Consider the following 114,265-nt stretch of genomic DNA (forward strand, 5'->3'; position numbering starts at 1 on the left):
CCGCGCAGCAGCCAGGCGGCACCGCGCCGTATGAGCCGGTAGCGCGGCTAGAATGTGTAACGCGAAGTTTCACTTCGCGACACGGCAGCACAATGCTGGACTACCCCGCACGTCCCAGGGCTGAAGCCCTGGGTTACGTAGCGAGACACTTTTTCCGCTGATTAGCTCAGGGCTTCAACTCTGAGGACTAGAACGACACCTATGCAACAACGCTACATTCAGGCAGGCGGCTCTTACGCCCGATGGCCGCCTCTGGTGGCCGCAATTCGGGAGACTTGCCCCATTCACCGGCGGGCAGACGCCCCGCCTCTGGCGGGAAGTCTGCCGCCAGGGGTTAACTTTCGCCATGCCCACGTACCCACTCCTAACCCGCACCGCACAATTCCTGACGCTGCTGGCTGTGGCCGCCTTTAGCCTGCTCATGCTCACGAAGGTGCTGCCATATTTGAGGTTTGAGAAGGGTATTCTGTTTCTGACTACCAAATCGGCTGCTACTAACGATAACGGGCTGTTTCGGCTGGGATTTTACGTGCACATTACTAGCAGCTGGTGGGTGATGGTGGCCGGACTATTGCAGCTAGTGCCGGCCCTGTACCGCTGGCGGCCGGCGCTGCACCGGCTGCTGGGCAAGGTGTACGTGGCGTCAATTCTGGCCCTGGCTGCGCCGTCGGGGTTGGTGCTGGCCCTGTATGCCAACGGCGGGCTGCCAGTTAAAGTCGGTTTTTCGCTGCAATGCGTGGTGTGGTGGCTGCTCACCTGGCAGGCCTACCGCGCGGCCCGGCAGCGCCGCTGGCTACCCCACGCCGAGTGGATGCTGCGCGCCTACGCCGTGACCCTGGCCGCCATGAGCCTGCGCTTGGAAAGCTACGGGTTGTATTATTTCTTCCATACTAAACCCATCGAAACCTACCTCACCGTCACGTGGCTGTCGTGGACCGGCAACCTGCTGCTGGCCGAGGTGCTGGTGCAAATGGGGCTGGGTCGCTGGTACCTGCGGGCGTTTGGGCAGCAACGAGCTGGGACTCCCACGGCGAAGGCGGTAGCTGGCTAGCAGAGAAATTGCGGTAATTTTTAGCAACTTCCGGCGCTATATCTACTTTTTCATATGAAAAACCTGCTACTTTTAGCTCCCGCCGCCCTGCTCGGCCTCACTAGCTGCCAACAACAACCCGCCACGAAAACTGCTGTTGCGGCTCCTGTTCCAATAGCAGCAGCTACAGTGGCGCAAGCTGCCCCTGCTGCAAAGCCGGTAGAAGCGCCTAAGCCGCAGTTGACGCTAGAAATGCGGGCGTTTCTTAAAGCAAATGATTTATCGCCACTGTGGCGTACGGTGATTGAGGATGAAAATCCAGTACAAAATGGCTTTTTTGGCAAAGACAACTACCGAATCGAATTTGTATTTACTTCGGTAAAGCGCGATGAAAGTAATCCAGCATTATTCCATGTGGAAGGCAAGAATAGATTCAAGAAAATCATAACCCCGTTTTCGGGTACTATATATCTTACTCAATTGCTTGACCAGCAGCCAGAAGACGAGGCCAGTGGTTTATCAACAGTCTTAAATTCTTACGTTGTCTTAGGGGACTTCGCTTTTATAGAGCAAGCTGCTGCTGCTGCTGGCCGCTTTAGAGGCACTGTAATGCTGGATCTTCATATAGATGATAACGGATTGCCACAACGTGAGTATTCTTTGGGAGGAAAACACGGCGCACTGGGAGCCGGCTATATCTTTAAAGGAGAATGGGTGAGTGCATCTACCAAAAAAACAAAGTCTGTAGTATTTGCCGACGACTTTTTAAGAGTTGGTGATACAGTGCTGGAGGATTTTTCGATCGGAGAGCGTGGTGAAGGAGTTAACCCCAAATACGCCAAGCTCGGTTGGGACACCTATTGGGAGAACGAGGAGTGGTGGGCCGAGCCGGGCACCGTCACGGCGCAGGCGGCAGCAACCGACAGCCTGTAAGTCACCACAAAATTTTAGCAAAAATTTCAGCTAATTGAATTAGTATTCGCGTACTTGCGTTTGTACCTTCGCGAGCCGGTAATTCTTTGCCGTTGAAGCCATTTCCCCCGGCTCCCAGCAGTATGATCAACACGAACCTGAAATTCTGGCGGCGCGAACTAGGCCTGACCCAGGCCCAAATAGCCGAAAAACTAGGTATCAAGCGCTCTTTGGTAGGCGCCTACGAGGAAGGTCGCGCCGAGCCCAAGCTCGTTACTCTCGTCAACATGGCCCGCCTGTTTGGAATTTCCCTGGATGCGCTGGTGACGACGGATTTCAGCAAGAAGAAAAACGCCAAAGCCGCGCTGTTGCAGCTGCAAACGCAGAACACCCCGCCCACCGAGCCCACGCCCACCCGCCCCGGCGGCAATCTGCGCGTACTGGCCCTGACCGTGGACAAGGAGCAGAACGAGAACATCGAGTTGGTGCCGCAGAAAGCCGCGGCCGGCTACCTCAACGGCTACGCCGACCCCGAGTACCTCGAAGAGCTGCCCAAGTTCCGTCTGCCCATGCTGGGCAGCACCGGCACCTACCGCGCCTTCGAAATTGCTGGTGATTCTATGTTGCCCATTGCTTCGGGCACCGTCATCGTAGGCCGGTACGTCGACGACTGGATGAGCATTAAGGATGGCACGCCGTGCATCGTGGTCAGCAGCAAGGAGGGTATCGTGTTTAAACGCGTGTTCAACCGCCTCAAGGACGCCGCCATGCTGGCCTTGCATTCCGACAACCCCGTGTACTCGCCCTACGAGATTGACGTGGAGGACGTGGTGGAAATCTGGGAGGCCAAAGCCTACATCAGCAGCACCTTCCCCATTGCTGACCTCTCGCTTAACCGCCTGGCCAGCATCGTACTCGACTTGCAGCAGCAGGTCAGCACCATGAAGAAGGTGTAAACAAATACGTCATTGCGAGCAGAGCGAAGCAATCCGGTCTACTCAAAGTGCGAAGTGTCCGAAATCTGAAAGCCCCTGACGTCAGAGTAGATGTTAGGGGCTTTCAGATTTCGGACGCTTTACTTCTGCTTTTCGGCAGAGACAGTTAGGAAGAAGCTGAAGCTTGGGCCGCATTTCAACTTCTCGTTCCTGCTCTGCGTAAGCCCATCCATCAACCCAACTCCTGACCCCATGCTAAAAATCATTCCGGCCACCGACCGCCACCACGCCGCGCCTGTGCACTGGCTGAGCAGCTACTTCCTGTTTAGCTTCGCCGACTACTACGACCCGAAAAACGTGCAGTTTGGGCCGCTACGCGTCTTCAACGACGACACCATTCAGGGCAACTCGGGCTTTCCGCAGCACCCGCACTCCGAAATGGAAATCGTGACCCTGGTGCTCGACGGGGAACTCACCCACGAGGATACCGTGAGCAACCGGGCTACCATCAAGAAAGGCGAAGTGCAGCGCATGACGGCCGGTACAGGCCTGGCGCACAGCGAGCAAAACAACACCGACAAGCCAGCCCACATCTACCAGCTGTGGTTTGTGCCCAACCAGAAAGGCCTGGCCCCCAGCTACGAGCAGAAGGATTTGGATTTTCTGGATTCCAAGAACGAGCTGGTGCCGTTGGTATCGGGGCAGAAAGTGCTGGAAGATGTGGTGTACATGAACTCTAACAGCACGATTTACTGGTGCAACTTGGGGGAGAATAAGACCGTTGCGTTTAAAACCTTTCCTATTCGCAATACCTTTATCTACGTGAAGGAGGGCGCCCTTTACATTAATGGCGTTGATGTGGGCCCCAACGACCAAGTTCGCTCCACCGACGAGCACGTGCTGGAAATCCGAGCCTCCCGCGACGCGCAGTTCATCCTGATTGATCTGCCGGGCACGGAGGCTAACTTCTAGCGTGCTGTCTTTCTCTTCCCTGGCATGGCCACCGAGTTTCCGCAGAGCCTCATTCCCGAACACGATGCCGCGCGCCTGCGCACACTGCATCACTACCAGATTGTCAACACGACGGCCGAACCCATTTTCGACGACTACGTGGCGTGGGCGGCGCAGCTGTTCAACACGCCCATTGCGCTGATTTCGCTGGTTGACGAAAGCTACGTGCACTTCAAGGCGGTGGCCGGGGCCGAGGGCGTACCCGGCCTGAACCGTCCTGACAGCATGTGCTCGGCCGCCATTCTGCTGGATACGCCGGTGGTGACCGGGGACTACTCGGCGGAAAGCTGCCGCCTGATCAGCACCGATGTGGCTCAGGCTTTCGGCCTCAACTTCTACGCTGGCTCGGCCCTGCGCATGCCCGACGGGGCGCGCATTGGCATGCTGGCCGTCATCGGGCGCGAGGCCCGCAGTATCTCCTCCACCGAGGAAGTTACGCTCAGCCGCCTGGCCGCGCTGGTAAGCCGCACCATCGAGCTGCGCCTACACTACCTGCTGGCTCAGCGGCCCGATGGTTGGGAAGCAGCCCAGCGTGAGCTGGCCGAGAGCCTCGACGAAAATGCCGCCCTGGCCCGCTATATCAAGTCCCGCAACAGCCGCGTCGACTTAGATGACGATGATGTGCTGGCCTTAGTAAACCGGCGCCTGAAAAGCCTGGAGAACATCTTGGAGCGGCGGATGCAGGTAGTGCCACAAGCACAGTAGGCCGCTAGCGGCAAGCTGTTCCCGACTTCGGGTAGCAGTGCTGTTCTGGGGCAACGGGCCTCCAGATTTGTATTTGTCGGGAACTTAGGCCCCCTGAAAACAAATTGCTACCTGAAGCACACACGGCGTATCGTTGTGCTTAATTCACCCCTACTCTAAATAGCAACGCAGGCCTGTCAAGCCGGCGTTGCTATTTAGAGCAGGGGTTGGAAACCAAATTTTCTACGCTGTAAGTACTAACAATTTATGAATGCAAACTAGTAGACATAAGAAGATGATATAACCAAAAGTGGCGACTGTATAGCAAAACAACATTTGTGGAAATAGGTAAACCACACGCTTGAAATAATGCTTTGATGGATAAAAAAAGGCTCTTATCAAACTGTATAAACCGCTGATTGTTATTGCTGTTACACTGTAAGCCAGCAATGATTTAAGATCAGGCAACTCATTTCTGCTGTGGCCAGATAAAACTGTGGCAAAGCCAAAACAGCAAGAAAGAAGTATTAATACGGCCGGCTGCTTTATTAAGTAATTAGTGATACTAACTCTCATAAATGAAATTTACATCGTGTACTTGCGGCCTTTGTTCTGCTGCTTCAGGTAAGCCATCAGCGGCTCGAAGTACTCGACCATGGCGCGGGCGGAGAGGTCTTCGCCGGTTTTTTCCTTGAGCACGGTGCGCCAGTCTTTGCTGGAGCCGGGGCGCATGATGTCGGCCAGGAACTGGCCCACCTCCTTGCTGCCGTAGTAGTTGGTGGCGTGCGGGTCCTGCTTCAGAATCTTCTTGGCAATGTGGTCGTGCAGCTGGAACAGGATGACGTACGACAGGGCGTAGTCATAGTACTGGGCGGGGTCGTCGTTAATGTGGGTTTTGGTGGCCGGGTCGAGGTAGTTTTCGCCGCGCGCGGTGGGCGGCACAATGCCCTGGTATTGCTTGCAGAGCTGCCACCAGCGGGCGTTGAGCTGGTCGGCGGGCAGCTTGTCGGCGTAGAACGAGTTTTCCCACTCACTCATCACGCCCGAGGCAAACGGAATGAATACGGCGTAGTTCAGGGCCTCCTTGAGCAGGGTTTGGGTCTGGTCGGTTTTGGCATTGGCGTCCACCAGGCTCAGGCCGGCCAGGAAGGGTTTCTGGGTAGCGGCCAGGCCCATCAACGAGCCCATGGCTTCGTGGTAGGCGCGGTTGGCGCCCTGGCGTAGGAGCACCGGCACCTGGGGGTTGGTGTAGGTGAGGTAGTAGTAGATGTGACCCAGCTCGTGGTGGGTGGTTTCGTACCACTCGGTGTTGCCCTCCACGCTCATCAGGCTGCGCACGTCCTGGTTCAGGTCCAGGTGCCAGGCCGAGGCGTGGTTGTTTTTCTTGTAGGTGGCGTCTTTGGGCAAGGGGTAGAGGCTAGACTTCTCGTAAAAGGACTGCGGCAAAGCCGGAAAACCCAGGCTCTGGTAGAACCGCTCGGCTTGCTGCACCTGCCACTCGGCGCCCTTCTTAGCCAGTACGGGGTCGATGTTAAGGCCCTGCACGTCCACCATGGCACTCCAGTCCTGGCCCCAACGGTTGGGCAGCCAGGAGGCGGGCAGGTAGTCGGGCACCTGCTTCACCCCGTACTTCTTGGCCAGCTCGTAGCGGGCGTAGGTGTGCAGCTCCCGGTACAGGGGCCGCAGCTCCTCGTTGATTTTGCGCACCAGCTGCATCATTTCCTCCCGGCTCAGTCCGTAGTCGGAGGCCTGGTAGGTGAAGTAGTCGGGGTAGCCGAGGGCCTGCACGGTCTGGTTGCGCAGCTCGCGCAGGTTGAGCAGGCCGTCCTTGAGCGTGGGGCCGATGGCCTTGCTGGCCTCCCAGATTTGCTGGCGCTTCAGCGGGTTCCGCTCCTTACGCAGCAGCTCGTCGAGGTCGTTTGTCGTCACCGACTTGCCGGCGTACTTGTAGTCGAAACCGTAGAGCTTTTCGGTTTGGGCGGTTTCGGCCTTGATGCGGCGCTTCACCACGTCGGCAATGGTCTGGGGCGAGTTGGCGGCGTTGTAGAGGGCCGTTTGCAGCTGCTTGACTTGCAGCTCCGTGAGGTCCTGCTTGTGCTCCAGCAGCTCCCGCAGGCGCTGAATGTTCTGCGTGGAGCCCATGAAGGCCGCCAGCCGCTCATTGGCGCGAGCCGTGGCGCCGGCGTTGCTGGTGTCGCCAGCCACAATACGGGTGTTGGAGCGCCACTCCGCTTCAGCGGATTGCGTGTAGAGGCGCTGGTACTCGGCGGAGTATTGGGTGAGGAACTGCTCGGCCTGGTCGCGCCAGTTGGGCGCAGCCGCGGACTGCGGCGCGGCCGTTGCAGGGGTAGCGGGGACCGTGGCTGTTTGCGTGGCCGTGGGGGAGCAGGCAGCCAGGGTAGCGGCAGTGAGGAGTGGGAGGAAAGCGCGGGGCATTAGAGTTGGTTAGGAAAAGCGTTGTAAACCGACATACAAATCAAATTTGTCGCCGGCGGTCAGCACGGGAATATTCTCAGTCAACGCTTGGGCGATGATCAGTCGGTCAAATGGGTCGCGGTGATTTTCATCGGGATAAGCTAGAGAAGCTACTCGGAGAAAGTGCGCCGGTTGCAACGGAAGGGTGTCAATGCCGCGGCGGGTTGCGGCCGCCATACTTGTTGACAAATCAATAGCTAGCTTGTGAGAACTGATTTTAATAGCCATTTCCCACCACGTGGCCGCACTAACCAACAAGGTGTTGTTGGTATCGAGTAGTAACGCCGAAGCACTTGCGGAAAGTTGTGGATTATTGCTTTGATACCAAAGCAGCATGTGGGTATCGAGTAGTATCCGCATCAATCAATAGTCCTTGAAATCTTCTAAAGACTCATTGAAATCATCGGACATCCATATTTTACCTTGTAATTCGCCCACGCCCTGACGACGCTGCTCCGCCAGTTTGTCTTTTGACACGCCGCTACTGCTCAATGTGCCCGTAGCGCGGCGCTGGGCCAGAAAATCAGCGAAATCCACTACCTCCTGCTGTAGCTCAGCAGGCAAGGACTCCAGCGTTTGCAAAAGGTGTTGTACGTGTACCATACCACAAGGGAAAGCAAGCGAATAGTTTTCCGGTTCCGTTGGCGTTGCTGCTCTACGCCGCCTGCTGTTGCATCTTCAAATGGCAGTCCTTGTACTTCTTGCCGCTGCCGCAGGGGCAGGGCGAGTTGCGGCCGAACTTGCGGCGGGTGCGCAGCTGCTTAAGCCACTCGCGCGGGTCAGTGGCCCAGCGCAGGAAGCGTTTCTTAGGGTTCTGGCGGAAGGCCCGCAGCAGCAGCTCGTACAGCTCGGGGTGGTGCTCCTGGAGCTTCTCCGGCTTCTCGAAGAAGTACTCCGTCACGACGGCAAAAAACTCGGCTTCGTTGGTGCCGGCGTAGTCGTTGATTTCGGAGTGGCCGGCCCGGATGGCGGCTATTTCGCGCTGCATTACTGCTTCCCAGGCCGGACGCAGCTCCGGGGGCAGGGCCGCAGCCGGCACGCCGTCAATTACCCCATCGGCCTGGTCGAGCAGGTGGGCAAACTCGTGAATGCCCACGTTCTGCTTATCAAGAGCGTCGCGGAAGCCTTGCTCCAGCGAGGCCTTGGAGAGGTGCATGTAGTGGGAGTTGGCCGACTGGAAGTTGCGGACGCTGCCCAGCAGAGTGCCTTGCAAGGGCGTTACTTCCTGGCTGGGGTCTTTGGGTTCCTGCCAGGCATCGGGCACCACCAGCACTTCGCTCAGGCTGCTGTATTCCCAACCGGGCAGGTTGAATACAGGAATAATGGCCGAGGCCGCCACGAGCAGGCGCGTGGTATCTTCCACGTCGGTTTGCACGCCGGTGATGCGCGTGCCGGCCAGAAACACCTGCACTTTCTTTTCGAACCGCTGCTTGTCACCAGGGGTCAGCGACAAGTAAAAGGCCACGCGCTCGGAAAGAATCTGGCGCCACCCGGCCGGAAATTCCTCGGCCAAGGCGGCCTCACGGCGGCGCGTATCACGCGTGACGTAGCGGTAAAAGGCAAATCCAACCCCCACTACCAGCAAAGCAAACAGCAAGTAAGACATGGCGGCGTAAACGAGCCGCGGGCGTTGGCAGTTGCGTGCCGTAGGCAGTACCGCTGGCTCTGTAGCCGGCGCACGAGCCGCAGGCGAGTATTCGGAATTTCGCCGGGTGAATCTCGCGCGTGGAAACTCGCCTGCGGCTCGTGTGCCGAGTAAAACTCAGCGGTAGTTGCCGCACTATAGCTCCGGCAGGTGCTCGTGCAGCCGTTCGCGCAGCAGGTCTTGCAGCACGTGGTCGAGGAACTGGAATTTGTCGGGGATGCGCAGGGTGATGAGGGGCTTGCCGGCCAGGGCCTCGGCGAACTTATGGCGCAGCAAGTCGGCGTGCTTGCGCTCCATCACAAACACCACATCGGCCCAGCCTAGGTGGCCGGCCGTGACGCGCACCCGGGCGCCGGGCTCGGTGCCGGCCGAGCGGGCCACGTAGGTGGCGTGCCCATCGAAGAGGTGCTCGGCCGTGAGGCTGCGCCAGCGGTTTTGGCTGCAAATAAACAAGAGCTGGCGGGCGCCGGCAGGGACTACAGACACGGGAGAGAAGCTTCAGAATGGAGCCGCAGCCGGCGAGCTGCGGCTATCAGCGGGCAAACATACGCAGACGCAAGCCTTAACCGTGCCCGCCGCGGTGCATATAGCCAGCAGCGGCGTCCGCCCACGGCGGTTCGCTTTTCCACCCTTTGCATCCGCGACTTATCATGGCCGACAACCAACAACCCTCCACTCCGCAAGACGACCAGCAGGCCCTCAACACCCAGCGCGGCACCGGCCAAACCGGCCAGCAGCCCATCATCGACGCTGGCGAAGGCGTGCAAATGGGCGATGCCCGCTACCACCTGCACAGCGCCGCTAAAGGCGACGAAGACTATATCAACGGCGACACTGGCAAAGACGACAGCGTGCAGAAACCCGAACAGGACAAGCTGTAATTGCAGACCGACGCTTACACCAAAACGCCTGCTCCACTTAGTGGGGCAGGCGTTTTTGATTCCGTTATAGAGGACGGTTGTCATTCCGAGCACAGCGAGGAATCTGGGTTTCAGATAATGTGGATCTGAAAACTTCGTCTATACTGCGTTGGTCTTCTCAGTGGCTGTGTGTGGCGTCACCGAAATCCGCGCAATTCGAGCAGCCCGATTAATCCTTTCAGATTCCTCCCTACGGTCGGAATGACACGGTGGCCGACTAGGCTATTCTACCAGCGACACGCGGACTTTCTTGCCTTTGACCTTGGCGCCGAGCAAACGCTCCACCACTTCAGCGGCCTGCTGGCGGGGTACGGCCACGTAGCTATAATAGTCAAACACCTCGATGCGGCCCACCTGCTCCCGGTCCACGCCGCCCACGTTGACAAAGGCGCCCACCAGGTCGTGGGCGCTGACTTTATCCTTCTTGCCGGCCGATACATGCAGGGTCACGTTTTCGGGGCGGGGGGCTTTGGGGGCGGCGGGCGGCAGCTGAGGTGCGTGCAGGGGCTGCCACTGGATGCCTGCGGCCACGGGCCATTTCTTCACCTGGGCTTGTTCTTTCTCAGTTGCCAGAATATGGGCCGTGCCCGTGGCGCCGGCCCGGGCCGTGCGGCCGGCGCGGTGCTGAAAGGCCTCGGGCTTGTCGGGGGCGTCGTACTGCACCACCGTGTCGAGGGCCGTTACGTCGATGCCGCGGGCGGCTACGTCGGTGGCTACCAGCACCTGGCTGGAGCCGTTGCGAAGCTTGAGCAGGGCTTTGTCGCGCTCCGGCTGGGGCATTTTGCCGTGGAGCACTTCGGCCGCTACGCCGCGTCCCTGCAAGAAGCGCGTCAGCTCCACGCACCGCTCACGGGTGTTGCAGAAGATGAGGGCGCGGCCAGTTTCGGGCTGCTGGAGCAGGTGGTAGAGGGCGGCGGGCTTTTTCTCGACCGGTCCCACGTGCCCGCGCAGCAGCAGGTTTTCGGGCAGCTCGTCGGTGTCCTGGCCGGCGTTGACCACGCGAGGCCGGGTCAGGTTCTTGCGAATCAGCTCCACCACCTTGTCCGACATCGTAGCCGAAAACAGCAGGGTTTGGCGGCGGCGGGGCAGGCGCTTCACAATCTCCACCAGCTCATCCTGAAAGCCCAGCTCCAGCAGCTTGTCGGCCTCGTCCAGAATCAGGGTTTTGAGCTGGTTGGGCACGATGCTGCGCCGCTCCAGGTGGTCGAGCAGGCGGCCGGGCGTGGCTACTACCACGTGCGGGGCCTGGGTGAGCGAGGCAGTTTCTTCCCGAAAGGCGTGGCCACCGTAAAAGGCCGCTACGCGCAGATTTGGCAGGTATTTGCCCAGCTTTTTGAGGGCGTCGCGCACTTGCAGGGCCAGCTCCCGGGCCGGCACCAGCACCACTACCTGCACGGCATCGAGCTTCAGGTCCAGGTGTTGCAGCACCGAGAGGCCATAGGCGCCAGTTTTGCCCGAGCCCGTCGGGGCCTGCCCGGCTACGTCCTGTCCGGCCAGGGCCATGGGCACTACCTGCTCCTGCACGGGCGTGGGAGCGGTGAATTCCAGCTCTTCCAGCGCGCGTAAAAGTTCAGGGGCCAGGCCAAGGTCGGCAAATGATAAGGTTGGTGCAGTCATGCCGCAAAGGTAGGGACTTAGGGGCTTGGGGGCTTAGGGGCTTAGAGGAATAGCAGGCTGGCGGCCGACGCCTCGCCTCCGACAAGAAGTCGGCCGCCAAGGCCGCTAGTCACTCAATCACTCATCTACTCATCCACTCATCCACTCATTCCCCCACATCCACCAGCTTATACCGCACGGCGGAGGGCTTGGGGCGGATGTCGAGGCCGACGTGGTGGGCGTAGGCCTTGGTGAAGCAGGCGCCGAAGTAGAAAATCATCGACGAATAGAACACGAACAGCAGCACCAGCACCATGCTGGACGCGGGGCCGTAGATGGGGCCCAGGTTGCGGGGCACCAGCAGGTAGCCCAGGGCCGTTTCGCCCAGGTCGATGAGCACGGCCGTGAGCAGGGCGCCCCGCAGCACGGCCCGCCCCGGCACGTGGGCGCTGCTCAGGTTGCGGAACGTGACACCAAACCACGCCGCCAGAATCAGCAGCGACGCCAGCTGGTTGACCACCTGAAACAACACGTAGCCAAACGTAGCGTCGAAGCCCAGGGTGCGCAGGTAATCGGCCAGAAAGACCAGGGCCGCATCCGACAGAAACGCAACCAACGACAACAAGCCCGTGGCCAGCAGTACGCCCAGGGAGCGGGTCCGGGCTTTCAGCAGCTTGCCGAGGCGGCCGTGGGAGCTGCGCCGGGGCCGCACCTGCCAGAGCTGGTTCAGGGAGTTTTGAATGACGCCAAACAGGGTGGTGGCAACGAAGAGGAGAAACCCAAAGCCCAGCCACGTTACCAGGCGGTTGCGCTGCACGTCGGCCACGTTGCGCAGAATCTGCTCGACCAGCCCGGCGGCCGGAGCGCCCAGCAGGTGGGCCAGCTTGGTGAGCAGCAGCCCCTGCACCGCCGAAGCCGAATATAGGGAGCCCAGCAGCTGCACGAGAATAATAAGAATGGGCGGCAGGGCAAACGTGGTAAAGAAAGCCGTGGCCGCGCCCAGGCGCAGCGGGTCGTTGGCGGCCAGCTCCCGGCCCGCCCGGCGCAGCAGAATCAGAAAATCGGTCCAGAAGGTGCGCCGGAGGTGGCCGGGCTCACGTACTTTTGTCATCAGGCGTGCCGCTCGGCTATGGGCTGCCAGGCTGGGTGGGCGCGAAGGTAGCGCACAGCTTCCGTATCGGCTTGGCATTCACGGGCTATAGGCTGCCGAGCCGAAGTCAGAAAAGACTTCGGCGCTTCGTAATAAATCCAGTCGACAAGCCCCCGTTTTCGTTCAACGACCGGGCGCGTACCGCGCGCCTCCACCTCTGTGACCCAGCCCCTCGTACCGCCGCCCACCTCGCCGCCGCCCGCCAGCTGGCTCCGTCGCCGGGTGCTCCAGCCCCTGCTCGACCTGCTGAAGCAGGGCCTCACGCCCCACCAGCTGGCCCTCACGGCGGCCCTGGGCTCGGCCTTCGGGCTGGTGCCGATGCTGGGGGTTACCACGCTGATGAGTACGGTAACGGCCGTGCGGCTGCGGCTTAATGTGGCGGCCATGCTGCTCATTGCCCACCTCTGGAGCCCGGTGCAGCTGCTGCTGATTATTCCGATGATGCGCCTCGGCGCCCGGCTCTGGGGCAGCGCCGGACCGGCCCTCACCCTCGCCAAGCTCCAGCACCTGTTCTCCTCCGACTGGCTGGCCGCCCTGCGCCTGCTCTGGCACGCCTTGCTCGGTGCCTTGGCGCTTTGGGCCGTCGGCAGCGTGGTGCTGGGCACCCTGTTCTACTTCGTGCTCCGCCCCATCCTGAGCCGTGTAATGGCGCGGAAATTAGAGGTGAGAAGTGAGAGGTGAGAAGTGAGACAGTAGAACAGCAGCCCCGACTGGGCGACATGCCGGTAGAAACCAGTAAAGAATAAACATTCAAAGCCCCGGCGGGGCGGCACCATTCGTCTTTGGACGGTAGGTGCCGCCCCGCCGGGGCTTTGGGTATTCGGGCAACGGCGGGTTGCCGGAGCTGGTTACGCCCGCTGGTACACCGGCGTGGTTTGCAGCAGGTACTGCACCAGCGGCTCCTGCGAGTTGGGGTCGATAAGCATGAGGTCGACAAACTGGGCCTGGGTGAGGTTGCCCTGGAGAACCGGGCCCAACTCTTGTAGGAAGCTGGGGTCCTGCTGCTCGGTGTGGAAGCCCAGCAGCAGCCGCGGCGCCTCGTTGGGGGCATTCTGCAGGTGCATCTGCGTCAGGTACACGGCCTGGATGTGGGGCTGCTGGGCGCAGTAGGCGCGCAGGGCTTCAATCAGGGCAGTGGGTTCTTCGGCGGGCTGGCTCAGGGCCACCTGCATGTCCTGGGGGGCGGGTGCCTCAAACAGCTGCCCGGCCAGCAGGGCCTGAATCTCGTCAGCGGCCAGCAGCTTGCCCAGGGACGAGAAGGGGTTGAGGGCGCAGTCGGCGTTCTGCACCATCTGAAAGAAGTCGTGGCCGCGCAGGCGCAGGTAGGTTACCGAGTTTTCGGGTACGGCGCCGTTGTCGTAGATGCGCTCCAGGGAGGTAAAGACCGGAATCTTGCTGTCGTGCAATACTTGCAGCTGGATTTCCATGCCTTCCTGGGGCGTCAGCTCGCCGGGCTCCTGGCCTTCTTTGGGCGCCATCACCACGTACACTTCCTCGCCCAGCAGCGCCTGGTAGAAGGGGCTGCGAAACTGCGGGTCCATGGCGGCTTGCAGCAGGAGCTGCTCCAGGATGTTGGTGGGCTGGAAGGCCAGCTGCTCCGGGGCGAGCTGGGCTGGCTGCTCGGGCATGGAAATGGGCGGCGCGGGCGGAATAAACGGCACGGGCGCCGGTGCCGGGGCGTCGGGCATCTGGTAGTTGGCTCCCTTGTAGCGCGGCCCGGCAGGCTTGGCGGACTCGGGGGCGGGGGAGACGGCGCCCTCCGTGGGGGTGGGGGACGGGGTAGGAGCAGGGGCCGGATCGGCCTCGGGTTTCTTCTTCAGGAAATCAAACAGACCCATAGCAAAACAACAGATTAGAGCTGCAAGCTAAGCAGGTTTACCGGAAGATGCAGGCAGAACAGGGCATAAATGCTCGATTTTGGGCCGGCCGGACCTAGCCTGGAGCTTAACGCCAGCGCCGCAGAAAGTCCTGGCGGAAGGCCGCACCCAGGGGCCGCACCTGCCCGGCCACCGTGAGCCGGCTGCTTTCCAGGCGCTCCACCCGGCGCAGGGGCACCACGAAGGATTTGTGCACCCGCACGAAGTAGGCGGCGGGCAGCTCCTGAGGCAGGCGGCGCAGGGTGTCGGGCACCACCACGCGGCCGGCGGCGGGGTGCACCTTCACGTAGTTGCCGTAGGCCTCCAGCCAAAGAATATCGGCCAAATTGACGCGGTGCGTGGTGGTTCCGTTGCGCAGCAGCAGTGACAGCACAAGCCGCAGCCATTCGGCGGCGCGCAGCCGGTGGGGGCGGCCACAGCTCAGAAGCGGAGGCAGCAGAACTGGACATGAAACCAGGGAAGAAACTCCCACCGGCAAGTGCCCCGATGCTGCCGCCAAGGTGCGGGGCTGCCCTGCGCGGGCCAATGCGGCGGGATAGACGGGGCTTGCCCGCCCACGGGTACGGCTGCTATAGCTTTCCGGGGCGTTCATTAGGCCGGCTTCGGAAGGCGGCGGCACGGGAGCAGCTTTGCGGCAGTTCTTCCCGGCTTGGCGGCTGGTCTCCTGGGAAGAACAGGTTGCTCCTGTTTCACTCACTTTTCTGTTTTTTGCCTCTATGAAAAAGCTCCCTCTGCTCCTGGCGCTGCTGCTGCTGTTCATCACCGCCCGCGGCCAGGCTCCGCACTCGCCGGCGGGCCTGTGGCAAGGCGCCCTCAATCTGCCCACCACCCAGCTGCGGGTGCAGTTCAGGCTCACGGCGCGCGAAGGTGGGTCCCTGACCGGTACTATCTCGGTGCCCCAGCAAAACCTCCAGGACATGCCTTTCTCGGGTGTAGTGGTGCGAGCCGACAGCGTACTGGCTACGCTGGAGAAGCTACAGGCGCGGTTTCGGGGCCGGCTTTCGGCCAGCGGGCAGGAGCTGACGGGCGTGTGGCAGCAGAGCGGCGCCCAACTGCCCCTGGCCCTCACGCGCACCAGCGAAGCGGCCGTGGCGGCCGCGGCCCCGCGCCGGCCCCAGCTGCCAGTAGGGCCGTTCCCGTACCGCAGCGAGGACGTGACCTTCGCCAACCCCACCGCTAACCTCAGCCTGGCCGGCACGCTTACCCTGCCCGCCGGCCAAGGGCCTTTTCCGGCCGTGGTGCTGGTCAGCGGCTCGGGCCCCCAGGACCGCGACGAAACCATCTTCGGCCATAAGCCCTTCCTCGTGCTGGCCGACTATCTGACCCGCCGCGGCTTTGCCGTGCTGCGCTACGACGACCGGGGCGTGGGCCAGTCGCAGGGCACCCACGCCGGGGCTACCACCGCCGACTTCACCACCGATGCCCAAGCCGCGCTGGCTTACCTGCGGCGCCACCCCGGCATCAAGCCGCGCCGCGTGGGCATGATTGGGCACAGCGAGGGCGGGCTGATTGTGTGGCAGGCGGCTGCCCAGCCCGCCGGGCCCGACGTTGCCGTGACCCTGGCCGGCACGGGCCTGCCCGGCACCGAGGTGCTGCTGCGCCAGCAAACCGACCTGGGCCGGGCGGCCGGCCTGGACACCGCCGCCCTCGGGCAGATTCGGCGGGTGCATACGGCCCTGTTTGCGGAAATGCGCCGCCTGCCGGCCACGCTGAGCCAGGACGAGCTTCGGCAGCAGCTTGCCACCAAGCTGCGCCAGCTCTACCCCAGCCTGAGCCAGGACCAGGCCCTGGCCCAGACGAAGAGCATTGCCGGGCCCTGGCTGCGCTACTTTCTGCTTACCGACCCCGCCGGCAGCCTGCGGCAGGTGAAGTGCCCCGTTCTGGCCCTCAACGGCACCAAAGACCTGCAAGTAGCCGCCGACGTACACCTGCCCGCCATTGAGCGGGCCCTGAAAGCCGGCGGCAACCGCAACGTAACCGTGCGCGCCCTGCCCGGCCTGAACCACCTGTTCCAGACCGCCGCCACCGGTTCCGAGAAGGAGTATGCCACCATCGAAGAAACCTTCTCCCCCGCGGCCCTGGAAATTATCGGCACTTGGCTGGCCCAGCACGCCAAGTAGCCGCCACGCCACCTTGGTAAGCACCAGCCCCCAGCACGCCACCGATGGTGTGGCCTGTTGGGGGCTGGTGTTTGTGGAGCAGTTTTACAGGAAGTTTATAAACCGTCCTGCTCTATCTGGCGTCCGCTTGTCGAAGCATCTCTACCTCTGGCTAACTGCTGACGCTTGTTCAACGAAGCGGGAGAGATGCTTCGATTGCGCGGACGCCAGATAGAGCAGGACCGGGCAAAGGTGCTCTGGGCGACTTCCTAAACCGCTTCAGCGTCAATTCAGGCTGCTGTGCTAGCCGATTATTGCCCGTCGGAGCCGTTACAGCGGCCCAGCAGGTCGGAGGTTTCGCGGATGGTGTAAGGCGGGTTGTGGTTGCCCCAGTTTGTTTGCACGAAGTTGAGCAGGTTGGTAATCTGCGAGTCGGTCAGGTCCTCGTGGCCGGGCATAATCTGGTTGTACTCAATGCCGTTCACGACCATCGGCCCCCGCGCGCCTTTCCGAATTAGGCAGGGCAGCTCGGCGCGGTGCCGGGCCACGTAGTCGGCCCCCGCTACGGGCGGAATAAGGCGGCGCAAGCCCTGGCCCTGCTCGCCGTGGCAGCTGGCGCAGTGGGTCTGGTAGAGCTGGGCGCCTTCGTTTTTGCGCTCCGTAAAGCAGCCGCTCAGCCCCGCGGCTACCAGCAGCCCGGCCGCCCCAAGGGCGCTCAGGTGCCGCAGCGTGGGCAGGAGCCTGCTCATCGGGCGGCCGTTTGCCGGGTTTCGGCTTCTTCTTTGAGCAGGATGGGCAGGTCGCGGATGAGCTGGTCAACCTGGTCTTTCTCCATGCCATCGTACACGCCCCGGATGCGCCGCCGCGAATCGACCAGGGCGAAGGCGCCGCTGTGCGCGAAGCCGCCGGCCACGGTGGAATCTTTCTGGGCGGCAGTCATATAGGCGCGGGCCAGGGCAAACACCGTGTCGTGGGGGGCGGTGGCGAAGTGCCAGCGCGAGGCGTCCCGGATGCCCAGACGCTGGGCGTAATCCTTCAGCACCGGAATGGAGTCGTGGGCCGGGTCGATGGTGTGGCTCAGGAACAGCACGTTGGGGTTGCCCTTGAACTGCTCGTACACGCGCAGCATTTCGCTTTGCATCTTGGGGCAGATGCTGGGGCAGGAGGCGAAAAAGAAGTCGGTGACGTAGACCTTGCCGGCGAAGGTTTGGTTGGTAATCACCTGGCCGTCCTGGTTGGTGAGGCGAAAGGCCGGCACGGGGTCGGGCAGTGTATCGGCCGGGGAAGTGGGAGCGGAGCGCTTCAGGCCCTGAATGGGCAGGCGCTCCGCCACTTTCGCTTGGTTAGCATCGGTGCAGGCGGTTGGCAGCAGACTGCCAAAAGCCAGTAGGCCCGCCACGGCGGCGCGGCCCCAGGAAAAACGCAAATTGAAAGACATCATACGCAGTTAGCGGGCCGAAGCAGCCCCTGATACTAGCAACCGGGCCGAGTCCTGACTGGTTCGAAATAACACGCCTACCGAGTCGATGCGACGCTGCTGCCCGGCAAAGTAGCTCAGGCGCCGCGCCACGGCCATCGTGTCGGCGGGCTTGCGGTAGCGGTGCATCCAGTCCATCATGGCAGCTTCGGCGGCCAGCAATGCCCGGCGCTGCCGGCCGGCGGCCAGCGTGTCGAGGTTCGGCGCTTTCTGCAACTGCTGGCGTAGGCGGTAGAGCTGGTCCATCTGAGCCATCAGCTCGTCGTGGCGGGCCAGCACGGCTTTCTCGGCCGCTTCGGCCTGCTGTTCCTCACTCTGCAACGACAAACAGCCCGCCAGCATCGGCAGCAGGCAAACCAGGTAGAAAAAGCGGAGGTGTTTCACGCCCGCAAAGGTAGGGAGGAAGTGATGAGGTGAAGAGGTAACAGGTAACAGGTAACAGGTGACAAGTAAGAAAGACCGTCATGCTGAGCCTGTCGAAGCATCTCTACCGCTGGCTAACTTCTTGACGTTTGTTCAACGAAGCGGGAGAGATGTTTCGCGGGGCTCAGCAGAACAAGCGTGTCACTTGTCACCTGTCACCCCATCACCTCATTACCGTCTCACCAATTCACCGTCTTTCCCCACTCCCAAAGCGCCGTGCCTAGCTCCCATAGGCCCCAGGCCAGGAGGCCGAAAACCGTCAGTAGCACAAGTAAAAGAATGAGCAGCAGGCCCTTGCCGCTGCCCTGGTATTTGCCTTCGGCGTAGTGCGCCCGCAGCAGCTCTACGTTGCGGTTGTTGGCTTTATAGGCGAAGTCAAAGAGGTTGCCGACTACGGGAATGGCGCCGATGATGGTGTCGAGCAGCACGTTCAGGGCCATGCGCACCACCAGGTTGCCGCTGGCGCCGTGGCGCAGCATGGTCAGGATCAGCACGCCCGAAATGGCCAGGGAAGGTAGCCCGCCCACCACCGGCAGCAGGCCCATAATGGGGTCGAGGCCGAAGCGCCAGGAGGTGCCGGGCACGCGGAACTGGCTGTCGAGCAGGTGGGAAATGCGCACCACCCAGCGCAGGCGGTCATCGTTGTCGAAGGTAGGCGTCGCCATAGGGTAGAAAACAACAGGCAGGTCAGAGCAATACGCAAGAAGCAGGGAGAAGATAACCGCCTGGGCAACCACCAGCCGGTGCAGGCAGCCACCCATTGTGGTTCATGATGCGGTACCCGGCTCGTCGGGCTCACTAAACACCAGGCTGAAGCACGTGCCCTGACCAGGGCGCTCCACGGCCAGCGTGGCCTTGAGCTGGCGGCTCAACCCCACCACCAGGCGCAAGCCCAACGAGCGAACCTGCCCCAGCTCCAGCGCCGGCAAGCCCCCGCCATTGTCGGCTACAAGCAGCTGGTAGGTACGCGGCGGCCCCGTGGGGTGCAGGGTCACGTGCAGCTGGGGCGGGCGGGGGCTGGTGGCGTAGGCGTACTTGAAGGCGTTGGTGACCAGCTCGTTGACAATCAGCCCCAGCGGCATCACCGTGCCCGTGGACAGCTGGGCTTCGGCCAGGTCTAGGTGCACGGCCACCGTGGCCGCCTCGCTCTGGTAGGCGCGGGCAATGGCCTGCACCAGCTCCGTCAGGTAGGGGCGCACGGGGATGCTGGTCAGGCTGTTGGTCTGGTACAGGTTCTGGTGCACCAGGGCCATGCTCTGCACGCGGGTGCGGCTCTCGCGCAGGGCCTCGATGGCGGCCGGCTCGCGCAGGCTTTTGAGCTGGGAGCTGAGCAGGCTGAGCACGATTTGCAGGTTGTTCTTGACGCGGTGGTGCACCTCTTTCAGCAGCAGCACTTTCTCCTGGTTCTGGGCATTGAGCAGGCGCACCAGGCGCTGGCGGCGGCGGTAGCGGTAGTACACCGCCCCCGTCAGGCCCAGCAGCAGCACGCTGCTGCCCAGCGCCACGTTGCGCAGCGTGCGCTGCTGGCGCGTGGCCAGGCGCTGAATCTGGTTGCGCTGGGTTAGAATCTGGATGTCGCGCTCCTGTTGCTGCGCTTCGTAGCGCGCCTGGATATCGGCAATGGCGCGAGCTTTGTCCTGGTCAACGAGTTGCTGCTGTAAGGCGTGATACGCTTCGCTGTATCGGTAGGCCTGCTCGTAATTGTTCGTTTTGGCGTAAAGCCGGCTGATAATGGCGGTAATAGTACCTTGTAGCTGCTTGGCTTCGGCGCGAGTGGCTAGCTTATTGGCCAGCAGGGCGTACACCAGCGCCTGACGCGGCTGTTGCAGCGAATCGTAGGCCTGCGCCATGGTAGCCAGTATAGTTGCCAGGTTGTATTTGGTATCATTGGGATTGAGTAGAGCCAGGCGGCGGGCGCGCTGCAAGAGGGGTAGGGCCCGCTCGGGCTGGCCTTCCATAATGTGCAGATCACCCAGATTATTGAGCAGCATAATGCGGTAGCGGGCCGCTGAGGCGGCGTGGCGCTCCGCCAGGGCCAGAGCCTGCTCATGCCACCGGCGTGAGGCAGCCAGGTTGCCTTGCGCGGCTACGTCGCCGCCCATGGATACGTACGCCCGAACCAGGCCCAGCGTATCGTGAGCTTGGTGAGCCAGCCGCAAGGCCTCCTGGTTGAGCCGTATGGCATGTTCGTACTCCTGAGCCTGCGACTGTAGATTAGCCAATCCATTGACGACTTCGCTGGCGCGGGACAGGTCCCCGTGTTTCTTCCAGATAGTCAGAGCTTCCAGCCAGAGCGGATGAGCAGCTGAGAAGTCGCCTAAATCATAGTATAAGTCGCCGGCATACTGCAGGGCCATGCCCACGCCCAGCTCCCACCGCAGACGACGGGCTAAGTGCAGGGCCTGCTGAGTTTGCTGCAAGGCGGCGCGCCCCTGGTTGATCTGGAACAGCTGATAGCTCAGGTGCAGCATCGTGCGCACGCGCGCCGTGTCCTGGGCCGGAGAGGAGGCTAGCACCCGGCGCAGGCTGTCAACCTGCCGCCGGGCTTGCCCCACGACGCTACTGCTACACAGCCAGATAAGCAGCAGCATTCCAATCAAACAACGACGCATACAGGCAGTAAGCAAGGGATGATCCGGCAAGAAAGCTAATGGCATCCAACTTACCCGGTGTTTGCCTGCTATAGAAAACAAAATCCAGCGGCCTACAAAGTCCCCGGGCCTGGCAGCTGGCAGGTAAAAAGGCTTCGATAAACAACATCAGCAGGCGAAGCGCCGGCCGCCGGAGCTTTTTCCCCATTTACCGTCGCACCGGCGGGAGCAGGTCAATCCAGCCGTCTTCGCTGACGACGATGGCCAGGCAGGCGTAGCGGCTGCTTTCCACGTAGCGCAGGGCCGAGTTGTAGCGGGAGCCGCGGCTGGAGTCGCCCTTGGCGGTGGCCAGGCCGTCGAGGATGGCGCCGATGGCGTAGCAGGTACCGGCCGGGTCGACGAGCACGGCCCCGTCGATGTTGGTGACCAGGCGCAGCACCGAGGGCGTCATCAGGCGCGGGGCCACCCGGAAGCACTGGCGGGTGAGGCGGGCGGCCTCCTGGGCCGCGCCTTCCGAAATCACCAGAATGGTGCCGTTGGGCTGGCTGGTAGCCTTGAGCGTCAGCTCCCACAGGTAGGCTACGCCGGCCGCGTCCAGGCCCGGAAACACCCGGCTGATGGCCTGGGCGAAGTTGTTTTCCTCTACCGTGCCCTGGGGCAGGCGCGGGGTGTTCGACACTACCTTCATCATTAGCTGGGTGTCGTGGCTTAGCTCCCAGCTGTAGTGCTTGGTGAAGTGCACCGTAAACAGGGGCTCGTACTGCGGGTCGGTGGGCTCGACCAGGTAGCCCAGCCCGAACACGTCGGTGGCGTCGGTGATGAGGGCGGTGCGGTCCTCGCTTAGCTCCAGCAGCTTCCGGATGCGGCGGTAGTCGCGCAGCGGAATGGGCGTTTCCAGCGTAAGCACCGGCACCACGGCGGGGTGGTGGCGGCGGGCTATGAGCATGATGCCGACGCCCTCGTCGCCCTCGTGGCGCAGGGCGGCCACGCCGTTGCAGGCATCATAGAGGCCGTGGGTGCCCTGGGCCACGCGCAGCATAAAGCGTCGCCCCGCCGCCCGCAGCACCTCGTTGTAGTCGCGGTCCAGCACGGGCCGGTCGTCGTCGGTATCCGACTCGCGCAGGGCCCGGCTGGAGTCTTGCAGAAACTCCTGCACCGTGGCCGCCAACAGGGAGGCCGGCTTGATGGCGCCCGTGGGCCCCGGCAGGGCGTAGTAGCCGTGGTACACCTCGGCCGAGAGCTGTAGAATCACCACCACCAGGTAGCCGTTTACGCTCACGGGCAGGGAGCAGAAGCTCACCCGGTCTTCGCCGCGCCGGGCCACCAGGTCGGCCAGGATGTGCTCGGTGGCGCGCCGCAGCAGCTCGTACCAGCGCAGCTTCTCGTACCGGTCCTGGTCCAGGGGGTGCAGGTGGTACACCACCTCGCGCGGGCCGTCGGGCTCCAGGGCGGCGGCATGGGTCTTTACGTCGGCAAAGTCGGTGGGGCGGTAGCGGTGGGCGGCCGGCTCGAGTACCACGGCATCAGGGGCGTCGGCCTCGCGGGCCGAGGCCAGCCCCAGCAGAAACACTTCCGGCTTCAGGTTCCGGTCGAGCAGGTTGAAGATGCCATCGGCAAACAGCTGGGCCGAAACGCGGAAAAGATTTTGTTGTTCCCACATAGGGCGGGGCGGAGCGGGGGTGGGGCCGGAACAGGTGTGCAAACCGACAGGTACGAAAAAAACAGGGCGGAGGCCGGGCGCCGCGCAAGATTTCGGCCAACTTCCCGCCCCGCTCAACCAGAACCTCCCGCTAAAGTGCTTCGGCGTCGCAGGGCAATAAGCACGTTTCGGGGCAACATCGGGCCGCGCGGGCGGTTGTATCCGCATAAAACCGGCTCGTTGTGCTTGCACTGCGCCGCTGGCCGGCGTATCTTCGGTTTGTTTCCCGTTCGCACCCCGTCGTTATGTTTTTCGATTTACTTCTGGCTGGCTTGTTTGCCATGTCGCTGCTGCCGCTCACGACGGGGTACTGCGCCTACAGCTACGGCCGCTCGTTCTGGCTGTGGTTTGTGCTGGGCTGGCTGCTGCCCATCGTCTCGTTCTTTATCCTGTTTGCCCTCATCATCCGCCAGCAGCTCGACCACGGCCAGCGCCTGCTCGACGAAGCCAAAGACATCCTGACCGCCGCCGAAGAAGCCGAGAAAGTACGGCTGGGAGGGAAATGAGGGAAATGAGGGAAATGTGAGGAATGTGAGGGGAATGTGGAGAATGTGAGAAATATGAGAAATGTGAGAAAATGAACCACGAGCCCTAGCAGGGCGGCATATCGGTAGCCCGTCGAAGTCGTAAGAACAGCAGAGCCCCAGCGGGGCGGCACCTCTTGTCCGCGGACGGTGGTGTCGCCCCGCTGGGGCTTTGAGCACATAAGGAGCACTGGTTTCTACCGATATGCCGCCCCTCCGGGGCTCATGGTTCATTTTTCACATTCTTCACATTTTCCACATTCCTCACATTTTCCCCACATTTCCCTCATTTTCAAACAGCCACGCCAGCGCGCCGTGGGCGGCCCAGGCGCCGGTGCTGAAGCAGCCTTGCAGGAGGTAGCCGCCGGTGGGGGCTTCCCAGTCCAGCATCTCGCCGGCCAGGAAGGTGCCAGGGCGGCGGCGCAGCATCAGGTGGTCGTCTACCTCGTCCCAGGCCACGCCGCCGGCCGTGCTGATGGCTTCTGCCAGCGGACGCAGGCCGGTGACAGGGATGGGCAGGGCCGTCAGGGCCGACACTACCGCGTCGGGGGGCGGAAGGTTGGCGGGCAGGGAAGTCAGCTCCCGTAGCAGCGTGGGAGCGGGCGGCCCCAGGCGAAACACGTCTTTGAGCAGGGCCGTGAGGGTGGAGGGCAGCCGGCGGCGGTGCAGCCTGGCCCGCAGCTGCTCGGGCGGCAGCATGGGCTTCAGGTTGAGGTGCAGCCAGGCCGGACTGCCCGCGGCCAGGCGTTGGCGCAGCTCGGGCGTGAGGGCGTACACGGGCGTGCCTTCCAGGCCGTAGTCGGTGAGCATGATTTCGCCGGGTACCGTGCGGCCCCCGCAGCTCAGGGCTACGTTCTTGAGCGGCTGCCTGCCCACCTTTTCCCGAAAAAACGCCGACCACGCCACCTCCGCCCCGCAGTTGCTGGGCGCGAAGGGCTCCAGGCGTACGCCCAGCTCGGCCAGCGGCCCGGTCCAGCGGCCATCGGAGCCGGTTTTGGGCCAGCTGGCTCCGCCCAGGGCCAGCACCGCAGCGGCAGGCGTAGCGGTGACTACCGCACCGGTGGCCTCGTCGAGCAGGCGCAGGCCGCGGGGGCCGTCGAAACCCAACCAGCGGTGGCGGGTCCGGATACTGACGCCCAGGCCGGCCAGCCGGTTCAGCCAGGCCCGCAGCAGGTGGGCGGGCTTGTGCTCAGGCTGCGGAAACACCCGCCCGCTGGTGCCCACAAACGTGCCAATGCCCAGCTCCTGAGCCCACTGCCGCAGGTGCTCGGGCGAGAAGTGCGCCAGAAAGCGGGCAAACTCGGGCTGGCGGGCCGCGTAGCGCGTCTGGAACGTCGGCAGCGGCTCCCCGTGGGTCAGGTTGAAGCCCCCGTGCCCGGCCACCAGAAACTTCCGCCCCACCGTGGCCTGAGCCTCGTACACCGTAACCCGGCAGCCGGCCCGCGCCAGGTGCTCGGCGGCCAGCAGCCCGGCCGGCCCCCCGCCTACCACGGCCACCTCGGGCCCCATTCCGGCTAGTGCTGAAATCGACATGCCGGCAAAATTCCGCAATTCACGCTACACCTCACTTTCCTTGATGAGCTGGCGGCGGTAGTTGGCCAAGATGGTGGACTTAAGGATGAAGCCCACGTACCGGTCGTGGCCGTTGACGACGGGCAAGGCCGGGGCGCCCAGCTCCTCCATGCAGCGCAGCGTGTCCGTGATGGTGTCGTCGGGGCGGACCACGGCGGGCGGGTCTATCATCAGGTCGCGCACGCGGGTGGTGGTGTAGTGCTCGTCGTCGAAGAGGGCGTCGCGCACGGTGTCCAGCGTGACCACGCCGTGCAGGTGGCCCTCGGCGTCTACCACCGGAAACACGTTGCGGGTGGCGTGGCGGAAGGTGTTTACCAGCTCACCCAGCGTATCGGTGGGGCGCACCGGCTGGAAGTCGGTTTGCACCAATTGAAACAAGTCGAGCTGGGCCAGCAGGCCCCGGTCGCGGTCCTGGTGCACGTACACGCCGCGCTGCACCAGCTTGCGCGTGTACACCGAGTACGGCTCGAAGTAGCGCGTAATCAGATACGACACCGACGTAACCACCATCAAGGGCACGAACATGGCGTAGCCGCCCGTGATTTCGGCAATGAGGAAGATGCCGGTGAGCGGGGCGTGCACCACGCCGGCCAGCGTGCCGGCCATGCCCAGCACAATAAAATGCACCTCGGAAATAGGGTAGAGGCCGCTCAGGTTGATGAGGCGGGCGAAAATAAAGCCGCACAAGGCGCCGGCAAACAGCGAGGAGCCGAACATGCCCCCGTTGCCGCCAGCCCCAATCGTAATGGTTGTGGCTGCCACTTTCAGCAGCATACTGCCGGCCGCCACCAGCAGCACCAGCCACACGCTGTCGTCGCGGTACACCGAGAACAGGGAGCCGTCGACGAGCTGGCTGGCGTGGCCGCCCAGCAGCAGTTGCACGATGTTGTAGCCCTCGCCGTAGAGGGGCGGGAAGATGAACACCAGCAGCCCCAAGGCCAGGCCGCCCAGCAGCACCTTGCGAAACGTACCGCGCTGCCGCTCAAAAAACTTATCGGCCCAGAAGTACACCCGAATCATGTACACCGACAGCAGGGCCGTGAACAGGGCCAGCATCAGGTAAAACGGCACCGCCTCCACCGGCCAGGAGGTGGTAATCAGCACGAAGGGCTGGCCCGCGTACAGGGCCTTGGACACCACCGTGGCCGTGGCCGAAGAAATGAGCAGGGGCACGAAATACGCCGCCGACAGCTCCGACAAAATCACCTCGACGGCGAACAGCACCCCGGCAATAGGCGAGTTGAAGATGGCCGCCACGCCCGCCGCCGCCCCGCAGCCCGTGAGCAGGCGCCGCTCGCGCCGCCCGATGCGCAGCACCCGCGCCGTGTTGGAGCCAATGGCCGAGCCCGTGACGGAAATGGGCGCCTCCAACCCCGCCGAGCCCCCAAACGTCACGGTCAGAAACGAGGTAACCAGCTGGGAGTACAGCTTGCTGCGGGGCACGATGCTGCCCTGCCGGGCAATGTTGTAGATGACGGGCCCGATGCCGCGGGACAGGTTGCCGCCCAGCACGTAGCGCGTAAACAGCACGGTCAGGGCCACCCCGATGATGGGGTAAAAGGACAAGGCAAATACCCGGTACTGCTCGGGCACCCAGCTGTAGAGCAGCTCCTGGCTGCTGTGCACCGAGGTTTTCAGCAGCACGGCCGCCAGCCCCGCCACTATCCCCACCAGGATGCTTACCACAATCAGGTACACCCGGTCGTTGACGTGGCGCAACCGCCACAGCAGCAACGGACTCAGTAACCGGTGAATCGTGTTTTTGGGCATGAGCAAAAGTCCCCGCAAGAAACAGGCCGCACCGCCAGCTAGCCTACGCAACCTACTAAAAATGAGTGGATGGTGAGAGGGTGAAGAGGTGATGAGGTAAATGGTGACAGGTAACAAATAGCCCGTCATGCTGAGCTTGTCGAAGCATCTCTACCGCTGGCTAATTCAATCATTCAACGAAGCGGGAAAGATGCTTCGACTTCGCCTCCGGCTCCGCTCCGCATGACGGTCTTCTTACTACCCTAGCACCTCATCACCAAAACCACCCATCACCTACTGGCTCAACGCGGGTACGCCCAGGCCGGCGCCCCGCAGCTCCAGCTTGATTTGCTCCATAAGCTGGCTTTTGGTCTGGAGCACGCCGCGGCGGTAGTCTTCGGCGTCGGTCCAGAAAAACACGCGCAGGTCGACGGTGGTGGCGGTGGCTTTTTCCAGGTTGACGTAGGGTGGGCGCGGGGCCTGCTGCACCTGAGGTACGGTGCGCAGGTAGCCGAGGATGAGGTCAACGGCCACGGCGGGCGTCACGTCGGGGCCCAGCTCCACGCTCACCAGGAAATCCTGGCGCAGGTTTCCGTCGCGGGTAAAGTTGGTGAGCGGCTCTTTGAGCACCAGGGAGTTGGGCAGGAAGATGTGCTTGCCGTCGAAGGTGCGCATGAGGGTGGTGCGCAGGTTCAGGGCCTCCACGTGCCCAATCATGTCCCGAATCTGCACCGTGTCGTTGATGCGGAAGGGCCGGTTGAAGGCCAGGATGACGCCGGCCAGGAAGTTTTCGGCAATATCCTTGAAGGCAAAGCCTACGATAAACGCCGACAGCCCGGCCCCGGCCAGCAGCCCGCTGACCATGCCACTGAGCCCCACCACCTGCAAGGCCAGCAACGCCCCCAGCAGCAGCAGGCCCCAGTGGCTGAAGCGGGTGAGAAAGTCGGCCAGCAGCGGGTCGTCGGTGCGCCGGCGCAGGCGGCCGCCGATGAGGGCGCTCAGCCGCCGGGCCACCACGCCGGCCAGGGCCAGCACCACCACGGCCACCAGCAGCCGGGGCAGCACAAACAAAAACTGCTGCCAGTACGCCAGCAGTACGCCACGCAAATCCTGGTTCATTTGTGCCGGAAAGTCAGAGGTGAAAACGAGAAGAATGAGAAGTTAGAAACTGCGCTTTGGAAAAACAGCCGGGCTACTGCGCTCTGCGCCGCTATTGCATAGAGCTAACGGCATCGGCACAAGAAGGTATGCAGAAGCCCCGCGGCAGGGAGCCGGCGGGGCCAGAAGCTGCTTGTACGCAGAACCAGCCGCCACGATGCCGCCAGCTGATTCAGCCAGCGCCGGAAGGCCGGCTCAGCCGCTAGCTTCGCCCCACTGCCCGGTAGTCACCCCGCCAACGCATCGTTTGACAAGACGAAGCCCCGGCTGCACGAACAACCGAGGCTTCAGGAAGTGGGTAAATAGCACACCCAACCGGTAAGTTATGGGTAAACGTACAGCTTTTCACGTTGTAGGGGCCCGTGCTGCGGGCCGGCAGCGTCAGGGTTTGGGCCGGGGCGGGCATGGGCAAGTGCGGCAGCAGGCCCGTTAGCAGCACGAGGGTCAGCCGGCGGAAAGAGTAGGGCGTTTTCATAGGCAGCGGGGAAAGTCACAGACGGAGCCGCTATCGGCCCGCTTAAGGTACACGCCCGGCTCCATACGGCCAGCGGCACCTGGTAGGCCCTGGGCTTCGGCGGTGCTTATGGTCAGCCCGTTACCGCTTGGGGGCTCCCACCTTACCCGGTGCCGGCTGCTGCGCCACCGGCGCGAAGCGGAAGGCCTTAATCAGGGCTACTTCGGCTGGGCGGTAGGGGCGGCCATCGGGGTAGAGCATGTCCCAGTGCCAGGGGTCGTTGATGGTTTGGTCGGTTGTTTCCCAGGGCAGGTAGGTTTGCTGCTTGCCCGCCACCAGGCCCCAGCTGTACCAGCTCACGCGGTGCCTGGCGTAGACGGGCAGCAGGTCGGCGTAGTCCTTGCCCGGCACGCGCCGGACGGTTTCGGTGCACACCAGGGGCCGGCCGTAAACCTGGAGCTTTTGGATAAGCTTCTCGGCTTCAGCAGCCGTGCCGTAGTGGTGAAACGAGATGATGTCGGACAGCTCGTACATGCGGCGCGTGGGCTTGGTGAAGTAGAAGATGAAGGGCCCGGTGGTGAGCGGCTGCACGGGCCGCATCTGCCGGGCCCAGCCAAACGCGGCCTCCATCAGCGGCAGGCTGCGGGTAAACAGGCCGCCGTTGCCGGGCTCGTTGTACAGGTCCCACACCAGCACCCGCTCGTCGCGGGCGAAGGTGCCCACTATGTCTTTGACGTAACGCTCAAACACGGGCCAGCGGCGGCGGTTGTCCACGTCGGCCGGCGCGGGGCTGGGCACCCAGCGGCTGTTGTGCACGCCGGGCACTGGGGCCGGCTGCGGCCCCAGCTGGGGGTTGGCTTTGGCAAAGTTGACATCGTCGAACAAGCACAGCATCACGGTGAGGCCGTGCTTGTGGGCCAGGCCCAGGAAGGTGGCAAGGCGCTTTTTGAGGCCCGCCGGGTCGTGCTCCCACACCAGCTCGGGCAGGTTGCACCGCACGCTGGTGTAGCCCACGGCGCGGGCATAGCCCAGCTCCCGGTCGATGGTGGTGGGGTCAAAGGTTTCGGCCTGCCACCATTCCAGCATATTCACGGCGGTGCTGGGCACGTAGTTAACACCCCGGATGGCGCCGACTTTGGCGTACCAGGCCCACGCCTTAGCCGCCGGCCAGGGCTGAGTAGCTGCGGCCGGTTGCGTGGCCGCAGGCTGGGCGGCGCCGGCACTGCCCAGCAGCAGCAAAACCGGCAGCAGCACCCGGTGAAAACAGGCTGCGTAACGCATAGAAACGGAAAGCGGAAGTGAAAAGGAAGCCGACGGCAAACACCCAAGCGGCGGCTACAACGAAGACTACGCCGGGCGCCAGTAGGCCCAGGGAGGCTGTTACAGCTCCATGATATCCTCGTTCCAGAGCGTAGGCTCGTCACGAATAAACTCCTCCATCATCTGCACGCACTCCGGCAGGTCCAGAATCACCACCTCCACGCCGTGCGACTCCAGAAACTCCCTGGACTCGCCGAAGGTGCGGGCCTCGCCCACCACCACTTTCGGGATTTTGAACTGCACGATAGTGCCGGCGCACATGTAGCAGGGCATCAGGGTGGTATAGAGCACAGTGTCGCGGTAGGTGCGCTGGCGGCCGGCGTTGCGCAGGGCGTCCATTTCGCCGTGGGCAATGGGGTCCAGCTCCTGCACCCGCTTGTTGTGCCCCCGGCTCACGATGTCGTCGCCGCGGCGCAGCACCGAGCCAATCGGAATGCCGCCCTCCCGGCGGCCCTGGCGCGCCTCGTCGATGGCAGCTTGCATAAATTTGTCCATAGTCAAAAAGAAAGGAGCCGAAAGGTACAGGCAGAAGCTGTCATTCCGAGCGGAGCGAGGAATCTGAATCGCGGATTGAACGGATTACCCGGATTACCCGGATTTCGGTGACGTCACTCTTCAGGTACGTTAGGCTAGCTGCCTCGCCACCAAAATCCGCGCAATTCCTAAATCCGCGTAATCCGCGATTCAGATTCCTCGCTCCGCTCGGAATGACAGGTGCATCTACCGCGCGCAGATGCCTTTGTAGGGGCAATACTGGCACTTGTCCAGGTCGTCGGTCTTGCGAATGGGCTCCTGCGGGTCCAGAATCCGGTTCACCAAACGGCTCAGCAGCTCCTCGCTGTGCCGCACAAAGTCCAGACCATCAGCCGTGAGGAAGCTCATGTCGGCCGACATGGGGCCGGCGGGCAGGTTACGCAGGGAAATGATGGCGGCGTCGGCGGCGGGGCGGCCGCCCTGGGCCAGCAGAAAGCGGTAGAGCCAGAGCTGGCGCACTTTGTCGGCCGAGGAAGTGGCGTCCTGGAGCAGGCGCTCCACGGCGTCGGCGGGGCCTTCGCCACGCTTGAGCAGGCGCAGGTCGTAGGGCTGCACAAGGCCGGTTTTGTAGTCCACCACCCGCAGGCGGCCGTCGGGGAGCTGGTCGACGCGGTCGGCGAAGCCGACAAGGCTCACCGGCAGCTTTTCGCCGCTGGGCAGGGGCACGTACACGGTAGCTTGCAGGGCTTCTTCCTGGCTTTGGATGAGCAAGGGTAGGGCTTCGGGTTGCTCCAGCAGGCTTTCCAGGTAGCGGCGCACCAGCTGGCTGGCCACCTGGCCCAGCACGTGGTTCAGCCCCTCGTCGGCGCGGGCGTGGCGGCCGGCTTCTTCGCGGCGCAGGGCTTTGGCCACCATCACCGGCGCCAGCTTAAGCAGGCCCAGAATATCGGCGGCTGTAACAGGCTGCCTGCTGCTTACAAAGGGCTTAAACAGCTCCTCCAGCGCCTCGTGTACCACCGTCCCAAACCCATCCGGCCCCAGGGCTTCCTCCACCTCGTCGTTCTCCCGAAACCGCGCCACCCGCTGAAAATAAAACTGCAAAGAGCAGTTCAGGTACTGGTTCAAGGCCGTGGGGGAGAGGCCCTTGGTCAGCACGTCCCGCAGCGCATCGAGCATGCCGGCGTCTTTTTCCAGTACAATGTCGCCGGGGGCATGGACCTCACCCCCTAGCCTCCTGCCGTTCGCCTCACCCCCCCGGCCCCCCTCTCCGAAAAAGGAGAGGGGGGAGCCTGACGTCTTTTTAGAGCTAGAGCTAGTACTTTCTAGAGCTACTTCCCCCTCTCCCTCCGGAGAGGGGGCTAGGGGGTGAGGCCAACTAGAGCTAGAAGCTGAGGTCACCGTTAAGTCCTCCAACACCAAACCAGGACTCTGGGGGCGCAGGTCGTTTTCGATTTGGAGCAGGAAGCGGCTCCGCTCGCCGGTGCGGGTGCCTTCGGCGCCGGGCAGGATGTGGAGCAAATCAACCTGGCGGGCGCGCTGCAACAGGCGCCAGAACTGGTGGGCGGTGGCGGCTTCGTGGTCGGCGTAGGTGGGCAGCTGGAAGGTGGTCAGCACGTCGTACGGGAACAGGGAGCTGTGGCGCTTGGGCGCCGGCAGCACGTTCTCGTTGCAGCTCAGGATGATGAGGTGGTCGAAATCAAGGGCGCGGGTTTCCAGCAGGCCCATTACCTGCACATCGGCAATGGGCTCCCCACTAAAGGGTAGGCGGGTGGCCTTCATCTGCTCGTACAAGAACCGCCGGAAGGAGCGCACCGACAGCCGCTGCTCCCGGCAGTCGAACACCGAGTCCAGGCGCTTGACCAAGGTAAAAAACAGGTACAGGTACTCGGCCTCCACGGCCGAGTGCTGGTCCTGGTAGGCCTTTTTGAGCAGGTCGATGAGGGTGTAGCAGGCCCGGATGATGTCGTCGCAGTTGTTCCAGGTGGCAAACAGGGCCTCCAGCAGCGGGTGCCCCCGCCCGATTTCGACCAGCTCCTCGGCCGGCAGCAGCACGGCGTGGCGCTGCACGATGGTGCGGCACACTTGGTCGAGCAAGCCGTGATGCTGTTCCTCGGGCTGCTGGTCGAGCCAACGCTGGTAGCGGCGCAGAAACGGGTGCTGAAGCAGCTTGCTCACGGCCAGGTGGTGGTAGCGCGGCACGCCGTAGCCGGTTTCGGGCGAGCCTTCGCGCACGCCCGTCAGGTGCACCTCAAACAGCAGATCAACCAGGTTGAACAGGGGCGTGCTCTGGAAGTTGAGGCCCATGGTCACGTTGTATTCCGGCACGGCGTCCGGGGGCAGGCCGTGCAGCACGGGCAGCAGCAGGGTTTCGTCGGGCAGCACCACGGCCACTTTGGCGGTGGGCGCCAGGCGCCGCGACTCGGCCAGGAGCTGCCCGGCCACCTTGCCCTGCATGGAGGCGTTGGCCACGCCCACGAAGCGCACGTGGCGCGGCAGCCCCCGCAGCAGCTCGGCCGGCCCCCCGAAGTTCTCGCGGGGCAAGTCGAGCAGGTCCTGGTAGCGGCGCAGGTGCTGGCCGGCCCGGTTGGGCGAGCTTTTTTCCAGGTAAAAGGCGTCACCGTCGAAGTGCACCTCCGCGAGGCCGGCTTTGCGCAAGAGGCGCAAGAGCTTTTCTTCGGACTTCGACAGAAAGCCCAAGCCCAGGAACACGTGGTGGGGTAGGGTTTCGCCAGCTTCCAGGCGGGCTTGCACGCGGTTTACGCCCAGGCGGTAGGCCAGGCCGGGGTAGGCGAGGTGGTCGTGCTCCATGCGGCGGCGCAGGCGGCGGTACACCTTCTCCAGGTCGTCCCAGAAGCGGAAGTAGGCGGCCGTGGTGCTCTGCGGAGCCGGCTCGGCGGTCAGCTCCCAGCGCTCCAGGGCCTTGGCCTGGCTCAGGTACTCGAACACCTTGCGCGGGGAGGCCAAGTTCTGGTCGAGGTTGGAGAAGTCCTGGAGCAGCAGGCCGGCCCAGCCCACAAACTGGTCGAAGTCGAGCTTGGCGTCGATGTCGCGCAGAATCTCGAACAGCAGCAGTTGCAAGGCAATGGGCTCCTCCACCTGCACGCCGGCCAGCTCCACCATGTAGTCTTCCATGGCCGCGATGCGCGGGCTCCACAGGGCCTGCCCGGCGTCGGCGGCCAGGCTCAGCTCGTTCTGCAAGTATACTACCGCCCGGCGCGTGGGCACCACCACCACCAGGTCCGACAGCTCGTCGGTGGGGCCGTAGCGGGCCACCAGCTCCCGCGCCATCCGCGTGAGAAAAGGCGTGGCATCGGGTAGGGCTGAGGCAGGAGCAGCAGCAGAAACGGGAGCGGCGGGCGAGACTATCATACCGGGTAAAGGTAACGCCGGCCGGGTCGGAAACAGTTTCGCTACGGAAAGCCCGGCGGTTATCTTGCGCGGGATTCGCAACCTACATCAGCCGTGCAGCTTCAATTTTATTGTCGGGGCAATTTGTGCTTGCCTGCCCTTTTTGATTTTTGGCGTCAACTTGCCGGCGCTGGGCTGCTACTACTCTTTCTGCTCAAACTACTCGCCCATCCCAAGGTGAAAGACTTTCTCAACCGCTAATCCTCAGCTCCTCCTTAACCCAAACCCCTCGAAAGCACGTACCCGGTAGCACACATCAACCACCCGTACCTGTTCTTTCGATGGATCCTACCCAACTCAGCCTCGAACTCCGCCACGGCCAAAACGCCGACCTCAAACGCCGCCGCTGGATTATCGGCCTGTCCATGCTGGGCGTGGCCGCCGGCCAGATTGTGAGCCTGTACCAGACCGGCATCATCAAGCACCTGCCCGACCCACCCCTGGACATCTTCAACTCCGACAAGGTAGACGCCTCCGACTACGGCTACAAGCGCCTCGACACGCCCGACGCCCTGCCGATGATTGTGACCTACGGCATTACGGCCAGCCTGGCCGGGGCCGGCGGCATGAACCGCGCCGCCCAGCAGCCCCTGCTGCCCGTGGCTATGGGCGTTAAAACCCTGTTCGACACGCTGACGACCATCAAGCTCGGCCAGGAAGAGTGGGCCGAAAACAAGGCCCTATGCTTCTACTGTCAGGTAGCCTCCGTGGCTTCCATTGCCTCGCTGGCCCTGGCCGTGCCCGAGGCGTTGAAGGGCCTGCGGAAGCTGATGGGTAAATAGTCGCCCCAACCGCTGCACCAGCAAACGCCCCCGCATCATGCCGATACGGGGGCGTTTTTTTGCGGCGGCTCGTTATCAGTTTGTGGGCTGGGGGAGCAGGCGCGTAACCAACGTGCCTAGCACTAGGCCGCAGGCCAGCCCGCCGAGGTGGGCCGCGTTATCAGTGCCGGGCATTATCCAGCCCAGCAGCAGGTTGATGGCGCATAATGCGCCGGGCAATGCCAACAGTACACTCCGCTCATCGGCCGGAACGCGCGGGCTAAGCACCAGGGCCGCTGCCAGCCCGAACAAGCCAAAGATGCCGCCAGAAGCCCCGACACTTACAGTATCAGGGTGCCACCAGGTACTCAGCAGGCTGGCGCCTACAATGCAAAGTAGATACAGCAGCACCAGACGAACCGGGCCTACCAGCCGCTCCAGCAGCCAGCCCATAAGGCCCAGGGTCACCATATTCTGCAGCCAGTGCATAAGCCCACCGTGTAGAAAGCCGCTGGCGAGCAGCCGCCACCAATGCCCCGCCTGTATCAGCGGGCCGTAGTTGCCACCCCAGGCCAGCAGGTCCGAAGCCTGAAACGATACGTCGCCCAGCCGGAACACCATCACCACAAATACGACACTGTTGAGCAGGAGCAGCAGGGGAGTGACCTGGTACCCGGCCCTCGGTAGCACGTAGGGCGCTACCTCCCGCCACACGGAAGCAGGACGCTGGCCTTTCTGCCACTTCATAAGCTCCAAAGCCGATAGACGTGGGAAAAGCAGCATGAGTAAGTACACGCCCAGCGTTATTCCAAGGCTCAAGCCAAGGCGAAGAAGCGGGGCGTAGATACGCTCCTGAAATGGCTTCGACTGGGGTAATAGGAGCAGCGGCGCCGAGGTGGAGCTTTGGTAAAACGGGCTGTTTCTTGCGGCAGTTTGAAATTCCTGTAGCTTATCCTCGGCCGTAGCATGCGTCAGGTAAGTAAACCCGGTTAAACCGGCTTGCTGAAAAAGCGAATCGCACCGAGCTATAAACTGCCTGTAGCGAATTTCTTTTTCCGCGTCTGAAAGGCTCATGGGCATGGATTCCTGCTCGTGCCAGGCCAGCCACGCCGGAACAGCATGGGGCGTTGTGTCGGCCGGGCTATCCAGCAGGGGGCAGGCAACATACACGTCTAGTTGCAACGTATTGTTGTTTTTGCCCGTGACAGTGTTGGTAGTTTGCACACCTATACCGGCCTTATAAGGGTAGGCATGTTGAAAGGCGTAAAAGCGAGTAGTTGGCTGGTTTAGTACCAGGGAGGGGCGACTGAGTGTTGTGAGTTGCCCTGTGGCTGCTCGTAAATAGTCACCCAGGAAAAGGGCGGCAAACGTCAGCCCGATACCGGGTACCAGATAAAATAACGTAACCCACCTATCATCTGCTCCTCGTCGCAGGAGCTTCAGTCGGGGACGAAGCAGCACTACTAGCATCAGCCCCGAAAAGGCAAAGCTCACCCAGTAGTGGATGGCGAACGTAGGATCATACAGTTTCCAGTATAGCACCACTACCCCGTATAGTAGCCCAAACAGGGCCAAAAAGCAGAGACTAATGGCCACTAGAGGCAGAAAAATATAACGTAGCTTAAAGAGGTAAGCGTTTAGCATAGGCGAAAACTAAAGAGTGATAAGTGCCTCAAAAGCACGAGGGGCTACGAATGCCCGGCGCCGACCATCGTTCCCGGTGCGGCTTCCTGGGGAGCAGGCGCCACGTAGCCCCGCAACGACCGGATGGCCATCAGCAGACTGACCACCGTAAGCATGGCCCCGGTCAGGAAGGCGGCGCCGGGGAAATGCACGGGCGCTTTGGGGCCAGTGAAGAAGGAAAATAGATTGGTCATCAGCGGCGGTCCGATGATGGAAGTGAGGCTGACCAGGCTGGTCAGCGCGCCTTGCAGCTCGCCCTGCTCCGAGGGTGGCACCTGCCCCGACATAATCCCTTGCAAGGCCGGCACCGCAATGCCGCCCAGGCAGTAGGGCACCAAAAACGCAAACATCATCCACCCGTGGGTGGCAAAGGCAAACAGCGTGAAGCCCACCGCGTACAGCCCCAGTCCCAGCAGCACCGAGCGTTTCATGCCCAGCCGCGGGGCCGAGTAGCGTATCAATACGCCCTGCACCAGGCCCGAGAGCAGGCCCACCGCGCCCAGCGAGTTGCCCACCTGGTCTTCGGTCCAGCCGAAGCGGTACATGGTGAAGTACGACCAGGTGCCTTGCGTGGCGTGGGAGGCAATGTAGATGGGCACCAGCGCGCCCACCAGTCCCAAAATCACGGGGTACTTGCGCAGCTGCCGCAACGAGCCGATGGGGTTGGCCCGCTTCCAGTCGAAGGGGCGGCGCTGCTCCTTGGGCAAGGACTCGGGCAGCACGAAGAAGCCGTAGAGCCAGTTGAGCAGGGTAAGACCCGCGGCGGCCAGAAACGGCGCCTGGTGCCCAAACTGCGCCAGCTTGCCGCCCAGCACCGGCCCGATGATGAAGCCCATGCCAAAGGCCGCCCCAATCATGCCGAAGTTCTGCGCCCGGTTTTCGGGCGTGCTGATGTCGGCAATGTAGGCCGAGGCCGTGGTGAAGCTGGCCCCGGTGATGCCCGCCACAATGCGCCCCACAAACAGCCACCCGATGCTGGGCGCAAAGGCCAGAAACAGGTAGTCGATGCCGAAGCCGAACAGAGCCGTGAGCAGTACCGGCCGCCGGCCGTACTGGTCGGACAGGTTGCCCAGCACCGGCGAAAAGAAAAACTGCATCGAGGCAAAGGCAAACATCATCCACCCCCCGTAGCGCGAGGCATCCGACAGCGTACCGCCGGTGAGATGGGTAATCAGCTTGGGCAGCACCGGAATGATGATGCCAAACCCAATTACATCGAGCAGCAGCGTGATAAAGATGAAGGCCAGAGCTGGCTTGCGGGCAAGGGACATGGCAAAGCAAAAAGGAGGCGCCGAAAATACAGAATTGCGGTGGGGGTGAGGTGACGGGTAACACGTGACAGGTGACAGGAGGAACGTCATGCTGAGCGAAGCCGAAGCATCTCTCCCGCTTCGTTGCAGTGCTATCCAGACAAAGCGGTAGAGATGCTTCAACTGCGGCTACGCCTCCGCTCAGCATGACCGTTCTACTTGTCACCTGTCACCTGTCACCTGTCACTCATCACCTCTTCACCATTTCACCTGAAAAATCAAAACTCCACTACCTCTTGCGTGTCAAAGTAGTACAGCACGCAGCGCACTTCCTCGAAGCCTAGCCGCCGGAACAGCTCGGCGTAGCGTTGCAGGGGGAGGCGGTGGCGGGGCTCGGGGGGCGGGGCTTTGAAGTCGAGGAGGGTGACGCGGCGGCCGGTGCCACCGGGGGCTGCCTCAAACACGATTCGGTCGGGCTTGTAGTCCTGCTTGCGGGTGCCGCCTACCAGGATTTCGCGCTCGGCCTCGGCCTGCACCTGCTCCGAGAAGTAGTGGGCCATTTGCGGGTGCTCGGTTACTTCGTGCAGCTTGCGCAGCAGCTCAGCCCGCTCCTTGGTGCTCACCAGGCCCTCGGCTACCAGCTGCTGGGCGGCGCGGGGGGCGTCGGCGGCTACTTTCACCCGGCGCAGGGCGTAGTGCAGCTTGCGGTTCCACTCGCGCTGCTCCTGCTGCTCGTCGAAGTCGAACACCGTGTTGGCGTGGCGCTTCAGGCGCAGGCGCTCTTCCCAGGGCGTACTTTCCAGGTTGGTGAGAGGTAGGTCGTCGGTGGTTTTTGGGTGGTGGTTTTTAGGTTTTGGCACGAAGCCGCGGGCGTCGCACAGCACATAGGCCATCTGCTCGTCGTGCCAGCGGCCGGTGTCCAGCAGGTAGCGGTGCAGCAGCTCGGCCACGGTGCGGGCCGGCTCGGTGGAAGCAGTGGGGGCCTCACCGTCTTTGCCGGCCTTGGTGGGCTTGGGGCGGCGGCTGATGGCGTAAAGGCGGTGGCGGGGGCGGGTGAAAGCCACGTAGAGCATGTTGAGGCCTTCCAAGAAGGTTTTTTCCAGCTCCTCGGTGTACTGTCCGGCCAAGGGCGTGTGCAGCAGGGCCTGGGTTTGGGGCAGCACCGCCACGCCGGGCATGTCGGCCACGGGCTTGTCGGCGGCCGCGGCCAGGCGGCCCCAGAGCAACGTGCCGCGGTAGGGCGTCAGGGGCCAGTCGGCGAAGGGCACCAGCACTACGCCGTAGGCCAGGCCCTTGGCTTTGTGCACGGTGGTGATGGTAATAGCGTCGCGGCCGGCGGGGGCGTTGATGCTCAGGCTGCTCTTCTTCTGGTCCCAATAAGCCAGGAAGTTGTTGAGGTTGTTGCCGAAGCGCAGGCTGTACTCCAGGGTCAGGTCCAGAAACCGGAACAGGTACTCCTGCTCCTCGGTGCGGTGCAGCAGGCCAAACAAGCCAATCAGCCGCTCGGTCAGCTCATATAGGCCCAGGTTGCCGGTTTCCCGCTCCCGCAGGTCGTAGCCCAGGGCGCGCAGCTCGTCGAAGAAGGGCAGAGCCGCCTCGGCGTTGGCCAGCTCGGCCCAGTGGCGGGCCCTTTCGGGTGTGGGGTCCAGGCCCCGCACCACCCGATCCACAAGCAGCAGGGCCTCGGCCCGCGCCAGCGTGTCGGCCGGTTGGTTGAGCACCCGAAACAACGCCACCAGCAGGTTCACCACCTCGGCAAACTCCAACGACAGCGAATCAGCCGAAATAATGTCGTAGCCCCGCTCCTTCAGAAACTTGGCCACCCGCCGGCTCTGGTCGCGGCGCCGGCACAGCACGGCCACGTCCTGCAACCGGAACCCATCGGCCAACACGCGCTCCACGAGCTGTAAGGTCAGGTACAGGGTGCTTTCGTCGTAGTCCAGAGCCTGCCCCGGCGCATACCCCGGCAGCAGCTCCGGCGTGAACGTGCCCAGCCCCGCATCGTAGCGGCAGGCCGGCGCGTCGTCCTCGGTGAAGAGCAGCTCGACGTGGGCCTCACCCCCCCGGCCCCCCTCTCCCGCGGAGAGGGGGGAGCCTGACGATTCTGGCAGCGCAGTCCTTTCGGCTTGGGCCTCAAGAACTGCTACCGCTTCGTTTTCTTCCTTGTGTGCTGATGGTTGTGGCTTTGTTTGGGCGAGGCGCTGCTGGATTGCTTGTAGAACCTGAGGAAGTTGGTGCAACACTTCATTGTTGTGGAAGCGCAGCACCTGATAGCCTAGCTGGGACAACTCGTGGGTACGGCCGTCGTTATATTCAGCCTGACTTGTCTCCCCATGCACGTCGCCATCTACTTCTACCACAAGGCTGTGCGGAATGCAGATAAAATCAACGATAAACTTCCCAATGATGTGTTGACGCTGGAATTTCACGCCTAGCTGATTATTTCGCAACGCTTGCCACAGAACATCCTCTACTTGGGTAGGATGACGCCGCATTTCCTGCGAAAACGCCGAAGTTTTTTCCCAGGAGCTAGCATCAGCAGTAAGTACAAACTCGCCAACCGTTCCCCCTTGCGGCTCAAAACTTTCGTGTGCGAAGCCATTGCCGGTAGCCTCGGCCCAAGCCGAGGCGTTTGGAGCCGTCTGGCTCCCCCTCTCCACGGGAGAGGGGGCCGGGGGGTGAGGCTCCCGCTGCGCAAATCCCTCATCATAAATGCCTTGCACCAGCGGAAGCTGGGGGTGGGTCTGGCTGATGTGGCGGAAAAAGTCGTTGTTGAAGCGGATGATGCCGGCGGCGGAGCGGTAGTTGACGGTGAGGCTGGCCGGCTCCAGGGTTTGGTCGAGGGTGAGGTAGCGGCCGGCCAGTAGCTCGCGCAGCTCCAGGTCCTGCACAGAGGCGTAAAGGTGCTCGGTCTGGTTTTGGTAGAGGCGCAGAATCTGCTCCATCTCGCCCCCGCGCCAGCGGTAGATGGCCTGCTTGGCGTCGCCCACGGCCAGGCTAAGGTGGCCGCCCGCCACGGCGTTTTCCACCAGCGGCAGCAGGTTGTTCCATTGCAGCACCGAGGTATCCTGGAACTCGTCGATGAGCAGGTGCTGATATTTCTCGCCCATTCGCTCGTACAGGAACGGCACCGGCTCGCGCAGCACAATCTGGGCAATGCGGCGGTTGAACTCGGCAATCAGCACCACGCCCCGCTCCCGGCTGAGCTGGTCCACGGCCTTGTTCAGCTCGCTCAGCAGGCTCACCTGAAACACGTAGGGCAACATGCCGGTCACCAGCAGGTAGTCGGGCAGCAGGGTGGCGCGCAGCTTTTCCAGGGTTTCGTAGGCCGTGAGCAGCACGGGCTTCACGGCGTCCACGCGGGCCTTGTCGGCGGTGGTTTTTACCTTGCTGCTGTACCACTTATCCTGCTCCACGGTGGCCCGCACGTAGGTATTAGCCTCCTTGTCGGGCTGCAGGCGCTCCTCCCACTTGCTCACGTAGCCCAGCAGCCCGCTGCGGCCCTGGTACAGGTCCGAGTCCGTAACGCCGGCTTCCTCCACGGCCGCCACCGCCAGCTCCGCCACCTGCCGAAAGGCATCCTCGATTTCCTGCTTGCGCTGCCGCAGCCCCTCGTGCAGGCGGCGGTAGTCGGCCAGGCTTAGCTTCTGGAGCTGCTCCACGGCCTCGTGCACCGGCTCACTCAGCAGAAACTGCCCAAACTCGACCAGCTCGGCGGGCAGGTTGTTCCAGCTGCGGCCTTCGTCGGCTTTAGACAGGGCAAAATCGGAGATGGTGCGGGAGAGGAGCTTGGCGTTCGGGTCGCGGTTGACGCGGTCCAGCAGCAAGGCCACGGCGCTTTGCAGCACGGTGGCGCTGTCCAGCTCCACTTCAAACGTGGCGGGCAGGCCCAACTCCCGCGTAAACGCCGTCACGATGCGCTGCACAAACGAGTCGATGGTGCTCACGGCAAAGTCGGCGTAGTGGTAGAGCACCAGCCGAAACGTGCGCCCCGCCCGCTCCCGCAAAAGCTGCTGGCGCTGCTCGGGCGTGGCCTGAGCCGTCAGCGTGCCTTCGGCCGCCAGCTCCGCGGCAATTTCGGCCAGCAGCGTATCGGGCTCGTTGTCAGGTGGGTACGCAAACCGCCGCAGGGACCCGATGATGCGCTCCTTCATCTCGCCCGCTGCGTCGTTGGTAAACGTAATGGCCAGGATGCGCTTGAAGTAGCTGGGGTCGTCGGCGCCCAGGGCCAGCTTCAGGTATTCCTTGGTGAGCTGGTACGTTTTGCCGGAGCCGGCGGAAGAGGAGTAGATGCGGAAGGTGGCAGGCATTGGAGAAAAAACAAGCGTAGCGCGAGCCAACGAAGGTACCGCGTATTCGGCCAGCCTGCGCTTGGTAATACGTCAGCAAACAGCCAGAAAGGCTGGTGGTCAAAAAGTTAGATAAATAATTTGCTCCGAGTCGGATGGTGTGCATGGCTTGCCTAAGTCCTTGTGGAGGTAGCAGTTCGGCCAGGGCAGTGCGGGCCGCAGCTCATCCGGCTAGCTGGGCTTTATCCGTATCTTGCGGCCCTCGGGAGCTGCGGCGGCCGGGCCATACGGTAGTTTTCCTTCTATAGAAGTGCCCAACATGTTCACCGCTATTCTCAATTCCTTTAAGCGAAAAATAGCCCGCCGCTATACCAAGAAATACCCGGTGCGGGTCGATACGTTTGACGTGCCTGGCTACGGCGCTATCAAATTTGCCAACTGGGAAAACCCCCTGGTAGAGCCCAAAAGTATTTCGCTGGCCAACGTGGAGTTCTTCAGGAAATTCCTGCGTGAGGGCGACCTGGCCATTGACATCGGCGCCAATATCGGCCACACGACCGTGCCGCTGGCCTTGCTCACCGGCCCCAGCGGCCTCACGCTGGGCTTCGACCCCAATCCGTACGTGTTCGAGATACTGGCGGAAAACACTAAGCTGAATCCTGGCAAGATTACAATTGCCGCCCACAACTTCGCTATAACCGAAACGGACGGCGAGTTCTATTACAATTCCTCGGAAGCCTCCTTCAACAACGGCGGTATTTCTACCGAGAAAAACAACAAGCACGGCAAATATTCCCTTAGTACGAAAATCAAAGGCGTCAATCTGCACGCATTCTTGCAGGCCAACCATGCCGACAAGCTCGACCGGCTAAAGCTGGTGAAAATCGACACCGAAGGCTACGACAAGGAAATCATCAAGTCGATTTCCGGCCTGCTGGACCGCTACAAGCCCGTTGTTATTACCGAATGCTTCGGCAAAAACAGCAAAGAAGAACGATTTGAGCAGTTCAACTTGCTTCACGCCAAAGGCTACTCGCTCTATTACTTTTCCGATTTCTCCAGCGACGCCGAAATTGTGCCCATCACCACGCCCGAAGACATGCTCAAGTGGAAGCACTTTGACTTGTACGCGGTGGCGGAGTAAGACCAGGTTTTTCGTACAGCAAGCAGCAAAGCGGCGCGAGACTAGTCTCGCGCCGCCTTATTTATTCCACCTTCCCGGTCTCCTGCGTTGCCAAGTTAGCTTCCTGGTGCGTGCTGAAAACTAATGCTATAGCGGGAAGCTGTTATTCTTCTTCTTGTTGGGGTGTAGGAGTCGGGGCCTGGTTTTCAACGGCCAGCTTCGTGGCTCCGGCCCGCGCTACCATCACCTGCTTGCCTACCTCGGATAGGTTGCGGCTTTCGTAGATTTTCATGGCCGTGGACACGTCGATGGCCTGGCGTGTCTGCTCGTCTAAGTCGAAGGTGAGGGTGATAAAGTTCAGGTGCACGCCCAGCGGCTCCAGCACTTTATTGGACTGCACCAGCAGCTGGTTCTCGATTTCGGCCTGGTCCAGCTCCACAATGTCTTCGTTCAAAAACAGCGCCTTGCTCACGTCCCGGATGCGCTTGTCAATCACCATGTTTTCGGCGCCCTCAAATGCCCGCGGATTCAGCGCCTCCTCGCTGTCAGCATCCGTGTTGGCTTTGCCCAAAAACTTGGCCTGCCGGATAAACGCCAGGGGACTGATAATGGAGTAATCGTAGTCGATGTGGATGGCGGCCCGCACCCGGTCCTTGAGGTTGGTGATAAAGCGGCTGTCGCCCTGCATGGGGAAATTCGGGATGACCACCTTCATAAAGCAGGGGTTCATCGTGCCTTTGGGCACGGCGTCGCCGGCCGCTATCAGCTCCCATTCCTTCCCGCAGTCATCCGACACCACCACTTGCTGGTTGGACTTGGCGTAGTTGCTGCAGCCGCCCAGCAGCAGAGCAGAGGAGGCGGCCAATGCGGAAACAAAAAGGCGCATACGGAAAAGGCAAGGGGAATGTGAGTAAGAATGAGGTTGGCGCAAGATAGCCATTCCACCCCGGCCTACACCGGCCCCCACAGCCGCTCTACTACGCTGGCCTCAATGCGCACCGGGCGCTTGGTAGTGGGGTCGAGCAGCACCCACTGGGTTTCGGCCTCGCAGAGCAGCTTGCCATCCTGGGCCCGCTCGATGCGGGTGAAGCGCTGGCACTGCGCCCCGCGCACTTCGCCTATCCACGTCAGGCAGCGCAGCTCCTCGCCCAGCAAGGCCGGGTGGCGGTACTGCACGCGGTGCTCCCGCACCACCCAGATGTACCGCTTCCGCTCGCCAGGTGGGTAGGCCGTGAGCCAGTGCTGGCCGGCTGTGTCCTGCACCCAGCGCACGTACTGCACGTTGTTGGCGTGGTGTAGCTCATCAATGTCCTGGGGCTGAACGGTAAGCAGGTGCGAGAAGCGAAAAGCCGGAGTTTCCATAGCAGTAGGCCCGAAGCGAGCCGTAAAGAAACGCTGAAAACCGCCGGGCCGCCGGGGCTGGCAGTATAAAATCTGGGGAGTTTGGCTGGCTCCGAGCGAAACCTAAAATATAGTTCTATCTTTGACGCAGTTTAAGACCATGTGGGGAACAGCCTGCCGAAGTACTTCCGATGCGGAAGAGTAAGCGGAGTGGAGTACTGCTACTCTTAAAAAATCAACCATCACACAAGTACCATGCAGACAGGAACTGTAAAATTCTTCAATGAGACCAAAGGTTTTGGTTTCATCAAAGTGGACGAGACCGGCGAAGACATCTTCGTTCACGTAACCGAGTGCATCGACGAGATTCGCGACAACGACAAGGTGCAGTTTGACATCGCCCAGGGCCGTAAAGGCCTGAACGCTGTAAAAGTAAAGCTGGCCTAGTTTCCGAATCTCTTTTCGGATAAAGCTACACAAACAGGCTCCTCACTTTGAGGAGCCTGTTTTTTTGTTTCTGACGGCTTCCCCTTTCTCCTGCTGCACCGCTTGATTCGTTAGGAAAAGAGGGGCCAAGTCTAGGCATAAAACCATAGCAATTCCCCTTGGTAAACGTTGCCAAGTATGGACTGAGCGGGATTGATAATGGCCAAAACAACTAGAAACTACAGCTAGAGCCCCCTCTCCTTTTCGGAGAGGGGGTTGGGGGTGAGGCCACTAAAGCTAAAAACAAGAAGAGGATAGCTATTTTCAGTATTTCCCTCTATCTTTGCACCCGCATTTGAGAACGGCCACGTTCCGCGCAGCTTATGAGCTGCCTCCTAGAAACTTGTTGGGCCGGCTTTGTCTTCCGTCCGTTGCTTCCGTCACTGTCGTCGTTTGGTAGAGTGGGAGAGAAGAGCGTCGCTGAATCCGCTGTTTTCAGAGCATAGTCTCCATTCCATCAAACTCAGACATGGAAAAAGTAAAATTTGAAGAGCTGCCCCTCTCCGAGGAAATGCAGCGCGCTATTACGGAAGTCGGCTACGAAGAGGCTTCCCCTATCCAGACGGCTGCTATTCCCGTTCTGCTTGAAGGCAAAGACGTAATCGGTCAGGCCCAGACGGGTACCGGCAAAACGGCGGCCTTCTCTATCCCCGCCATCGAGAAAGTTGACACCAACTCCCGCGACGTGCAGGTGCTGGTGCTCTGCCCCACGCGTGAGCTGGCCGTGCAGGTGTCGGGCGAAATCCAAAAGCTGGGCAAGTACAAGCGCGGCCTGGCCGTGGTGCCCATTTACGGCGGCTCCAGTTATGACCGGCAGTTCCGGGCCCTGGAGCGTGGTGTGCAAATCGTGATTGGCACTCCTGGCCGCGTCATGGACCACCTGGAGCGCGGCACGCTGAACCTGGATAACTGCAAAACCATCATCCTGGATGAGGCCGACGAGATGCTCGACATGGGCTTCCGCGACGACATCGAGACGGTGCTGGGCCGCATGCCCGAGGACCGGCAGACGGTGTTCTTCTCGGCTACCATGAGCAAGCCCATCATGGAGCTGACCAAGAAGTACCAGCGCGACCCGCAGGTGGTGAAGGTCAACCACCAGGAAATGACCGTCACCAACATCGAGCAGGTGTACTACGAGGTGCGCGGCCCCCAGAAAAAGGATGTGCTGACCCGCGTGCTCGATATGTACAATCTGAAGTCGACCATCGTGTTTGCCAACACCAAGCGCATGGTGGACGAAATCGTGGCCGACCTGCAAGCCAAAGGCTACTTCGCCGACGGCCTGCACGGCGACATGGGCCAGCAGCAGCGCCAGAACACCCTGGACAAGTTCCGCAAGGGCACCTTGGAAATCCTGGTGGCTACCGACGTAGCCGCCCGCGGCATCGACGTGGATAATGTAGAAGCCGTGGTCAACTACGACCTGCCCGCCGACGAAGAATACTACGTGCACCGCATCGGGCGCACGGGCCGCGCCGGTAAGTCGGGCCGTTCGTTCACGTTTGTGAGCGGCCGCGACATCTACAAGCTGCGCGACATCATGCGCTTCACCAAGGCCACTATCAAGCAGGAGCGCGTGCCTTCGTTTGAGGATGTGTCGGAGGTGAAGACCACGCTCATGCTCAACTCCATCAAGGAAGTCATCGAGAAGGGCAACCTCGACAAGTACATTGCCCGCGTGCAGCGCCTCATCGACCAGGACCAGGAAGACGGCATTACGTCCCTGGACGTGGCCGCGGCCCTGCTCAAGATGACCATGAAGGAGGAAAAGCGCGCCCAGGAAAGCCTCGACGCCAGCCGCTCCCAAGGTGCGGCCCGCCCCGGCTTCACGCGCTTGTTTGTGACCATGGGCAAGAAGGACCGCCTGCACCCGCGCGACATCGTGGACCTGATTGCCGAAAACACCAGTCTCACGGCCGGCAAAGTCGGCGACATTGCCCTCTACGACAAGTTTAGCTTCGTGGAAATTCCGAATGACTTTGTAGAGGAAGTAGTCAGCCAGCTTGGCCGCAGCAGCATTCAGGGCCGGCCGGTGGCCTTCAACATTGCCACGCCTCGCCAGGAAGGCGACGCCCAGCAGGAAGGCGGCAACCGCGGCGACCGTCCGCGCCGGGGCCCCGGCGGCTTTGGGGGCGGCGACCGTGACCGGCGAGAAGGCGGCTTCGGCGGCAACCGCGGCGGCAGCTACGGCGGCAACCGGGGTGGCTCGTACGGCGGCGACCGGCGCGACGGCGGCTCCTCCTACGGCAACCGCGGCGGCGGCAGCTACGGCGGGGGCGGCTACAAAGGCAACCGCGACGGCGGCTCTTCCTACGGCAACAGTGGCGGCAACCGCTACGGCGGCGACCGGGGTGGTAGCTCCTACGGCGGCGGCTACAAAGGCAAGCGCGACAACAACGACTTCGACGAATAGAATCGCAGATTGTGCAGATTGAATTGATTGCACAGATTGCTTGCCGGTGAATGAACCTGGGTACACAATACAAAGGCCGCTTCCTTGGAAGCGGCCTTTGTGCTATTATAAATCAGGGCCGGATACCGGTTACCAGTTAGTCCTCCCGGTGGTGCCCGTGAGAAATCAGCGCAATCAATTCAATCTGCACCATCTGTGATTTGGTTAGCGGCTGGCGTTGCGCAGGCCGCGAATTCTATCGTGGGCTTCTTTTACGCCCTGGTACTGCTTCCCGATGATGGTTTTAAGCTGGCCGGGCAGGTTTTCGGCTTTCAGAGCGGCTTCGTAGGCTTTTACGGCGTAGTCTTCGCCCCGCTCACACTCGTTGAGGATACTTTCCCGACTCTTGCTGGTGAGGGCGGCTTTGATGTTGATGAAGGCCCGGTGCAGAGTACCGGTTATCGACGAATCTTCCTCGGCTTTGATGTTGAGCTGGTGCATCTGGTCCTCCAACTCGGTCAGGTAGCCGTCGCGCTGAACCGCATACTGCTTGAACACTTCCTTCAGGTCCTGATCCTCGACGTCGGTGAGGGCAGTGGCGTAGCCTTGTTCGCCATCTTTCAGGGTTTGCAGCAGCTCATGGAGCAGGGCACTCGTGTTGTTGGTAGCCATAAGAATTAGGTTGGAAGTTGGAAAAGTGTCTTTCTGTACTCTCAAAACCAGCCCAGGGTTATGCAGGGACACTTGACACTTGGATGTCTAGCAACTTCCGGCCTACTATCTCACTGCTTCACCGCCACGTCTGCCATAGCCCGGCCCGCTAGGTAGCCGGTGGTCCAGGCCGCCTGAAAGTTGAAGCCCCCGGTGATGCCGTCAATGTCGAGGACTTCCCCGGCGAAGTAGAGGCCGGGCACGCGGCGGCTTTCCATGGTCTGCATGTTCACCTCGCTCAGGGCCACGCCCCCGCAGGTCACAAATTCGTCCTTGTAGGTGGTTTTGCCTTCCACGGGCAGGGGCGTGCGGAGCAGGTTTTCGATGAGGCGGTTTTGGGCCTTGGCCGGCAGCTCATTCCAGCGCGTGTCGGGCCCGATGCCGGCGCCTTCGGCCAGGGTGCGCCACAGGCGCTGGGGCAGCCCAAACAGTGGGTTGGCCAGCACGGCTTTCTTGCCGTGCTGCTCCCGAAACTGGCTCAGGTGCTGGCGCAGGGTTTCTTCGGTAAAGTCGGGAATCCAATTGACCAGGGCAATGCTGCGGTACTGCAGCTCGTGGAGGCGGCGGGCGCCCCAGGCCGAGAGCTTGAGCACGGCCGGCCCGCTCACGCCCCAGTGCGTCACCAGCACCGGGCCTTCGTACTCCAGCTTTTCGCCGGCTACGCGCACTCTGGCGCGCGGCACGCTCACGCCAGGCAGCTCGCGCAGGGGCGAATCGGGCACGTTGAAGGTAAACAGGCTGGGTACCGGCTCCTGAATGGGGTGGCCCAGGCGGCGCAGCCACTCGTACTGCTCGGTTTTGGGCGCGCCGCCGGTGGCTACCAGCAGGCGGGCCACCGTCAGCGTGCCGGCCCCGGAGCCACCACTGAGGGTCAGCTGGAAGCCGCCTTCCGGCAACGGCTCGATATGCTCGGCCGCGGTGTGCAGCATAATTTTGACCCCGGCCTGGCGGGCAGCGTCCAGCAGGCACTGGGCAATGGTTTCGGAGGAGTCGGTGACGGGAAACATGCGGCCGTCGGGCTCGGTTTTGAGCTTGACGCCGCGGGCCTCAAACCAGCGCACCGTGTCCGGGGCGCCAAACTGCCTGAAGGGCTCCTTGAGGTGCTTGCCTCCGCGCGGGTAGTGCTGCACCAGCTGGGCGGCCGTGTCGGCGGCGTGCGTGACGTTGCAGCGGCCCCCGCCCGATATGCGCACCTTGCTCAGCAGCTTGCCGGTTTTTTCGAGCAGCACCACCCGTAGCGCGGGGTTGGCCTCGGCGCAGGCAATGGCCCCGAAAAAGCCGGCGGCCCCGCCGCCCAGCACCGCCACGGTCGTTTTGTCAGACTTCACAGGCCCAAAGATACGGCCTCCAGACGTGCGAGTGTGGTTTCTCGCAGTGTTTACGCAGTGGTTGCGCAGTGTTCCGCAGTGGCTGTTCTACACCAGGGCGGCCAGCACGTCGTCGTGCTGGAACTGGTAGCCGGTGAGGCTGCGGACCAGGGAGCTGTCGATGAGCTTGCCGCCGGTGGTTTCGGGCAGGAAGGTGGGCGGCTCCAGGCCCAGGTGCGCCGCCGCGGCGGGGTAAAACTGACGGCGCGGCGGGTGGGTAGCAGCGCAGGCGTTGAGCGTGTACCCCCACACGTTGTGCTGAATCAGGTGCTGGAGCAGACCCACGCAGTCGGCCAGGTGGATGAGGTTGACGGGGGCGCTGCCCAGGGGCAGGTCGTGGCGGCCGGCCAGGAAGCGGCCCGGCGCCCGGCCCGGCCCCATCAAGCCCGCCAGGCGCACCACGGTGTGGTCGGGGCCCGAGAACAGGGCTTCGGCCCGGAGCAGGGGGGCAGCGGCGTTGGTGTCGGCCTGGGCGTCGGCTTCGTGCATGGTGCGGGGCTCGTCGGGGTACACGCCGGTGGAGCTGACGTGGAGCACGTGCCGCACGCCGGCGCGGGCGGCAGCTTCGGCCACGGGGCGCAGCAGGGCGGGGTAGGCATCGGGGGAGCCGGCCCCGCGGGTGGGGGGCACGTTGAGCACCAGCACCTCGGCCTCGTGCAGCAGCGCCTGAAGGGTGTCAGCGTCGGTGGGAGTGAGTGTGGGGCTGAGGCGCAGCAGGTAGGGCCGAATGCCGGCGTCGCGCAGGGTGAGCAGGTGCACCGGGGTGGTGGTGGTGCCGTGCACCGGGTGGCCGGCCGCCACCAGGGCCTGGGCCAGGGGCAGGCCAAGCCAGCCGCAGCCCAAAATGGCTACAGTTGGCGGAGACGCAGTACGGAAGGAAGATGTGGCGTAGGACATGCGGGGTAAAGGTGGTAAAAAATCCAACCCATGCCACTGCTCACCTGAAAAAGCCAGAAATGCCGTTCTTGCAGGCCGCCGCCGCTCGCAGGGCGGCTCCTGCCACTAGCAGTTTTCTTACGTCCACTTTTTCTCTCCTCTTATGGCTTCTACGCACCCCTACGCCCAGCCCATGCTCCGCGACAACGCCCTCCAGGGTAAAACCATCGTCGTGACGGGCGGCGGCACCGGCCTCGGCCGGGCCATGACCACCTACTTTCTCCAGCTCGGGGCCAACGTGGTCATCAGCTCCCGCAAGCTCGACGTGCTGGAAAAAACCGCCGAGGAGCTGCGCCAGCAAACCGGCGGGCAGGTGCTGGCCGTGCCCTGCGACGTGCGCAAGTACGACGAGGTAGAAGCCCTGCTCCAGCGCACCATCGACACGTTCGGGGGCGTGGATGTGCTGCTCAACAACGCTGCCGGCAACTTCATCAGCCCCACCGAGCGCCTGAGCCACAAGGCCTTCGACGTAATTGTGGACATTGTCCTGCGCGGCTCGTACAACTGCACGCTGGCGTTTGGCAAGCGCTGGATTGCCGATAAGCGGCCCGGCACTATTCTCAACATCGTTACCACCTACGCCTCCGTAGGCTCGGCCTACGTGGTGCCCTCAGCGGCGGCCAAGGCCGGCGTGCTGGCCATGACCCGCTCCCTGGCCGTGGAGTGGGCCAAGTACGGCATCCGTTCCAACGCCATTGCCCCCGGCCCTTTCCCCACCGAGGGTGCCTGGAGCCGCCTCTTCCCCGAGCCCCTGGCTTCCAAGCTCGACCCCGCCGCCTCGGTGCCCCTCAAGCGCGTGGGCAACCACCAGGAGCTGGCCAACCTGGCCGCCTACCTGGTTTCCGACTTCTCGGCCTACATGAATGGCGAAGTGGTAACCCTCGACGGCGGCGAGTGGCTGAACGGGGCCGGCGAGTTCAACAAGCTCGAACTCCTGACCCCGGAAATGTGGGACCAAATCGAGAAAACCATGCGTCGCTAAATCACAGATTGTGCAGATTGGGTAGGATTTCACTGATTTTTGTTGTTTAGACTTTTGGTGAGCTTCGGCAACCTGTCAGCAAAACAAAAGGGTGCATCCTGAGAAGCACCCTTTTGTTTTGCTGACGAAAAAATCAGTGAAATCCTATCCAATCTGCACAATCTGTGATTTATAGCTTGTAGTCCTTGTAGTCTTTGGTGAACTCCTGGGGCGGAATGGGCTGGTTGGCCACGATGTCGTTGAACTCGAACCGCTCGAACAGGCCTTTATCGTCGTGCACTTGCACGAGCAGGGGCAGGTAGAGCTTCTGGTCCACGCAAATCAGGATGCGGCGGCCGTAGGCGTTAGGTACTTGGATGGTTTTACCGGCGGGCACGGTGGCGTCCGGCGTCAGGCCATTGCGCTCCAGAATGCGGTACTCGCCGCAGCCGAAGCGGGCGGCAATGGCGGCCACCGTTTCGGGCTTGGCGGGCTTGTAGGGCACGTAGCGAAAGGCAGGATAGTCGGCGCGGAGCACGTGGGCGGGGCGGCCGGCCAAGGTGGTGTCGGTGGTGTAGCGGAAGCTGCGCTCCAGGGCGTGGTCCTGGCGCTGGCTGGAACCGCGCAGCATCTCGGCAATGGTGCCGTAGCCGGCGTCGAGCACGCTGTGGTGCTGGCTTTTGCGCATCAGCGCGCCATTGGGGTCGAGGCTGAGCGTGACGTACGGAAAGCTGTTAGGGTACACCCAGGCGTCGCCGTCGTTCTGGCCTTCCACCCACAGCACCTCAATGCCCTTATGGTTGCGCAAGTACACGCGGTAGGGCCGGAAGGCCATTTTCATGCTCGTGCGCGCCTGCTGGTAGCTGGTCCCGATACGCTCCTGGGCCCGCACGTTGCAGCGCAGGGTTTTCAGGTTTTCGATGGCGCCGGTCAGGCGGGTAATAAGCTGGTCGGTGGTGAGCTTGGGTGGGGTGGGCGGCGCGGCCGGGGTGGCTGCTGGAGCGGCGGCCAGCCGTAGGCTGGTCCACGTCAGAAGCCAGAAATAACAAAGCATGCGGCGTATACTAGAGCTAATGGCAAACCAGTGACAAGAGAAGGCGGCTAAGCAGAAACCGCGCCGATTGAACAACCCGTGGGCCGGGCAGCTCTGCTTAGTTGAGGCTGATGCGCGGAAAGCGGCTGGCGGCGCTATCAAACACGAATAGCTCATCAATCTGCACTTCGCTCAGAAACTGATACAGCGGAAACTGCTCGACAACGGCCTGCACGCTGGCCGCCGTGGCTCCGTTCATCGTAACCCAGCCGCGGGTCCGGTCGGCGCTGATGGCGTAGGCCTCAATGATATTCTCTTCGATAAGGCGGTTGATAAAGGCGCGGTGCCGCGGAATCCGGGAGATAAAATCTTCGTCAATCGTATCGGGCAGCCGGAGGGTAACTACAAATTTAGCCATGAGGCAATACAGCAGGAAATGAGGCAAGCTGGAGGCTAAACGCGCCCCGCCGCCGGAAAGTTGAGCTCCAGCCCGCAACGGCGGGGCCGGGCAGTAGCTGCGCCGTGCAACATTTTCGAGCGGCGGGCAGAATAGGAGGCCATGCATTTCTCCGTCATCACCCCAACCCACAACCGCCGGCAGTTTCTGCCCGAGGCCGTTGACAGCGTGCGGGCCAGCGTAGCGGCCCCCCTGGACTTCTCCTTCGACCACCTCATCTGCGAAAACGCCTGCACCGACGACACCGCCGCCTGGCTGCGCGAGGCCAGCGCCCAGGCCGGCACCCCCCTGCGCGTGCGCCAGCAGGCTACCAAGCTGCTGCCCGGCCCCGCCCGTAACCTGCTGATTCGGGAGGAAAGCCCCGCCGACGCCTGGCTGGTGCCCCTCGACGACGACGACGTGCTTTTGCAGCGCTGCCTGTTCCACTACGCCGACCAGATCCGGCAGCATCCTGGCCGCCCCTGGCTGGTGGCCGATTTCCTGCGCGTGGACGAGGAGCGCCGCTACTTGCCGCGCGAAGACTACTACGCCTGGCGCTTCGACACGCCCCAGGACATGCTGCGGGCCATCTTCCGGGCCGAGCACTTCATCCAGGGCAACGTGTGCTACAGCCGTCAGCTGTTCAACGAGGTAGGCGGCTACGACGAGGAGTTGCGCATGGCCGAAGACCTGGACCTGTACGTGCGGTTTTTGCTGGCCGGCCACCTGCCCGTTATCTGCCCCCACCTCAGCCACCTGCACCGCTTCCACACCAGCAACGTCAGCATCGGCGTGGATGCCGAGAAGCACGGCAATGATTTGCGGGTGATATACGATAAATACGCCGGGCAGCTGCGGGAGCAGGGAATCGAGCGGCCGTAGGCTGTCATTCCTCGCTCCGCTCGGAATGACAGTTACTCCATCACTACCACGCCGCCCTTGACCGCCAGAAAGTTAGTGTTTCGGCGGGCGTGTACGAACTGAGCAAGTAGGCAAGGCTTACACCTTCTCCTTAGCTGCCTTGCGCTTCACTTTCACCTTCTTCACCGGCTGCCCAGCCGGAGCGGCCGCGCCGGGTGCGCCTACTAGGGTCATTTCCTTGACCAGGTGGCCGGCGCCAGCGAATTTATCGACCACAAACAGCATGTAGCGCACGTCCAGCGTGATGTTGCGTACCCGGTCGGGGTCGAACATGATGTCGGACATGGTGCCTTCCCAGTTCCGGTCGAAGTTGGTGCCGATTAGCTCCCCACGGGCATTGATGACGGGGGAGCCGGAGTTGCCGCCGGTGGTATGGTTGGTGGCAATGAAGGCTACGGGCACCGTGCCCCGGTAGGCATAGGGCCCGAAATCCTTGGTGCGGTACAGCTCTGTGAGGCGGGCGGGCACTTCAAACTCGGGGTTGGTGGGGTCGGCTTTTTCCATGATGCCGTCCAGGGTGGTGTAGAAGTCATAGCGGGTGCCATCGGCGGGGGCGTAGCCGGCCACTTGGCCGTAGGCCACGCGCAGGGTAGAGTTGGCATCGGGGTAAAACTTCCGCTCCGGCTGCTGGAGGCGCAGGCCGGCCACGTAGGTACGCTGGAGCAGGGCAATGTTGTCGGTGGCGGCGGTGTAGGTGGGCAACACCTGCTGGCGGTAGGTGGCGACGATGGCCTGGGCCAGCTGGGCGGCCGGGTCCTGGCGCAGGGTCTGGCCGTTGCCGGCGGCCACCTCATCCAGCACAGCCTGGGCCCCGGCCTCCGAGGCCAGCCGCGACTTGCCGTACAGCTGAGCTACGTAAGCCGGCCAGCCGCCGGCCTGGGCGTACTGCTGCTGCACGGTTGTCACGTAGGCAGGCAGCAACGCCGGCGGCGTACCGGTGGCGTAGAGAGGCAGCAGGGCGGCGGCTACTTTCTGGTCGGTGGGGGCGCTGTAGTTGCGGAAGAAGTTGGTGGTGCCCCGTTTGGCCCGGTCCACGGCCGCCTGGCGCTCCTCAGCCGGCGCTTTTTTGTCGATAAGGTCCAGCAGCGGCAGCAGAGAGTTGGCGTAGGCCACCAGCTCCACGCCCAGGGCGGCCTCAGTCACGTAGTCGCGGGCCAGGGTGTAGTCGCGCACGGTGGCATAGTGTTTCTGCAGTTGCGGCAGCAGCCCGGCAAAGGCGGCGCGGCGGGCTTCGTCGCCGCTTTCGGCCCAGCGCTGAAACCCGGCTTCCTGTTGCTGCTTGCGCGCCACGGCGTCCAGCTTTTTGAGGCCCCGGTTTTCGCCTATCCACTTCTTCCAGTAGTTGGCCAGGCCGGCGTACTTGGCCGCGTACTGAATCCGCACCTTGTCGGAGGCCTTCATGTCCTGGTCCAGGATGCGCAGCTTGGTGTCGCGCACCTTGATTTTGGCCGGGTTCGACACCGAGTACACCTCGTCCACGCCCCAGCTGGTCAGGTACTCATTGGTGCGGCCAGGGAAGCCGAATACCAGCGTGAAGTCGCCGGGCTGCACGCCTTGCAGGGAAATGGGCAGGTGGTGGCGGGGCTTGAAGGGACGGTTGGCGGCGGAATAGGGAGCGGGCTTATTGTCGGGGCCGGCGTAGATGCGGAACAGGCTGAAGTCGCCGGTGTGGCGGGGCCAGGCCCAGTTGTCGGTGTCGCCCCCAAACTTGCCGATGCTGCTCGGTGGTGCCCCCACCAGGCGCACGTCCGGGAATACCTCCGTCACAAATAAATAGTACTCGTTGCCCTGGAACATGGGCCGCACAAAGGCCTGGTAGTGGGTGCCTTGCACGGCGGCCTGCCCCACGCGCTGGCTGTTCTGCTGCACCCGCTGCTCCCGCTCCGCCTCCGTGATGCCCGTAGTGGGCACGCCGGCCAGCACCTGGCTCGTCACATCCTCCATGCGCACGATGAACGTGGCCGTCAGACCCGGATTGGGCAGCTCCTGGTCCCGCGTCATGGCCCAGTAGCCGTTGGTCAGGTAGTCCTTCTCCACCGACGAGTGCTGCTGAATCTGGCCGTAGCCGCAGTGGTGGTTGGTCAGCAGCAGCCCTTCGGCGCTGATGATTTCGCCGGTGCAGCCGCCCCCGAACTGCACCACGGCATCCTTCAAGCTGCCCTGGTTAACGGAATAAATCTGCTCCGCCGTCAGCTTGAGGCCTTTTTTCTGCATATCGGCTTCGTTGAGCTGCTTGAGCAGCAGGGGCAGCCACATGCCTTCATCGGCGCGGGCCTGGGGCAAGCAGGAGAGAAGCAGTAGGGCGAGCAGCGCCAGCCGGGTGGAGAGGCAAATCACAGATTGTGCAGATTGGAAGGATTTCACTGAGGTGGGTGGGCGGCGGGGTAGAAGATGCAAAAGTAAGGGGCGGGTTGCTTGCGAGTGAGGTTGCTCGCGGAGGTTCGCAGAGGATGGCGCTGAGGTTAGCGGAGCTGTTTAACGGAAAAACGCCCGGCCAAACCAGGCCGGGCGTTTAAAATAGAATCAGTGAAATCCTCCTAATCTGCACAATCTGTGATTTTAGGAGTGGCCCATTTCCGCCACGGCGGGGGCGTTTTCGGCGTTGGTGTTGGAAGCAGCGTAAGCGGGTTTAGGCGAGGCAGCGGGCACGTCGTCGGTGGCCTCGGCGGCGTGGGTTTTCTCCCACTCCCGGAAGCGGCCGATTTCGGCCTGGAACTTCTCCACAAACCAGCTGATGAGGGCTATATCATCCAGAAAACCGACTACCGGAATAAAATCCGGCACCAAATCTACCGGCGACAGGGTGTAGAGCAGCACCGCCAGCGCCGACACGATAGTACCGGTGTCAATCTGGCGGTAGCTGCCGCTCACGTAGTTGCGTACGAGGCGCACCACCGTGTACGCCACATCAAACAGCTGCTTGAATTTATTGTCGCCGCTGTCTTTGCTGGCCAGCTTGTTGGCTACTTCATTGAGCACCAGCACCACCCGAAACGGCCGGCCCAGCAGCTTGCCGGCGCGATTCAGAAATACGCTGAACAGGGCGTTTTTGGAAATCGAAAGACCTTTGTTGAGCAGAGAATTCATAGGGTAAGGGTAAGGTTGAGCGTGCCCGGTGTACGAGCCGCGGCCGGCCGGCGTTGCCGGCTAAGTACGGCGGCGAAGTCGGTCGTTGCGAAGCCCCAGCGCTACTAGTGCTCCGGCCGCTGCGGCAGCAATAACCAGGCTGTGGCGCTGCTGCCGCCGAATTTGCTGCGCACGTTGCGCAATTTTTTGGAAAGCCGCTGCCTTGCTTGCCACCGACCGGGACGTATCAATGCTTACGAATGTCTCGGCGTGGTCTACTTCGTATTTGTAACTGACTCCCAAGTTGAAGTAGGCAAATATCTGCAAGGGAATCAGCAAAAACAGCACCCACAGAAACCAGGAGGGAGCGGGTTTGGAACGCAAAGACATAGAAAGTAGCCCTGGATTCAAAGCAAGATAGAGCCAAACCCCTAGCTTCGCCCCATGAGCAACGCCTTCACCACCCCGCCCGCCGCCACCGAGTACGCGCCGTACTACGCCCGCTACATTAGCCGCATCAGCGGCGACCCGCTGGCGGCTTTGCGCGAGCAGCCCGCCGCGCTGCGCCGCCGCCTGCACGCCCTCACCGACGAGCAAGCCGGCCTACGCTACGCACCCGGCAAGTGGAGCATCAAGGAAATGCTGGTGCACGTGCTCGACACGGAGCGCATCTTCGCCTACCGCGTCCTGCGCATCGGGCGCGGCGACCAAACGCCGCTGCCCGGCTTCGAGCAGGACGATTACGTGCCTGCCTCCGAAGCCGATAGCCGTAGCCTCGCCGACATTCTGCACGAGTATGATACCGTACGGGCCGCCACGCTCAGCCTGCTGGAGTCGCTGCCCGCCGGCGCCGCCGACCGCCGGGGCACAGCCAGCGGGCACCCCGTGAGCGTGCGGGCCCTGGCCTACATTCTGCCCGGCCACGAGGCTCACCACCTGACAATTCTGGATGAGCGATATTTGCCTTTACTGAGCTAAAATAGCCCATCGGAGCACAACACCGCCCTAATTGGCCGCGTTAAATGGCCAGTATTCCCTCCACTTTCATTAACCATGGCAAAAGCACAAGACGCCCGCAAAGAGAAAAAAAAGGAGCCCGTGAAGTCTGAAAAGGAAAAGCGGGCCGCCAAAGAAGAGAAAAAGCAAGCCCGCGCCCGGAAGCAGGAGTAAACCCCAGATGCAACGGATGAGGGACGGATAGAACGGACTAAACACTAATCCGTTCTATCCGTCCCTCATCCGTTGCATCTGGGGTCTATAGGGTGTAGTACACTTCCCGCTCCTTGTCGTGGTGGCGGATGTAGCCGTGGAGGGTGAGCTTGATGAGGGTGCGGAAGGCGCGACGCTGCCCGATGTTGAGCAGCTTCATGTACTGCGCCAACGTGATACGGGCGTTTTTGCGCAGATAGTCGAGCACCGCCAGTTCTTCTTTGTTTAATGGTAGCCGCTCGAAGCGGGGTGCGGCGGCGGCCTGACGCTGGAGCACCCGCTCGGTGAGTTGGCTGCTTTGCACGCTCTCGTCGCGCACGCGCACGTAGGCCCGCCAGTCGCCATCGGCTACCTGGGCCCGGTGGGGCTTTTCGCTGCTCTCAGGCACGGTCACCACCACCACCACGCGGCCGTCTTCCTCCACCTCGCGAAACCGCAGCGTCAGGGGCGGGTCGATGTAGTGCGCCGCCGCCTGCCGCAGCTGGTAGATTTCCTCTTCCGCGTCACGCACACCCACTACGCGGCCGTCGTCATCCACGCCTACCAGCACCCGGCCGCCGTGGGTGTTGGCCAGCGAAGACAACGTGCGCGCAATGCGGGTGGGGTGGGTGGTTTTCTTCTTGAACTCCAGCCGTTCGCCTTCGCCCTGCCGGATTAGTTCTTGCAGCTCCATGAGTCGGGTAGGAGAAGCCGGTACCGGACGGCTCCGTGTGCTAAACACGAAACTGCCGAAAAAGTAACCACCAATCAACCAGGCACCGGGTTATTCGATGCCGGTTTCCTCGGCCGAAATACGCCAGAGGCGGCTGGCATCGGCCATATTCTGGGCCCGCCCCGAGCACCGGGCCGGCCGCATGCCCGCAAAATACCGGCCGCTGACGTGGGCCACTTCCGGGGCCGTGGCCAGGTAGACGCTGGTACGGGCGCCCTGATTGGCATTCACCATCAGTGGCCGGGCCGCCCACCACAAGGCACGCACCACCGGCGAGCTGCCCGGCCGAATCAGGCTCGTATCTACCAGGCCGGGGTGCAGGCAGTTGGCCGTGATGCCCGTCAGGTCGAGGCGGTGGGCCAGCTCTTTGGTGAACAAGATGTTGGCCAGCTTGGAGTCGGCGTAGGCCGTGAGCCAGCTGTACTTGTCGGGGTTGTTGCGCACGTCCCGGTCGGGCTCAATCTCGCCCAGCCAGTGCGCCAACGATGACACGGTGACGACGCGGGCGTGGCCGGCGGCGTCGAGCAGGGGCAGGAGCAGGTTGGTGAGGGCATAGGGCGCCAGGTGGTTGGTGGCCCAGCTCAGCTCGTGCCCTTCGGCCGTGAGCGTGTGGGGACCGGGCATGATGCCGGCGTTGTTCACCAGGATGTCGAGCTGGCTTAGCTCCCGGCTTAGCTCCTCGGCCAGGGTGCGCACATTTTGCACCAGTGACAGGTCGGTGCATTTGAAGTGCACCTCGGCGGCTGGCCCAGCGGCCAGCTGAATAGCAGCCCGTGCTTGCTCGGCGCGGTCGGCATTGCGGCCTACCAGCACCACGCGGGCTCCGCGGCAGGCCAGTTCGCGGGCCGTTACAAGGCCAATTCCGCTGGTGCCACCCGTTACCAACGCAGTTTTACCGGCTAAAGACAAAGCGTCCGGAAAGTTCATGTATACGTCAGGCAAGCAGAAGAAAGAAAAGAAGAGTAAGCAGACTACGTACGAAATACGCGGCCTGCCGGAACAGGCAGCAGCGGCCTAGCAACTAACATGCCCAGGCAGCAAAAAGCCGCTTCCGATAGTGCGGAAGCGGCTTTTGTACGAAATCAGCGCTAAACCGATACTTAGAAAGGCAGGTCGTTGTCGTCGTCGGAGGCAATGGGAGCCGCCGAAGCACGCAGGTTCGGGTTCTGATTGGCGGCCGGAGCAGCCGCCCGGGGAGCGGCCTGCTGGCTGTAGTTTCCGCCACCCTGCGGCGCCGACCCACCGCCGGCGGCCGGCTCCAGGCGCCAGGCCTCCAGGTTGGTGAAGTACAGCATCTGGCCGTTTTTGTTGAAGCCGCGGCCCCGCAGGTTAAAGGAGATTTTTACCTCGTCGCCTACTTTAAACGAGTCGATGAGGGCAGTTTTGTCCTGCACCAGCTGAAACTTGATATGCTCAGGATACTGGCCGTCTACGACTTCCAGCACGAACTCGCGCTTGCGGAATTTCTCGCTCACCTGCTGTTCGTCGAAAATCTCGTGCAGGCGGCCGGTAGCTTCGTAAGCCATAAGAAAAAATATGTTTGAAGGAGTTGAAACGTAAACCAAACGTACGAAAAAAAACGCGGTTCTGTTGGGCCCTGCCGGGTGGCAGTCCGTAACCGCCCCGCCGGTCTTTGCGTTGTTTTTTTATCTTTTTCTCTCACCGATTCTCCATGACTGCTTCTTTCGCTCTGGCCCTGCACGGGGGCGCCGGCACCATCTCTCCCCACCTCATGACGCCGGAAAAAGAGCAGCAGTACCGCGCGGGGTTGCTGGCCGCCCTGGAAGCCGGGCACGCCGTGTTGCGGGAAGGCGGCTCCGCCCTCGATGCCGTGGAGCGTGCCGTGCGCAGCCTCGAAGACAACCCCTTGTTTAATGCCGGCCGGGGTGCGGTGTTCACCCACGACGGCCACCACGAAATGGACGCCGCCATCATGGACGGCCGTACCCGCGCTGCCGGGGCCGTGGCCGGGGCGCGTACCGTGCAGAACCCGATTTCGGCGGCCCGCCTCGTGATGGAGCGCACCGACCACGTGCTGCTGGGCTACCCCGGCGCCGACAACCTCGCCCGTGAGCATGGCCTGCCCACCCAGCCTGTCGAGTACTTCTTCACCCAGCACCGCTACGACCAGCTGCAAGAGGCCCTGCAAGAAGGCCGGGTGCGCCTCGACCACTCCCACGCCCAGCCAACCGGCGCCCCGGCCGCCGCGCCGAATGAAGACCCGAAAAAGAAAATGGGCACCGTGGGTGCCGTAGCCCGCGACCAGCACGGCAACCTGGCCGCCGCCACCAGTACCGGCGGCATGACCAACAAGCGCTACAGCCGCATCGGCGACTCGCCCATTATCGGTAGCGGCACCTTTGCCGACAACCGCACCTGCGCCATCAGCTGCACCGGCCACGGCGAGTTTTTTCTGCGGGCGGTTGTTGCCCACGACATCAGCTGCCTGATGGAGTACCGCGGCCTGAGCCTGGAAGAAGCCTGCCGCATCGTGGTGCACGACAAGCTGGCGCCAGTGGGCGGCGAGGGAGGACTAGTAGCCGTAGATGCGGCCGGCACTGTGGTCCTGCCCTTCAACTCCGAAGGCATGTACCGCGCCAGCATCACCTCGGCCGCCCCCGAGCCGTACGTTGCCATTTACCGCGACTGAGGCAGCAAGGAGTGGATTACCTGTATATCTAAGAAACGGGCGCGCGTAATCTTGTTCTTTTTCTTTAGAAAAGAAAAGGTTTTTGGTCTGGAATAAGAAAAAGTATCGGTACATCATTTCGTGCGCACTGGCTAGTCTGATATAGATTGGATATTTTAGAAATGCGCAAGTTGTTTCTGCTTCAGTGACAAGCCGTTGGGCAAAACTATGTATGGCCGCTGACTAATCTGGTGGTATGAATAGCGTATTCTTTATGATGAATGCATAACCGGTATTGAATCCTGTTCTAAGGATAGCTAGATTTAGCCTGCCTTGCACTCTAGTAAATCTACAAATCAACTTCCCGATGAGCTTTTTAGGCGAAAAGTGTCACGGCGAGTTGGGTGAACCGATGAAGGAAAGACAATCTGGTAGCTGCTTGCTTCCTATTCCGGTTTAGGTAACAGTATGCCTAACCAGTACACCTTTGCCTCGCAGTACCTACACCACCTTCTCGTAGTGATGCGAATGTTGCCCTGGTTGCTTATGAGCAGCCAGGCAGTTGCGGCCCCGCCCCGCACACCACCGGGAACCGACAGTTTGCTTCGGGTAGCCCAAGTGCGTCCCCCTGGCCCTGATCAGGCCCTGGCCCTTGTTCAATTAAGCAGAGCGTACCGTTTACTTGATACCGTACGCTCCCGGCAGTATGCTGTGCAAAGCCTGGCCATCGGCCGCCAGCTCCGCAACGATACCTTAGAGGCGCAAGGGCTGACGGCTCTTGGCCTGCTACTACATGCCCATTATCACTCTCAGTGTGCCCTGCCTCTGTTCTATAAAGCTGCTGCGATATACCGCGGCGTTGCCCGGCCAGATGGAGAAGCTAATATGTATAATGCGGTGGGGGTGGCGCAGTGCAAGCTAAATCGGTATGCAGCCTCTATACAGGCTCACCAAGTAGCAGTCCGGCTATACAAGCAGGCCTTGAAGCAGAAGGGAAGCAATACCCCAGCGCTAAAGTTGCTTTTGTCCAGAACGTATAATTATCTGGGAATAGCATACGATAATAGTGACAACTCTACGCAGAGTATTCAAGCGTATTTGCAAAGCTTGCATTTAGCTGAGGAGGTTGCCGATCAGGAGCAAATCGCCACTGCGTTAGCTAATGTTGGCTACCTATACCAAAGGCAGCTGGATTATGCACGGGCCCGGCATTATCTGCAGAAGGCTCTCCGCCACTTTCAGGAGATGCGTGACACTGTCGATATGGCGGCGCTGCACATAAATCTGGGAAACTTGCATGTGGAGCGGCAGCAGGATTCTGCGGCCCTCCGCCACCTGAAGATTGGTATGGCCCTGGAGAAAAAGCTGGGTGCGCGGGCTCAGCCCGATCTGGTGGCTACTGGATTCTATGACCTGGGCGAAATAGCAGCGCGGCGGGGCGATTATGCGGCGGCGCTGGCTAATTTTCGGCAAGCCCTGGTCCTGTTCGAGCGACTGGAAATGCTTTCTCAGCAAACCAGTACCTTGAGCAGCATGGCTACCAGTTACCGGAAAGCCGGGCAGCATGGGCTGGCGCTGGTGTACGGCCGCCGGGCACTGGCTACAGCGCAGAAGCTTGGGTTACCGTCCAGCTTGGCCGAGTCTTACGGAGTACTGGCCGACATCAATGTGGCACTTGGCCACTATGACGCTGCCTACACCTACCGACAGCAGCAGCAAGCTGAGAAGGACAGCATATTCAATCAGAAAAGAGCCCAGCAGATTGCAGTGTTACAACTGCAATATGAAGACAAGCGCAAAGAGCTAGAAAACAAGCGTAAAGAGTCGGAGATTACCTTGCTGCGGCGCAATATGGTGCTACAGGGGCAGTTGCGCAACGGCCTGGTGGGTGGCCTTTTTGTTGTGTCATTGCTGGGGTTGGTGGCCCTGCACCGCTACGCCTTGCAGCGGCGAGCCAACCGGCAGCTGCAAGCTCGGGATGCCGAAATAGCGGAGCAGAATGTGGTGCTAGCGGAACAAAACAACAAACTAACTTCCGTGGAGCAGCAGTTGCGCCGCTCTTTGGGTGAAAAGGAAGTCTTGTTGCGTGAAGTCCACCACCGCGTCAAAAACAACCTGCAAATTATTCATAGCCTACTCTCCCTGCAGGGCCGGCGCCAGCCGTTGCCGGCCGTGGGAGTGGTACTGCGCGAGGGCCAGAACTGGATTAAATCCATAGCCCTCACGCACGAAATGTTGTACCGGGCAGCAGACCTGGCCTCTGTTGAGTTTCAGCCCTTTCTCATCCAGCTTACCCAATCCCTGCAACATACGCTGGCACCCGTGCTGGCGGCAGCCGTGCGGTGCCAGGTGCAAGCCGAAGGAATGCGGCTTAACGCCAGCACGGCCGTGCCTTTGGCATTGATAGTTAATGAGCTAGTAGCCAACGCGTACGAACACGCCTTTCCGGAAAACCGGGCGGGTACTGTTCGGGTTGAGCTTCGGACTGCCTCACCCGGTTGCTTCGTGCTGGTTGTGGCCGACGATGGGGTGGGCCTGCCGTCGGAACTAGACTGGAAACGGGCCTCTTCTCTGGGGCTACGGCTGATACATAGTTTAGCCCGGCAGCTTCAGGGCGAGTTGCAGGTTCACAGCACTCCTGCCGGAACCACCTTCACGCTCACGTTCAGCGAAATCGTGGAGGTTTCGTTGCCCGCTTGACTTTCCTCCGCCAGTTGCCTTTACCATTTGACTTTGTTTTACTTATGGAGCAGCGCAAGAAGATTCTCATCGTTGAAGATGAGGCAATCATCGCCGAAGACCTGCGTGATATACTAGAGCACCTGGGGTATGAAGTGGTAGGCGTGGCGGCGCGAGCTTCGGTGGCGCTGGAGCTACTACGGCAGGGGCCACCTGATTTGGTATTCCTCGATGTGATGTTGCAAGGCGAGTTGGATGGCGTTGATTTAGCGCACCGGCTCCGCAGTGAGTGCTCGGTGCCTTTCGTGTTTCTCACTTCCCTGAGCAATGCGGCCACCGTGGCCCGCATCAAGGAAGCCCGGCCGCATGGCTATTTAGTGAAGCCTTTTGCGGAACGTGACATTTACGTGGCGCTCGAAATGGCATTTGCCAACTACGCCGCCGAGCAAGGAGTCGCCACCGCCACTTCGGTAGTTGTGGGGCCCGAACGCACGGCCCTGTACGTACGCGACAAAGGCCGACATATCAAGGTGGAATTCAACGATGTGCTATGGCTGGAAGCCAACGGCAACTACACGACCTTGCACACGCGCACAAACAAAATCGTGGTCTGCATGCAGCTGAAACAAGTGGAAGAAAAGCTGCCGGAGGCTGACTTTATTCGCATTCACCGCTCCTATATGGTGGCCCTGCGCAACATTGCGGCCATTGAAACGCAAAACGTTATTGTGGCCCATCACAGCGCGAGCTTACCCATCGGGCGTGCCTACCGAGATGCGTTATTCCATCGTCTTAACCTGCTCGACTAACGCAAAAGCACTACGGAACCAACACCTCCTGAAGTGCCGCTCCACAAGTAGCCGAAACGTGCCTGGGGTGTCGCCTTGCTCTCATGCTGGAAGAGCAAGGCGACACCCCAGGCACGTTTCGGCTACGAATGCTTAGTACGAGGAAGCCGGCGTCGGCTCGTTGGCATCTTGGCCGGCCGTGATGCGCAACGACTCGGCTTCCTGCTGGCGGAGCTTCAGGTTGGGGTAGAATTCGCGCTGGTTGACGTCGTAAAGGTTGCCTTTTACCAACACGTGCAGCAGCATGTTTTCAATGGAAATGGCCTCGCCCGGCCGGGCCGCCGCGGCGTTGTTGTGCTCCAGCTGGTGGCCGTCTAGGATGATGACCAGGTTGGAGCCGATGGTTTCCAGCAGGTGACCTTCGGTGATGAGCACGCCGGTGTCTTCACCCAAGCCAATACCAATTAGCTTGGGGTAGCGGGCCACGGCTTCAATGAGGCGGCCAAACCGGCCCCGCTTCACAAAGTGGGAGTCGATAACCACGTTGTCGAGCAGGCCCAGGCCGGTACCCATCTTCACGGCGCCCTTCATCAGGGCGTCGGGCACGCTGCCGCCCTTAATCATGGTGTGCGACATGGCCATGGCCCCGGCCGAGGTGCCGGCAATAACGAAGTTGGGCTGCTCGAAGTAGCGCTGCTTCAGCACCCGCAGAAACTCCGTGTCGCCGAACATTTCCGTCAGTCGCGACTGGTTGCCGCCCGAAAACATCACCACGTCGGCGGCCTGTAGGCGAGCCACGTACTCCGGCTGCCGGGCGTCCTCGGGCGTACGGATGTCCATGACCCCCACATTGTGGCAGGCGAGCATGGCGAAGGAAGACACGTAAATGCGGCCCACCTCCTCCGGTATCATGGAGGCCGTGGTTACTACCTCAATGCGCGGGTCCGCCTTACCGGATTCCAGCACGACGCGCTTCAGGATGCCCAACTCGAAAAAGTTGAGGTAGTATTTCTTTTTGGTGCGGGGATTGGGGTAAGTACCCTTGTCCTCGTTGCCGCCGATGGCAATGAGTTTACCGAGTGGCTTTGGGTTTTTCAATTCGGAAAATCAGCTAAAACATTCAACAGAAACCAGGCCGCCTGCCAGCAAGCAAGCTTCGGGCCATGTGCGCGCGAAGTAGTACAACAGCAATCAGCGCCAAATCGTTGGCAGCGAGACGAGCGCCGGGGCGGTTTACTCGCCCTGCGGCCCGCCCAGCAGCGCATCCAGGGTGGCGGTGGCAATGGCGTGGTAGTTGGGGCGAGCCTGGGCGTAGAGGCGGCGGGCCTCCCCGGCGCGGCCAGCAGCGAGCAAGGCCTTGTACAGCGGCACAATAAACTTGCGGCGCCCAACCGTGGTCAGGAAGCGGCGCAACGCCTCGTCGGCGGGGGAGTAGCCGGCCGCAATGGTAAGCGGGAACCAGGCCGCCAGTATCTCGGCGTTGCCGGAATGGGTAAACCCGAAAGCCGCGTCCAGCTCCGCGAGGCGCTCGGCCGGCCCGGCGGCAGGCAGTTGGTGGAGCAGGTGCACCCACTCGTGGCTGGACCAGGAACCAGTGACCAGGGCCGAGGCTGGGGTACCGGCCTGCCACTGCCGAGTGGCTTCCTCCACGGCCGCAAACCGCTCGGCCGCCACGGGCGGTGCTCCGGCCGGCACGCCGGGGCCGTACACCCACGCCGAAAGTGGCAACTGCTCTTCCAGGCCGGGGTGCTGGTCCAGCAACTCCCGCCGCAGGTAGTCTATGAACGAGGCTGTGCCCATGCTGCGGAAGCTGTGCCGGGCGAAGTACTCTGTAATAAAGGCGTCCAGTGCCGGGCGGCCCACTCGGTGTTCCAGCTTGAGCAGCAAGTAATTGCCTTTTTCGTAGGCAATTTCGGTTAGGCCTTCGTCCGGGTCGCGCCCTTGCAGCTGCAGATGTAAGTGGGTATCGGGACTTGCGGGGCCCAGCTCGGCCAGGGTGTGGTGCAGGGCGGTTTGCCCCAGTACCTGTAGCATATCGGCGTAGGGGCGGCCGTAGAGCCGCTCCATAATGCGGCGCTCAAAGTACACGGTAAAGCCCTCGTTCAGCCAGAAGTCGTTCCAGGTGGCATTGGTGACGAGGTTGCCGCTCCAGGAGTGGGCCAGCTCGTGGGCCACGAGGCTGGTCAGGCTCCGGTCGCCGGCCAGGATGGTGGGCGTCACAAATGTTAAACGAGGGTTTTCCATGCCCCCAAATGGAAACGAGGGTGGCAGGACCAGCAAATCGTATTGCCCCCAGCGGTAAGGCCCATACAAATCCTCGGCGGCCGTTACCATTTGTTCCAGATCGGCAAACTCCCACAGGGCGCCGGGCAAGGTGCCGGGCTCGGCGTACACGCCCGTGCGCGGACTCAAGGCCCCGTACTCCAGGTTGCCGACAGCCAGGGCCATCAGGTAGGCCGGAATGGGCTGGTCCATGCGGAAGTGGTAGAGGCCAGCGGGGGAGAGGGCCTGAGGATTTTCGGCACTCATCAGCGGCAGCAAGTCGGTGGGCACGCGCACCTGCGCTTCGTAGGTAAAGCGGATGCCCGGCGAGTCCTGGCAGGGCAGCCAGGTGCGGGCCAGAATGGCCTGTGACTGAGTAAACAGAAAAGGCTGCCGGCCGCCGGCGGTCTGCTCCGGAGTCAGCCACTGCAAGGCCGCGGCCTGCGCGGTGGTGCGGTACTGAATGCTGATGGCCGTAACGTCCGCGGGTAGAGTGATGCGCAGGGCCTGGCCTAAAATGGAGTCAGCCAGCCCCAGCTCGAAGCTGGCCGCGGGACCTTCGGGACTGCCGAGGCGCACCGCCTCAATGTGCAGGCCCCGCGTGTCAAAAACCACCACCGGGGCCTCAGGCTGGCGCGTGAGCTGCCAGGTGGCGTGGCCGCTGAGGGTGCGGGTGGCAAAGTCGACGGTGAGGGCCAGGGCCAGGTGGTGGACGCGGACCTCCGCGGGCCGGGCATAGCTGTGCGGGTCGGGGGTAGGAAGGACGGCGGTGGAAGCGGTTGACATAGGCGGGCGGAAACGAACAGCCCCGCTTCGGGCGGGGCGAGGAGTAAGTCGGCAAAGATAGCCAAAAGCCCAGGCGCGGCCGGGAAGAAGCAGTCCGTTTTTTCGGCTGAAATCCGCTAATCAGCCCCGCAAAGAGTACGAGCAAAACCCCTAACTTGCAGCAAGGAGAGAAGCTGGGATTTTCGGCAACTCATCAGCGCTGAAACCAGTAAAACGCCAGGCTGCCGCGGGGCCGTGCTCAGCTAGCCGGCCAGTGTCAGCTGCCGTTTTTCGTTCTCCCTTTAGTTCACATGAAAGAAATAACCCGCCCTACTTTTTTTACCTCCTTCTGCTGCTGGCTGCTGGGCCTGCTGCTGCTGACTTCTACGGGGTCGTGCAGCCAGGACCAGAAGGCGCAGCTGAAGGAGGTGCTGCCGGGGGCCCTCACCAAAGCGGGCGGCCCGCAGCCCCGGCTCGACAGCGTGTACATCATGAAGTACATGAGCGCCGAGCCCAAATTCAAAGACCAAATTGAGTGGGCCAAAAAATTTTACCGGGAGCGGGATTTCCGCCTCGGCTGGTTCCGCAACCATGAGCTTGTGCCCCAGGCTACCACCATGCTCGGCGTCATCAACAAGGCCGCCAACGAAGGCCTGGACCCGAAAGACTACCAGACCAAGAACTTCGACCAGCTGTTTGCCGCGCTGAAAGACGCGCAGTCCGACTCTACCAAGCGCAACGCCCTGGAAAAGGAAATCGACGTTGCCCTGTCAGCCACGTACTTTAACTGGGCTTCCGACTTTTACCGGGGCACCGTCGATCCGCGCGCCGTCAAGACCATTGACTGGCAGGTGAAGCGCAACAAGGTGAAGCTGCACAAGGCCCTGATGACCATCTTGCAGGAGCGGGAAAGCACCTACGGCTACTACGATTTCGAGCCCCTGCACCCCGAGTACGACCGGCTGCGCAAGGCACTGGCTGAGTACCGGGAAATACAGCGCAACGGAGAATGGCCCACAATTCCGGCCACTACGCGCCTGAAACCGGGGGCTAGCTCTCCCGCCGTAACGGCGCTACGAACCCGCCTGCTGGGGCCTCAACCTGGAGGTGCTCCCGCGTCTGCTGCCGAGGAAATACCGGCCCGTACGGTCGCCAACAACCCTGGAACTGCTGCGCCCGCCGCGCCGGCGGCCACCACCTATGATGCGCCGCTGGTAGCGGCCGTAAAGGCGTTTCAAACCCAGCACGGACTTAAGCCTGATGGCATTGTAGCCGGTGAAACAGTGCGCCTGCTCAACGTGCCCATTGCCGACCGCATCGACCAGATTATCCTGAACATGGAGCGCTGGCGGTGGATTCCGAAAAAGTTCGAGCCAAACTACTTGCTCGTCAACATCCCTGACTACACCCTGCGCGTGGTGGAAGATGGGAAGGAGGCCTTTACCATGCGCGTGATTGTGGGCAAGGCCCTCAACGCCACTCCTATCTTCAGCGACAAAATGGAGTACGTAGTGCTGGCTCCGTACTGGAATGTGCCGTTCAGTATTATTGACAAAGAGCTGCGGCCAAAGCTCGCGGCTGACCCGTACGCTACCCTGGACCGCCTCGATATGGAAGTGGTGAAAGGCTCAGGAGCCAAGGCTACACCCGTAGACCCCGGCAGCATCGACTGGGCCAACCTGACGCAGAAAACGTGGAAGTACACGCTGCGCAAGCGGCCCGGCCCCAAGAATGACCTTGGTGATGTGAAGTTCATCTTTCCCAACTCCAACGACGTCTACCTCCACGACACGCCCCACGATGAGCTGTTCAGCCAGACCAAGCGGGGATTCAGCCACGGCTGCGTGCGCGTAGCTGAACCCATCAAGCTAGCCGAGTATCTGCTGCGCAACAAGCCCGGCTGGGACAAGCAGGCTATTCTTGACACCATCGCCAACCAGAAAGAGAAGTATATCAGCTTACCTGAAAAGCTGCCGGTGTACTTGGTGTACTTCACCACCTGGGTTGACGAAAACGGCCAGGTGCACTTCCGCGACGACATTTACGGCCACGACAAAGCCCTGGCAAGAGAGTATTTCAACTAACTGTTTTTTCTGATTGCTGGCTTGGGCCTCGCTGGCCTGAGCCCATAGCCAGCAGGTAATGAGACCTTGTGGTATAGCGCCTCCTCTGTCCGTATTGTGGATGGGGGAGGCGTTACTCGTTTATGTTAATTGTGCGTTCGGCTCCTGGCAGCGGAGTTACGCTTCTTATAAGAGGCTACTATGTCTGGCAATATGAATTAGTACCAGATATAGTAGGTGAACCTGCTCCCCATACAAAGCAATTCTTATACAGGACGCCCCAGATTAACATACGTTATACATTTGTAAACCAATAGAGTGGCTAGTTTAGTGCTTGTATGTTCTATTGATAGAAATGTTACAAAACATCCAATGTGTTATCAATTGTAACCAAGGTGTTTTCTGAGATGATGACTAGCTCAACTGAATTAATAGCTTTGTAAACTTATCTTTCCTTGCATAGCCGTTATGGTCGACCGTATTCGGGAGTTATTAGCAGCCCGCCAACTGAGCCCCACGCAGTTTGCAGACACAATTGGCGTAGCACGCCCCATTATCAGTCACATTCTCGGAGGGCGTAACAAACCCAGTTTGGAGGTGGTGCAGAAAATTATTGCTGCTTTTCCGGATTTGTCGCTGCCTTGGCTGCTCAATGGAGCGGGAAGTATGTTTGCAGCCGCCGAGGAGCAACAAAGCTCTGGGTCGGCCGTACCACGCGCGGCTGCTAAGGCCCAAGGGTACGGTGCACAGCACACCCCTCCGGACGCTACAGCTGCTCCCACGGCTAACGCAGCCCCGAAGTCAGGGCGGAAGCCAAGCTCACGCTCAGGGCTCACGCAGCCGGCCGATTTTGGCTCAAGGGCCAGTCTGGCTGCCACCGACCTTGGCCAGCCTAGCCACCCACCTTTTGCGGCCCCTGGCATGGACGTTGGCGTACATCCAGGCGCTTCAGGTACCCCCATTGCCGGAAGCTCAGCTGCGTCAGAGTCTGAGGTTGCCCCGAATACCTCCCCGGCCACCACTCCCTCGCTGAGCAGTTCTTCCCCCGAAGCTATAAGCAGTGGAGCATCAACTGGCGTAGTCTACCGCTCTACTGTGGCATCACAGGCCGCCAATGAGGCTGGCGGTGCCCCATCTAGTCAACCTACAGCTCGGCCCGGGAAAGCAATTCAACGCATTGTCATTTTTTATCAGGATGGCTCTTTTGCTGAGTTCCGTCCGGAGCACTCATAAGTCTGGGGTAGTCGGGGTGGCCTCTTACATCGACCAACTATTGGCCTAGGGATGGCTGCCGCATAGGCAGTAAGTCAGACTGGCTGCTTAATAAAATTATAGATATCAGCTACTTGCTGGCAGGTAATGAGGTGTGGCCTAAAGGCCATATACAGGGTCATTTCTATGGCAGAATACTGTCTGTTGTTATAGGAATAATGGAAATACTGATTCTACATGGTTATGTTTCCAAAAGTGACGTTAGTAAAACAATAAAAAACTAGTTTTCAGACACATATATATTAAATGGTGAACTATAGGTGATAAAGGAAAACACTATTTATTAGAAAACCAGGTTATTTGTTAAAGGCAAGGAATCACGTGCTAACGTGTTTTGCTAGTATAAAATTTGTTGCTAACCGTTTCGTGGTAGCTGTTAGTCAGGAAAAGTCATACTGTTTTGAAGAGCTGCACTAGCCAATGGTGTTAGCAGCCGGAAAGATGCTTGCCATCTGTATCTAAATGTTGACGTCAACAACTCGGAGCTAGCCAAAAGATGTCTTTTACGGAGCCTTATCTGCTACCACTGCTAATCTCATTTACAATTGTATTTACTATTGTAATGAGCGAGTGAGTTATCGGTGCAGTCTAGTGCAGATGTAAGATTCGTTGAGTGTATATAAGTATATAGCGCCTAAGGGTACAGTCAAGATATTGGATGGTTAATCACCTAAACACTTGCTGACGCTTGGCGGTATACTGTATGCTGCCAGCGGAGTTTTCCTTGGCCTTGTCCGGACCGGTACTTACCTTTGACGCATGAAAAATTTCCGTCTGCTTTGCCTGTTTGCCGTTTGCGCTTCGTTGTTTATGTCTTCCTGCTCGCAAGCTCCTGACGCGGAGAAGGACCCCAATGCTGATGCTGCCTACAAGCGTGAGCACCGGACCGAAGGGTACCGGGATGCTCAGCGGAGCAACGTTAACTACTAAGCAGCTCGGCCCTGGCAGGAGGCGCGGCTGCTGTGCCTTCCCGCAACCTGTTCGTGCTGGAACATCCGGTTAAGTAGGCGTCACTGCAACAAATACCTGATACAACACCAAAAAGGCCCAGCTGGCAGCACGCCAACTGGGCCTTTTTAAGGTAAAAGCATCCTACCGAGTATCAGGAAGCCGCTTAGCCTATCAGCTCGGTAATGGGCATGGCTGGTGCCAAGGAGCGGGTCAGAGGCGGCAGCTCGATGCCGGCTAGCAACTCCTGCTCCAGCAGCTCGGCCCAGGTGCGCAGGTAGAGCACCACGTCGTCGCGCTGGTTGTGGCGGAGCGCATTGCGGCGCTCGAAGGGAATAGCCGCCCGGATGGCAGGGTCGGAGAGGCGCTCCAGGTGGCTGAGGTCCTGACGGGTAAAGCCCAGAGCCAGCATCTCGTCAATCGTAGCGTCGATGGGTAGGCCACTGGTGGGACAGTAGTCGGTGAGCTGCCGCTCCCAGTCGCCGTAGCGCTGCATGGCGCGGGCGTGGATTTCGCCTTTGGTGAGCTTGGTGATGGTTTGGGCCAGGTGGCCGCAGTTGCAGCTGCCCATGTGTCCCCACTGATAAGGAGCCTGCGTGGCGAGGCGCTGAGCGGTGTCGCGCAGGGCCTGAATGACGGCAAGAGTGCGTTGAGCCATAACAGTAACGTCGGAAAGTGCGCAATCAGAAGTACGTACGCCTGCTATAAGCGCAGAAGGCGGCCGTTTGTTTGCTGAAAAACCAACTGCTTGGCAGTGGTCAGGAAAGATAAAGCCCCGGCTTCGGCAGCGGCGCACCTCAGGGTACAGCCCAACCAAAACCGGAGCTTGAACAAACCAACGGAATGCTGGCCTCAGCCGGCTCCCCAGCTACGCTAACGGCCCTGGCCGCCCCCGCGGAAGCGGCGGCGCTGACCATTACTGCCCGCGCCGCTGCTGGGCCGGGCGGTGGGGCTGCCGCCGGAGCGGGCCGGTGGGCTGCCAGCAGCCCGTTGGCCGTGGCCGGCCGGCCGCTCACCGCTCCGGCCCTGGTGCTGGGTCCGGCCGCCCGCTTCGCTGCGGGGCTGGCCGGCGGGTTGCGGACCGCGGCCGGGGCGGGCCGGCCGACCGGCTGGGCCCTTGGGCCGCTTGATGGCCGGCCCGCCCGACAAAGGCACCGGCGCTACCTCAGCCGACTGGAACGGATGCTCCTGCACTACGGGCACCTGGCGCCGAATCAGCTTCTGAATATCCTGGAGGTAGGCCCGTTCCTCGTCGTCGCAGAAGGAGAGGGCGGTGCCGTTGGCGCCGGCGCGGCCGGTGCGCCCGATGCGGTGCACGTAGGTTTCGGGCTCGTTGGGTATTTCGTAGTTGATGACGTGGGTCAGCTCGTCTACGTCGATGCCGCGGGCGGCAATGTCGGTGGCCACGAGCACCCGCGTAGTGCCGGCCTTGAAGTTGCTCAGGGCCCGCTGGCGGTGGTTCTGCGACTTGTTGCCGTGGATGGCTTCGGCCGGAATATTGGCTTTGGCCAGGGTTTTCACCACCTTGTCGGCGCCGTGCTTGGTGCGGGTAAACACCAGTACCCGGCGGATGTTCCTGTCGGACAGCACGTGCTCCAGCAGGGCAGGCTTGTCGTTTTTCTCCACCATGTACACGGCCTGGGTCACGGTGTCGGCGGTGCTCGACACGGGCGTGACGGCCACTTTCACCGGGTTGGGCTTGAGAATGGTGTCGGCCAGGTCCTGAATCTGGCCGGGCATGGTGGCCGAGAAGAACAGGGTCTGGCGCGAGGCCGGCAGCTTGGGCAGCAGGCGCTTGATGTCGTGGATGAAGCCCATGTCGAGCATGCGGTCTGCTTCATCCAGCACAAAAATCTCGATGTGGCGCAGGTCTACGAAGCCCTGGTTCATGAGGTCGAGCAGGCGGCCGGGCGTGGCAATGATGATTTCCACGCCGCGCTTAAGGGCCTGCACCTGGGGCGTTTGGCCCACGCCGCCGAAGATGACGGTGTGGCGCAGCTTGGGCAGGTGGCGGCCGTAGGCTGCGAAGCTTTCCCCGATTTGGATGGCCAGCTCACGGGTGGGCGTGAGTATCAGGCAGCGGGTGCGGCCGGGCGCGTGGCGCTCTACCTGGGCCGTCTGGTGCAGAATCTGCAGGATGGGCACGGTGAAGGCGGCCGTTTTGCCGGTGCCGGTCTGGGCCACGCCCAGCAGGTCGTGACCTTCGAGCACCTGCGGAATGGCTTGCTGCTGAATAGGAGTGGGGGTGGTGTAGCCTTCCTCGTGCAGGGCACGCAGGATGGGGTCAATCAGATTGAGTTCGTCGAATGACATCAAACAGAAAAAAAGCAGGCCACCCGGCGGGCGGCAGCAATGGCACGGAAAAATAGAATAGCTGCAAAGGTCGGGTTTTTTAACTCGATAACCGCCGACCCGCTAAAACGAGGCGGCGAGTGGCCCAGCCACCTGCCGCAAGTGCTGCTCATTCTTCTACGAAATTCCGTTTACTTGCCCCCGAATACACCTTTCTTCTGCTCTACCATGCGCATTACCAGCCGCCAGATTGCCTACGATGGCCACTATAAACTCAGCCAGCTGCAGGTGCAGGACGGCGACGACCTGCTGAAGCGGGAGCGGTTTGAGCCGGGCACGGCGGTGGCAGCTCTGGTCTGGAACACAACCACCCGCCGCTACATCCTCACCCGCCAGTACCGCATCGGGCCCGAATCGGAGCTGGTGGAGCTGGCCGCCGGCATGGTCGACGGCGACGAAGCGCCGGAAATGGCCGTGCGCCGCGAGGTGCAGGAGGAGTTAGGCTACGACATCGACCACCTGGAGCAGATTGCCCGCATCTACCCCTCGCCCGGCACCAGCGCCGAGGTGATTACCGTGTTCTACGCCGAAGTCAGCCACCAGTCGGGCCAGGGCGGGGGACTAGCCGAGGAAAGCGAGAAAATCGAGCCCGTACTGTACTCGCCCGAGGAGCTGGCCGAGGCCGTTTTTGAAGACGCCAAAACCATTATTGCCGCGCAGTGGGTGCGGCTGCGCAAGTAGCATCAAGGCTGGTTCACAGTACCAGAACTGCATGTAAAAGCCCGGCTTGCCTGTACAAGCCGGGCTTTTGCAAATGGTAAAGCACTGCGGAAACTATTCGGCTTTAATGATGTACTCGAAGTTTTGCTTGGTCTTAGCGTCGTTGATAGTCAAGGATATATCCTGCGGAGCATCGACTTTAACAAATGGTACAGACCGTTTGCTCATGTATAAGTCGCGGTTCCAGAAGCGGCCCTGGCCGGCGGGCAGCTCGGGCAGGTTCATGACCTCTTTACCATCCTTGTTTTTGGCTACTACGCTCAGGTAGGCCGGGTCGGCGTTCTGGGCGCCGCGGCGGTACATGGTTACCACAAGCTGGCCCCCGGCCGGCAGCTGGCTGAATCGGCGCTGGTAGGTGGTGTCGGCCCAGTTGTTCATGCGCTTCAGCTCGTTGATTTCGGTGAGCAGCTCCGAGTAGGGGCGGTAGGCCACGCGGGTCACGCAGGCATCCACTTCGGCGTCTTCGTCGGTGTTTTTGGTGACGTTGAGCACGTAGGGGCTTTCCTCGTCTTTTTTAGGGAAGGTATATTTCTTGCGCGGCTTGCCGGGCATGTACTGGGCCGAGGCGGCCAGGGAGCCCAGCACCAGGGCCGAGAGGAGGACAAGTTTCTTCATGAAAAGAGAATGGGAGGAGAAATGGGATTCTGCCGGGAGCAAAGATAGGTAACTCAGCGTGGGCCGGGGCAAAATTTAGGCCAGTGCTGCTTAATCTTCGGCCAGCAGCCCGGTTTGCCGGCTCACGCGCGTGGTGATGAAATGGTAATAACGCCGTAACGCCTACGTCATACCCCCGCCAGACATTTGCAGTGGCTCACACAGTCTGGTTTTATGCACGCTCCTACTGCCCTGCCCCTGCTGCGCCGCCTGCTGCGGGTTCTGGCCTACGCCTTGTTTCAGCTGGTCCTGGGGCTGGCCTACGTGCTGCGCTCGGTGGGGGCGCTGCGGGCACCGTTCCGCTTCGGCCACGCCGCCACCGACGATGCCCCGGCCCGGCCCCGCGCCGGCCGGCGCGTGCACCCGCGGGCCCCGCTCAGCCCCCGCCCGGCGCTATGAGCAGGACCACCGCTGCTCCTCTGGCTGCCAAACCGGCCAAGCGCCGCCGCGTGGAAGTGTGCGTGGTGTCTGACGTGCACCTGGGCACTTACGGCTGCCACGCCCCGGAGCTGCTGCGCTACCTCAAAAGCATCCGGCCGCGGGTGCTAGTGCTCAACGGCGACATCGTGGACATCTGGCAGTTCAGCAAAAACTACTGGCCCCCGGCTCACATGCGGGTGGTGCGCTACCTGGCGCGGCTGGCCGGCAAGGGCACCCGCATCCACTACCTCACCGGCAACCACGACGAGCTGCTACGCAAGTTTGCCGGCACCCGCCTGGGCGCCTTCAGCATCGACAACAAGCTGGTGCTCGACCTGCCCCACGGCAAAACCTGGCTGTTTCACGGCGACGTGTTCGACGTGACCATGCGCCACTCGCGCTGGCTGGCCCGCCTGGGCGGCCACGGCTACGACTTGCTTATTCTGCTGAACCGCCTCGTAAACTGGGGCTTGCAGCGGCTGGGCCGGCCCCGCGTGGCCTTGTCGAAGGCGGTGAAGGACCGGGTGAAAAGCGCCGTGAGCCTCGTGAGCGACTTCGAACAGACGGCCGCCGCCATTGCCGCCGACCAGGGCTACCGCTACGTGGCTTGCGGCCACATTCACTGCCCCGAAATCAAGCCCCTGGCCACGGCGCGGGGTGAGGTCACCTACCTCAACTCCGGCGACTGGGTGGAAAACCTGACGGCCCTGGAGTACACCGCCGAGCAGGGCTGGCAGCTTTACCGCTTCCAGCACGACCCTGGCCTGGCCCAACAGCCCGCGGCCGAAAACCAGCCGCCCGACGAAACCGATGCCGCCGCTGATGCTCCCGCCGCTGCTCTGCTGGAAGGCCTGCTGGCCGAGCTGAAAGTGCTTAGACCTGATGTAGACCTGAGACAGTGAGACACGAGAGGTGAGACTTCGTTCTGGCGGCATTGCGCACAAGAACAAAGTCTCATGTCTCGCAGTGTGAGGTTTATAGGGAGCACCTAATTTTTAATTTCTAATTCTTACTTTTTAATTGAAGAAAATTCTCTACGCCATTCAGGGCACGGGCAACGGGCACCTAAGCCGGGCCCTCGACATTGTGCCGTTGTTGCAGCAGCGGGCCGAGCAGGTAGACGTGCTGGTAAGCGGCCCCCCGGCCGACATCGACTTGCCGTTTGCCGTGCGCCACCGCTGCCACGGGCTGGGGTTTATCTTTGGGAAGAAGGGCGGCATCAACTTCGTTAAGACGTTCTGGCAGCTGAACTCGGCGGCCTTTCTGCGGGAGCTGCGTCAGTTGCCGGTAGAAGAGTATGACGTGGTAATCAGCGACTTCGAGCCGGTGTCGGCGTGGGCGTGCTGGCGCCGCCACGTGCCCTGCGTAGCCCTGAGCCACCAGTGCGCCGTGCTCAGCCCCTTCGCTCCCGCGCCCGACCACGCCGACCCCGTGGGGCGGGCCGTGCTGCGCCACTACGCCCCAGCCACCCACCACTACGGCTTTCACTTTCAGGCCTATGAGCCCCACGTGCATACGCCCGTTATCCGGCGGCAGGTGCGGGAGCTGGCGCCCCGCAACGACGGCCACTACACCGTGTACCTGCCCGCTTTTGACGAGCAGACGCTGGTAAGCCGCCTGCGTTACCTGAGCCGCGCCGTGCGCTGGGAAGTGTTCAGCAAGCACAGCCAACGAGAGTCGGAGCACGGCAACGTGCGGGTGCGCCCGGTGAGCGGGGCCGCCTTCCTCGACAGCCTCGGCCGCAGCGCTGGGGTGCTGTGCGGGGCCGGCTTCGAGACGCCCGCCGAGGCCCTGTACCTGGGCAAAAAGCTGCTGGTAGTGCCCATGAAGCAGCAGTACGAGCAGGCCTGCAACGCCGCCGCCCTGGCCGACCTGGGCGTACCTGTGGTCCGCAACCTCAAGGATAAGTCGCTGGACACGCTGGACCACTGGCTGCACTACGGCCGCAGCATCCCCGTGCACTACCCCGACGATACCGCCGCCGTGCTGGATAAGCTACTGTTTGAAGTGAAGCGGTAACTGGCGGCAGACTTCTCGCCGGAGGCGAGGCGTCTGCCCGCCGGGGAATGAGGCAAGTCTCCCGACTTGCGGCCGCGTAGCGGCCAGTCGGCACCGCGCCGCATGAACTGGTAGTGGGCCAGACAGATGTAACGCGAAGTTTCACTTCGCGAGATGCTAGGACGACCGATCCTGAATCGTTCTTACGCGTCGCGAAGTGCAACTTCGCGTTACATCTTTAGGCCTCGCCATACATCCACACGGCGCATTACCGGCTGGCCGCCTTCGGCGGCCGCAAGTCGGGAGACTTGCCCCATTCCCCGGCGAGCAGACGCCTCGCCTCCGGCGAGAAGTCTGCCGCCAGACTTTACTATCAATAAATCACCATGCTGCCACCGGCTTTTTTCCCCGCAACTACGCCCGCCCAGTATTCCCGCGCCGACTTTGGGGCCGACTTCCGGTGGGGTGTAGCAGCGGCGGCTTATCAGACCGAGGGGGCCTGGAACCAGGACGGTAAGGGGCCAAGCATCTGGGACGAGTTTGTGCGCCGTCCCCGCCGCATCAAACGGGGCGAAACCGCCGACGTAGCCACCGACTTCTACCACCGGTGGCGGGATGACATAAGGCTATTGTACCAAATGGGTATACCAGATTTTCGCTTTTCCGTGGCTTGGTCGCGGATTTCGCAGCAGGGTAGGGGTGCTGTTAACCCAAATGGAATAGGCTTCTATGACCGGCTGGTAGACGGTTGTCTGGAGCACGGCATCACCCCCTGGCTGACGGTGTACCACTGGGATTTGCCCCTGGCTTTGCAGCGGCTCGGGGGCTGGACCAACCGGCGCGTGGTGGGCTGGTTCACCGACTACGCCGAGCTGCTGGCCCGCCACCTCGGCGACCGGGTGCAGCACTGGATGGTGCTCAACGAGCCCATGGTATTCACTGGCGCCGGGCATCTGCTGGGCATTCACGCGCCGGGGCGGCGCAGCCTGGGGGCGTTTCTGGCCGCCACACACCACGCCGCCCTGGCTCAGGCTGAGGGCGGGCGGGCGTTGCGGGCCGCCTTACCCGCCGCGGCCCGCATCGGCACCACGTTTTCCTGCTCCTACGTCACGCCCTGGCGCGCAAACCACCTGCGCGACCTGCGCGCCACCCGCCGCGCCGACGCCCTGCTCAACCGCCTGTTCGTGGAGTCCGCCCTGGGCCTGGGCTAACCCGTGGCCGACGTGCCCCTGCTGGGCTGGCTCGACCGGTACATGCAGCCCGGCGACCAGGACCGCCTGTCATTCAGCTTCGACTTTTGGGGCGTGCAGAACTACACCCGCGAGGTGGTGCGCCACGCGCCCTACGTGCCCCTGCTGTGGGCGGCGCTGGTGGGCGCCGCCCGCCGCGGCGGGCCCTACACCGACATGGGCTGGGAAATCTACCCCGAAAGCCTCTACCACATGCTCCGGCAGTTTGCGGCCTACCCCGGCGCCCCACGCCTGCTGGTCACCGAAAACGGCGCCGCCTTCCCCGACCAGCTCACGCCCGCCGGCCAGGTTTCTGATGCGGCCCGCCGGGCGTTTTTGCAGGCCTGCATCGGGCAGGTGCTGCGGGCCCGGCGCGAGGGCGTGCCCGTGGATGGCTACTTCGCCTGGTCCTTCACCGACAACTTTGAGTGGGCCGAGGGCTACGGCCCGCGCTTCGGCCTGGTGCACATCGACTACGAAACCCAGCGGCGCACCATCAAGGATTCCGGGCACTGGTACAGCCAGTTTCTGCGTGGCCAACCCAGCCGGGCAAGTCAGCCAGAAGAAGGAGGCCACGGGCAGCGCCGTTCGGCTGATACCGGCTAGTTGGCAGGCAGTTAAGCTGCTTTTCAGCGTGCATACATCTCCTGCATACATCTGCCGGCCTAACCAGGCCGCCTGGCACCAACGAAATCAAGCCGGGCGCTAACGAGACGGGCCCAGTACTACCCCCTGCGGAGGCACTACCGGGCCCGTTTGCGTTAAGACCAAGCGGCTAGTGGGCCACCAGCACGCGGTGGGTGGTGCGCTCGGCGCCGCGCTGCACCGTCACCAGATACACGCCGCTGGGCACGTGGCCAAGCTCCAGCTCCAGGCGGGACTGGCCCGGCCGGGCCTGGGCGCGGGCCAGCACGGTGTGTCCCAGCACGCTGGTCAGGGTTACTTCCCGGGGTTCCTCGTTCGGGACCTGGCCGCCGAAATCAACGGTGAGGCGCGTAGTGGTGGGGTTAGGATAAAGCTGCACACCAGTTACGTGGGCCGCTGGCGAGGGCGCCGCGGGGCGGGCGGCGGTGGCGTTGGCCTGGAGCACCAGCTCCACGTCCTCGAAGTGGAACCACTTGTTGGCTGCCGCCTCGGAGTAGAAGCCGATGCGGGCCTGACCGTTGGTTACGTTGATGTCGGTAATGGCTACCTGGGTCCATTTCCAGGTGTTTTGCGGCACGGCCAGGGTTTTGGTCGAGCCGCCGAAGTTCTCCACCTGGAGGCGGGCGCCGGCGTGGTCTGAGGCCGTCTTCACCCAGGCCCGGAAGGTATAGAGGCCGTTGGGCAGGTTGCGCACCAGCTGGTGCGTGTGCACGGTGTAGGCGCTGCCCAGCCAGTGCGACCCGTGCCAGCCCCCGGTACGGGGCGAGCTGTTGCTGGCGGCAAAGTCGGCGGCTTCGGTGCCGGTGGTGCTCCAGCCGCGCGGGCGCTGCGCCCCGGTGCCGTCCTCATCAAAGCTAGGGTTGGCCACGATGTTGTCGATAACCGAGAAGCTGTAGGAGCGGGCCGGGCCGGCGGTGCCGCCGGCATTGGCCGCCGAGTACGGCGTGACGGTGAGTGTGTGCGGCCCCAGGCTCGGAGTCCAGGTCCCGTAGTTGCCGTTGGAGTCGCCGGCAATGGCGTAGGGCACGGCATTTTCCGTGCGCAGCACCGTCCCGTCCAAGCTAAACCGCACGCTGCCCACCGTACCCGGAGTAGTGTTGGCCACCACGCTCAGGCGGCGCGAGGGCAGCGTCGCCAGGTTCAGCACGGCTCCGTTGCCCAGCTGGCCCAGGGCCTGGTCGGTGTCGGCATTGAAGAGCGTAAGGCCCGTGACTACCGGCACCCCGCCCCCGTAGCTGCCGCTGTCGAACAAGGCGCCCAAATCCACGGGCACGCCGGCGGGCACGCCCAGGGCCTGGGCTACGTCCTGGGGCAGGGGCTGGCCGCGGCGAAAGGCCGGGTTACTGCCGCCGTTTTTCAGCCGGTAGTCATTGGCGGCTTCGTCCACGAAGAACGGGTTGGCGCTGCCCCCGCTCAGGTCCAGGCCGTCGGACTCGAAGCCAGTGGAGGCGTGGAAACCGGCCACGCTGGGGTAAGCCGTGCCGCAGTTGCTGGTGACGGGCTCATTCCAGCGGATAACGTTGGTGGGCTGGGTGGCACTGGTGCGGTAGTAGCCGTTGAAGTTGGCCTCGCGCACCAGCGGCAAAGTAAACGCGGCCCGGCACTCGCGCCAGGTTTCCAGCAGGCTAGCCCCGCCTACGGTGTTCGACAGCAGGTTGTTCTTCACCACGTGGTCGGTGGCAATCCAGGTGATGCCCCGGGCAATTTCGGCCGAGTCGGTGTTGTTGCGCTGGCTGTCGTCGATGAAGATGTTCTTCTTGTTGCGGGCCAGCGTGTTATTCCAGATTTGCAGGCTCGTGGAGTTAGACGAATGAATGCCCGAATCGGCGTTGTCGTACACGGTGTTGCCGGCGAAGATGCCCCGGTGCGAAATCTCGAAGAACATGCCGTAGCGCCCGTTGTGGTGCACGGTGTTCTGCACCACCACGCTGTTGGTGCACGAAATGTCGAGCCAGATGCCCACCGACTGGTTGTCGAACACCTGGTTGCGGCCGATGCGGATACTGTCGCTGCGGGTGATTTTGATGCCGGCCGCGTCCCAGCGCGCCGAGTAGCGCTCCACGTTGTTGTGGCTGAACACGTTGTTTTCGACCCGCAGGCCCGTGGCCCGGCTGCCGCCCATGCCTTTGCGGCCGTTGTAGCTGAAGGTGTTGTGCTGCACCCGCATCTGCCGGGCCCGGCCCTCGCCCCAGATGTTGAGTCCGCCCACGCCATTCCACACCAGCGTGTTGTTTTCCACCAGCACGTTGGGCGCCCCGTTCACCAGGGCGTGGTTGGCGAAGTGGGCCAGGCCCAGCCCCCGCACCTGGGAGCCGCCCGCCACGGCCGAGCCCGACTGCACCAGCTCCAGGCCGTGGCCAAACGCCGTGGCTTCCACCGTCTTGCCGCCGGGGTTGTCGCCCACGTAGAGCTGCTTGCTGGTGTAGTCGACGTAAAATTTGCCCGGCCCTACTTCGGCCTTGGTGGCTACCTGCACCAGCCGCGCCCCGTTCACAAACACCATGTCGCGGTGGTCGGCCAGGGGGTAGTTGGCCAGGTCCAGGTACTCGTCGCCGACTACGCGGGGAAAGCCGTAGGTCCAGCCGCTTTGCTTGCGCCAGATGTTGCCCTCGGCCACCCAGTCTTTCACCACCAGGCTGCCCCTGAACCACACCTGCTCGCTGGGGTAGGGCTGAATGGTCAGGCGCTTGGTTAGCTTCACGGCGCCGTTGCTGGCCCCGCGGTAGGTGCCGGCCCGGCACACGATGGTGGAGCCCGCCGGCGCCGCCGCCACGGCCTTGCTCAAGGAGCGCCAGGGCTTGGCCTCGGTGCCCGTGCCGGTGGTGTCGTTGCCGGCGGGCGAGATGAAGCGGGCCGTGCCGTCGGTGGGCACCGGGTAGGAGGTGGCTTTGATGCCGATCTGCTCGGCCGAGGACTGTGCTACCGCCGCCGGGCCGGTGGCGGTGAGCAGCAGCGTCAGCGCCGCGGGCCAGTACGTGGCTGCGTACTGCCGCAGGCAGCGCGTGGTAAGGTTCATATTCATAGCAAAAAGGAGGATGAAAAAGAGAGCACACAAACGGCTCCGGCTTATGCGAGCCGGAGCCGTTGGCTTAGGAGCAGGCGCTTAGCGGGCAACTTCTACGCGGTGGGTAGAGGTCGTCTGGCCGCGCTGCACGGTCAGCAGGTACACGCCGTTGCGGAGCGGGCCCGCATCCACGGTTACCTCGCGCGAGTCGGTGGCCGTGGCTTCGCGTTCCAGCACCCGCTGGCCCAGGGTGTTTGTGAGCGTGATGCGCACGGCCTCGTCGGTGTCAGCAGCGGGGGCAGGCAGCCGGACGATGAACTGGCCGGCGGCCGGGTTCGGGAACACGGCTACCTCAGCCGCAGTGGCCGTAGCGGCCGGCGCCGTGCGCGCCGCCACTGTCGAGGAGGACGAGGTTTGGCGCACCAGTTCCACGTCGTCGAAGTGCAGGTACTTGCCGGCCTGGGCATTGGAGTAGAAGCCGATGCGCACCTGGCCGTTGGTCACGTTGATGTCGGCAATGGTGACTTGGGTCCAGTTCCAGGTTTTGGGGGCAATGTCAGCGGTGCGCAGGCTGCCGCCGTACTGCTCGGCCTGCATCCGTACTGTGCCCGTACCGTCGCCGCGGCGCACCCAGGCGCGCAGGGTGTACAGGCCGTTGGGCAGGTTCTGAATCAGCTGGCTGGTGTACACCTCGTAGGCGCTGTTTTTCCAGTGCACGCCCTTGAGCGTGCCGCCGTGCGGCGTGCCCGTTTGGGTGTAGTCGGCGTCGATGGCGCCGGTGGAGGTCCAGGCCACGGGGTTGCCCGTCTCGGCGCCGCCCGCCTCAAAGCCCAGGTTGGTGCCCAACTGCTCCACTACCGAGAAGCTGTAGGTACGGGCCGGGCCGGCGGTGCCGCCCGCATTGGCCGCCGAGTAGGGCGTGACGGTGAGTGTGTGCTGGCCCAGGCTTGGGGTCCAGGCCCCGTAGTTGCCGTTGGAGTCGCCGGCAATGGCATAGGGCACGGCGTTTTCCGTGCGCAGCACCGTCCCGTCCAAAGTAAACCGCACGCTGCCTACCGTGCCGGGGTTGGTATTGACCCGAATACTGAGGTTGCGCGAGGGCAGCGTCGCCAGGTTCAGCACAGTCCCATCAACGAAGATGAGGCCGCTGATGGGCTGGTCGGTGTCGGCATTGAGCAGGGTAAGGCTGGCAATGGTTTGGGCATTGCCGTAGCTGCCCGCCCCGAACAGGGCGCCCAAATCCACGGGCACGCCGGCGGGCACGCCCAGGGCCTGGGCTACGTCCTGGGGCAGGGGCTGGCCGCGACGGAAGGCCGGGTTACTGCTGCCGTTTTTCAGCTGGTAGTTGCCCGAGCCATCGGCGGCCGGGCTCACGAAGAAGGGGTTCGTGGCGCCGCTCAGCTCCAGGCCATTGCCCTCAAAGCCCGTTACTTCGCGCAGGTTCGGCAGGGTTTTGTAGGAAGTATGACAACCGTTTCTGACGCCGGGCGCGGTCCACTTGATAATGTTGGCGGGCTGAGCCACGTCGGCGCGGTAGTAGGCGTTGTAGTCCAGGGCCGTAATCATGGCCGCGGCCGTGTCGGAGCAGGCGCGCCAGGTGTCAACCAGCATGTTGGAGTTGCCCGCCTCCGAGAGAATATTGTTTTTAACCACCGTGCGGCGGGTGAGGAAGGTGGCGCCGGCCGCCTGCTCCGCCGCGCTGGGCGTGCGGTTGTCTTCCTTGATGAGCAGGGCCTTGTTGTTGCTGACCAGCGTGTTGTTGTACACGCGCACATCGGAGGAGTTGGCCACGGCCACGCCCGCCCCATTGCCCGCGCACACGTTGCCGGCAATCAGGCAGCCCCGCGAAATCTCGAAGAAAATGCCGAACTGGGAGTTGCGCCGCACCGTGTTGCCCACCACCGTGGCGTGGCGCATGTTCACGTCCAGCCAGATGGCGTGGGCGTCGTTGTCTTCCACCGTATTGCCGCGCACCACCACGCTGTCGGCCGCAATCAGCTTGACGCCTGCCGCGCTCCAGGCCCGGCGAAACCGCTCCACGTTGTTGCTGCGGATGACGTTGTTTTCCAGCCGCAGCCGGTGGGCCGAGCTGCCGGCCATGCCGGTTTGCCCGTTGTAGGCGGCCACGTTGCCCGTCACCAGGGCGTCGACGGGGCCGCCCGAGCCGTAGAACGACAGGCCGGTGATGCCGTTCCAGACAAAAGCATTCTTTTCCAGCCGCACCTGGGGAGCCCCCAGGCCCACGCCCGTTTCGGCGTAGTGCGCAAAGCCCACGCCGCGGATGATGGTGCCGGTGGGGTCGTTGTTGGGGCTTTTCCACACGGTGATGCTGCGCTTGTAGGCCGTGGCCTCCACGGTGTGGTCGCCGGGGTTGTCGCCGATGTAAAGCTGCTTGGTGGTGTAGTCAACGTAGAACTTGCCGGGCCCCACTTCGGCCTTGGCGGCTACCTGCTCCAGGCGGGCGCCGTCGTAGTAGGCCATGTCGAGCCAGCCGGCCAGGGGGCCGCGGGCGGTGTCAATGTTTTCGGCGGCCATAGTGCGGGCAAACTGGTAGGTCCAGTTGTCTTTGCGCCAGATGCTGCCCTCGGCCACCCAGCCTTTCACCACTAAGCTGCCCTTAAACCACACCTGCTCACCCGGATACGCCTGAATGGTCAGGCGCTTGCCCAGGCTCTGCTCGGCCACGCCGGCGCCTCGATAAGTGCCGCCCCGGCACACAATGGTGCTGCCGGCCGGCGCGCTAAAGGCTTTTTTCAAGGAGCGCCAGGGCTTGGCCTCGGTGCCCGTGCCGGTGGTGTCGTTGCCGGTGGGCGCAATGAAGCGGGCCGTGCCGTCGGTGGGCACGGGGTAGGAGGTGGCCGGAATGGCTACGGTCTGGGCCTGCGCTGAGCCGGCCAGCAGACTGCCGCCCAAGCTCAGACCCAACAAAAGTGTCGGGCTTAGCCGGCCCGTACCTTGTCGAAATGCAAGAAGTAAGGAGTGAAAAGTGAAGCTTATTTTCATAGGTGGAAATGGTAGTTCTTTACAAGGTGCGGAAGCTGATTTCGGCACGTAAGTTGGTACAGCTAATCCTTGTGCCTTTCGTAAAGTGCTGTCAATGATAAAATTGACAAGATTTTGTAAGTAGTTGTGTATTCTGGGAAGATTAACCTGGGATATTCAGGAGATGATATAGATTTATGCTATAGTGCTATTGTACAATAAACTCTGCCGCTTTATCGAAGACTAGGCTCCCGCCGCTGCACTACGAGAAGTACACTTGTAGTTTTCTGGTCTTCTGGTTTGAAAGAGGGGCTGCCCTACTTCTCCGTCGCCCGCCCGGCCCGCCTACTTCTTTCTCTTCTCCCCGCTTACTTCTTCCAACCGGCGGCCTTGCTGGCGGGCGTAGCGCGGGTGCTTGGCCTGGCCGATAATCTGGGCCGCATAGATGCCCGAGTGCCCCGAGAACAGGTAGGCCGCCACGCAGGCCAGGCCCAGGTAGGCGCCGGCCTCGGCCCCGAACAGCTCCAGGCCCATGAGCGTGCAGGCCAGCGGGGTGTTGGCCGCTCCCGCCAGCACCGCCACGAAGCCCATACCCGCTAGCAGGGCCACCGGCAGCGGCACCACCCCGCTCAGGGCACTACCCAGCGTGGCACCGATAAAAAACAGCGGCGTCACCTCCCCGCCCTTGAAGCCGCAGCCCAGCGTCAGGGCCGTGAGTCCCAGCTTCAGGGCAAAGGCGTAGGGTGGCTGCGGAGCCTGGAAGGAGGCCACAATGGTAGGAATTCCCAGCCCGATATAGGCCGTGGTGCCCAGCGCGGCCACGGCCAGGGCCACCAGCGCCCCGCCCAGCACCGGCCGCAGGGGCGGGTAGGCCACGCGCCCAAACAGCCGCCCTACGCCGTGCGTGAGCATCGAGAAACTCCGGGCCACCAGCCCGAACAACAGGCCGGCCAGCAGGGCCCAGGCCAGCGTGGCGGGCGTGAGGGCCGGGGCCGGCAGGTGCGGATACGGCGTGTGGCCCACGCCCCAAAGCCGGGTTACGTAGTCGGCCAGCACGGCGGCCAGCAGGCTGGGCACCAGGGCTTCGTAGCGCAGCAGGCCCACCAGCAGCACTTCCAGCCCAAACACCGCCCCGGCCAGCGGCGTGCCGAACACCGAAGCAAAGCCCGCGCTCAGCCCGCAGACGAGCAGCAGGCGCCGGTCGCGGGGGCGCAGGCGCAGGGGGCGGGCCAGCTGGTCGGCCAGGGCGCCGCCCAGCTGCACGGCCGTGCCCTCCCGGCCCGCCGAGCCCCCCACCAGGTGGGTGAGCAGCGTGCCCACCAGCACCAGCGGGGCCATGCGCAGCGGTACGCGGGTGCGGGGCGCGTGCAGCTCGTCCAGCAGCAGGTTGTTGCCGCGGGCCACCGACTGCCCCAGGTAGTGGTAGAGGCCGCCCACCACTAGGCCGCCCAGGGGCAGCAGCCCCAGCATCCAGGGGTGCGCCTCGCGCCAGTGCGTCACCCAGTCCAGGGCCACCAGAAACCCGGCCGAGGCCGTGCCGGCCAGCCCGCCCACCAGGGCCGCCAACAGCAGCCAGCGCCCCAGAAACCCCAGGTACGCACGTCCTTCCTGAACCGCCGCAGCCCAGGAGGACGGCACACAAGCAACGAAGCGGGCAAAAACGGAGCGAAACGGCACGGGCGGGGCAGAGTAGAGTAAGCAAGGCCGGCAACTCAACCGCAACGGCGGCAGCAGCGGCAGCGGCCGGCAAGCTACGGCGCCGGCCGGGAAGTTGGGCCGGGCAGCTGCTGGAAAACGGATGGCACGCCGTGGCATCTGGCCCCGAATAGGCGCCGGGGTCAACTTTACCGGCAGGTTATGCCGGGGCCGATTGGGCCGCCCGGAAAGTAGCGTATCCGTAACGGGTTCTTAACCATGATGTAACATCCCGGCAGGTCCTTTGTGCATCCATTCATCAACCTGCCTTGCCCCATGTTTCCCAACCGCTACACCCTTGCTGCCAAGCTGCCCGCCGTGCTGCTGCTGGCGCTGCTGGGCTGCAACGATTCTGACAACGAGACGCCGACGACCCCGGCCTCCGAGGTGCAGCTCAAAACCCACTCCGTCACGCCTTCGCTGGTGAAGGCCATGCCGGGCTTCGAGAGCCTGGAGCTGCTGCCCCTGATTGGCTCCGACGACCAGCTGCCCGAATCACCCGGCTTCATCTTCGGGGCCCAACCCGACGGGGCCGGTCTGCTCAAGAACCCCAGCGGCGAGGGCTACGTGCTTATCAACAACCACGAAATCCTGCGCGCCGTGTCGCGGGTCTACCTCGACAAAACCTTTAAGCCCGTGAAGGGCGAGTACATCGTGGACGGCGACGGCGGCACCTGGCGCCTGTGCTCGGCCACGATGGCTACGCCCGAGGAGCACGGCTTCGGGCCGACGTTTCTGACGGCCGGCGAAAGCGGGGCCGAGTCGATGGTGCACGCCATCGACCCGCTGGGCGCGGCCGACAAGAAAAACAAGAGCCGGGTGCTGCCCGCCCTAGGCCGGGCCAGCATGGAAAACGCCGTGCCCCTGCCCAAAGACGCCTTTCCCGGCAAAACCGTGGTGGTAATCGGCGAAGACGACGGCGACGGGCAGCTGGTGGTGTACGTGTCCGCCACCGTGGGCGACCTGCAAAACGGCAAACTCTACCAGCTCAAGCGCACCAACAACGACCCCGTGGAAACCAGCATGAGCCTGGGCACGACCTACGACGTGGAGCTGACCGAGGTGGAAAACGCCAAAACCCTGACCGGCGCCCAGATTGCCGCCGTAGCCAAGGCCAAGAATGCCATTCAGTTTGCACGGGTTGAAGACGTGGACTACCGCAAGGGTGGGGGCGCGGCCGGCCGAGAGGTGTTTTTCACGGCCACCGGCGTAAGCCAGAGCGACAAGGTGACGCCCGTAACCGGCAAAACCATGTGGGGCCGCGTGTACAAGCTCACCCTGAACGCCAACGACCCGCTGACCGGCGGCAAGCTGGAAATCATTGCCGACGGCGCCGTGGACCCCGGCAACAACATCGTGAATCCGGACAACATCTGCGTGACCCAGAAATTCGTCTATATTCAGGAAGACGGCGACTCGTTTTACCGCGACAACAAGCACGACGGCCGCATCTGGCAGTACAGCCTGGCCTCCAAGCAGCTGCGGCCCATGCTGGAGATGAACCACCGCCGTACCGACCCGGCCTTCAACGCCAAGTACAACACGGTGAATAGCACCAACCTCAGCTCCTGGGAGTACGGCGCCATGTACGACATCTCCGACAAAGTTGGGGTGCCCAACACCTTCCTGGTCAACATTCACCCCCACACCTGGCAGGACCCCAAGTTCCTGAACGCCGACGGCTCGACGGTGGGCAACAACTCGGAAGGCGGGCAGGTGCTCATCGTGCGCGGGGTAGAGAAGTAGGCAGCAGATGCCACACGCTGGCTGGACCCGATGGCGCGGGGCCAGCCAGCGTGCCAGCGGAAGTTTACATTATGTGGCCGATTTTAACGCACCGGTAGTTATCTGTCCACCTATTGCTCGTGCATCAACCCTCCGCTCCTTCGGCGGAGGGTTCTGCGCTTAAAAAGAAAGGAATAGTGTTTCAAGCCGCGTAGCGGCGACAGGTTTGTAGAACAGACACAGCAGCCGGTTTTCGCGCCGCGTAGCGGTGCCAGAGCGGTCAGAACTGCGCCCAACGGCTGTGGCACCGCTATGCGGCGCGTCGAATGTCTCCATTGGCTCGGGCTACAAACTTCAGCCGCTACGCGGCCAGTGAACTACTCTCAACCATGCTAAGGAATCAAACCATTTAGGTCGTGAAACGTGTTTTACCAAATGAATAAATTCCGGAGTAATAAGCTGAAAATCTGCGCGCTACTAACAGCGGCTCTGGTGTGGCTTGCTGCGGCCTGCCATACCGGCCCGCGCCCGACGGCAGAGGCGCCGCCCGCCACCCGCACCGGCCGGGTGCACGAGCTGGTGGCCCAGGACCTGCGCCGCCTGGCCCGGCAGGTGCGGGAAGAACTGCTGCCGCTGGCCCGGCGTGGTGCCCCGCTGGATTCTTTGCAGCGGAGCCTGCTGAGCTGCCGCCGCCAGTACAAGCGCGTGGAAGCCTTCACCGAGTACTTCATGCCCGCCACCAGCCGCCTGCTCAACGGCCCGCCCCTGGACGAAATCGAGGTAGAGGAGAACAAGTCGTTTGAGCCCGGCGGCTTGCAGGTGCTGGAAGAAATGCTGTTTCCCCAGGCCGCCGACACCACCGCTGCCGGACGCGCCGCCCTGGTGCGCGAGGTGCGCAAGCTGGTGCGGGAGCTGAAGCGGGCCGAGGAAATCTGGGCCGCCACCGAGCTAACCGATGCCCACGTCTTCGACGCCCTGCGCTTGCAGGTGTTCCGGCTGGTGGCCCTGGGCATCACCGGCTTCGACGCGCCCCTGAGCCGGCAGGCCCGCCCCGAAACGGCCGCCTCCCTCGACGCCCTGCTGCCCGTGCTGGCCTGCTACGCCCCGGCTGCTGCTTCCGCCAACTCCGCCGCGGCGCCAACCTACGCCCGCCTGCAACAGCTGGTGCGCCACGCCACCACCGAGCTGCGCCAGCACCCCCAGGATTTCGACGGCTTCGATAGGCTGCACTTCATTACGGCCTACGCCAACCCGCTGGGGCGGGAGCTGCTGGCGTTGCAGCGGGAGCTGGGCGTGCCGCCTTTCCGGGAGCTGCGGGCCCTGCGCCCCGACGTGGCCACCCTGTTCGACTCGGCCGCCTTCGACTCCGATTTCTACGCCGCCAACACCACCTGGTACCGCACCCCGGCCAAGGTGGCGCTGGGCCGCCGCCTCTTTCACGAGCCCCGCCTGTCCTCCGCGGGCACCCGTTCCTGCGCCAGCTGCCACCAGCCCGAGCGGGCCTTCACCGATGGCCTGGTCCGCAACCTCACCCTCACCCGCTCGGGGCCCCTGCGCCGCAACACGCCCACCATCCTCAACGCCGCCCTCCAGGCCGGGCAATTTTACGACCTGCGCTCCAGCTCCCTCGAAAACCAGACCCTGGACGTGGTACAGAACCAGGACGAGATGCACGGCTCCCTGGACCGGGCCGCCGCCGAGCTGGGCCGCGACTCAGCCTACCGACGCCTGTTTGCCCAAGCCTTCCCCCAGGCGGCCGGCCGCATCGAGCCCCAGCACCTGCAAAACGCCCTGGCCAGCTACGAGCGAAGCCTGGTGCGCCTCAACTCCCGCGTCGACAGGCACTTGCGCGGGGAAGGTGAGGTGCTCAGCCGGCAGGAACAGCTGGGCTTCAACGTGTTTATGGGCAAGGGGCGCTGCGGCACCTGCCACTTCGCGCCCCTGTTCAACGGCACCGTGCCCCCGGCGTTTCAGCACACCGAATCCGAAGTGCTGGGCGTGCCGGCCACGGCCGCCGCCCGCCGCCTCGACCCCGACCCCGGCCGCTACGCCCACACCCGCCTGCCCCAGCTGCGCCACTCGTTCAAGACGCCCACCGTGCGGAACGTGGCCCGCACCGCGCCCTACATGCACAACGGCGTGTACCGCACCCTGCGGGAGGTTATCGACTTCTACGACCAGGGCGGAGGCCAGGGCCTGGGCCTGCCCGTCGACAACCAAACCCTTCCGGCCGACCAGCTCCACCTCACGGCTCCGGAAAAAAAGGCTCTGGAAGCCTTCCTGCTGGCCCTCACCGACGACCAGGCCTTGTAGCCGCTTCCTGCGAAACTCTGCCAGAAATCTGCTAGTGGCAAAAAAGCCAGCAGCCAGGGCGCCGCGTGCGTATCTTGCCCCCGATGCTGCTTACCATTACCACCACCCATTACCCGGCCACCGACCTGGGCTACTTGCTGCACAAGAACCCGGCGCGGCTACAAACCATTGACGTTGCCTACGGTCAGGCCTACGTTTTCTACCCCGAAGCCACGCCCGAGCGGTGCACGGCCGCCCTGCTGCTCGACATCGACCCGATTGGGCTGGTGCGCACCCACCGCGGCCCGGCCGGCGAAGGGTTTGCCCTGGAGCAGTACGTCAACGACCGGCCTTACGTGGCCTCGTCCTTTCTCAGTGCGGCCCTGGCTAAAGCCTTCAACACCGCCCTGAACGGCACCTGCAAAGACCGTCCCGAGCTGCCCGACACGCTGCTGCCCCTGGAAGCCACCGTGGCCGCCCTGCCCGCCGCCGGCCCCGAGCAGCTCCGGCGCCTGTTCGAGCCCCTGGGCTACGCAATAGAAACGGAAGCGCACCCACTGGACCCTACTGAGCCCGCCTGGGGCGACAGCCGCTACGTCACGCTGCGCCTGCGCCATCCGGCCCTGCGCCTGGGCGAGCTGCTCAGCCACCTCTACGTGCTCGTTCCCGTGCTCGACCGGGGCGACAAGCACTACTGGATCAGCCAGGAGGAAGTAGAGAAGCTGCTGCGCCGCGGCGGCGAGTGGCTGCCCCGCCACCCGGAGCGCGAATTCATTACCCGCCGCTACCTCCGCTTTGCCGAGTACGTGAACCCCACGCTGGAACGGCTGCTAGTAGGAGAGGAGCCTGAAGCTGGCGAGGAGCCTGCCGAGGTGCCCGCGGATGCTGCCCAGCATGCGCCAGCTGCCGCCGACCCGGCCGAAAACGCAGTTGACCCGCCGAGCCCGGTCGCGGCCAACCTGCCGACGGCCAAGCGCAACCTGCACGACCTGCGCCTCGACCGCGTGGCCGCGGAAATCCGGCGGCTGGGGGCCAAGCGGGTGCTGGACTTGGGCTGCGGCGAAGGCAAGCTGACGCGCCGCCTGCTCTCGATTCCGCAGGTGGAGCACGTGCTGGCCCTGGACGTGTCGTGGCGGGAGTTGCAGCGGGCCCAGGAGCGCCTGCACGTGGCCGAAATGTCGCCGCGGCAGCGGGAGCGGCTGACGCTGGCCCAGGGCTCCCTGCTCTACCACGACCCGCGCCTGGCCGGCTACGACGCCGCGGCCGTAGTGGAAGTCATCGAGCACCTCGACGAAAGCCGCCTGGCTGCCTTCGAGCAAGTAGTGTTTGCCCGTGCCCGGCCCGGAGCTGTGTTCGTCACCACCCCAAACGCCGACTACAACCAGCGCTACGAAACCCTAGCGGCCGGCCAGTTCCGCCACCAGGACCACCGCTTCGAGTGGACGCGGGCCGAGTTTGCCGCCTGGGCCGCGGGCGTGGCCGGGCGCCACGGCTACCGCCTGCGCCTGGAGCCGCTGGGCCCCGAAGACGCCGACGTGGGCGCCCCGTCCCAGCTGGCGGTGTTCGAGGCGGAGTAGGGGCAGGAGTAAGGTTTATGGCTGATTATCACCTTTCCTCAGCTAACGCAGCCTGCCGCTTCGCCAGCCTGTGGCGGTGCTTTTGCGTTGCTTGAGTAGAAGCAGGTGGAGTTGCGGCAGGAGTTGGCTGGCACGCGCCCCTTGGCTGCGCCGGCCAGCCATTCGCGTCTGCTCATTACATGACTCGCTCGTGAGCAGTGTAAGATGTTGCGTCTCTACACTGTGCTGACGCTGCAACAACTCTCGCAACTAGCTTCTTAGCGCCTAGGAGCGGCTTAAGCAACTTAGCTACAGCTTGGTCGTTGAAACCAGCGGAAGCACAAGCCGGCCTACAGGCGCCGGCCAACGGGCCGGAGCCCTTACTTTTGGCGGATATTCCCTATTCTTGGGGCTTTTGGGGCTGATGCGTAGTATTCTTTTGCTGATTGTAGTGGGGTTGGTGGTAGCGTGGCTGCCGATGCAGGCCCAGATGGCCGCGGCCTGGCAGACGTACACCGACGCCGGCACGGGCTATCAGCTTTCGTACCCCCACGGCTGGCAGGTGCACGAGGGCGAAACCCGGCCCGACGTCAGCTTTTACGTAGGCCCGAGCTGGCAAACGACCCCGGCCGCCGTCAGCTTCAGCGTCCGGCCCCTATCCGACCGGCGCAAAGACCTCAACCTACTGGCCGCCGGCCAGGCCGACTCGGTGGCCCTGGCCCTGGTGGCGCTGCCGCGGGCCCAGATCCTGCACCTGGAGCAGTACGACGCCGGCCGCCACCAGGAAGTGCGCTACGACTACACCTACGCCGCCGCGCCGCCGGCCACGGGCCGCACCCGCGTGGTGGGGCGCCGGCTCTGGCGCGGGGGATACGAGTATCGTATCGAATACCAAGCCACTACCGAGCAGAACGGCCGCTACCTGGCCGCGGGCCGCCGGCTGGTGGAGTCGTTTGCCTTCGTGGGCCAGGGCCTGCCCAGCCGCCGCTACCTCGACCAGCGCTGCGACGACAAGATGTACGCCATTGCGGCCCTGCGCACCACCGACGGCCGGGTGGAAGACGACTGCCGCACCATCCACGAGTTTGCCACCGCCGACCCCGCCACCCTGGCCAAGGTGCACCGGCGGGTGCTGCCGTTTCAGTCCTACGCCCTGGCCAAGGGCTTCGACAACAACCTGTACTCGGTAACCAAGGCCCCCACCGACCGGCCCGAGTACGTGTACTGCTACGACCCGGCCACCCGGCAGGGCCGCTACACCACCTGGCAGCTGCCGGCCCAGGGCCCGGAAAACTTCTGGATTTCGGCGGCCACCGACCAGCGCGGCGACTTGTATTTCATCACCAGCAACGCCAGCCTGCTGGTCCGCGTCAACCCGCCCACGGGCGCCGTTACGGTGGTCTGGACCGCCGACCCCCTGCGCAAAGCGGCCTACTACCCGGCCATCGGGTTTACCGGGGCGGGCACCCACGCCAACTTCTGCCTCGACGACACTAACACCCTCTATGAGGTGTACAGCACCGACGGCGCCCTGCTTAAGATTGACCTGCTCACCCAGCAGCCCGCCCCCGAACTCATCCCGCTCGACGGCCTGCCCAAGCTGGGCGGCTACAGCGACATTCTGCTGCAACACGACACCGGCGGCCGCCGCTGGCTGTACCTGGCCGGCCCCAAGTCCCTGTACAAAGTGGACCTGGCCCGGCGCTACGCCACGCGGCTGCGCCGCGGCGTGTACACCGACCTGGCCGGCTGCAACCTGTTTCGGCCGGCTGCCCGCCCCACCCCGCCACCCCCGCCCACCACGTCCACCTGGCGAGGCCGGGTATTGGATGCCACCACGTTTCAGCCCCTGCCCCAGGCCCAGCTGCGCCTGCGCGGCAACGAAAGCGAAACGCTTACCACGGTGCCCCTGGGGCCGGATGGCAGCTTCTCGTTTGCGGCCAAGTCGGGCCACGCCTACGGGGCGCTGGTGCGGCTCAGCGGCTACCTGTCGGCCGACAGCACCTACATTGCCCGCCCTGGCCCTTACGTGCAGGACATTTTGCTGCGGCCCGTGGCCGTGGGAGCCACGCTGGCGCTAAACAACGTGCAGTTTGAGCAGGGCCAGGCCGTGCTGCTGCCCTCGTCCCTGCCCGCTCTCAACCAGCTCGTAGCCCTGCTCACCACCAACCCCACCATGACCATCGAGCTGCGCGGCCACACCGACAACGTGGGCGACCCGCAGAAGAACGTGGTGCTCAGCGAGCAGCGGGTGGCGGCCGTGAAAGCCTACCTTGTCGGCCGCGGCATTGCCGAAGGGCGCATCACGGGCCTCGGCTTCGGCGGCGCCCAGCCCCGGGCCAGCAACGCCCAGGAGGCCACCCGCCAACTCAACCGCCGCGTCGAGTTCCGGGTGACGGGACGGTAGGGGAAAGCCTGAAAGACAATGAGAAATTATTCTACGCTCAGTTTCAACTGCCCACCTAGTCCTTCTCGAATAATGCGCATGAGCGTGGACAGCCGAATATCGGCCGCATCATTTTCAATGCGGGAAATATAGGTTTTGGTGGTGCCGCAGCGCTCCGCCAGCTGGCTTTGGGTAAGGCCGCGTTCCTTGCGTAGCTCTTGCAGCATAGCGCCAAGTTTGAAAGCCTCAAAACCTTCTTCAAACTCTTCCCGCCCAGCCGTGCCTGGCAGGCCGTACCGTTGGTTGAGGTGGTCCTGAAATGAAGTAAGGTGATTAGCGGGTTGCTTACTCATTGAAGTACTTTCTATAGAAGTGCTTTGAACGGTGCACCTAGTTTGTAGAGACGCGAAGGGTCACGGTTCTACAAACTAGGTGCACTGAATGTGAAACCAATACAGAACGACAGCTACGTTTTCTGCTGATTTATTTATCAGGACTTTTAATAACTATTTTGCATAATTCACACTCATCCAATGTTGCATTATCATATTGGCTTTCATCATAAAAAGTAAAAATTGACTTATTGTCTACTATGAGCAGTGGGCTTTGGCTATATTTGGTTCTGCCTTCCTCAAAGTTCCAGCCTAACTTGATAAGCATCTGCTTCGTGCTCTTGTATGTAAGATTTTTATTGATCCATCCAAAATCAAAATACCTACTTTCTGCTCCTGGCTTGATCCGGTGAGTTTGAATGATAAGCTCGTCTAAGTCATTATATTCATCTTTAGCAAAATATAATTCGATATGATCAATCAATAAGAAAGGATGCTGCCTTAATTTTAGGTCTTCAATGATTCTTGCTAAATTTTTCAATACATCAATCAAATTTTTCTCACTCATTCCCCAAAATAAAGGGTATAATTCTCCTGTTTTGATAATTTCTTCAATAGAAATCTTCATGTGCTGGTGTCGTTAGCGAATGTATGCTTATGGATATTTGTCACAAGTTATGCACTATGTACTAGCTTCGCCGCAATGCCCCCACTCTCTACCCTCAAACTCCCCGAACTCTCCCTCGTCCTGCTCATCGGCACCTCCGGGGCTGGCAAATCCACTTTTGCGCGCCGCCTGTTCCGGCCCACGGAAATTGTATCGTCGGACCACTGCCGGGCCTTGGTGGCGGATGATGAGAACGACCAGGCGGCCACGCCCGACGCCTTTGCCCTGCTGCACTACCTGGTGGGCTTGCGCCTGAAGCGCGGCCTGCTCACGGTGGTAGATGCCACCAACGTGCAGCCCGAGGCCCGCAAGAGCCTAGTGCAGCTGGCTCGCGACTACCACGTGCTGCCCGTGGCCATCATCCTCGACGTGCCCGACCGCGTGGCCGAGGACCGCAACCGCGCCCGCGCCGAGCGCCAGCACCTGGGCCGCCACGTGGTGCCCCAGCAGCGCCAGCAGCTGCGCCGAAGCCTCAAAACTCTCCGGCAGGAGGGCTTCCGCCACATCTACCACCTGCACGGCCCCGAGGAAATCGACGCCGTGCACACCATCGTGCGCGACCCGCTCTACAGCAACCGCAAACACGAAACCGGCCCCTTCGACATCATCGGCGACGTGCACGGCTGCTACGACGAGCTGGTGCAGCTGCTCGAAAAGCTGGGCTACACGGTAGAAGAGGAGCCGATTACGGACGCACGGGATTTGGGCGTGCGGGTAGCCCCACCCCCTAGCCCCCTCTCCAAAAGAGAGGGGAGACTAGCTGCTAGCTCTCGTTCCACCAAGTCGTCAGGCTCCCCCCTCTCCCCCGGAGAGGGGGGCCGGGGGGGTGAGGCAACTAGCAAACTAGAGCTAGAAACTAGTCCCCCCTCTCTTTTGGAGAGGGGGCTAGGGGGTGAGGTCCCGGTTGGAAGCGGACCTCGCAAAATCATCTTCCTCGGCGACCTGGTGGACCGCGGCCCCGCTTCGCCCAAGGTGCTGCGCCTGGTGATGCGCATGGTGCGCGACGGCTTGGCCCTGTGCGTGCCCGGCAACCACGACATCAAGCTGCTGCGCTATCTGAGCGGCAAAAAGGTCAGCGAGCAGCATGGGTTTGCCGAGACAGTAGCGCAGTTGGCCTCGGAGTCAGATACCTTCAGAGAGCAGGTGCGGGAGTTTTTGGATAAGCTGGTGAGCCATTACGTGCTCGATGGTGGGCGGCTGGTGGTGGCCCATGCCGGTATGCGCGAAGACATGCAGGGCCGCGGCTCGGGTGCCGTGCGGGCCTTTGCCTTGTTCGGCGAAACCACCGGTGAAATCGACGAATTTGGCCTGCCCGTGCGCTACAACTGGGCCGCCGAGTACCGCGGCCGGGCCACGGTGGTGTACGGCCACACGCCCGTACCCGACCCGGAATGGCTCAATAACACCATCGACATTGATACCGGCTGCGTGTTCGGGGGCCGCCTCACCGCTCTGCGCTACCCTGAGCGGGAACTGGTAACCGTGCCCGCCGCCCAGGTGCACTGCGAGCCGGTGCGCCCGTTGAGCTACCAGCGCCAACTGCTCGAAGCCAACCACCAACAACTAGAAACCAACCACCAACTTTCTGCCCAGCAGCAGCACGACGACCTGCTCGACATCCGCGACGTGCTGGGCAAGCAAATCATCCGGACCCGCCTGCTGCCCTCGGTGACCATCCGGGAGGAAAACGCGGCGGCGGCCCTGGAGGTGATGTCGCGCTTCGCCCTCAACCCCAAGTGGCTTATTTACCTGCCGCCCACCATGAGCCCCTCGGAAACCTCGGCCCTGCCCGATCTGCTGGAGCACCCGGCCGAGGCCTTCGACTACTTCCGCCGCCAGGGGCAGGAGCGGGTGGTGTGCGAGGAGAAGCACATGGGCAGCCGCGTGGTGGTGGTGCTGGCCCAGGACGAAGCCGCCGCCCGCCGCCGCTTCGGGGTGGTGGGCGAGGGGCCGGGCAAGTGCTACACCCGCACCGGCCGCAACTTCTTCACCGATGCCGTCCTGGAACAAGCCTTCCTGGCCCAATTGCGGCAGGCCCTGACCACGGCCGGTTTCTGGGAGAGGTTCCAGACCGACTGGCTCTGCCTCGACGCCGAACTGCTGCCGTGGTCGGCCAAGGCGCAGGAGCTAATTAAAGGCCAGTACGCCGCCGTGGCGGCTGCCGCTACCGCCGCGCTGCCGCTGGCCTCGGCGGCGCTGGCGCAGGCGGCTACTCGCGGCCTGGATGGGGTGGAGGCTCTGCTGGCCCGCGCCACGGCCCGCCACACCGCCGCCCAGTACTACGCCGAAGCCTACCGCCGCTACTGCTGGCCCGTGGAGAGCTTGGCCGACCTGCGCCTGGCGCCCTTCCACCTGCTGGCCACCGAGGGCCGCACCTATTTTGATAAAGACCACGCCTGGCACATGGAAACCCTGCGCGCCGTCTGCCTCGCCGACGAAACTCTGCTCCGGGCCACGCCCTACCGCGTGGTGCACCTCCCGGACCCCGCCGACGTGGACACCGCCACCCAGTGGTGGCTGGCCCTCACCGCTGCCGGGGGCGAAGGCATGGTGGTCAAGCCCTACGACTTCATCCCCAGTGGCCGCCAGCACCTCGTGCAGCCCGCCCTCAAGTGCCGGGGCCGCGAGTACCTGCGCCTCATCTACGGCCCCGACTACCTGCTGCCCGGCAACCTGGAGCGCCTGCGCGAGCGGGCCGTGAAAGCTAAGCGCAACCTCGCCCTCCGCGAATTTGCCCTCGGCGTCGAAGGCCTGGAACGCTTCGTGGCCGGCGCCCCCCTGCGCGAGGTGCACCAGTGCGTGTTCGGGGTGCTGGCCCTGGAAAGCGAGGCCGTGGACCCGCGACTGTAGGGAACCTTACCACCATGATAAGCAAAAGCTTACAAAAACGAGAAGAAGTGAGTAAGCAAGTCAGTCCACGTCCGCGCACTCCACTGTTTGCACGCTAGCAAACAGCTGCTGGTAGTGCTGGCGCATTTTCTCTGTGGTTTCCACGTAGCGAATGGTGGTGTTGATGCAATTCCACCAACCAAACCCGATTAAATCGGCTTGTGCATACTGACGCCAATTAGGCGCGGCAGCTTGCTGCTCAAATTGCGCTTGAAGGTGTTGTGGGTTGCCGTTGTGATTTTTTTGCTCTTCTACTAGCTGTTGCCAGGCCTGGCGAGTCAGGCTATCATTGCCGCTGGCTAGGCCCCGCACGTGCTCCTTGCACGCCGGCGAGTACTTAGAATTCAGCAGCACACTAGGGTTAGTGAAGCCTGTAATTGTGAGCTTTTTAGCGCGGTACTCGTCTTCTAGCTGCTGAAGTCTCAGGCGCCTCAGCTCTTGCCACGTGGCACCTGGCACTAACTGCAAGCCCTGAATACGGGTGCGCACGTTGGTGTATTCTGCCGCCAGCGTGTCCAAACTCAAGTTAGGAATGTCGTCAGGCTGAAAAGGTGTGGATTCTGTAGTAAGCAGTGGTCCGCTGCGGGCCAGTAGCTCCTGGGTGTCGGCAAGCTGCTGGCGGGTGTAGCGGCGGACGTCGTAACGCCCACTGTAGCGACACACTTCCTCGTCCCAACTGTAAGTAGCCAGCGTATCGGTCGGGGCTGGGGCAGCAGCTGGCATTGCCGGGGCGGAGACGGGAGAGTGAGCCGTTTGCTCGGTGGATACATCGGGGGTACAGGCGCCGGCCAAAAGCAGCAATAGCCAGCGGGAAGCAGATTTTTTCATAAAAACAAGAGGTAAAAATGTAAGCTGGCGAAAAGTTACGCTACCAAATATATAGTCGTCTGCGAGCTGGCCGCTAACGCGAAATTCCCTGCTTGATGCTCTACCTTGCGGGCCAGCAACCAAGCCCCCACCGCTTTCTGCAGCTCCCTCCCATGCACACCCGCATCCAGGCCGCCTTCCAGCAGCTCGAAGCCACTCACAGCATCCGCATCCTATACGCCTGCGAGGCGGGCAGCCGGGCCTGGGGCTTTCCTTCCCCGGATTCCGACTACGACGTGCGGTTTCTCTACGCCCACCCGGCCAGCTGGTACCTGACCCTGGATAACGGCCCCGACACGCTCACGTTTCCGGTGGACGACGAGCTGGACCTGGCCGGCTGGGAGCTGCGCAAGGCCCTGAAACTACTGCGCGGCTCCAATGCGGCCTTGTTTGAGTGGCTTCAGTCGCCGGTGGTGTACGCGGAAGCGCCTGGGTTACGGGCGGGGCTGGCGCCGCTGCTGCCGCCGTGCTGGAACCCGCGTGCCGGCCTGCACCACTACCTGGGCCAGCTGCGCCGCGGGGTCGAAGAAGATATGGTGGGAGAGCCGCAGGTGCGCCTCAAGCGCCTGTTCTACGCCCTGCGCTCGGCCCTGGCCGCCCGCTGGATTCGGCAGCGCCCCGCCCAGGTGCCGCCCATGGAGCTGCAAGAGTTGCGCGCCTTGCTGCCGGGGCCATTTGATGGCGTCGTAAACGAGCTGCTCGTCCGCAAAGCCACGGCCGATGAGAAAACCACCGTGCCGCACCCCGCCGCGCTGGTAGAGTTTCTGCGCGAAGAATACGAAGCCGGCCAACTGGCCCGCAACACCTTACCGCTCACGCCCCAACCTAATCCCACGCCGGCATTGGAAGCGTTGTTTCGGGGGTGGCTCTGAGGCTAAGAATTCCATGCCGAGCCGGCGTGGAGCACCACCGGCAAACCGGAAACCGGTGCCAGCACTCAACGGCCCCGCCCAGGGGTCAAGCATTCAGAATTTATACCCAAAGAAGGCCAGCGGCGGGCCTTCACAAGAACGAAGTGCCCCGGCGCCTGTGAGCCAACAGGTGCGGGTTCATCCGCAAAGGGGTGGGACGGGGACTCAGAAGCGGCAAATTACGCCGGATTCGGACCGGCAAATCCCCGGATATGATTACATTGAGCTGATTAAAGGTGGTGTTCGGGACGGATGCTTGCTTACCGTTGTCGTCGACTGAGGCGTGGAAATAAGTTGGGCACTACAGCAGGAATACAACCGCTTTCGACGCCGTGGTTTCCGGTAAAATCAGCCGCCCGATTGAGCGGTTGCTCGTGTCAAAATCAAACCACAGAACACCTGATTTTCAACTTTCGGGTGGTTTAATAAATGAGAATCTCCCGCATTCGGTACTTAAGTATAAGCTGCTGCATTTTCATAAAACCAACATCATAATAGCATGAAGGCTTTCCGTTTTATCACGCTGGCACTGGTGCTGTTTAGCCAGGTTGTGCTGGCCCAGAAACAGCCAGTGAAAACAACGCCGCAGGTGCTATTTGATGGCAAAACCACCAACGGCTGGCACACCTACCTGAAGCCAACTGCCGGGTCGGCCTGGTCCGTGGTCGACGGCACGCTACAATTAAATCCTGCCGTAGCAGAAGGGCGGGGGGATTTAGTAACCGATGGGGAATACGAAAATTTTGAATTAACCCTGGAGTGGAAAATAGCCGAAGGCGGAAACAGCGGAATTATTTTCGGGGTGCACGAAGATCCGGCTTTTCCGGCCACGTACGAAACCGGGGTGGAAATGCAGATTTTAGATGATAAAAATGCGGAAGACAATAAAAAAGCCAGTCACTTAGCCGGGTCGTTATACGATATGCGGGCCCCAAGCAAGAACGTAGCTAAACCGGCCGGCGCCTGGAATCTGGTGAAGTTGCGCAAGCAGAACGGGCATCTCACCTTTTGGTTGAACACCGTAAAAATAGTGGACATCCAAATGGGCAGCGACGAATGGAAAGCCATGCTCAATGACAGCAAATTTAAAACCTGGAAAAACTTTGCCGCCTACTCCAAAGGGCATATTGCTTTGCAGGACCACGGCAATCAGGTGTCGTTTCGGAATATTAAAATCGAGCAGCTGTAATTAATAATTGAATTGATGAATAATTTTCAAATCAAGAAATCGGGTACGGTATACGATGCCGTAATTGTTGGCTCCGGGGCCGGCGGCGGAATGGCGGGCTACGTGTTGGCGCACGCCGGCTTAAAGGTGTTGATGCTGGAAGCCGGACCGTTCTTCGACCCGGCCAAAGACGCGCAGCAGTTTAAATTCCCGTACGAATCGCCGCGAAGGGGCGCTTCTACCACCCGGCCTTTCGGAGATTTTGACGCGGCTTACGGCGGGTGGCAGCTGGAGGGCGAGCCGTACACCACCAAAGACAAGACGGAGTTTCACTGGTTTCGGGCCCGGATGCTGGGCGGCCGCACCAACCACTGGGGGCGCATCTCGTTGCGCATGGGCCCGGACGACTTTAAAAGTCACCACCTGGACGGCCTCACCGACGACTGGCCCATTACCTACGAGGAGGTCAAGCCTTTTTATGATAAAGTTGACCGCTTGATTGGAGTATACGGCACGGTAGAGGGGCTGCGAAATGAGCCGGACGGTATTTTCCTGCCACCGCCCAAACCCCGGCTCAACGAGTTATTTATCAAGCAGGGAGCCGCCAAAGCAGGCGTAAACGTACTACCCGGCAGGGGCTCGGTTTTAACAGAAAGTTTGCCTGGCAATAAAGACCGGGGCGTCTGTTTTTATTGCGGACAGTGCGGCCGGAGCTGCAAAGCTTACGCGGACTTTTCCTCGTCGTCCTGCTTGGTTATTCCGGCCCTGAAAACCGGCAACCTGAAATTAATAACCAACGCCATGGTCCGCGAGGTGCTTACCGGGGCGGATGGGCTGGCAACCGGAGTATCGTACGTAGACAAGAATGATCTGCAAGAGTATCAGGTAAATGCCAAGCTGGTGGTGTTAGGGGCCAGCGCCGGCGAGTCGGCCAGGCTGTTGCTGAATTCCACTTCGCCCACTCACCCCAACGGGTTAGCGAATAGCAGCGGGGTGGTCGGCAAATACCTGCATGATTCGACCGGCGCCAGTTTAAGCGGTTTCTTGCCGCAGCTGCTGGATAGAAAACGGTACAATGAAGACGGGGTGGGGAGCGTCCATATTTACAGCCCCTGGTGGCTGGACAATAAGAAGCTGGATTTTCCGCGCGGCTACCACATTGAGTATTGGGGCGGCATGGGCATGCCGTCGTATGGTTTTGGGGGAGGCATCCATAACCTAAACGGCCTGGTGCCCGGCCGCGACGGCAAAATGAAAGACGCCGGGGGCTTCGGGGCATCCTTGAAGGACGATTACCGCCGCTTCTACGGCACCCAGGTGGGAATGGCGGGCAGGGGAACCGCCATAGCCAGGGAAGATAACTACTGCGAGATTGACCCTAATGTGGTGGATAAATACGGCATCCCGGTGCTGAAATTCCACTACAAATGGACCGATGCGGAAATCAAGCAGGCCAAGCACATGCAGGAAACTTTTCAGTCCATCATGCATGAAATGGGCGCCATTATCACTTCAAAAATTCCGGGGCCCGAAACAAATTACGGCCTGGAAGCGCCGGGGCGCATTATCCACGAGGTAGGCACGGTGAGAATGGGGGATGACCCCAAGAAGTCGGCGCTCAATAAATGGTGCCAGGCCCACGACTGTAAAAACCTGTTTGTAGTGGATGCGGGTCCTTTTGTGCAGCAGGGCGACAAAAACGCCACCTGGACCATCCTGGCCCTGTCCATGCGCACAAGCGAGTACATACTCGAGCAGAGAAAGAAACTAAATGTGTAACAGCTAATTCTGAAAGCAGATGAAAAGACGCGACTCGTTGAAGGCAATAGGCCTGGCCACGGTTTCAACCGCCTTGCTCTTAGATGCCTGTAAAAATGATTCGGCTACGGCACCTGATGCAACCGTAACGCCAGCGCCGGCCCGGAAGGAAGATGGCCGGCAGGAGTTTGAAATAGAAAGAGACAAACAACTACACTCAGTAAAGTTTTTTACCGAGCATGAAATGGCCACCATAACGGTGCTGGCCGATATTATCATTCCCAGAGACGAGAAATCAGGCAGCGCCTCCGACGCGAAAGTGCCCGACTTTATCGAGTTTATTGTAAAAGATATTCCCGAGCATCAGCTGCCCATGCGCGGCGGACTGCGCTGGCTGGATGTGCAATGCTTAAATCGGTTTGGTCATTCTTTTGTGGAATGTACCCCGCAGCAGCAAATAGAAATGGTTACCGAAATAGCGTATCCGCTTAAAGCCAAAAAGGAAATGAAGCAGGGGGTTACTTTCTTCAACCGCATGCGCGACCTTACGGCTTCGGGTTTTTTTACCAGCAAAATAGGAATTGCCGACATTGGCTACGCCGGTAACGCTCCGAATAAATGGACCGGCGTGCCTGTCGATGTGTTAAAGCAGTATGGATTAGAGCATGTATAATGCAGGTGGTACTTTCTTCACAGGCTGAAAAAAGCTCAGGCAGGCTCTGGCTTATAGAAATCTACACCTCTTTGGCCTGCTAGAGCCGTTTGGGGAACGGCTCTGTGTAGAAACGTTGACCACAGGTTCACAAGTCCTCAACTGGCTCCGTAGCGGGCTTGCAGCTCGGCCAACCGGCCGTTCTGGATGGCCTTGCGGGCCGCCCGGAAAAACAGGGGCTCAAGCAACCGGCCCAGGCCCGGAAACCGGGAGTTAGTCAGCTTCAGAAACAACGCGGTGTCGGCAAACTGCTTGGGGTTCTGCTTCTTGTCCACTTGCCCGTCCTGCGCCAGGCCGTGGTAGATGCGGAAGCCCCGCTCGAAGTCGAGGTTGCCAGGCGAGATGGTGACGCGGATGGTGGCCGGCTGGTCGGTGGGGTTGGCGAAGTAGTGCACCACGCCCCGCTCGACCACCACTCGCTGCCCAGCCCGGAGCAACTGCTTTTTCCGGCCGTAGCCGAATTCCAACTCGCCTTCCAGCACCTCGAAGGTTTCAGTAAACAAATCGTGGAAGTGCTTGGGCGTGCGGTAGCGCGGGGCCACGTACATAATCAGCTCGGAGTGTGGGGCGTTGTCGCGGACGCTGCTCACGACCCGAATGTTCTCGGCGCCCAGAATGGAGGAGTGCATAGCGAGGCTTGGTTGGGTGGGCAATAAAGGAGAAGAACGCCGTCGGCGCCCCGAGGTTGGCGGGCCGCCTTGCCTGACCAGGCCCACGATGAAGCAGTTGGGTGCTGGCGGCTTACCAAGCGGGTCATTTCCTACGCAACCCAGCTGCCTGCTGCCGGTAGCACTGGCAAGCGGCGCGGCGCTTCAGGCCCGCGAAGGCGCTTGTGCTTCCCCCGGCTTACCTTACCGCCATGACCATTTCCGACCTGCGCCAGCGCGGCCTCATCCTCTTTGAAGCCATCAGCGGCAGCCGGGCCTACGGCACCGACCTGCCCCACTCCGACACCGACCTGAAAGGCGTCTTCATCCTGCCCGAAACCGAATTCTACGGCCTCGACTACGTGCCGCAGGTCGCCAACGCCACCAACGACGAGGTGTTCTACGAACTGCGCCGCTTCGTGGAGCTGCTGCTCAAAAACAACCCCACCGTACTGGAGCTGCTGGGCACTCCGGCCGACTGCATCCTCTACCGCCACCCGCTGCTGGAGGCGTTTCGGGTCGAAGAGTTTCTGTCCCAGCTCTGCCGGCAGAGCTTTGCCGAGTACGCCGTGGCCCAGATTCGGAAGGCGCGGGGCCTGAACAAGAAAATCAACCAGCCCGAGCCGCCCCAGCGCAAGTCGGTGCTCGACTTCTGCTACGTGACGGTGGGGGCCGGGGCCCAGCCGGTGGCCGCGTGGCTCGGGCACCAGGGCCTTACCGCCGGCCAGTGCGGCCTCACCAACGTGCCCCACCTGCCCGACCTCTACGCCCTGTTCGTGGACCACACGCCCGAGCAGCGCCTCGGCTACCGGGGCCTCGTGCGCGACCCGGAAGCTTCGCAGGACGTGCAGCTCTCGCCGGTGCCGAAGGGGCAGCAGCCGGTGGCTTACCTGAGCTTCAACCGTAACGGCTACAGCACCTACTGCCGCGTGTACCGCGAGTACCGGGAGTGGGAGCAGAAGCGCAACACTGAGCGGTACCAGAACACCGTGCAGCACGGCAAAAATTACGACGCCAAAAACATGCTGCACACCTTCCGGCTGCTGCGCATGGCCGAAGAAATTGCCCGCACCGGCCGCCTGCACGTGCGCCGCCCCGACCGGGACTTTCTGCTTCAAATCCGCCGCGGCGAGTTCGAGTACGAGGAGCTGGTAGCCCAGGCCGAAGCCCTGGTGCAGCAAGTGGAGCAGGCTTTTGCCGCTTCTACCTTGCCCGCCGCCCCCGACCGCCACGCCGCCGAGCAGCTGCTGGTGCAGGTGCGGCGCGCGTGGTACGCCCAGCATTCCAACCCTTAATACTTCACTAACGCAGCCGGGCCCCGCGAAATCTGCTTTCACGGGGCCCGGATGAATAGGGTGACGACGAACGCCGCTTACCGAGTAGAGTGCCGCCCGACGCGGTAGGAGGGAGCACTGGAGCGGGACTTCTGCCGGAAGCCAAACAGGCGCTTGCGGCTGGATTTTTTGCCTTTATACTTCTTGTAGTAGGGGCGGTGCACAAACAGGCGTCCTTTCATCTTGGCGCGGGCGTAGCGCGAGGGGCGGGCCGCCTCCGCCGAATTGACACCGCTGACTATGAGCAGCGCAAAAAACAGGAGCAGGATACGAACCATGACAGCGGGATTGAAGTGAGAGAAATGCAAGTCAAGTAAGCCCTTAACTGCTCAGCCCACTAGAAAATTGTGTGCCATTCCCGATATGCTCTGGTTTTCAAGCCGGCGCACAAGCAAGTACGCCTCTGCTCGTCAGCCGATTAACTGATGTATAGCACCTACAAGCCGCAGCGCAGTAACCAGGCAGCTGCAACTCCGCGGCTAGCCCACGCCGTGCCCACCCGCTACCTGGCCGGGGACAAGCATTCGGAGAAGAACGGATTGAGTTGGGCAGTCCCGAAAAAGCAAAAGCCCCAACATTTGTTGGGGCTTTGTGCGGTCCGGACGGGACTCGAACCCGCGACCTCCGCCGTGACAGGGCGGCATTCTAACCGACTGAACTACCGAACCGTTTTCTTTCGCGGACCTGGCCGGGTGGCCGATTCGCTACCGTGCTGCAAATATAGGGGAGGCAATTCGACAATACCAAATAGCAAAACCGCGTGCGAGCCTCACGAGCCCGGTGTTTGCTGGTTAGGCGCTGGGTGTAAACAGAATAGAGCCGAAAAAATCTGAATTCAGCTTTGTAGCGGGAAGTGTTGCTTATAACTGGCCGGAGACAGCCGCTGCCAGAGTGGGCTGGAAAGCAAAAGGCCCTGCAGCATGTGCTGCAGGGCCTTTGCGGTCCGGACGGGACTCGAACCCGCGACCTCCGCCGTGACAGGGCGGCATTCTAACCGACTGAACTACCGAACCAAGTTGCTTCGCGGCGCTGCCGGGGCGGCGTGTTGAAGTGGTGCAAAAGTAGAGGCTTGGCGCGGACTGTGCAACCTAACAGCCAAAAAACAAGAAGAAAAAAGCGCAGCGGCACTAGTTGTAGCTGTAGATCAGAGAGAAAAATTTAAGAAAAAACGGCCGCACGGCGTCTGCACGCCGTCGCTTACCTTTGTTTTCTTCTCGTACCTTCTCCCGCAACCAAGACGCATTCAGCCGTGGCCATGCTCCTCGATTTTGAACAACCCATTGCCGCTCTTGAAGGCAAGCTCCGCGAAATGCAACAACTGGCCCAGGATAGCCAAGTAGACGTTTCGGAAGCCGTGGCGGCCCTCGAAGCCAAAATAAACGCCCTCAAAAAGGAAACCTACGCCAACCTTACCCGCTGGCAGCGCGTGCAGCTCTCGCGCCACCCCGACCGGCCCTACACCCTCGACTACATTGAGGGCATGACCGAGAAGTTTATCGAGCTGCACGGCGACCGGACCGTGGCCGACGACAAGGCCATGGTGGGCGGCTTTGCCGAGCTGGATGGGCGCTCCATCATGTTTATTGGCCAGCAGAAGGGCCGCAACACCAAGCAGCGCCAGCTGCGCAACTTCGGCATGGCCAACCCCGAGGGCTACCGCAAAGCCCTGCGCCTGATGAAGCTGGCCGAGAAGTTCAACAAGCCCATCGTCACGCTGATTGACACGCCCGGCGCGTTTCCGGGCCTGGAGGCCGAGGAGCGGGGGCAGGGCGAGGCTATTGCCCGCAACCTTAAGGAAATGTTTCTGCTGAAGGTGCCCGTTATCTGCATTATCATCGGCGAAGGCGCTTCGGGCGGGGCCCTGGGCATTGCCATCGGCGACCGGGTGCTGATGCTGGAAAACACCTGGTACTCGGTGATTTCGCCGGAGTCTTGCAGCAGCATCCTGTGGCGCTCCTGGGACTACAAGGAGCAGGCCGCCGAGGCCCTCAAGCTCACGGCCGCCGACATGCTGCAAGCCGGCCTGGTCGACGGCATCGTGCCGGAGCCCCTGGGCGGCGCCCACACCGACGTGCCGCACATGATTCAGACCCTGAAAAAAACCATTCTGCGTACCCTCGATGAGCTGGAGGCACTACCTCAAGAGGAGCGCATCAGCCAGCGCATCGACAAGTTCTCGAACATGGGCGTGGTGATAGAGAATTAAAAATTATCAATTAAGAATTAAAAATTCCTGTTCTGCTGGAGCGTACAGAGCCTGGCGGGGCGGGAATTTTTGTTGGCGGTTGCGTAGGTTTGGCCGCGGCCTGTGTGGCTTCTTCTTTCAAGACCAAACGGCCCATTTTTAATTTTTAATTCTCAATTTTTAATTGAAATGACGGTTCACACCCTCGATACGGGCCTGTTTAAGTTGGATGGGGGCGCCATGTTTGGCGTGGTGCCCAAGAGTATGTGGCAGAAGCTCAACCCGCCCGACGAAAACAACATGTGCACCTGGGCCATGCGCTGCCTGCTGGTGGAAGACGGCGGCCGGCTGGTACTGGTCGACAATGGCATCGGCAACAAGCAGGACGCCAAGTTTCGGGGGTACTTTTACCTGCACGGCAACGACACGCTGGAACAGTCCCTGCGCCGCCTGGGCTACGCGGCTGCCGACGTGACGGACGTGTTTCTGACCCACCTGCATTTCGACCACTGCGGAGGCTCGGTGGTGCGCACCCCCGACGGCAAGCTGGAGCTGGCGTTTCCTAACGCAACCTACTGGAGCAACCAGGCCCACTGGGACTGGGCCGTGACGCCCAACCCGCGCGAGAAAGCCAGCTTTCTGAAGGAGAACATCCAGCCCATTCAGGAAAGCGGCCATTTGCGCTTCATAGACCCCACGGCCGGCGTGCCCGATGCCTTGCCCAGCCTGCGCGACATCGTGTTTGCCGACGGCCACACGGAGAAAATGATGCTGCCGGTGTTCCACTATCAAGGCCGCACGCTGGTATTTGCCGCCGACCTGCTGCCCAGCGCCGGCCACGTGCCGCTGCCCTACGTCATGGCCTACGACATGCGCCCCCTAGTGACCATGGACGAGAAGCAGCGCCTGCTGCGCCGGGCTGCCGACGAAAACTGGGTGCTGGTGCTGGAGCACGACCCGCAGACGGAGTGCATCACGGTGCAGCACACGGAAAAAGGCGTGCGCGTGGCCGAGTCGTTCCGGCTGGCGGAGCTGTAAGGGACGTTTTTTGTTGCTCGCTTTTCGTTTTTCGAGCAGATTCTTTCCGAAGAAAAGTGGATCAAACCAGCCTTCCCTCCGCAACCACGCCCGAAAAACCAACCACCAGCGAACAACAGCCCACGCTGGGGCTGGCGTTATCGGGGGGCGGGGCGCGGGGCATTGCCCACCTGGGCGTGCTGGCCGCGCTGGACGAGCTGCAATTGCCCATCGGGCGGCTGGCGGGAGTATCGTCGGGAGGGATTGTGGGGGCGCTGTACGCGGCGGGGGTAGCGCCGCGGGAGGTGCTGCGGCTGCTGCAAGACCTGCGTTTTACCCGCCTCACGCGCATTGCCCTGAGCCGCTACGGCTTGTTTCGGCTGGATGGGGTGGGGAAGCTGCTGGAACAGCACCTGGGCGCGGGCTGCACCTTCGAGCAGCTCCGCCTGCCGCTTACTCTGGTGGCTACTGATTTGGTGGAAGGCGCTTCGGTGCCGTTTTCAGCCGGGCCGCTGCTGCCGCCGCTGCTGGCTTCGGCGGCCGTGCCTATTCTATATCAGCCGGTGCACTACCAGGAGCGGCGGCTGGTGGACGGGGGACTGCTCAACAACCTGCCCGTGGAAGTGCTGCTGGGCCAGCCCGGCCTACGGGTAGTGGGTGTGCACTGCAACCCGCCCAACCGCGAAGCCCAGATAACCAACCTGCGCAGCCTGGTGGAGCGCACCCTCAATCTGGCCATCGGCGGCAACACTGTGCTCAGCAAGCAGCGGTGCGACCTGCTGCTGGAGCCGCCCGAGCTGCGCCGGTTCCGGACCATGAGCTACCGCCTGGCCCCGGAGCTGTTCGACATTGGCTACCGCTACACCCTGGCGCGGGCCCCCGACCTGGAGGCGCTGCTGCATCCTAGGGCGCCGGCCGGCCGTACCTGAGCCGTTCGGTGCTGGCTGGTGGCCCAGGCAATTTGCCTAGCTTTACTGCCCGGCAACGCAGCGCCGCATTACGTGGCGTTGAAGCGGTACTCTACTCCTTCTGCATGGCTCGCAAAACCTCTACGTTCTGGTACTACGTCTCCAAGGCCATTTTTGCGGTAGCGGGCTGGCGCCTGGCCAGCACCGTGCCCCCCGGCATTCCGAAAAGCATGATGATTGCCGCACCCCACACCAGCAACTGGGACTTTATCATGGCCCGGGCCGCCTTCTACCTGATGGACGTGGACGTGCGCTTCACCGTGAAAAAGGAGTGGACCGACATTCCAGTGCTGGGCGGGCTGATGAAGGCCCTCGGCGCCCTGGCCGTCGACCGGAGCAAAAACAACAGCCTCGTAGACGGCATGGTGCAGCTGTTTGAGGAGCGCGAGGAGCTGGTGATTCTCATCACCCCGGAAGGCACCCGTGCCTACCAGCCCAAGTGGCGCAAGGGATTCTACTTTGCCGCCCTGGGGGCCGGTGTGCCCATCCTGCTCGGCTACCTCGATTATGCCAGGAAAGAAGCCGGCGTCGGCCCCGCCGTTTACCCCACCGGCAACTACGAGGCCGATTTGGAGCAAATCCAGGCTTTCTACCGCACCAAAAAAGGCCGCTTCCCGCAAAACGGTGTGCGGTAAATGGGAAGTAGCAAGGTGGTGAAATAATGGATTGATGTGTAGCGTACCCAGGTTGTAGAGACGCGACCCTTGGCTACGCCGACCTTCGGTTCGCGTCTCCTCGTTAAACGACCGGCCAAGTACGTTCTGACGACGAGACGCAAAATGTTGCATCTCTACAACCTGGGTACACCATTCTAGAAACTGCTATAATGCACTGTCATCCGGAGGCAGTAGCCGAAGGTCAGTATACATACGCACCACCTCCCTCACCTCATGGAAAAGCTGCAAACCTTGCTTTGGATACTGATTGGCTTGGTGGTGTTCGTCTGGCGAATGTGGCAGAAGGCCCAGGCCACCACGGCGCAGGAGCAGCGGGAGCGGCCGGCCCGCTCCCGGCCGGCCCCGCCACTGCCAGCCGCTTCGTTTGAGGAGCTGCTGAAGCAGATGCAGGCGCAGAATCAGAGTAAGCCCTCTGCGCCCCGCCCGGCCCCGACGGAGCCACCGGCCCGGCCGCGCGAATACACCCCGGCGGGCCGGCCGCTGCCGCAGGAACAAGCTGCTGCGGCCCGTAGCCTGGAGCAAACCAGCACGGCGGCCAGGTCGCTGGAGCAGGCGCCGCCGGCCCGCTCCCTGGAAGCTCCGCGCCGCGAAGCCCGCCGCGCATCGAGCCTGCCCCGCGCCACCGTCGAGCACGGCCAGGAAGACTATTGGAGCCGGCAGCAGGCGGCTCGTTCGCCGGCCAGTCCGGCCCGCACCGTAGCCGAAATGCTGCAAAACCCCGCTGACGTGCGCGCTGCCTTCGTGCTGAGTGAGATTTTGCAACGGCGGTTCTGAAGTCAGCCCTGAGACGGTGAGAAGTGAGAGGTGAGACTTTCGTGCTGGTGTCCTTGTAGCAGGATATTAGTACGAAAGTCTCACCTCTCACTTCTCACCGTCTCAGGGCTGATGAATCAATCCTGCGTAAGGGCGTAGGCTACCAAGTTAGCGCCCATTCTCAGGGCCGCTTCGTGGGTGGCGGGGGTGTCTTCGGGGTAGGTGCCCAGGTCTTCCCAGCCGTTGCCCAAGTCGCACTCGTAGCTGTAGAAGCACACCAGACGGCCCTTGTAGAGCAGGCCGAAACCCTGGGGGCGCTTGCCGTCGTGCTCGTGCACCTTGGGCAAGCCCCTGGGGAACTGAAATTTTTGGTGGTAGATGGGGTGGGAGAAGGGCAACTCCACGAAGTCCAGCTCCGGAAACACCTTCTTCATCTCGGGCCGGATAAACTTGTCGAGGCCGTAGTTGTCGTCGATGTGCAGGAAGCCGCCGCCCACCAGGTAGCGACGCAGGTTGCGGGCCTCGGCGTCGGTGAAGCTCACGTTGCCGTGGCCGGTCATGTGGATGAAAGGGTAGGTGAGCAGCTCCGGCGAATCCAGCTCCACCACGGCTTCTTCGGGGTCGATGTTGGCGCGCAGGCTTTGGTTGCAGAAGCGGATGAGGTTGGGCAGGGAGGTTTTGTTGGCGTACCAGTCGCCCCCGCCGCCGTAGTGCAGCTTGGCAATGCGGAAGCTGGGCGGCACCGGCGCGGCGGCCAGCAGCGGCAGCGTGAAAAGGAGCAGAAGCAGAAGGTGGCGCATAAAATCGGGAAGTAGAATTTCTCGCTGAGGTTCGCGGAGGAAACGCTGAGATACGCTGAGGTCGTTCAACGGAGCGCCTCGGGCCGCAGCTCCCGCGCTACGTGCATGGTGTGGAGGGCGGCCAGAGCGGCGGTTTCGGTGCGCAGGCGGGAGGCACCCAAGGTCACGGGCCGGATGCCGCGGGTTAGAGCCGCTTCGATTTCCTGGGGGGTAAAGTCGCCCTCGGGGCCGATGAGGATGCAGCAGCCCGCGCCCGTGGCGGCTACCTGGGAGAAGGCCGTCCGCTCGCCCTCGGCCAGGTGGGCTATAAAGGTAGTGGCGGAGTCGGTGATTGGGAGGAAATCGGCGAAGTCGGTCAGCTCGCTGAGGACCGGCAGCCAGGCCTGGCCCGACTGCTTCAGGGCGCTGATGGCAATTTTCTGGAGGCGCTCCAGCTTCAGCTCCCGGCGCTCCGAGCGGGCACAGCGCAGGAAAGTCAGGGTGTCAACCCCGATTTCCACCGCCTTTTCCACCAGCCACTCCATCCGGTCGAGGTTTTTGGTGGGGGCCACTGCTACGTGCGCTTCGTAGGCGCGCCGCGGCACCTGCTGCTCACTCACGATGCGCAGGCGGCAGCGCTTGGCGTCGGCAGCTTCTACCTCGGCCTGGTACACGCCGCCGCGGCCATTTACCAGCCCCACGATGTCGCCGGCCGCCAGGCGCAGCACCCGCACGGCGTGCTTGCTTTCGTCTTCGGGCAGGGTGTAGGAAGTGGCAGCCAGGTCGGGGGCGAAGAAGGTGTGCGGCATACGGCAAAGGTAAAGCAGCGGGCCAGGACCTCACGCCCGGCAAGCAGGTGGCGGGCATCCGGTTAGCGGCGGTGGCCAGTGCCGCAGCTGGCACGGGAACAGCTGGCGCCCGGCAGTAGAGTGGAGCTGTAACAACGCAAGCTGCTGCTTCCGCGTACCACCAGCCTGCACATTGTCTGGATTTTCTTACCCCATCACCTGATAAACATGGCTGCCAAACTAAAAAAACTAAAAGACCAAACCATTGTCATTACGGGTGCTTCGTCGGGCATTGGCCTGGTTACGGCCCGCATGGCCGCCCAACAAGGCGCCCGACTGGTGCTAGCTGCCCGCTCAGAAGAGGCCCTGCGCCAGCTCACCGACGAAATCAACCAGGCGGGCGGCGACGCCATGTACGTGGTTGCCGATGTGAGCAAGCCCGAGGATGTAAAGCGCCTGGCCCAGCAAGCCATTCAGAAGTTCGGCGGCTTCGACACCTGGGTGAACAACGCGGGCGTGAGCATCTACGGCAAGATAGAGCAGGTGCCGGTTGAGGACATGCGCCAGCTGTTTGAGGTGAATTTCTGGGGGCTGGTGCACGGCTCTCTGGAGGCCGCCAAGCACTTGAAAGCCAAGGGTGGCGCCATCATCAACGTGGGCAGCATCCTGTCCGACCTCACCGCCATTCTGCAAACCATCTACTCGGCCAGCAAGCACGCCGTGAAGGGCTTTACCGACGGCCTGCGCATGGAGCTGGAAATGGATGGCGCCCCGGTGTCCGTAACCCTGATTCAGCCCGCAGCCATCGACACGCCGTACACCGTGCACGCCAAGAACTACATGGAGCGCGAAGCCAAGCACGCTCCGCCCGCCTACGCCCCCGAAA

Annotated in this window: 94 protein-coding genes, 2 tRNA genes and 2 pseudogenes (1 of these 98 only partly in view); 43 read left to right on the forward strand and 55 right to left on the reverse strand. The window is 62.2% G+C overall.

Annotation, left to right across the window (positions count from 1 at the left end; genetic code table 11):
• Positions 1–346 precede the first annotated feature (346 nt).
• From OIS53_RS03050 to OIS53_RS03070, 5 genes are all read left to right on the forward strand, one after another.
• A complete protein-coding gene (locus OIS53_RS03050) occupies positions 347–1,051 on the forward strand; it encodes a DUF2306 domain-containing protein (protein ID WP_264680918.1) in 705 nt (234 codons plus the stop codon).
• 54 nt (positions 1,052–1,105) lie between these two features.
• Entirely contained in the window at positions 1,106–1,963 is an 858-nt protein-coding gene (locus OIS53_RS03055) for a hypothetical protein (RefSeq protein WP_264680919.1), read from the forward strand.
• Between the two features lie 122 nt (positions 1,964–2,085).
• Positions 2,086–2,898, forward strand: a complete 813-nt coding sequence (locus OIS53_RS03060) for an XRE family transcriptional regulator (protein WP_264680920.1) — start codon at positions 2,086–2,088, stop codon at positions 2,896–2,898.
• 231 nt (positions 2,899–3,129) lie between these two features.
• Positions 3,130–3,849, forward strand: coding sequence for a pirin family protein (locus tag OIS53_RS03065; RefSeq protein WP_264680921.1), 720 nt, complete (start codon positions 3,130–3,132; stop codon positions 3,847–3,849).
• A gap of 24 nt (positions 3,850–3,873) precedes the next feature.
• On the forward strand, positions 3,874–4,593 hold the full coding sequence (locus OIS53_RS03070) for a GAF domain-containing protein (RefSeq protein WP_264680922.1): 720 nt from the start codon (positions 3,874–3,876) through the stop codon (positions 4,591–4,593).
• A gap of 564 nt (positions 4,594–5,157) precedes the next feature.
• Here the strand turns inward: OIS53_RS03070 and OIS53_RS03075 are convergent.
• From OIS53_RS03075 to OIS53_RS03095, 5 genes are all read right to left on the reverse strand, one after another.
• Entirely contained in the window at positions 5,158–7,008 is a 1,851-nt protein-coding gene (locus OIS53_RS03075; protein WP_264680923.1) for a M2 family metallopeptidase, read from the reverse strand.
• Between the two features lie 9 nt (positions 7,009–7,017).
• The gene (locus OIS53_RS03080) at positions 7,018–7,407 is read right to left on the reverse strand and encodes a type II toxin-antitoxin system VapC family toxin (protein WP_264680924.1); all 390 of its coding nucleotides are present in this window, start codon (positions 7,405–7,407) and stop codon (positions 7,018–7,020) included.
• Between the two features lie 3 nt (positions 7,408–7,410).
• Positions 7,411–7,650 carry a type II toxin-antitoxin system VapB family antitoxin gene (gene vapB, locus OIS53_RS03085; protein ID WP_264680925.1) on the reverse strand — a complete coding sequence of 80 codons (240 nt, stop codon included), beginning with the start codon at positions 7,648–7,650 and terminating at the stop codon, positions 7,411–7,413.
• Positions 7,651–7,702: 52 nt separating this feature from the next.
• Complete coding sequence (locus tag OIS53_RS03090) at positions 7,703–8,653, reverse strand: zinc-dependent peptidase (RefSeq protein WP_264680926.1); 951 nt, start codon at positions 8,651–8,653, stop codon at positions 7,703–7,705.
• A gap of 174 nt (positions 8,654–8,827) precedes the next feature.
• On the reverse strand, positions 8,828–9,178 hold the full coding sequence (locus tag OIS53_RS03095) for a low molecular weight protein tyrosine phosphatase family protein (RefSeq protein ID WP_264680927.1): 351 nt from the start codon (positions 9,176–9,178) through the stop codon (positions 8,828–8,830).
• A 164-nt stretch (positions 9,179–9,342) separates the two neighbouring features.
• On the opposite strand from OIS53_RS03095, the gene OIS53_RS03100 reads away from it, so the two are divergent.
• Entirely contained in the window at positions 9,343–9,573 is a 231-nt protein-coding gene (locus tag OIS53_RS03100) for a hypothetical protein (protein ID WP_264680928.1), read from the forward strand.
• A gap of 261 nt (positions 9,574–9,834) precedes the next feature.
• Here OIS53_RS03100 and OIS53_RS03105 read toward each other — a convergent pair whose 3' ends face one another.
• Both OIS53_RS03105 and OIS53_RS03110 read right to left on the reverse strand, forming a co-directional pair.
• Positions 9,835–11,229 (reverse strand): DEAD/DEAH box helicase, encoded by a 1,395-nt coding sequence (locus tag OIS53_RS03105; RefSeq protein WP_264680929.1) that lies wholly within the window; start codon positions 11,227–11,229, stop codon positions 9,835–9,837.
• A gap of 145 nt (positions 11,230–11,374) precedes the next feature.
• Positions 11,375–12,319 carry a YihY/virulence factor BrkB family protein gene (locus OIS53_RS03110; protein WP_264680930.1) on the reverse strand — a complete coding sequence of 315 codons (945 nt, stop codon included), beginning with the start codon at positions 12,317–12,319 and terminating at the stop codon, positions 11,375–11,377.
• A gap of 198 nt (positions 12,320–12,517) precedes the next feature.
• Here OIS53_RS03110 and OIS53_RS03115 point away from each other — a divergent pair, with 198 nt between their 5' ends.
• The gene (locus tag OIS53_RS03115) at positions 12,518–13,039 is read left to right on the forward strand and encodes a DUF2062 domain-containing protein (protein WP_264680931.1); all 522 of its coding nucleotides are present in this window, start codon (positions 12,518–12,520) and stop codon (positions 13,037–13,039) included.
• Positions 13,040–13,206: 167 nt separating this feature from the next.
• Here OIS53_RS03115 and OIS53_RS03120 read toward each other — a convergent pair whose 3' ends face one another.
• Complete coding sequence (locus OIS53_RS03120; protein ID WP_264680932.1) at positions 13,207–14,196, reverse strand: enhanced serine sensitivity protein SseB; 990 nt, start codon at positions 14,194–14,196, stop codon at positions 13,207–13,209.
• Positions 14,197–14,302: 106 nt separating this feature from the next.
• Complete coding sequence (locus tag OIS53_RS03125; RefSeq protein WP_264680933.1) at positions 14,303–14,608, reverse strand: LytR/AlgR family response regulator transcription factor; 306 nt, start codon at positions 14,606–14,608, stop codon at positions 14,303–14,305.
• A gap of 343 nt (positions 14,609–14,951) precedes the next feature.
• Here OIS53_RS03125 and OIS53_RS03130 point away from each other — a divergent pair, with 343 nt between their 5' ends.
• Positions 14,952–16,355 carry an alpha/beta hydrolase family protein gene (locus tag OIS53_RS03130; RefSeq protein ID WP_264680934.1) on the forward strand — a complete coding sequence of 468 codons (1,404 nt, stop codon included), beginning with the start codon at positions 14,952–14,954 and terminating at the stop codon, positions 16,353–16,355.
• Positions 16,356–16,645: 290 nt separating this feature from the next.
• Here the strand turns inward: OIS53_RS03130 and OIS53_RS03135 are convergent, their stop codons facing one another.
• The 6 genes from OIS53_RS03135 to OIS53_RS03160 form a co-directional block, all read right to left on the reverse strand.
• The gene (locus OIS53_RS03135; RefSeq protein ID WP_264680935.1) at positions 16,646–17,083 is read right to left on the reverse strand and encodes a c-type cytochrome; all 438 of its coding nucleotides are present in this window, start codon (positions 17,081–17,083) and stop codon (positions 16,646–16,648) included.
• Positions 17,080–17,772 (reverse strand): SCO family protein, encoded by a 693-nt coding sequence (locus tag OIS53_RS03140; RefSeq protein WP_264680936.1) that lies wholly within the window; start codon positions 17,770–17,772, stop codon positions 17,080–17,082. Before OIS53_RS03140 ends, OIS53_RS03135 begins: the two co-directional genes overlap by 4 nt.
• A 9-nt stretch (positions 17,773–17,781) precedes the next feature.
• Positions 17,782–18,195 (reverse strand): hypothetical protein, encoded by a 414-nt coding sequence (locus OIS53_RS03145; protein WP_264680937.1) that lies wholly within the window; start codon positions 18,193–18,195, stop codon positions 17,782–17,784.
• A 218-nt stretch (positions 18,196–18,413) separates the two neighbouring features.
• Positions 18,414–18,899 carry a DUF4112 domain-containing protein gene (locus OIS53_RS03150; RefSeq protein ID WP_264680938.1) on the reverse strand — a complete coding sequence of 162 codons (486 nt, stop codon included), beginning with the start codon at positions 18,897–18,899 and terminating at the stop codon, positions 18,414–18,416.
• Positions 18,900–19,001: 102 nt separating this feature from the next.
• The gene (locus OIS53_RS03155; protein WP_264680939.1) at positions 19,002–20,846 is read right to left on the reverse strand and encodes a histidine kinase dimerization/phosphoacceptor domain -containing protein; all 1,845 of its coding nucleotides are present in this window, start codon (positions 20,844–20,846) and stop codon (positions 19,002–19,004) included.
• A gap of 187 nt (positions 20,847–21,033) precedes the next feature.
• Positions 21,034–22,527 carry a DNA integrity scanning protein DisA nucleotide-binding domain protein gene (locus OIS53_RS03160; protein ID WP_264680940.1) on the reverse strand — a complete coding sequence of 498 codons (1,494 nt, stop codon included), beginning with the start codon at positions 22,525–22,527 and terminating at the stop codon, positions 21,034–21,036.
• Positions 22,528–22,769: 242 nt separating this feature from the next.
• On the opposite strand from OIS53_RS03160, the gene OIS53_RS03165 reads away from it, so the two are divergent.
• Positions 22,770–23,030, forward strand: coding sequence for a hypothetical protein (locus OIS53_RS03165; RefSeq protein WP_264680941.1), 261 nt, complete (start codon positions 22,770–22,772; stop codon positions 23,028–23,030).
• Positions 23,031–23,312: 282 nt separating this feature from the next.
• On the opposite strand, the gene OIS53_RS03170 is transcribed toward OIS53_RS03165, so the two are convergent.
• The 7 genes from OIS53_RS03170 to OIS53_RS03200 form a co-directional block, all read right to left on the reverse strand.
• Positions 23,313–24,581, reverse strand: coding sequence for a BaiN/RdsA family NAD(P)/FAD-dependent oxidoreductase (locus OIS53_RS03170; protein ID WP_264680942.1), 1,269 nt, complete (start codon positions 24,579–24,581; stop codon positions 23,313–23,315).
• Between the two features lie 24 nt (positions 24,582–24,605).
• Positions 24,606–26,390, reverse strand: a complete 1,785-nt coding sequence (locus OIS53_RS03175) for a chloride channel protein (protein WP_264680943.1) — start codon at positions 26,388–26,390, stop codon at positions 24,606–24,608.
• A gap of 273 nt (positions 26,391–26,663) precedes the next feature.
• Complete coding sequence (locus OIS53_RS03180) at positions 26,664–27,488, reverse strand: mechanosensitive ion channel family protein (protein ID WP_264680944.1); 825 nt, start codon at positions 27,486–27,488, stop codon at positions 26,664–26,666.
• Between the two features lie 241 nt (positions 27,489–27,729).
• Entirely contained in the window at positions 27,730–28,002 is a 273-nt protein-coding gene (locus tag OIS53_RS03185; protein ID WP_264680945.1) for a hypothetical protein, read from the reverse strand.
• Positions 28,003–28,122: 120 nt separating this feature from the next.
• The gene (locus OIS53_RS03190) at positions 28,123–29,262 is read right to left on the reverse strand and encodes a glycoside hydrolase 5 family protein (RefSeq protein ID WP_264680946.1); all 1,140 of its coding nucleotides are present in this window, start codon (positions 29,260–29,262) and stop codon (positions 28,123–28,125) included.
• Positions 29,263–29,361: 99 nt separating this feature from the next.
• Positions 29,362–29,796, reverse strand: coding sequence for a nucleoside deaminase (locus OIS53_RS03195; protein ID WP_264680947.1), 435 nt, complete (start codon positions 29,794–29,796; stop codon positions 29,362–29,364).
• Positions 29,797–30,021: 225 nt separating this feature from the next.
• Positions 30,022–33,144, reverse strand: coding sequence for a PD-(D/E)XK nuclease family protein (locus OIS53_RS03200; protein WP_264680948.1), 3,123 nt, complete (start codon positions 33,142–33,144; stop codon positions 30,022–30,024).
• A gap of 320 nt (positions 33,145–33,464) precedes the next feature.
• Between OIS53_RS03200 and OIS53_RS03205 the strand changes: the two genes are divergently transcribed.
• The gene (locus OIS53_RS03205; protein WP_264680949.1) at positions 33,465–33,965 is read left to right on the forward strand and encodes a vitamin K epoxide reductase family protein; all 501 of its coding nucleotides are present in this window, start codon (positions 33,465–33,467) and stop codon (positions 33,963–33,965) included.
• 75 nt (positions 33,966–34,040) lie between these two features.
• Here OIS53_RS03205 and OIS53_RS03210 read toward each other — a convergent pair whose 3' ends face one another.
• The 3 genes from OIS53_RS03210 to OIS53_RS03220 form a co-directional block, all read right to left on the reverse strand.
• Positions 34,041–34,691, reverse strand: a complete 651-nt coding sequence (locus OIS53_RS03210; RefSeq protein ID WP_264680950.1) for a rhomboid family intramembrane serine protease — start codon at positions 34,689–34,691, stop codon at positions 34,041–34,043.
• Between the two features lie 941 nt (positions 34,692–35,632).
• Positions 35,633–36,898 carry a TCR/Tet family MFS transporter gene (locus OIS53_RS03215; RefSeq protein ID WP_264680951.1) on the reverse strand — a complete coding sequence of 422 codons (1,266 nt, stop codon included), beginning with the start codon at positions 36,896–36,898 and terminating at the stop codon, positions 35,633–35,635.
• A 257-nt stretch (positions 36,899–37,155) separates the two neighbouring features.
• Positions 37,156–41,187 carry a UvrD-helicase domain-containing protein gene (locus OIS53_RS03220; RefSeq protein ID WP_264680952.1) on the reverse strand — a complete coding sequence of 1,344 codons (4,032 nt, stop codon included), beginning with the start codon at positions 41,185–41,187 and terminating at the stop codon, positions 37,156–37,158.
• A 298-nt stretch (positions 41,188–41,485) separates the two neighbouring features.
• On the opposite strand from OIS53_RS03220, the gene OIS53_RS03225 reads away from it, so the two are divergent.
• A complete protein-coding gene (locus OIS53_RS03225; protein ID WP_264682299.1) occupies positions 41,486–42,310 on the forward strand; it encodes an FkbM family methyltransferase in 825 nt (274 codons plus the stop codon).
• A gap of 142 nt (positions 42,311–42,452) precedes the next feature.
• Here OIS53_RS03225 and OIS53_RS03230 read toward each other — a convergent pair whose 3' ends face one another.
• On the reverse strand, positions 42,453–43,175 hold the full coding sequence (locus tag OIS53_RS03230) for a hypothetical protein (protein ID WP_264680953.1): 723 nt from the start codon (positions 43,173–43,175) through the stop codon (positions 42,453–42,455).
• 65 nt (positions 43,176–43,240) lie between these two features.
• Positions 43,241–43,651 (reverse strand): acyl-CoA thioesterase, encoded by a 411-nt coding sequence (locus tag OIS53_RS03235; protein ID WP_264680954.1) that lies wholly within the window; start codon positions 43,649–43,651, stop codon positions 43,241–43,243.
• A gap of 234 nt (positions 43,652–43,885) precedes the next feature.
• Here OIS53_RS03235 and OIS53_RS03240 point away from each other — a divergent pair, with 234 nt between their 5' ends.
• Together OIS53_RS03240 and OIS53_RS03245 are read left to right on the forward strand one after the other, a co-directional pair.
• Positions 43,886–44,077: a cold-shock protein gene (locus tag OIS53_RS03240; RefSeq protein WP_045690297.1), complete on the forward strand. Its 192-nt coding sequence runs from the start codon at positions 43,886–43,888 to the stop codon at positions 44,075–44,077.
• Positions 44,078–44,585: 508 nt separating this feature from the next.
• On the forward strand, positions 44,586–46,532 hold the full coding sequence (locus OIS53_RS03245) for a DEAD/DEAH box helicase (protein WP_264680955.1): 1,947 nt from the start codon (positions 44,586–44,588) through the stop codon (positions 46,530–46,532).
• A gap of 204 nt (positions 46,533–46,736) precedes the next feature.
• Here the strand turns inward: OIS53_RS03245 and OIS53_RS03250 are convergent, their stop codons facing one another.
• The 3 genes from OIS53_RS03250 to OIS53_RS03260 form a co-directional block, all read right to left on the reverse strand.
• Positions 46,737–47,183, reverse strand: a complete 447-nt coding sequence (locus tag OIS53_RS03250) for a ferritin-like domain-containing protein (RefSeq protein ID WP_264680956.1) — start codon at positions 47,181–47,183, stop codon at positions 46,737–46,739.
• A 110-nt stretch (positions 47,184–47,293) separates the two neighbouring features.
• Entirely contained in the window at positions 47,294–48,550 is a 1,257-nt protein-coding gene (locus OIS53_RS03255; RefSeq protein ID WP_264680957.1) for a BaiN/RdsA family NAD(P)/FAD-dependent oxidoreductase, read from the reverse strand.
• 87 nt (positions 48,551–48,637) lie between these two features.
• Complete coding sequence (locus tag OIS53_RS03260) at positions 48,638–49,486, reverse strand: NAD(P)H-binding protein (RefSeq protein WP_264680958.1); 849 nt, start codon at positions 49,484–49,486, stop codon at positions 48,638–48,640.
• A gap of 142 nt (positions 49,487–49,628) precedes the next feature.
• Between OIS53_RS03260 and OIS53_RS03265 the strand changes: the two genes are divergently transcribed.
• Positions 49,629–50,507 (forward strand): SDR family oxidoreductase, encoded by an 879-nt coding sequence (locus OIS53_RS03265; protein WP_264680959.1) that lies wholly within the window; start codon positions 49,629–49,631, stop codon positions 50,505–50,507.
• Positions 50,508–50,676: 169 nt separating this feature from the next.
• Here OIS53_RS03265 and OIS53_RS03270 read toward each other — a convergent pair whose 3' ends face one another.
• Together OIS53_RS03270 and OIS53_RS03275 are read right to left on the reverse strand one after the other, a co-directional pair.
• Entirely contained in the window at positions 50,677–51,540 is an 864-nt protein-coding gene (locus tag OIS53_RS03270; RefSeq protein ID WP_264680960.1) for a LysM peptidoglycan-binding domain-containing protein, read from the reverse strand.
• A gap of 97 nt (positions 51,541–51,637) precedes the next feature.
• Positions 51,638–51,937 carry a hypothetical protein gene (locus tag OIS53_RS03275; RefSeq protein ID WP_264680961.1) on the reverse strand — a complete coding sequence of 100 codons (300 nt, stop codon included), beginning with the start codon at positions 51,935–51,937 and terminating at the stop codon, positions 51,638–51,640.
• A gap of 141 nt (positions 51,938–52,078) precedes the next feature.
• Here OIS53_RS03275 and OIS53_RS03280 point away from each other — a divergent pair, with 141 nt between their 5' ends.
• Complete coding sequence (locus OIS53_RS03280) at positions 52,079–52,837, forward strand: glycosyltransferase family 2 protein (RefSeq protein WP_264680962.1); 759 nt, start codon at positions 52,079–52,081, stop codon at positions 52,835–52,837.
• Between the two features lie 117 nt (positions 52,838–52,954).
• Here the strand turns inward: OIS53_RS03280 and OIS53_RS03285 are convergent, their stop codons facing one another.
• The 3 genes and pseudogenes from OIS53_RS03285 to OIS53_RS03295 all read right to left on the reverse strand — a co-directional run bounded on the left by OIS53_RS03285 (position 52,955) and on the right by OIS53_RS03295 (position 56,326).
• Positions 52,955–55,210 (reverse strand): S46 family peptidase, encoded by a 2,256-nt coding sequence (locus OIS53_RS03285; RefSeq protein WP_413775188.1) that lies wholly within the window; start codon positions 55,208–55,210, stop codon positions 52,955–52,957.
• Positions 55,211–55,609: 399 nt separating this feature from the next.
• Positions 55,610–55,708 (reverse strand): annotated as a pseudogene (locus OIS53_RS20435) (YkvA family protein); the annotation flags it as partial.
• Positions 55,709–56,023: 315 nt separating this feature from the next.
• A complete protein-coding gene (locus tag OIS53_RS03295; protein ID WP_264680965.1) occupies positions 56,024–56,326 on the reverse strand; it encodes a hypothetical protein in 303 nt (100 codons plus the stop codon).
• Positions 56,327–56,386: 60 nt separating this feature from the next.
• Here OIS53_RS03295 and OIS53_RS03300 point away from each other — a divergent pair, with 60 nt between their 5' ends.
• Positions 56,387–56,920 carry a DinB family protein gene (locus tag OIS53_RS03300; RefSeq protein ID WP_264680966.1) on the forward strand — a complete coding sequence of 178 codons (534 nt, stop codon included), beginning with the start codon at positions 56,387–56,389 and terminating at the stop codon, positions 56,918–56,920.
• 277 nt (positions 56,921–57,197) lie between these two features.
• Here OIS53_RS03300 and OIS53_RS03305 read toward each other — a convergent pair whose 3' ends face one another.
• From OIS53_RS03305 to OIS53_RS03315, 3 genes are all read right to left on the reverse strand, one after another.
• Positions 57,198–57,824, reverse strand: coding sequence for an AlbA family DNA-binding domain-containing protein (locus OIS53_RS03305; RefSeq protein WP_264680967.1), 627 nt, complete (start codon positions 57,822–57,824; stop codon positions 57,198–57,200).
• Between the two features lie 90 nt (positions 57,825–57,914).
• Positions 57,915–58,790, reverse strand: a complete 876-nt coding sequence (locus OIS53_RS03310) for an SDR family oxidoreductase (protein ID WP_264680968.1) — start codon at positions 58,788–58,790, stop codon at positions 57,915–57,917.
• A gap of 173 nt (positions 58,791–58,963) precedes the next feature.
• Positions 58,964–59,389, reverse strand: coding sequence for a DUF3127 domain-containing protein (locus OIS53_RS03315; protein WP_264680969.1), 426 nt, complete (start codon positions 59,387–59,389; stop codon positions 58,964–58,966).
• A 146-nt stretch (positions 59,390–59,535) separates the two neighbouring features.
• On the opposite strand from OIS53_RS03315, the gene OIS53_RS03320 reads away from it, so the two are divergent.
• From OIS53_RS03320 to OIS53_RS03330, 3 genes are all read left to right on the forward strand, one after another.
• On the forward strand, positions 59,536–60,513 hold the full coding sequence (locus tag OIS53_RS03320) for an isoaspartyl peptidase/L-asparaginase family protein (protein WP_264680970.1): 978 nt from the start codon (positions 59,536–59,538) through the stop codon (positions 60,511–60,513).
• 690 nt (positions 60,514–61,203) lie between these two features.
• Positions 61,204–63,192 (forward strand): histidine kinase dimerization/phosphoacceptor domain -containing protein, encoded by a 1,989-nt coding sequence (locus OIS53_RS03325; RefSeq protein WP_264680971.1) that lies wholly within the window; start codon positions 61,204–61,206, stop codon positions 63,190–63,192.
• A 44-nt stretch (positions 63,193–63,236) separates the two neighbouring features.
• Positions 63,237–63,980: a LytR/AlgR family response regulator transcription factor gene (locus tag OIS53_RS03330; protein WP_264680972.1), complete on the forward strand. Its 744-nt coding sequence runs from the start codon at positions 63,237–63,239 to the stop codon at positions 63,978–63,980.
• Positions 63,981–64,112: 132 nt separating this feature from the next.
• On the opposite strand, the gene OIS53_RS03335 is transcribed toward OIS53_RS03330, so the two are convergent.
• Both OIS53_RS03335 and OIS53_RS03340 read right to left on the reverse strand, forming a co-directional pair.
• A complete protein-coding gene (locus tag OIS53_RS03335) occupies positions 64,113–65,057 on the reverse strand; it encodes a cyanophycinase (protein WP_264680973.1) in 945 nt (314 codons plus the stop codon).
• A 135-nt stretch (positions 65,058–65,192) separates the two neighbouring features.
• Positions 65,193–67,007, reverse strand: a complete 1,815-nt coding sequence (locus tag OIS53_RS03340; RefSeq protein ID WP_264680974.1) for a M1 family metallopeptidase — start codon at positions 67,005–67,007, stop codon at positions 65,193–65,195.
• Positions 67,008–67,297: 290 nt separating this feature from the next.
• Here OIS53_RS03340 and OIS53_RS03345 point away from each other — a divergent pair, with 290 nt between their 5' ends.
• From OIS53_RS03345 to OIS53_RS03350, 3 genes are all read left to right on the forward strand, one after another.
• A complete protein-coding gene (locus OIS53_RS03345) occupies positions 67,298–69,070 on the forward strand; it encodes a L,D-transpeptidase family protein (RefSeq protein WP_264680975.1) in 1,773 nt (590 codons plus the stop codon).
• 447 nt (positions 69,071–69,517) lie between these two features.
• Positions 69,518–70,282, forward strand: a complete 765-nt coding sequence (locus OIS53_RS20440) for a helix-turn-helix domain-containing protein (protein WP_413775174.1) — start codon at positions 69,518–69,520, stop codon at positions 70,280–70,282.
• A gap of 798 nt (positions 70,283–71,080) precedes the next feature.
• The gene (locus OIS53_RS03350; protein ID WP_264680976.1) at positions 71,081–71,251 is read left to right on the forward strand and encodes a hypothetical protein; all 171 of its coding nucleotides are present in this window, start codon (positions 71,081–71,083) and stop codon (positions 71,249–71,251) included.
• A 184-nt stretch (positions 71,252–71,435) separates the two neighbouring features.
• Here the strand turns inward: OIS53_RS03350 and OIS53_RS03355 are convergent, their stop codons facing one another.
• Positions 71,436–71,927, reverse strand: coding sequence for a hypothetical protein (locus OIS53_RS03355; protein WP_264680977.1), 492 nt, complete (start codon positions 71,925–71,927; stop codon positions 71,436–71,438).
• Between the two features lie 215 nt (positions 71,928–72,142).
• Positions 72,143–73,582 (reverse strand): DEAD/DEAH box helicase, encoded by a 1,440-nt coding sequence (locus tag OIS53_RS03360; RefSeq protein ID WP_264680978.1) that lies wholly within the window; start codon positions 73,580–73,582, stop codon positions 72,143–72,145.
• Positions 73,583–73,789: 207 nt separating this feature from the next.
• Here OIS53_RS03360 and OIS53_RS03365 point away from each other — a divergent pair, with 207 nt between their 5' ends.
• Positions 73,790–74,302: an NUDIX domain-containing protein gene (locus tag OIS53_RS03365; protein ID WP_264680979.1), complete on the forward strand. Its 513-nt coding sequence runs from the start codon at positions 73,790–73,792 to the stop codon at positions 74,300–74,302.
• Positions 74,303–74,395: 93 nt separating this feature from the next.
• Here the strand turns inward: OIS53_RS03365 and OIS53_RS03370 are convergent, their stop codons facing one another.
• The gene (locus OIS53_RS03370) at positions 74,396–74,956 is read right to left on the reverse strand and encodes a hypothetical protein (RefSeq protein WP_264680980.1); all 561 of its coding nucleotides are present in this window, start codon (positions 74,954–74,956) and stop codon (positions 74,396–74,398) included.
• A 213-nt stretch (positions 74,957–75,169) separates the two neighbouring features.
• Between OIS53_RS03370 and OIS53_RS03375 the strand changes: the two genes are divergently transcribed.
• The 4 genes and pseudogenes from OIS53_RS03375 to OIS53_RS03390 all read left to right on the forward strand — a co-directional run bounded on the left by OIS53_RS03375 (position 75,170) and on the right by OIS53_RS03390 (position 79,248).
• A complete protein-coding gene (locus OIS53_RS03375; protein WP_264680981.1) occupies positions 75,170–75,394 on the forward strand; it encodes a hypothetical protein in 225 nt (74 codons plus the stop codon).
• Positions 75,391–76,317: a UDP-2,3-diacylglucosamine diphosphatase gene (locus tag OIS53_RS03380; protein WP_264680982.1), complete on the forward strand. Its 927-nt coding sequence runs from the start codon at positions 75,391–75,393 to the stop codon at positions 76,315–76,317. The genes OIS53_RS03375 and OIS53_RS03380 overlap by 4 nt, the downstream gene beginning before the upstream one ends.
• 118 nt (positions 76,318–76,435) lie before the next feature.
• The gene (locus tag OIS53_RS03385; RefSeq protein ID WP_264680983.1) at positions 76,436–77,434 is read left to right on the forward strand and encodes a glycosyltransferase family protein; all 999 of its coding nucleotides are present in this window, start codon (positions 76,436–76,438) and stop codon (positions 77,432–77,434) included.
• A 365-nt stretch (positions 77,435–77,799) separates the two neighbouring features.
• Positions 77,800–79,248: pseudogene (locus tag OIS53_RS03390) on the forward strand (GH1 family beta-glucosidase).
• A 169-nt stretch (positions 79,249–79,417) separates the two neighbouring features.
• On the opposite strand, the gene OIS53_RS03395 reads toward OIS53_RS03390, so the two are convergent.
• The 3 genes from OIS53_RS03395 to OIS53_RS03405 all read right to left on the reverse strand — a co-directional run bounded on the left by OIS53_RS03395 (position 79,418) and on the right by OIS53_RS03405 (position 86,911).
• A complete protein-coding gene (locus OIS53_RS03395) occupies positions 79,418–82,309 on the reverse strand; it encodes a right-handed parallel beta-helix repeat-containing protein (RefSeq protein WP_264680984.1) in 2,892 nt (963 codons plus the stop codon).
• 81 nt (positions 82,310–82,390) lie between these two features.
• A complete protein-coding gene (locus OIS53_RS03400) occupies positions 82,391–85,219 on the reverse strand; it encodes a right-handed parallel beta-helix repeat-containing protein (RefSeq protein ID WP_264680985.1) in 2,829 nt (942 codons plus the stop codon).
• 399 nt (positions 85,220–85,618) lie between these two features.
• The gene (locus OIS53_RS03405) at positions 85,619–86,911 is read right to left on the reverse strand and encodes a chloride channel protein (RefSeq protein ID WP_264680986.1); all 1,293 of its coding nucleotides are present in this window, start codon (positions 86,909–86,911) and stop codon (positions 85,619–85,621) included.
• 333 nt (positions 86,912–87,244) lie between these two features.
• Here OIS53_RS03405 and OIS53_RS03410 point away from each other — a divergent pair, with 333 nt between their 5' ends.
• The 4 genes from OIS53_RS03410 to OIS53_RS03425 all read left to right on the forward strand — a co-directional run bounded on the left by OIS53_RS03410 (position 87,245) and on the right by OIS53_RS03425 (position 94,948).
• Entirely contained in the window at positions 87,245–88,714 is a 1,470-nt protein-coding gene (locus OIS53_RS03410) for a PhoX family protein (RefSeq protein ID WP_264680987.1), read from the forward strand.
• A 414-nt stretch (positions 88,715–89,128) separates the two neighbouring features.
• Positions 89,129–91,006, forward strand: a complete 1,878-nt coding sequence (locus OIS53_RS03415) for a cytochrome-c peroxidase (RefSeq protein ID WP_264680988.1) — start codon at positions 89,129–89,131, stop codon at positions 91,004–91,006.
• 83 nt (positions 91,007–91,089) lie between these two features.
• Positions 91,090–92,562 carry a 3' terminal RNA ribose 2'-O-methyltransferase Hen1 gene (locus tag OIS53_RS03420; protein WP_264680989.1) on the forward strand — a complete coding sequence of 491 codons (1,473 nt, stop codon included), beginning with the start codon at positions 91,090–91,092 and terminating at the stop codon, positions 92,560–92,562.
• A 403-nt stretch (positions 92,563–92,965) separates the two neighbouring features.
• Positions 92,966–94,948, forward strand: a complete 1,983-nt coding sequence (locus OIS53_RS03425) for an OmpA family protein (protein ID WP_264680990.1) — start codon at positions 92,966–92,968, stop codon at positions 94,946–94,948.
• Positions 94,949–94,974: 26 nt separating this feature from the next.
• Here the strand turns inward: OIS53_RS03425 and OIS53_RS03430 are convergent, their stop codons facing one another.
• The gene (locus OIS53_RS03430) at positions 94,975–95,280 is read right to left on the reverse strand and encodes a helix-turn-helix domain-containing protein (RefSeq protein ID WP_264680991.1); all 306 of its coding nucleotides are present in this window, start codon (positions 95,278–95,280) and stop codon (positions 94,975–94,977) included.
• Positions 95,281–95,410: 130 nt separating this feature from the next.
• On the reverse strand, positions 95,411–95,887 hold the full coding sequence (locus tag OIS53_RS03435) for a hypothetical protein (RefSeq protein ID WP_264680992.1): 477 nt from the start codon (positions 95,885–95,887) through the stop codon (positions 95,411–95,413).
• A gap of 75 nt (positions 95,888–95,962) precedes the next feature.
• On the opposite strand from OIS53_RS03435, the gene OIS53_RS03440 reads away from it, so the two are divergent.
• Complete coding sequence (locus OIS53_RS03440) at positions 95,963–98,776, forward strand: polynucleotide kinase-phosphatase (RefSeq protein WP_264680993.1); 2,814 nt, start codon at positions 95,963–95,965, stop codon at positions 98,774–98,776.
• 60 nt (positions 98,777–98,836) lie between these two features.
• Here the strand turns inward: OIS53_RS03440 and OIS53_RS03445 are convergent, their stop codons facing one another.
• Positions 98,837–99,643, reverse strand: coding sequence for a hypothetical protein (locus tag OIS53_RS03445; RefSeq protein WP_264680994.1), 807 nt, complete (start codon positions 99,641–99,643; stop codon positions 98,837–98,839).
• Between the two features lie 152 nt (positions 99,644–99,795).
• Here OIS53_RS03445 and OIS53_RS03450 point away from each other — a divergent pair, with 152 nt between their 5' ends.
• The 4 genes from OIS53_RS03450 to OIS53_RS03465 all read left to right on the forward strand — a co-directional run bounded on the left by OIS53_RS03450 (position 99,796) and on the right by OIS53_RS03465 (position 104,192).
• Positions 99,796–100,554 (forward strand): nucleotidyltransferase domain-containing protein, encoded by a 759-nt coding sequence (locus tag OIS53_RS03450; RefSeq protein ID WP_264680995.1) that lies wholly within the window; start codon positions 99,796–99,798, stop codon positions 100,552–100,554.
• 538 nt (positions 100,555–101,092) lie between these two features.
• Positions 101,093–101,782 (forward strand): 3-keto-disaccharide hydrolase, encoded by a 690-nt coding sequence (locus OIS53_RS03455; RefSeq protein WP_264680996.1) that lies wholly within the window; start codon positions 101,093–101,095, stop codon positions 101,780–101,782.
• A 15-nt stretch (positions 101,783–101,797) separates the two neighbouring features.
• Positions 101,798–103,540: a GMC family oxidoreductase gene (locus OIS53_RS03460; protein ID WP_264680997.1), complete on the forward strand. Its 1,743-nt coding sequence runs from the start codon at positions 101,798–101,800 to the stop codon at positions 103,538–103,540.
• Between the two features lie 19 nt (positions 103,541–103,559).
• On the forward strand, positions 103,560–104,192 hold the full coding sequence (locus OIS53_RS03465) for a gluconate 2-dehydrogenase subunit 3 family protein (RefSeq protein ID WP_264680998.1): 633 nt from the start codon (positions 103,560–103,562) through the stop codon (positions 104,190–104,192).
• Positions 104,193–104,329: 137 nt separating this feature from the next.
• On the opposite strand, the gene OIS53_RS03470 is transcribed toward OIS53_RS03465, so the two are convergent.
• On the reverse strand, positions 104,330–104,860 hold the full coding sequence (locus OIS53_RS03470; protein ID WP_264680999.1) for a cupin domain-containing protein: 531 nt from the start codon (positions 104,858–104,860) through the stop codon (positions 104,330–104,332).
• Between the two features lie 230 nt (positions 104,861–105,090).
• On the opposite strand from OIS53_RS03470, the gene OIS53_RS03475 reads away from it, so the two are divergent.
• Complete coding sequence (locus OIS53_RS03475) at positions 105,091–106,173, forward strand: nucleotidyltransferase domain-containing protein (protein ID WP_264681000.1); 1,083 nt, start codon at positions 105,091–105,093, stop codon at positions 106,171–106,173.
• 77 nt (positions 106,174–106,250) lie between these two features.
• Here OIS53_RS03475 and OIS53_RS03480 read toward each other — a convergent pair whose 3' ends face one another.
• From OIS53_RS03480 to OIS53_RS03490, 3 genes are all read right to left on the reverse strand, one after another.
• On the reverse strand, positions 106,251–106,490 hold the full coding sequence (locus tag OIS53_RS03480) for a hypothetical protein (RefSeq protein WP_264681001.1): 240 nt from the start codon (positions 106,488–106,490) through the stop codon (positions 106,251–106,253).
• Positions 106,491–106,806: 316 nt separating this feature from the next.
• Positions 106,807–106,880 (reverse strand) — tRNA-Asp (locus OIS53_RS03485).
• Positions 106,881–107,151: 271 nt separating this feature from the next.
• Positions 107,152–107,225: transfer RNA gene (locus OIS53_RS03490), tRNA-Asp, on the reverse strand.
• 242 nt (positions 107,226–107,467) lie between these two features.
• Here OIS53_RS03490 and OIS53_RS03495 point away from each other — a divergent pair.
• From OIS53_RS03495 to OIS53_RS03515, 5 genes are all read left to right on the forward strand, one after another.
• Positions 107,468–108,418, forward strand: coding sequence for an acetyl-CoA carboxylase carboxyltransferase subunit alpha (locus tag OIS53_RS03495; protein ID WP_264681002.1), 951 nt, complete (start codon positions 107,468–107,470; stop codon positions 108,416–108,418).
• Between the two features lie 168 nt (positions 108,419–108,586).
• Positions 108,587–109,435, forward strand: coding sequence for an MBL fold metallo-hydrolase (locus OIS53_RS03500; RefSeq protein WP_264681003.1), 849 nt, complete (start codon positions 108,587–108,589; stop codon positions 109,433–109,435).
• 56 nt (positions 109,436–109,491) lie between these two features.
• Positions 109,492–110,343 carry a patatin-like phospholipase family protein gene (locus OIS53_RS03505; protein WP_264681004.1) on the forward strand — a complete coding sequence of 284 codons (852 nt, stop codon included), beginning with the start codon at positions 109,492–109,494 and terminating at the stop codon, positions 110,341–110,343.
• 104 nt (positions 110,344–110,447) lie between these two features.
• On the forward strand, positions 110,448–111,017 hold the full coding sequence (locus tag OIS53_RS03510; RefSeq protein ID WP_264681005.1) for a 1-acyl-sn-glycerol-3-phosphate acyltransferase: 570 nt from the start codon (positions 110,448–110,450) through the stop codon (positions 111,015–111,017).
• Positions 111,018–111,272: 255 nt separating this feature from the next.
• Positions 111,273–111,833: a hypothetical protein gene (locus tag OIS53_RS03515; RefSeq protein ID WP_264681006.1), complete on the forward strand. Its 561-nt coding sequence runs from the start codon at positions 111,273–111,275 to the stop codon at positions 111,831–111,833.
• 116 nt (positions 111,834–111,949) lie between these two features.
• Here OIS53_RS03515 and OIS53_RS03520 read toward each other — a convergent pair whose 3' ends face one another.
• Complete coding sequence (locus OIS53_RS03520) at positions 111,950–112,612, reverse strand: DUF4159 domain-containing protein (protein ID WP_264681007.1); 663 nt, start codon at positions 112,610–112,612, stop codon at positions 111,950–111,952.
• A 65-nt stretch (positions 112,613–112,677) separates the two neighbouring features.
• Complete coding sequence (locus tag OIS53_RS03525; protein ID WP_264681008.1) at positions 112,678–113,400, reverse strand: 16S rRNA (uracil(1498)-N(3))-methyltransferase; 723 nt, start codon at positions 113,398–113,400, stop codon at positions 112,678–112,680.
• A gap of 207 nt (positions 113,401–113,607) precedes the next feature.
• On the opposite strand from OIS53_RS03525, the gene OIS53_RS03530 reads away from it, so the two are divergent.
• Positions 113,608–114,265, forward strand: the 5' portion of a protein-coding gene (locus OIS53_RS03530; RefSeq protein WP_264681009.1) for an SDR family oxidoreductase. 359 nt of this gene lie beyond the right edge of the window; the window shows 658 of its 1,017 coding nt (coding positions 1–658); the start codon lies at positions 113,608–113,610; its stop codon lies off the right edge, out of view.

The organism is Hymenobacter sp. YIM 151500-1 (assembly GCF_025979885.1).
Classification (GTDB): Bacteria; Bacteroidota; Bacteroidia; order Cytophagales; family Hymenobacteraceae; genus Hymenobacter.

Bases quoted from the DNA above. Each gene is read 5' to 3' on its own strand.
- OIS53_RS03480 (WP_264681001.1), bottom strand. From the start codon at position 106,490: ATGGTTCGTATCCTGCTCCTGTTTTTTGCGCTGCTCATAGTCAGCGGT.
- OIS53_RS03330 (WP_264680972.1), top strand. From the start codon at position 63,237: ATGGAGCAGCGCAAGAAGATTCTCATCGTTGAAGATGAGGCAATCATC.
- OIS53_RS03080 (WP_264680924.1), bottom strand. From the start codon at position 7,407: ATGCGGATACTACTCGATACCCACATGCTGCTTTGGTATCAAAGCAAT.
- OIS53_RS03100 (WP_264680928.1), top strand. From the start codon at position 9,343: ATGGCCGACAACCAACAACCCTCCACTCCGCAAGACGACCAGCAGGCC.
- OIS53_RS03180 (WP_264680944.1), bottom strand. From the start codon at position 27,488: ATGAACCAGGATTTGCGTGGCGTACTGCTGGCGTACTGGCAGCAGTTT.
- OIS53_RS03415 (WP_264680988.1), top strand. From the start codon at position 89,129: ATGAATAAATTCCGGAGTAATAAGCTGAAAATCTGCGCGCTACTAACA.
- OIS53_RS03320 (WP_264680970.1), top strand. From the start codon at position 59,536: ATGACTGCTTCTTTCGCTCTGGCCCTGCACGGGGGCGCCGGCACCATC.
- OIS53_RS03055 (WP_264680919.1), top strand. From the start codon at position 1,106: ATGAAAAACCTGCTACTTTTAGCTCCCGCCGCCCTGCTCGGCCTCACT.
- OIS53_RS03455 (WP_264680996.1), top strand. From the start codon at position 101,093: ATGAAGGCTTTCCGTTTTATCACGCTGGCACTGGTGCTGTTTAGCCAG.
- OIS53_RS03155 (WP_264680939.1), bottom strand. From the start codon at position 20,846: ATGCGTCGTTGTTTGATTGGAATGCTGCTGCTTATCTGGCTGTGTAGC.
- OIS53_RS03445 (WP_264680994.1), bottom strand. From the start codon at position 99,643: ATGAAAAAATCTGCTTCCCGCTGGCTATTGCTGCTTTTGGCCGGCGCC.
- OIS53_RS03135 (WP_264680935.1), bottom strand. From the start codon at position 17,083: ATGAGCAGGCTCCTGCCCACGCTGCGGCACCTGAGCGCCCTTGGGGCG.
- OIS53_RS03265 (WP_264680959.1), top strand. From the start codon at position 49,629: ATGGCTTCTACGCACCCCTACGCCCAGCCCATGCTCCGCGACAACGCC.
- OIS53_RS03500 (WP_264681003.1), top strand. From the start codon at position 108,587: ATGACGGTTCACACCCTCGATACGGGCCTGTTTAAGTTGGATGGGGGC.
- OIS53_RS03525 (WP_264681008.1), bottom strand. From the start codon at position 113,400: ATGCCGCACACCTTCTTCGCCCCCGACCTGGCTGCCACTTCCTACACC.
- OIS53_RS03220 (WP_264680952.1), bottom strand. From the start codon at position 41,187: ATGCCTGCCACCTTCCGCATCTACTCCTCTTCCGCCGGCTCCGGCAAA.
- OIS53_RS03210 (WP_264680950.1), bottom strand. From the start codon at position 34,691: ATGAAGTGGCAGAAAGGCCAGCGTCCTGCTTCCGTGTGGCGGGAGGTA.
- OIS53_RS03470 (WP_264680999.1), bottom strand. From the start codon at position 104,860: ATGCACTCCTCCATTCTGGGCGCCGAGAACATTCGGGTCGTGAGCAGC.
- OIS53_RS03200 (WP_264680948.1), bottom strand. From the start codon at position 33,144: ATGATAGTCTCGCCCGCCGCTCCCGTTTCTGCTGCTGCTCCTGCCTCA.
- OIS53_RS03260 (WP_264680958.1), bottom strand. From the start codon at position 49,486: ATGTCCTACGCCACATCTTCCTTCCGTACTGCGTCTCCGCCAACTGTA.
- OIS53_RS03305 (WP_264680967.1), bottom strand. From the start codon at position 57,824: ATGGAGCTGCAAGAACTAATCCGGCAGGGCGAAGGCGAACGGCTGGAG.
- OIS53_RS03245 (WP_264680955.1), top strand. From the start codon at position 44,586: ATGGAAAAAGTAAAATTTGAAGAGCTGCCCCTCTCCGAGGAAATGCAG.
- OIS53_RS03250 (WP_264680956.1), bottom strand. From the start codon at position 47,183: ATGGCTACCAACAACACGAGTGCCCTGCTCCATGAGCTGCTGCAAACC.
- OIS53_RS03235 (WP_264680954.1), bottom strand. From the start codon at position 43,651: ATGGAAACTCCGGCTTTTCGCTTCTCGCACCTGCTTACCGTTCAGCCC.
- OIS53_RS03065 (WP_264680921.1), top strand. From the start codon at position 3,130: ATGCTAAAAATCATTCCGGCCACCGACCGCCACCACGCCGCGCCTGTG.
- OIS53_RS03240 (WP_045690297.1), top strand. From the start codon at position 43,886: ATGCAGACAGGAACTGTAAAATTCTTCAATGAGACCAAAGGTTTTGGT.
- OIS53_RS03175 (WP_264680943.1), bottom strand. From the start codon at position 26,390: ATGCCCAAAAACACGATTCACCGGTTACTGAGTCCGTTGCTGCTGTGG.
- OIS53_RS03110 (WP_264680930.1), bottom strand. From the start codon at position 12,319: ATGACAAAAGTACGTGAGCCCGGCCACCTCCGGCGCACCTTCTGGACC.
- OIS53_RS03355 (WP_264680977.1), bottom strand. From the start codon at position 71,927: ATGGCTCAACGCACTCTTGCCGTCATTCAGGCCCTGCGCGACACCGCT.
- OIS53_RS03205 (WP_264680949.1), top strand. From the start codon at position 33,465: ATGGATCCTACCCAACTCAGCCTCGAACTCCGCCACGGCCAAAACGCC.
- OIS53_RS03450 (WP_264680995.1), top strand. From the start codon at position 99,796: ATGCACACCCGCATCCAGGCCGCCTTCCAGCAGCTCGAAGCCACTCAC.
- OIS53_RS03140 (WP_264680936.1), bottom strand. From the start codon at position 17,772: ATGTCTTTCAATTTGCGTTTTTCCTGGGGCCGCGCCGCCGTGGCGGGC.
- OIS53_RS03475 (WP_264681000.1), top strand. From the start codon at position 105,091: ATGACCATTTCCGACCTGCGCCAGCGCGGCCTCATCCTCTTTGAAGCC.
- OIS53_RS03430 (WP_264680991.1), bottom strand. From the start codon at position 95,280: ATGAGTAAGCAACCCGCTAATCACCTTACTTCATTTCAGGACCACCTC.
- OIS53_RS03395 (WP_264680984.1), bottom strand. From the start codon at position 82,309: ATGAATATGAACCTTACCACGCGCTGCCTGCGGCAGTACGCAGCCACG.
- OIS53_RS03410 (WP_264680987.1), top strand. From the start codon at position 87,245: ATGTTTCCCAACCGCTACACCCTTGCTGCCAAGCTGCCCGCCGTGCTG.
- OIS53_RS03360 (WP_264680978.1), bottom strand. From the start codon at position 73,582: ATGTCATTCGACGAACTCAATCTGATTGACCCCATCCTGCGTGCCCTG.
- OIS53_RS03075 (WP_264680923.1), bottom strand. From the start codon at position 7,008: ATGCCCCGCGCTTTCCTCCCACTCCTCACTGCCGCTACCCTGGCTGCC.
- OIS53_RS03375 (WP_264680981.1), top strand. From the start codon at position 75,170: ATGCACGCTCCTACTGCCCTGCCCCTGCTGCGCCGCCTGCTGCGGGTT.
- OIS53_RS03190 (WP_264680946.1), bottom strand. From the start codon at position 29,262: ATGCGTTACGCAGCCTGTTTTCACCGGGTGCTGCTGCCGGTTTTGCTG.
- OIS53_RS20440 (WP_413775174.1), top strand. From the start codon at position 69,518: ATGGTCGACCGTATTCGGGAGTTATTAGCAGCCCGCCAACTGAGCCCC.
- OIS53_RS03515 (WP_264681006.1), top strand. From the start codon at position 111,273: ATGGAAAAGCTGCAAACCTTGCTTTGGATACTGATTGGCTTGGTGGTG.
- OIS53_RS03340 (WP_264680974.1), bottom strand. From the start codon at position 67,007: ATGTCAACCGCTTCCACCGCCGTCCTTCCTACCCCCGACCCGCACAGC.
- OIS53_RS03050 (WP_264680918.1), top strand. From the start codon at position 347: ATGCCCACGTACCCACTCCTAACCCGCACCGCACAATTCCTGACGCTG.
- OIS53_RS03280 (WP_264680962.1), top strand. From the start codon at position 52,079: ATGCATTTCTCCGTCATCACCCCAACCCACAACCGCCGGCAGTTTCTG.
- OIS53_RS03225 (WP_264682299.1), top strand. From the start codon at position 41,486: ATGTTCACCGCTATTCTCAATTCCTTTAAGCGAAAAATAGCCCGCCGC.
- OIS53_RS03270 (WP_264680960.1), bottom strand. From the start codon at position 51,540: ATGCTTTGTTATTTCTGGCTTCTGACGTGGACCAGCCTACGGCTGGCC.
- OIS53_RS03300 (WP_264680966.1), top strand. From the start codon at position 56,387: ATGAGCAACGCCTTCACCACCCCGCCCGCCGCCACCGAGTACGCGCCG.
- OIS53_RS03215 (WP_264680951.1), bottom strand. From the start codon at position 36,898: ATGTCCCTTGCCCGCAAGCCAGCTCTGGCCTTCATCTTTATCACGCTG.
- OIS53_RS03070 (WP_264680922.1), top strand. From the start codon at position 3,874: ATGGCCACCGAGTTTCCGCAGAGCCTCATTCCCGAACACGATGCCGCG.
- OIS53_RS03495 (WP_264681002.1), top strand. From the start codon at position 107,468: ATGCTCCTCGATTTTGAACAACCCATTGCCGCTCTTGAAGGCAAGCTC.
- OIS53_RS03150 (WP_264680938.1), bottom strand. From the start codon at position 18,899: ATGGCGACGCCTACCTTCGACAACGATGACCGCCTGCGCTGGGTGGTG.
- OIS53_RS03185 (WP_264680945.1), bottom strand. From the start codon at position 28,002: ATGAAAACGCCCTACTCTTTCCGCCGGCTGACCCTCGTGCTGCTAACG.
- OIS53_RS03165 (WP_264680941.1), top strand. From the start codon at position 22,770: ATGTTTTTCGATTTACTTCTGGCTGGCTTGTTTGCCATGTCGCTGCTG.
- OIS53_RS03435 (WP_264680992.1), bottom strand. From the start codon at position 95,887: ATGAAGATTTCTATTGAAGAAATTATCAAAACAGGAGAATTATACCCT.
- OIS53_RS03120 (WP_264680932.1), bottom strand. From the start codon at position 14,196: ATGGGTCTGTTTGATTTCCTGAAGAAGAAACCCGAGGCCGATCCGGCC.
- vapB (WP_264680925.1), bottom strand. From the start codon at position 7,650: ATGGTACACGTACAACACCTTTTGCAAACGCTGGAGTCCTTGCCTGCT.
- OIS53_RS03130 (WP_264680934.1), top strand. From the start codon at position 14,952: ATGAAAAAGCTCCCTCTGCTCCTGGCGCTGCTGCTGCTGTTCATCACC.
- OIS53_RS03230 (WP_264680953.1), bottom strand. From the start codon at position 43,175: ATGCGCCTTTTTGTTTCCGCATTGGCCGCCTCCTCTGCTCTGCTGCTG.
- OIS53_RS03365 (WP_264680979.1), top strand. From the start codon at position 73,790: ATGCGCATTACCAGCCGCCAGATTGCCTACGATGGCCACTATAAACTC.
- OIS53_RS03510 (WP_264681005.1), top strand. From the start codon at position 110,448: ATGGCTCGCAAAACCTCTACGTTCTGGTACTACGTCTCCAAGGCCATT.
- OIS53_RS03425 (WP_264680990.1), top strand. From the start codon at position 92,966: ATGCGTAGTATTCTTTTGCTGATTGTAGTGGGGTTGGTGGTAGCGTGG.
- OIS53_RS03440 (WP_264680993.1), top strand. From the start codon at position 95,963: ATGCCCCCACTCTCTACCCTCAAACTCCCCGAACTCTCCCTCGTCCTG.
- OIS53_RS03315 (WP_264680969.1), bottom strand. From the start codon at position 59,389: ATGGCTTACGAAGCTACCGGCCGCCTGCACGAGATTTTCGACGAACAG.
- OIS53_RS03520 (WP_264681007.1), bottom strand. From the start codon at position 112,612: ATGCGCCACCTTCTGCTTCTGCTCCTTTTCACGCTGCCGCTGCTGGCC.
- OIS53_RS03345 (WP_264680975.1), top strand. From the start codon at position 67,298: ATGAAAGAAATAACCCGCCCTACTTTTTTTACCTCCTTCTGCTGCTGG.
- OIS53_RS03060 (WP_264680920.1), top strand. From the start codon at position 2,086: ATGATCAACACGAACCTGAAATTCTGGCGGCGCGAACTAGGCCTGACC.
- OIS53_RS03310 (WP_264680968.1), bottom strand. From the start codon at position 58,790: ATGAACTTTCCGGACGCTTTGTCTTTAGCCGGTAAAACTGCGTTGGTA.
- OIS53_RS03275 (WP_264680961.1), bottom strand. From the start codon at position 51,937: ATGGCTAAATTTGTAGTTACCCTCCGGCTGCCCGATACGATTGACGAA.
- OIS53_RS03105 (WP_264680929.1), bottom strand. From the start codon at position 11,229: ATGACTGCACCAACCTTATCATTTGCCGACCTTGGCCTGGCCCCTGAA.
- OIS53_RS03465 (WP_264680998.1), top strand. From the start codon at position 103,560: ATGAAAAGACGCGACTCGTTGAAGGCAATAGGCCTGGCCACGGTTTCA.
- OIS53_RS03380 (WP_264680982.1), top strand. From the start codon at position 75,391: ATGAGCAGGACCACCGCTGCTCCTCTGGCTGCCAAACCGGCCAAGCGC.
- OIS53_RS03350 (WP_264680976.1), top strand. From the start codon at position 71,081: ATGAAAAATTTCCGTCTGCTTTGCCTGTTTGCCGTTTGCGCTTCGTTG.
- OIS53_RS03460 (WP_264680997.1), top strand. From the start codon at position 101,798: ATGAATAATTTTCAAATCAAGAAATCGGGTACGGTATACGATGCCGTA.
- OIS53_RS03420 (WP_264680989.1), top strand. From the start codon at position 91,090: ATGCTGCTTACCATTACCACCACCCATTACCCGGCCACCGACCTGGGC.
- OIS53_RS03090 (WP_264680926.1), bottom strand. From the start codon at position 8,653: ATGTCTTACTTGCTGTTTGCTTTGCTGGTAGTGGGGGTTGGATTTGCC.
- OIS53_RS03370 (WP_264680980.1), bottom strand. From the start codon at position 74,956: ATGAAGAAACTTGTCCTCCTCTCGGCCCTGGTGCTGGGCTCCCTGGCC.
- OIS53_RS03195 (WP_264680947.1), bottom strand. From the start codon at position 29,796: ATGGACAAATTTATGCAAGCTGCCATCGACGAGGCGCGCCAGGGCCGC.
- OIS53_RS03170 (WP_264680942.1), bottom strand. From the start codon at position 24,581: ATGTCGATTTCAGCACTAGCCGGAATGGGGCCCGAGGTGGCCGTGGTA.